Source organism: Streptomyces sp. NPDC002564 (assembly GCF_042889645.1).
In the GTDB taxonomy this organism is placed as follows: Bacteria; Actinomycetota; Actinomycetes; order Streptomycetales; family Streptomycetaceae; genus Streptomyces.
Genome location: NZ_JBIARE010000002.1, coordinates 56,259 through 168,383, shown reverse-complemented (window position 1 = coordinate 168,383; position 112,125 = coordinate 56,259). Strand labels below are relative to the sequence as shown.

General features: G+C 72.3%; 100 protein-coding genes and 4 pseudogenes (2 of these 104 running past the window's edge). 39 read left to right on the top strand and 65 right to left on the bottom strand.

Features of this window, described 5'->3' with window-relative positions; genetic code table 11:
- Positions 1-1,817: the 5' portion of a sensor histidine kinase gene (locus ACFYXE_RS07575; protein ID WP_389309976.1), read on the bottom strand. Its footprint begins 25 nt before the window's first position; only the first 1,817 of its 1,842 coding nucleotides appear in the window; it begins with the start codon at positions 1,815-1,817; its stop codon lies beyond the left edge, outside the window.
- Between the two features lie 441 nt (positions 1,818-2,258).
- On the opposite strand from ACFYXE_RS07575, the gene ACFYXE_RS07570 reads away from it, so the two are divergent.
- Entirely contained in the window at positions 2,259-2,777 is a 519-nt protein-coding gene (locus ACFYXE_RS07570; RefSeq protein WP_389309974.1) for a CGNR zinc finger domain-containing protein, read from the top strand.
- A 36-nt stretch (positions 2,778-2,813) separates the two neighbouring features.
- On the opposite strand, the gene ACFYXE_RS07565 is transcribed toward ACFYXE_RS07570, so the two are convergent.
- Positions 2,814-3,989 carry an MBL fold metallo-hydrolase gene (locus ACFYXE_RS07565; protein WP_389309971.1) on the bottom strand — a complete coding sequence of 392 codons (1,176 nt, stop codon included), beginning with the start codon at positions 3,987-3,989 and terminating at the stop codon, positions 2,814-2,816.
- A gap of 246 nt (positions 3,990-4,235) precedes the next feature.
- Positions 4,236-4,964 carry an SIMPL domain-containing protein gene (locus tag ACFYXE_RS07560; protein WP_389309968.1) on the bottom strand — a complete coding sequence of 243 codons (729 nt, stop codon included), beginning with the start codon at positions 4,962-4,964 and terminating at the stop codon, positions 4,236-4,238.
- Between the two features lie 395 nt (positions 4,965-5,359).
- Between ACFYXE_RS07560 and ACFYXE_RS07555 the strand changes: the two genes are divergently transcribed.
- Together ACFYXE_RS07555 and ACFYXE_RS07550 are read left to right on the top strand one after the other, a co-directional pair.
- Positions 5,360-7,258 carry a propionyl-CoA synthetase gene (locus ACFYXE_RS07555; RefSeq protein WP_389309965.1) on the top strand — a complete coding sequence of 633 codons (1,899 nt, stop codon included), beginning with the start codon at positions 5,360-5,362 and terminating at the stop codon, positions 7,256-7,258.
- Positions 7,259-7,349: 91 nt separating this feature from the next.
- A complete protein-coding gene (locus ACFYXE_RS07550; RefSeq protein WP_389309962.1) occupies positions 7,350-9,095 on the top strand; it encodes an ATP-binding cassette domain-containing protein in 1,746 nt (581 codons plus the stop codon).
- On the opposite strand, the gene ACFYXE_RS07545 is transcribed toward ACFYXE_RS07550, so the two are convergent.
- The 3 genes and pseudogenes from ACFYXE_RS07545 to ACFYXE_RS07535 all read right to left on the bottom strand — a co-directional run bounded on the left by ACFYXE_RS07545 (position 9,061) and on the right by ACFYXE_RS07535 (position 13,680).
- A complete protein-coding gene (locus tag ACFYXE_RS07545) occupies positions 9,061-10,482 on the bottom strand; it encodes an aminotransferase class V-fold PLP-dependent enzyme (RefSeq protein ID WP_389309959.1) in 1,422 nt (473 codons plus the stop codon). The two genes, ACFYXE_RS07550 and ACFYXE_RS07545, sit on opposite strands and share 35 nt — an antisense overlap.
- Before the next feature lie 237 nt (positions 10,483-10,719).
- Complete coding sequence (locus tag ACFYXE_RS07540; RefSeq protein WP_361169954.1) at positions 10,720-11,553, bottom strand: SGNH/GDSL hydrolase family protein; 834 nt, start codon at positions 11,551-11,553, stop codon at positions 10,720-10,722.
- A gap of 191 nt (positions 11,554-11,744) precedes the next feature.
- Positions 11,745-13,680: pseudogene (locus ACFYXE_RS07535) on the bottom strand (alpha-galactosidase).
- Between the two features lie 217 nt (positions 13,681-13,897).
- On the opposite strand from ACFYXE_RS07535, the gene ACFYXE_RS07530 reads away from it, so the two are divergent.
- Positions 13,898-14,692: an ArsR/SmtB family transcription factor gene (locus ACFYXE_RS07530; protein WP_389311367.1), complete on the top strand. Its 795-nt coding sequence runs from the start codon at positions 13,898-13,900 to the stop codon at positions 14,690-14,692.
- Between the two features lie 115 nt (positions 14,693-14,807).
- Positions 14,808-15,605 carry a tyrosine-protein phosphatase gene (locus ACFYXE_RS07525; protein WP_389309956.1) on the top strand — a complete coding sequence of 266 codons (798 nt, stop codon included), beginning with the start codon at positions 14,808-14,810 and terminating at the stop codon, positions 15,603-15,605.
- Between the two features lie 30 nt (positions 15,606-15,635).
- On the opposite strand, the gene ACFYXE_RS07520 is transcribed toward ACFYXE_RS07525, so the two are convergent.
- The 19 genes from ACFYXE_RS07520 to ACFYXE_RS07430 form a co-directional block, all read right to left on the bottom strand.
- Complete coding sequence (locus ACFYXE_RS07520; RefSeq protein WP_361169991.1) at positions 15,636-15,752, bottom strand: DUF6126 family protein; 117 nt, start codon at positions 15,750-15,752, stop codon at positions 15,636-15,638.
- Between the two features lie 59 nt (positions 15,753-15,811).
- Positions 15,812-16,456 carry a helix-turn-helix domain-containing protein gene (locus ACFYXE_RS07515; RefSeq protein WP_389309953.1) on the bottom strand — a complete coding sequence of 215 codons (645 nt, stop codon included), beginning with the start codon at positions 16,454-16,456 and terminating at the stop codon, positions 15,812-15,814.
- Between the two features lie 65 nt (positions 16,457-16,521).
- On the bottom strand, positions 16,522-17,979 hold the full coding sequence (locus ACFYXE_RS07510) for an aspartate aminotransferase family protein (RefSeq protein ID WP_389309950.1): 1,458 nt from the start codon (positions 17,977-17,979) through the stop codon (positions 16,522-16,524).
- Positions 17,976-19,889 (bottom strand): 1-deoxy-D-xylulose-5-phosphate synthase, encoded by a 1,914-nt coding sequence (dxs, locus tag ACFYXE_RS07505; RefSeq protein ID WP_389309947.1) that lies wholly within the window; start codon positions 19,887-19,889, stop codon positions 17,976-17,978. Before dxs ends, ACFYXE_RS07510 begins: the two co-directional genes overlap by 4 nt.
- Before the next feature lie 25 nt (positions 19,890-19,914).
- Positions 19,915-21,081 (bottom strand): flavodoxin-dependent (E)-4-hydroxy-3-methylbut-2-enyl-diphosphate synthase, encoded by a 1,167-nt coding sequence (ispG, locus tag ACFYXE_RS07500; protein ID WP_389309944.1) that lies wholly within the window; start codon positions 21,079-21,081, stop codon positions 19,915-19,917.
- Positions 21,082-21,085: 4 nt separating this feature from the next.
- A complete protein-coding gene (hpnH, locus tag ACFYXE_RS07495; protein WP_361169930.1) occupies positions 21,086-22,108 on the bottom strand; it encodes an adenosyl-hopene transferase HpnH in 1,023 nt (340 codons plus the stop codon).
- Positions 22,109-22,113: 5 nt separating this feature from the next.
- Positions 22,114-22,767 (bottom strand): 1-hydroxy-2-methyl-2-butenyl 4-diphosphate reductase, encoded by a 654-nt coding sequence (locus tag ACFYXE_RS07490; RefSeq protein ID WP_361169927.1) that lies wholly within the window; start codon positions 22,765-22,767, stop codon positions 22,114-22,116.
- Entirely contained in the window at positions 22,767-24,782 is a 2,016-nt protein-coding gene (gene shc / locus ACFYXE_RS07485) for a squalene--hopene cyclase (RefSeq protein ID WP_389309940.1), read from the bottom strand. Before shc ends, ACFYXE_RS07490 begins: the two co-directional genes overlap by 1 nt.
- Positions 24,783-24,916: 134 nt before the next feature.
- Positions 24,917-26,050 (bottom strand): polyprenyl synthetase family protein, encoded by a 1,134-nt coding sequence (locus ACFYXE_RS07480; RefSeq protein WP_389309937.1) that lies wholly within the window; start codon positions 26,048-26,050, stop codon positions 24,917-24,919.
- Entirely contained in the window at positions 26,047-27,456 is a 1,410-nt protein-coding gene (gene hpnE, locus ACFYXE_RS07475) for a hydroxysqualene dehydroxylase HpnE (protein WP_389311365.1), read from the bottom strand. The genes ACFYXE_RS07480 and hpnE overlap by 4 nt, the downstream gene beginning before the upstream one ends.
- 124 nt (positions 27,457-27,580) lie before the next feature.
- Entirely contained in the window at positions 27,581-28,531 is a 951-nt protein-coding gene (gene hpnD, locus ACFYXE_RS07470) for a presqualene diphosphate synthase HpnD (protein WP_361169918.1), read from the bottom strand.
- Positions 28,528-29,427, bottom strand: a complete 900-nt coding sequence (hpnC, locus tag ACFYXE_RS07465) for a squalene synthase HpnC (protein WP_389309933.1) — start codon at positions 29,425-29,427, stop codon at positions 28,528-28,530. The genes hpnD and hpnC overlap by 4 nt, the downstream gene beginning before the upstream one ends.
- 347 nt (positions 29,428-29,774) lie before the next feature.
- The gene (locus tag ACFYXE_RS07460) at positions 29,775-30,572 is read right to left on the bottom strand and encodes an ABC transporter ATP-binding protein (RefSeq protein ID WP_389309930.1); all 798 of its coding nucleotides are present in this window, start codon (positions 30,570-30,572) and stop codon (positions 29,775-29,777) included.
- On the bottom strand, positions 30,565-31,503 hold the full coding sequence (locus ACFYXE_RS07455) for an ABC transporter permease (RefSeq protein ID WP_389309928.1): 939 nt from the start codon (positions 31,501-31,503) through the stop codon (positions 30,565-30,567). The genes ACFYXE_RS07460 and ACFYXE_RS07455 overlap by 8 nt, the downstream gene beginning before the upstream one ends.
- A gap of 95 nt (positions 31,504-31,598) precedes the next feature.
- Positions 31,599-32,444, bottom strand: a complete 846-nt coding sequence (locus ACFYXE_RS07450) for a glycosyltransferase (protein ID WP_361169986.1) — start codon at positions 32,442-32,444, stop codon at positions 31,599-31,601.
- Between the two features lie 44 nt (positions 32,445-32,488).
- Positions 32,489-33,268: a CDP-alcohol phosphatidyltransferase family protein gene (locus ACFYXE_RS07445; protein WP_361169906.1), complete on the bottom strand. Its 780-nt coding sequence runs from the start codon at positions 33,266-33,268 to the stop codon at positions 32,489-32,491.
- Entirely contained in the window at positions 33,246-34,313 is a 1,068-nt protein-coding gene (locus ACFYXE_RS07440; protein WP_361169903.1) for an iron-containing alcohol dehydrogenase family protein, read from the bottom strand. Before ACFYXE_RS07440 ends, ACFYXE_RS07445 begins: the two co-directional genes overlap by 23 nt.
- Positions 34,301-35,053, bottom strand: a complete 753-nt coding sequence (locus ACFYXE_RS07435; RefSeq protein ID WP_361169900.1) for a phosphocholine cytidylyltransferase family protein — start codon at positions 35,051-35,053, stop codon at positions 34,301-34,303. Before ACFYXE_RS07435 ends, ACFYXE_RS07440 begins: the two co-directional genes overlap by 13 nt.
- The gene (locus ACFYXE_RS07430) at positions 35,050-36,861 is read right to left on the bottom strand and encodes a DUF5941 domain-containing protein (protein ID WP_389311362.1); all 1,812 of its coding nucleotides are present in this window, start codon (positions 36,859-36,861) and stop codon (positions 35,050-35,052) included. Before ACFYXE_RS07430 ends, ACFYXE_RS07435 begins: the two co-directional genes overlap by 4 nt.
- 288 nt (positions 36,862-37,149) lie before the next feature.
- Between ACFYXE_RS07430 and galE the strand changes: the two genes are divergently transcribed.
- The 3 genes from galE to idi all read left to right on the top strand — a co-directional run bounded on the left by galE (position 37,150) and on the right by idi (position 40,073).
- A complete protein-coding gene (galE, locus tag ACFYXE_RS07425) occupies positions 37,150-38,133 on the top strand; it encodes a UDP-glucose 4-epimerase GalE (RefSeq protein WP_389309923.1) in 984 nt (327 codons plus the stop codon).
- Positions 38,134-38,312: 179 nt separating this feature from the next.
- On the top strand, positions 38,313-39,251 hold the full coding sequence (locus ACFYXE_RS07420) for a cation diffusion facilitator family transporter (protein ID WP_389309920.1): 939 nt from the start codon (positions 38,313-38,315) through the stop codon (positions 39,249-39,251).
- Between the two features lie 228 nt (positions 39,252-39,479).
- Positions 39,480-40,073 (top strand): isopentenyl-diphosphate Delta-isomerase, encoded by a 594-nt coding sequence (gene idi / locus ACFYXE_RS07415; protein WP_389309917.1) that lies wholly within the window; start codon positions 39,480-39,482, stop codon positions 40,071-40,073.
- 15 nt (positions 40,074-40,088) lie between these two features.
- Here idi and ACFYXE_RS07410 read toward each other — a convergent pair whose 3' ends face one another.
- Together ACFYXE_RS07410 and ACFYXE_RS07405 are read right to left on the bottom strand one after the other, a co-directional pair.
- Positions 40,089-40,565, bottom strand: a complete 477-nt coding sequence (locus ACFYXE_RS07410) for an ATP-binding protein (RefSeq protein ID WP_361169980.1) — start codon at positions 40,563-40,565, stop codon at positions 40,089-40,091.
- 129 nt (positions 40,566-40,694) lie between these two features.
- Entirely contained in the window at positions 40,695-41,345 is a 651-nt protein-coding gene (locus tag ACFYXE_RS07405) for a DUF308 domain-containing protein (RefSeq protein WP_361169888.1), read from the bottom strand.
- Between the two features lie 112 nt (positions 41,346-41,457).
- Here ACFYXE_RS07405 and ACFYXE_RS07400 point away from each other — a divergent pair, with 112 nt between their 5' ends.
- Positions 41,458-42,210: an enoyl-CoA hydratase/isomerase family protein gene (locus ACFYXE_RS07400; RefSeq protein WP_389309913.1), complete on the top strand. Its 753-nt coding sequence runs from the start codon at positions 41,458-41,460 to the stop codon at positions 42,208-42,210.
- A 19-nt stretch (positions 42,211-42,229) separates the two neighbouring features.
- On the opposite strand, the gene ACFYXE_RS07395 is transcribed toward ACFYXE_RS07400, so the two are convergent.
- Together ACFYXE_RS07395 and ACFYXE_RS07390 are read right to left on the bottom strand one after the other, a co-directional pair.
- Complete coding sequence (locus tag ACFYXE_RS07395) at positions 42,230-42,862, bottom strand: DJ-1/PfpI family protein (protein WP_389309910.1); 633 nt, start codon at positions 42,860-42,862, stop codon at positions 42,230-42,232.
- 46 nt (positions 42,863-42,908) lie between these two features.
- Complete coding sequence (locus ACFYXE_RS07390) at positions 42,909-43,874, bottom strand: GlxA family transcriptional regulator (RefSeq protein WP_389309907.1); 966 nt, start codon at positions 43,872-43,874, stop codon at positions 42,909-42,911.
- 115 nt (positions 43,875-43,989) lie between these two features.
- On the opposite strand from ACFYXE_RS07390, the gene ACFYXE_RS07385 reads away from it, so the two are divergent.
- From ACFYXE_RS07385 to ACFYXE_RS07375, 3 genes and pseudogenes are all read left to right on the top strand, one after another.
- Entirely contained in the window at positions 43,990-44,880 is an 891-nt protein-coding gene (locus ACFYXE_RS07385) for a hypothetical protein (RefSeq protein ID WP_389309905.1), read from the top strand.
- A gap of 140 nt (positions 44,881-45,020) precedes the next feature.
- Positions 45,021-45,140 (top strand): annotated as a pseudogene (locus ACFYXE_RS07380) (LPFR motif small protein); the annotation flags it as partial.
- Between the two features lie 111 nt (positions 45,141-45,251).
- Complete coding sequence (locus ACFYXE_RS07375) at positions 45,252-47,729, top strand: Tex family protein (RefSeq protein WP_389309902.1); 2,478 nt, start codon at positions 45,252-45,254, stop codon at positions 47,727-47,729.
- A gap of 303 nt (positions 47,730-48,032) precedes the next feature.
- Here the strand turns inward: ACFYXE_RS07375 and ACFYXE_RS07370 are convergent, their stop codons facing one another.
- From ACFYXE_RS07370 to ACFYXE_RS07350, 5 genes are all read right to left on the bottom strand, one after another.
- Positions 48,033-49,676: an ABC-F family ATP-binding cassette domain-containing protein gene (locus ACFYXE_RS07370; protein ID WP_389309900.1), complete on the bottom strand. Its 1,644-nt coding sequence runs from the start codon at positions 49,674-49,676 to the stop codon at positions 48,033-48,035.
- A gap of 782 nt (positions 49,677-50,458) precedes the next feature.
- Entirely contained in the window at positions 50,459-51,490 is a 1,032-nt protein-coding gene (locus ACFYXE_RS07365; protein ID WP_389309898.1) for an oxidoreductase, read from the bottom strand.
- A gap of 238 nt (positions 51,491-51,728) precedes the next feature.
- Positions 51,729-53,363, bottom strand: a complete 1,635-nt coding sequence (locus ACFYXE_RS07360) for a BCCT family transporter (protein WP_389311359.1) — start codon at positions 53,361-53,363, stop codon at positions 51,729-51,731.
- Between the two features lie 182 nt (positions 53,364-53,545).
- Complete coding sequence (locus tag ACFYXE_RS07355; RefSeq protein WP_389309896.1) at positions 53,546-54,826, bottom strand: M14 family metallocarboxypeptidase; 1,281 nt, start codon at positions 54,824-54,826, stop codon at positions 53,546-53,548.
- A complete protein-coding gene (locus ACFYXE_RS07350) occupies positions 54,823-56,793 on the bottom strand; it encodes a Xaa-Pro dipeptidyl-peptidase (protein WP_389309894.1) in 1,971 nt (656 codons plus the stop codon). Before ACFYXE_RS07350 ends, ACFYXE_RS07355 begins: the two co-directional genes overlap by 4 nt.
- 202 nt (positions 56,794-56,995) lie before the next feature.
- Here ACFYXE_RS07350 and ACFYXE_RS07345 point away from each other — a divergent pair, with 202 nt between their 5' ends.
- The gene (locus ACFYXE_RS07345; protein ID WP_389309891.1) at positions 56,996-58,498 is read left to right on the top strand and encodes a M1 family metallopeptidase; all 1,503 of its coding nucleotides are present in this window, start codon (positions 56,996-56,998) and stop codon (positions 58,496-58,498) included.
- Positions 58,499-58,552: 54 nt separating this feature from the next.
- Here the strand turns inward: ACFYXE_RS07345 and ACFYXE_RS07340 are convergent, their stop codons facing one another.
- The gene (locus tag ACFYXE_RS07340; RefSeq protein ID WP_389309888.1) at positions 58,553-59,473 is read right to left on the bottom strand and encodes an oxygenase MpaB family protein; all 921 of its coding nucleotides are present in this window, start codon (positions 59,471-59,473) and stop codon (positions 58,553-58,555) included.
- Positions 59,474-59,649: 176 nt separating this feature from the next.
- On the opposite strand from ACFYXE_RS07340, the gene ACFYXE_RS07335 reads away from it, so the two are divergent.
- Positions 59,650-61,110 carry an aldehyde dehydrogenase family protein gene (locus tag ACFYXE_RS07335; protein ID WP_389309885.1) on the top strand — a complete coding sequence of 487 codons (1,461 nt, stop codon included), beginning with the start codon at positions 59,650-59,652 and terminating at the stop codon, positions 61,108-61,110.
- A gap of 182 nt (positions 61,111-61,292) precedes the next feature.
- Here ACFYXE_RS07335 and ACFYXE_RS07330 read toward each other — a convergent pair whose 3' ends face one another.
- The 4 genes from ACFYXE_RS07330 to ACFYXE_RS07315 form a co-directional block, all read right to left on the bottom strand.
- The gene (locus ACFYXE_RS07330) at positions 61,293-62,090 is read right to left on the bottom strand and encodes an alpha/beta fold hydrolase (RefSeq protein WP_389309882.1); all 798 of its coding nucleotides are present in this window, start codon (positions 62,088-62,090) and stop codon (positions 61,293-61,295) included.
- A gap of 121 nt (positions 62,091-62,211) precedes the next feature.
- Positions 62,212-62,850 (bottom strand): hypothetical protein, encoded by a 639-nt coding sequence (locus ACFYXE_RS07325; protein ID WP_389309879.1) that lies wholly within the window; start codon positions 62,848-62,850, stop codon positions 62,212-62,214.
- Positions 62,851-62,949: 99 nt separating this feature from the next.
- Entirely contained in the window at positions 62,950-64,428 is a 1,479-nt protein-coding gene (locus tag ACFYXE_RS07320; protein WP_361174470.1) for an amino acid permease, read from the bottom strand.
- 159 nt (positions 64,429-64,587) lie between these two features.
- Positions 64,588-66,393 carry an AMP-dependent synthetase/ligase gene (locus ACFYXE_RS07315; protein ID WP_389309875.1) on the bottom strand — a complete coding sequence of 602 codons (1,806 nt, stop codon included), beginning with the start codon at positions 66,391-66,393 and terminating at the stop codon, positions 64,588-64,590.
- 205 nt (positions 66,394-66,598) lie between these two features.
- On the opposite strand from ACFYXE_RS07315, the gene ACFYXE_RS07310 reads away from it, so the two are divergent.
- Entirely contained in the window at positions 66,599-67,333 is a 735-nt protein-coding gene (locus tag ACFYXE_RS07310; RefSeq protein ID WP_389309873.1) for a MerR family transcriptional regulator, read from the top strand.
- Between the two features lie 152 nt (positions 67,334-67,485).
- Here the strand turns inward: ACFYXE_RS07310 and ACFYXE_RS07305 are convergent, their stop codons facing one another.
- From ACFYXE_RS07305 to ACFYXE_RS07285, 5 genes are all read right to left on the bottom strand, one after another.
- On the bottom strand, positions 67,486-69,657 hold the full coding sequence (locus tag ACFYXE_RS07305; protein ID WP_389309870.1) for a 3-hydroxyacyl-CoA dehydrogenase NAD-binding domain-containing protein: 2,172 nt from the start codon (positions 69,655-69,657) through the stop codon (positions 67,486-67,488).
- Between the two features lie 176 nt (positions 69,658-69,833).
- Positions 69,834-71,048, bottom strand: coding sequence for an acetyl-CoA C-acetyltransferase (locus tag ACFYXE_RS07300; protein WP_361174459.1), 1,215 nt, complete (start codon positions 71,046-71,048; stop codon positions 69,834-69,836).
- 62 nt (positions 71,049-71,110) lie between these two features.
- Positions 71,111-72,253, bottom strand: a complete 1,143-nt coding sequence (locus tag ACFYXE_RS07295) for an acyl-CoA dehydrogenase family protein (RefSeq protein WP_361174456.1) — start codon at positions 72,251-72,253, stop codon at positions 71,111-71,113.
- A 25-nt stretch (positions 72,254-72,278) separates the two neighbouring features.
- On the bottom strand, positions 72,279-73,304 hold the full coding sequence (locus tag ACFYXE_RS07290; RefSeq protein ID WP_389309865.1) for an LLM class F420-dependent oxidoreductase: 1,026 nt from the start codon (positions 73,302-73,304) through the stop codon (positions 72,279-72,281).
- Positions 73,304-74,455 carry a CaiB/BaiF CoA transferase family protein gene (locus ACFYXE_RS07285; protein ID WP_389309863.1) on the bottom strand — a complete coding sequence of 384 codons (1,152 nt, stop codon included), beginning with the start codon at positions 74,453-74,455 and terminating at the stop codon, positions 73,304-73,306. Before ACFYXE_RS07285 ends, ACFYXE_RS07290 begins: the two co-directional genes overlap by 1 nt.
- A 185-nt stretch (positions 74,456-74,640) precedes the next feature.
- On the opposite strand from ACFYXE_RS07285, the gene ACFYXE_RS07280 reads away from it, so the two are divergent.
- On the top strand, positions 74,641-75,837 hold the full coding sequence (locus ACFYXE_RS07280) for a saccharopine dehydrogenase family protein (protein WP_389309860.1): 1,197 nt from the start codon (positions 74,641-74,643) through the stop codon (positions 75,835-75,837).
- Positions 75,838-75,925: 88 nt separating this feature from the next.
- Here ACFYXE_RS07280 and ACFYXE_RS07275 read toward each other — a convergent pair whose 3' ends face one another.
- A complete protein-coding gene (locus tag ACFYXE_RS07275) occupies positions 75,926-77,371 on the bottom strand; it encodes a glyceraldehyde-3-phosphate dehydrogenase (protein ID WP_361174445.1) in 1,446 nt (481 codons plus the stop codon).
- Between the two features lie 159 nt (positions 77,372-77,530).
- Positions 77,531-78,223: an endonuclease V gene (locus tag ACFYXE_RS07270; protein ID WP_389309857.1), complete on the bottom strand. Its 693-nt coding sequence runs from the start codon at positions 78,221-78,223 to the stop codon at positions 77,531-77,533.
- Positions 78,224-78,405: 182 nt separating this feature from the next.
- Here ACFYXE_RS07270 and ACFYXE_RS07265 point away from each other — a divergent pair, with 182 nt between their 5' ends.
- Positions 78,406-78,921 carry a hypothetical protein gene (locus ACFYXE_RS07265; protein ID WP_389309854.1) on the top strand — a complete coding sequence of 172 codons (516 nt, stop codon included), beginning with the start codon at positions 78,406-78,408 and terminating at the stop codon, positions 78,919-78,921.
- 97 nt (positions 78,922-79,018) lie between these two features.
- Complete coding sequence (locus ACFYXE_RS07260) at positions 79,019-80,458, top strand: flotillin family protein (protein WP_389309851.1); 1,440 nt, start codon at positions 79,019-79,021, stop codon at positions 80,456-80,458.
- A 15-nt stretch (positions 80,459-80,473) separates the two neighbouring features.
- On the opposite strand, the gene ACFYXE_RS07255 is transcribed toward ACFYXE_RS07260, so the two are convergent.
- The 6 genes from ACFYXE_RS07255 to ACFYXE_RS07230 form a co-directional block, all read right to left on the bottom strand.
- Complete coding sequence (locus ACFYXE_RS07255; protein ID WP_389309849.1) at positions 80,474-81,721, bottom strand: PP2C family protein-serine/threonine phosphatase; 1,248 nt, start codon at positions 81,719-81,721, stop codon at positions 80,474-80,476.
- The gene (locus ACFYXE_RS07250) at positions 81,718-82,722 is read right to left on the bottom strand and encodes a SpoIIE family protein phosphatase (protein WP_389309846.1); all 1,005 of its coding nucleotides are present in this window, start codon (positions 82,720-82,722) and stop codon (positions 81,718-81,720) included. The genes ACFYXE_RS07255 and ACFYXE_RS07250 overlap by 4 nt, the downstream gene beginning before the upstream one ends.
- Positions 82,719-83,216 (bottom strand): anti-sigma regulatory factor, encoded by a 498-nt coding sequence (locus tag ACFYXE_RS07245; RefSeq protein ID WP_389309843.1) that lies wholly within the window; start codon positions 83,214-83,216, stop codon positions 82,719-82,721. The genes ACFYXE_RS07250 and ACFYXE_RS07245 overlap by 4 nt, the downstream gene beginning before the upstream one ends.
- Complete coding sequence (locus ACFYXE_RS07240) at positions 83,200-83,607, bottom strand: STAS domain-containing protein (protein WP_389309841.1); 408 nt, start codon at positions 83,605-83,607, stop codon at positions 83,200-83,202. Before ACFYXE_RS07240 ends, ACFYXE_RS07245 begins: the two co-directional genes overlap by 17 nt.
- Positions 83,604-84,485, bottom strand: coding sequence for an STAS domain-containing protein (locus ACFYXE_RS07235; RefSeq protein WP_389309839.1), 882 nt, complete (start codon positions 84,483-84,485; stop codon positions 83,604-83,606). The genes ACFYXE_RS07240 and ACFYXE_RS07235 overlap by 4 nt, the downstream gene beginning before the upstream one ends.
- A 273-nt stretch (positions 84,486-84,758) precedes the next feature.
- The gene (locus ACFYXE_RS07230; RefSeq protein ID WP_389309836.1) at positions 84,759-85,259 is read right to left on the bottom strand and encodes a MarR family winged helix-turn-helix transcriptional regulator; all 501 of its coding nucleotides are present in this window, start codon (positions 85,257-85,259) and stop codon (positions 84,759-84,761) included.
- 109 nt (positions 85,260-85,368) lie between these two features.
- Here ACFYXE_RS07230 and ACFYXE_RS07225 point away from each other — a divergent pair, with 109 nt between their 5' ends.
- Positions 85,369-86,535: a PP2C family protein-serine/threonine phosphatase gene (locus ACFYXE_RS07225; RefSeq protein WP_389309833.1), complete on the top strand. Its 1,167-nt coding sequence runs from the start codon at positions 85,369-85,371 to the stop codon at positions 86,533-86,535.
- 30 nt (positions 86,536-86,565) lie between these two features.
- On the opposite strand, the gene ACFYXE_RS07220 is transcribed toward ACFYXE_RS07225, so the two are convergent.
- Positions 86,566-87,408: an RNA polymerase sigma factor SigF gene (locus ACFYXE_RS07220; RefSeq protein WP_389311357.1), complete on the bottom strand. Its 843-nt coding sequence runs from the start codon at positions 87,406-87,408 to the stop codon at positions 86,566-86,568.
- A gap of 298 nt (positions 87,409-87,706) precedes the next feature.
- Here ACFYXE_RS07220 and ACFYXE_RS07215 point away from each other — a divergent pair, with 298 nt between their 5' ends.
- The 8 genes and pseudogenes from ACFYXE_RS07215 to ACFYXE_RS07180 form a co-directional block, all read left to right on the top strand.
- A complete protein-coding gene (locus ACFYXE_RS07215; RefSeq protein WP_361174412.1) occupies positions 87,707-88,120 on the top strand; it encodes an ATP-binding protein in 414 nt (137 codons plus the stop codon).
- A 237-nt stretch (positions 88,121-88,357) separates the two neighbouring features.
- Positions 88,358-89,038: a hypothetical protein gene (locus ACFYXE_RS07210; RefSeq protein ID WP_389309830.1), complete on the top strand. Its 681-nt coding sequence runs from the start codon at positions 88,358-88,360 to the stop codon at positions 89,036-89,038.
- Between the two features lie 100 nt (positions 89,039-89,138).
- Positions 89,139-89,450 (top strand): hypothetical protein, encoded by a 312-nt coding sequence (locus ACFYXE_RS07205; protein WP_389309828.1) that lies wholly within the window; start codon positions 89,139-89,141, stop codon positions 89,448-89,450.
- Between the two features lie 68 nt (positions 89,451-89,518).
- Positions 89,519-89,713, top strand: a complete 195-nt coding sequence (locus ACFYXE_RS07200) for a hypothetical protein (RefSeq protein WP_389309825.1) — start codon at positions 89,519-89,521, stop codon at positions 89,711-89,713.
- Positions 89,714-89,812: 99 nt separating this feature from the next.
- The gene (locus ACFYXE_RS07195; protein WP_389309823.1) at positions 89,813-90,385 is read left to right on the top strand and encodes a GNAT family N-acetyltransferase; all 573 of its coding nucleotides are present in this window, start codon (positions 89,813-89,815) and stop codon (positions 90,383-90,385) included.
- A gap of 96 nt (positions 90,386-90,481) precedes the next feature.
- A complete protein-coding gene (locus ACFYXE_RS07190; protein WP_389309820.1) occupies positions 90,482-91,225 on the top strand; it encodes a DsbA family protein in 744 nt (247 codons plus the stop codon).
- Positions 91,226-91,283: 58 nt separating this feature from the next.
- Positions 91,284-91,418 carry a hypothetical protein gene (locus ACFYXE_RS07185; RefSeq protein WP_389309817.1) on the top strand — a complete coding sequence of 45 codons (135 nt, stop codon included), beginning with the start codon at positions 91,284-91,286 and terminating at the stop codon, positions 91,416-91,418.
- 486 nt (positions 91,419-91,904) lie between these two features.
- Positions 91,905-91,997, top strand: a pseudogene (locus ACFYXE_RS07180) (AAA family ATPase); the annotation flags it as partial.
- Between the two features lie 85 nt (positions 91,998-92,082).
- On the opposite strand, the gene ACFYXE_RS07175 reads toward ACFYXE_RS07180, so the two are convergent.
- From ACFYXE_RS07175 to ACFYXE_RS07165, 3 genes are read right to left on the bottom strand one after another with little or no spacing between them, the layout of a single operon-like run.
- A complete protein-coding gene (locus ACFYXE_RS07175; RefSeq protein ID WP_389309814.1) occupies positions 92,083-92,916 on the bottom strand; it encodes a MerR family transcriptional regulator in 834 nt (277 codons plus the stop codon).
- A 12-nt stretch (positions 92,917-92,928) separates the two neighbouring features.
- Entirely contained in the window at positions 92,929-93,723 is a 795-nt protein-coding gene (locus tag ACFYXE_RS07170; RefSeq protein ID WP_389309811.1) for an ABC transporter permease, read from the bottom strand.
- Positions 93,720-94,676 carry an ATP-binding cassette domain-containing protein gene (locus tag ACFYXE_RS07165; RefSeq protein ID WP_389309808.1) on the bottom strand — a complete coding sequence of 319 codons (957 nt, stop codon included), beginning with the start codon at positions 94,674-94,676 and terminating at the stop codon, positions 93,720-93,722. Before ACFYXE_RS07165 ends, ACFYXE_RS07170 begins: the two co-directional genes overlap by 4 nt.
- A 171-nt stretch (positions 94,677-94,847) precedes the next feature.
- Here ACFYXE_RS07165 and ACFYXE_RS07160 point away from each other — a divergent pair, with 171 nt between their 5' ends.
- From ACFYXE_RS07160 to ACFYXE_RS07150, 3 genes are all read left to right on the top strand, one after another.
- Positions 94,848-95,486 carry a TetR/AcrR family transcriptional regulator gene (locus ACFYXE_RS07160; protein WP_389309805.1) on the top strand — a complete coding sequence of 213 codons (639 nt, stop codon included), beginning with the start codon at positions 94,848-94,850 and terminating at the stop codon, positions 95,484-95,486.
- On the top strand, positions 95,483-95,929 hold the full coding sequence (locus ACFYXE_RS07155; RefSeq protein WP_389309802.1) for a Dabb family protein: 447 nt from the start codon (positions 95,483-95,485) through the stop codon (positions 95,927-95,929). Before ACFYXE_RS07160 ends, ACFYXE_RS07155 begins: the two co-directional genes overlap by 4 nt.
- Positions 95,930-96,582: 653 nt before the next feature.
- Positions 96,583-98,163: an MFS transporter gene (locus tag ACFYXE_RS07150; RefSeq protein ID WP_389309800.1), complete on the top strand. Its 1,581-nt coding sequence runs from the start codon at positions 96,583-96,585 to the stop codon at positions 98,161-98,163.
- Positions 98,164-98,380: 217 nt separating this feature from the next.
- Here ACFYXE_RS07150 and ACFYXE_RS07145 read toward each other — a convergent pair whose 3' ends face one another.
- Positions 98,381-98,647: a GlsB/YeaQ/YmgE family stress response membrane protein gene (locus ACFYXE_RS07145; RefSeq protein WP_361167069.1), complete on the bottom strand. Its 267-nt coding sequence runs from the start codon at positions 98,645-98,647 to the stop codon at positions 98,381-98,383.
- Positions 98,648-98,934: 287 nt separating this feature from the next.
- Between ACFYXE_RS07145 and ACFYXE_RS07140 the strand changes: the two genes are divergently transcribed.
- From ACFYXE_RS07140 to ACFYXE_RS07125, 4 genes are all read left to right on the top strand, one after another.
- Positions 98,935-99,327 (top strand): YciI family protein, encoded by a 393-nt coding sequence (locus tag ACFYXE_RS07140; RefSeq protein WP_361167066.1) that lies wholly within the window; start codon positions 98,935-98,937, stop codon positions 99,325-99,327.
- Positions 99,328-99,462: 135 nt separating this feature from the next.
- Positions 99,463-99,864 carry a hypothetical protein gene (locus ACFYXE_RS07135; RefSeq protein ID WP_389309796.1) on the top strand — a complete coding sequence of 134 codons (402 nt, stop codon included), beginning with the start codon at positions 99,463-99,465 and terminating at the stop codon, positions 99,862-99,864.
- Positions 99,865-100,235: 371 nt separating this feature from the next.
- Positions 100,236-100,811, top strand: coding sequence for an RNA polymerase sigma factor (locus ACFYXE_RS07130; protein ID WP_389309793.1), 576 nt, complete (start codon positions 100,236-100,238; stop codon positions 100,809-100,811).
- Entirely contained in the window at positions 100,808-101,800 is a 993-nt protein-coding gene (locus ACFYXE_RS07125) for a hypothetical protein (RefSeq protein ID WP_389311454.1), read from the top strand. Before ACFYXE_RS07130 ends, ACFYXE_RS07125 begins: the two co-directional genes overlap by 4 nt.
- Before the next feature lie 111 nt (positions 101,801-101,911).
- Here ACFYXE_RS07125 and ACFYXE_RS07120 read toward each other — a convergent pair.
- Positions 101,912-102,190 (bottom strand): annotated as a pseudogene (locus ACFYXE_RS07120) (SDR family oxidoreductase); the annotation flags it as partial.
- On the opposite strand from ACFYXE_RS07120, the gene ACFYXE_RS07115 reads away from it, so the two are divergent.
- The gene (locus ACFYXE_RS07115) at positions 102,183-102,680 is read left to right on the top strand and encodes a cupin domain-containing protein (RefSeq protein ID WP_389309791.1); all 498 of its coding nucleotides are present in this window, start codon (positions 102,183-102,185) and stop codon (positions 102,678-102,680) included. The pseudogene ACFYXE_RS07120 and the gene ACFYXE_RS07115 sit on opposite strands and share 8 nt — an antisense overlap.
- Before the next feature lie 39 nt (positions 102,681-102,719).
- Here ACFYXE_RS07115 and ACFYXE_RS07110 read toward each other — a convergent pair whose 3' ends face one another.
- Positions 102,720-103,823: a cation diffusion facilitator family transporter gene (locus tag ACFYXE_RS07110; protein ID WP_389309789.1), complete on the bottom strand. Its 1,104-nt coding sequence runs from the start codon at positions 103,821-103,823 to the stop codon at positions 102,720-102,722.
- A 156-nt stretch (positions 103,824-103,979) separates the two neighbouring features.
- Complete coding sequence (locus tag ACFYXE_RS07105) at positions 103,980-105,023, bottom strand: alpha/beta hydrolase family protein (RefSeq protein WP_389309787.1); 1,044 nt, start codon at positions 105,021-105,023, stop codon at positions 103,980-103,982.
- Between the two features lie 203 nt (positions 105,024-105,226).
- Between ACFYXE_RS07105 and ACFYXE_RS07100 the strand changes: the two genes are divergently transcribed.
- From ACFYXE_RS07100 to ACFYXE_RS07090, 3 genes are all read left to right on the top strand, one after another.
- Positions 105,227-105,871 (top strand): GNAT family N-acetyltransferase, encoded by a 645-nt coding sequence (locus ACFYXE_RS07100; protein WP_389309784.1) that lies wholly within the window; start codon positions 105,227-105,229, stop codon positions 105,869-105,871.
- A complete protein-coding gene (locus tag ACFYXE_RS07095; protein ID WP_389309781.1) occupies positions 105,868-106,728 on the top strand; it encodes a PaaX family transcriptional regulator C-terminal domain-containing protein in 861 nt (286 codons plus the stop codon). Before ACFYXE_RS07100 ends, ACFYXE_RS07095 begins: the two co-directional genes overlap by 4 nt.
- A 92-nt stretch (positions 106,729-106,820) precedes the next feature.
- Positions 106,821-107,918 (top strand): hypothetical protein, encoded by a 1,098-nt coding sequence (locus ACFYXE_RS07090; protein WP_389309778.1) that lies wholly within the window; start codon positions 106,821-106,823, stop codon positions 107,916-107,918.
- Between the two features lie 67 nt (positions 107,919-107,985).
- On the opposite strand, the gene ACFYXE_RS07085 is transcribed toward ACFYXE_RS07090, so the two are convergent.
- The 5 genes from ACFYXE_RS07085 to ACFYXE_RS07065 form a co-directional block, all read right to left on the bottom strand.
- Entirely contained in the window at positions 107,986-108,435 is a 450-nt protein-coding gene (locus ACFYXE_RS07085) for a spore-associated protein (RefSeq protein WP_389309775.1), read from the bottom strand.
- A 183-nt stretch (positions 108,436-108,618) separates the two neighbouring features.
- On the bottom strand, positions 108,619-109,197 hold the full coding sequence (locus tag ACFYXE_RS07080; RefSeq protein WP_389309772.1) for a DUF6245 family protein: 579 nt from the start codon (positions 109,195-109,197) through the stop codon (positions 108,619-108,621).
- 167 nt (positions 109,198-109,364) lie between these two features.
- On the bottom strand, positions 109,365-109,658 hold the full coding sequence (locus ACFYXE_RS07075) for a hypothetical protein (protein WP_361167042.1): 294 nt from the start codon (positions 109,656-109,658) through the stop codon (positions 109,365-109,367).
- Between the two features lie 244 nt (positions 109,659-109,902).
- Positions 109,903-110,697: a VOC family protein gene (locus ACFYXE_RS07070; RefSeq protein ID WP_389309770.1), complete on the bottom strand. Its 795-nt coding sequence runs from the start codon at positions 110,695-110,697 to the stop codon at positions 109,903-109,905.
- 167 nt (positions 110,698-110,864) lie between these two features.
- Complete coding sequence (locus ACFYXE_RS07065; RefSeq protein ID WP_389309767.1) at positions 110,865-111,617, bottom strand: haloacid dehalogenase type II; 753 nt, start codon at positions 111,615-111,617, stop codon at positions 110,865-110,867.
- A 225-nt stretch (positions 111,618-111,842) separates the two neighbouring features.
- On the opposite strand from ACFYXE_RS07065, the gene ACFYXE_RS07060 reads away from it, so the two are divergent.
- On the top strand, positions 111,843-112,125 hold the start of the coding sequence (locus ACFYXE_RS07060; protein WP_389309764.1) for a hypothetical protein. It continues 830 nt past the right edge of the window; 283 of the gene's 1,113 nt are visible here — the first part of the coding sequence; the start codon lies at positions 111,843-111,845; the stop codon falls past the right edge of the window.

The window sequence follows — 112,125 nt, the reverse complement described above, 5'->3', positions numbered from 1 at the left end:
AGGGGGGTACGGCTCTCGTGCTCCCGCGGGGCGGGGTCGCGCGCCTCCTGTGCCTGGGCGAGGCCGATGCCGCGCTGGAAGGCGGCCATCAGGCCCGGGTCGTGGCCGACGTGGTCGGTGTCGGGCCGCGGCGCCGGGGTGTCCCGCAGCTGGGGTGCGATGTGTTCCTGGGCGCGCCGCTTGGGCAGCCGGGGTCTGTCGACCCGGCCGCGCACGGCGCCGTTGCGGGGTGTCGGCGGTGCCGTGGCGTGCTCGGCGACGGCCCGCCGGTCCTCGGGCCGGACGCCCGGGGAGGCGTCGGCGGGGGTCGGCCGGTCCTGCCGTGCGCCGCGGACCGGCAGCGGGGCAGGTGGGCCGCCGGGCGCCGGGTGCGGCGGGTGCGGCGGGTGGGAGACGACGGACACCGGTTCCGGGGCGGGCGCCAGCCGGGTCTCCGGGGCAGGGGGCGGTGGCATCTGCTGGGGGGCGCTGGGCCAGGCGGGCGGGTCGTCGGGCAGGCTGCCGCCCGCGGAGCCCGCAGAGCCCGCGGAGCCGAGGGAGCCCACGGGTCCGGCGGCGCCCCGGGACGCGGCCTCGGCCGCCGGGCGGCGCCGGGTGACCGGCTCCGCCTGCTGCTCGGCGCCCAACAGCTCCTGCGGCAGGACGAGTACGGCCTGGACGCCGCCGTAGATGTTGGTCTGCAGCCGTACGGTGACGCCGTGCCTGCGGGCGAGCGCGGAGACCACGAAGAGTCCGATGCGGCCGTCCTGGAGCAGGCTTGCCACGTTGACCTGGTCGGGGTCGGTGAGCAGCTTGTTCATCTTGTTCTGCTCGGTGAGGGGCATGCCGAGGCCGCGGTCCTCGACCTCGATGGCGAGCCCGGCCGTCACGAGGTTGGCGCGCAGCAGGACCTGGGTGTGCGGGGCGGAGAACACCGTGGCGTTCTCGACGAGTTCGGCGAGCAGGTGGATGACGTCGGCGACGGCGTGCCCGCGCAGCGTGCCGTCGACGGGCGGCACCAGTTTGACCCGCGAGTACTGCTCGACCTCGGCGATGGCCGAGCGCACCACTTCGGTCATGGAGACGGGGTTGCTCCACTGGCGGCGCGAGACGGCGCCGCCGAGCACAGCGAGGTTCTCGGCGTGGCGGCGGATGCGGGTCGCGAGGTGGTCGACGTGGAAGAGGCCCTTGAGCAGTTCGGGGTCCTCGACCTCGTTCTCCAGCTCGTCGAGCAGGGTGATCTCGCGGTGGACGAGTGACTGCAGGCGCCGGGCGAGGTTGACGAAGACCTCGACCTTCTGTTCGCTGCCCGCGTGGCTGGAGAGCTGGGAGGCCTGGACGACGGCGCCGACGGCGGTGCCGTGGGCGCGGGACAGTTCGTCGGCGAGCTGGTCGAACTCGTCGCCGCCCGGCCGGGACCGGGCCGGTGCCGCCGGAGCCGTGGGCTGTTCGCCTCGGCGCAACTGCTCCACGACGTTGCGCAGGTCGGCCTGGCCGCGCGCGGCGGTGCGGCGCAGCGCGCCGACCCGGTCGCGCACGGACTTCGCGGCGCGCTCGGCGGCGATGGCGGCCGTCACGATCCCGGCGAGGCCGACGAGGGCGGCGGCGGTGAGGACGGCGAGCAGGACCGGCCCCGGGCGGGTGCCGGTCGAGCGCAGGGTGAACAGCACGGCGGCGCAGGCGCTGAGGCCCACGGCGACGGCGGGCAGCACCGCGATGCGCAGGAGCTGCGGTCGTATGTGCGTCTCGGGAAGGGCGGCGGTCCGGCTCCCGGTCCTGCCGTGCCGGCCGCCTTCACGGCGGTCTGCGCGGGCGGCCGGTGGGCGTAGGTGAGACATCTGCGTCCTCGGTACGTTGCGACGAGGGTCCGGTCGGCCCGACTCCCCTTTACGGCGTGGTTGCGGCATCGCCGTGCCGGCCGGCAGGTCGCGACGTCAGCCCTGCGTCGTGATCCCTGCGTCGCCCGACGGCCACACACGGTAGTCGGCAACGCATCACGTGCGGTGGGCAGTTGACAAAGTCAGCGGGGCAGCGTCCCGCTCTGGTATGACGCCTCGTACGGGGGTCCGATTCGCCTCGTACACAGGGACGATTCAGCTGTCGCGGGTGGCATGTCGGGGTCGCCCGAAGGGCGCCGGGGGCCGCCCGTGCCGGCTGGTAGAGGGGCCCGTAAGGCTCTGCGGAGAGCCTCGCGGGGTGCGTCGCGGGGTGCCTCGCGGAGCGTCTCGCGGACGGCCGGTGGCGGTGGGGCGGGTCCGCCGCCCTGCTGTAATGCCCCGATGCACCTCAACCCTTACGGCGAGGACGCCGTGAACCTGGCCGCCGATCTCGCCAACCGCCGCCCGGCCGACGCGGAGGAGCTCGCGGAGCGCTGCCGCGCCGCCGGCCTGACCCTGGAGCGCCCGGTCGCGGCGGGGGACCTGGCGCGCGCCCGGGAGGCGCTGGACGCCTGGGAGGCGGTCGTCGACGCCACGGCGGAACACGAGCGCGCCGAGCGGGTGAACGCCATGCTGGCCGGGGCCGCCGCCCACCCCCGGCTCACCGACCACACGGGCGGCGGCTGGCACCTGCACTACCGCGAGGCGCGGCAGCCGCTGGGCGCGCTGCTGTTCTCGCTGATCGCCGTCGGCACCGCGCTCCACCTGTCGGGCCGGGGCATGCACCGGCTGCGGCGCTGCGCGGTGACCGAGTGCGTCACGATCTTCGCGGACACCTCCCGCACCGGGCGCCGGCGCTACTGCACGCAGCGCTGCGCCAACCGCGACGCGGTCCGCAGACACCGCGCGCGGGCCGCTTGAAGCGGTTCGGCCGCCGGGAGACCCGCGCGGGCGGGGTCACGCGACCGGCGCCACCTCGGGCTCGCCGCTGTCCGCGACGGTCCGCTCCGGCCAGCCGCCGTCCGGCGGGACCGCGACGCCGCGCCACCACGGCGCGGCGGGCACGGACTCCGCGCCGGGCTCGAAGGGCTCGCCGGGGGTGGGCAGCGCGAGGGCGACGCCCGCGCGGCCGGCCGCGGCCATGGTGCCTTCACCCGGCTCGGACCAGGCGTGCGGCGCGAGGTTGAAGGTCCCCCAGTGGATCGGCAGCAGCACGCCGCCGGGCTGCCCGCCCTGCAGGTCGAGGTGTGCCCGCACACCCTCCTCGGGGGTCATATGGATATCGGGCCAGAAGTCCGAATAAGCACCGATCTGGATCATCGTCGCGTCGAACGGCCCGTGCTCGGCGCCGATCGTGCGGAAACCGGAGAAGTAGCCCGTATCACCGCTGTGGTAGACGCGGTGGTCGCCGCCCGCCACCACCCAGGACGCCCACAGCGTGTGCTGCTGGTTGCGCAGGCCGCGGCCGCAGAAGTGCCGGGCGGGCGTGGCCGTCAGGGTCAGGTCGCCGACCTTCGCCGACTCGTTCCAGTCCAGCTCGCGCAGGCGGCTCGCGGGCACGCCCCAGCGCTCCAGGTGGGCGCCGACGCCGAGCGGCACCGCGAAGACCGTGTCGGTGCCGGTGAGCGCCTTGATCGTGGGCAGGTCCAGGTGGTCGTAGTGGTCGTGCGAGATCACCACGACGTCGACCGGGCCCAGCGCCTCCAGGGGCACCGGCACCGGGTGCAGCCGCTTGGGTCCGGCGAAGGCGAACGGCGAGCACCGCTCACCCCACACCGGGTCGAAGAGCACCCGCCGCCCGCCGATCTCGACCAGCACGCTGGAGTGCCCCATCCAGGTGACCCGCAAGCCGCTGACCGGCGGCTTCGCCAGGTCGGCGAGGGTTGTGGCATGGACCGGGACCGTGCCCGCCGGGCCGCGGCGCACACGCTCCTCCTTGCGGAAGTAGATCTTGGCGAAGTCCAGGGACGAGCCGGTGGGCCGGGTCCTCGCCCCCACGGGGTTCTGGAACGACCCCTCCGCCACGGAGAAATTCGGCGACCTGCGGATCCGGGCCAGCCGGGCGCCTGCGGGATCCGCGCCGAAGGCGGCGGTGCGCAGCGAGCGGAGCCCGGGGATCAGGGACCGGGACACGGGACCTCCTGAGGGGGGTGGATAGGCCTCCCCATTATGTCCACCCGTTCCGGAGGAGTCCTCCGCAGGAGGCGGTGGCCCCCGCCACACCCACGCGCTCCCCCGCCCCGCCCCACCGTCTCCACGCACCGCACGCACCGCACATACCTCACGAGCACCACATATCCCGCGGGCCCGCCCTCCGGCACCACATATCCCGCGGACCCGCCCTCCGGCACCGCCTACCCCGCGGGCCCAGCCCTCCGGTCACTTCAGTTCGTACACCGCCGTCACCGACACCTCGTCCTGGATCCGCCCCGGCGCGACCGGCACGCTGTCCTTGGCGAACGCGCCCACCGGCATCTGCACCGGCCGCGCCCGCCCGCCGTCGCTCTCGTCCAGCCTGACCAGGCGGCCCAGCCGACGCCCGGTGAGCTTGGCGTACTGGGTGGCCTTGGCGCGGGCGTCCTTGAACGCGGCCGTACGCGCCTTGGCCCGCAGCGCCGAGGGGTCCTCGACGTCGAAGGCCACGGCCTGGATGCGCGCCGCGTCGCCCGCGGCATCCACCACGGCCTGGATCACGGCGCCCGTCCTGTCGATGTCGCGAATCGTGAGGGAGAAGGTCTGCGAGGCCCGGTGCCCGGTCACCTTTTCGCCGTCGTCGCCGTCGTCTTCGCCCTTGTCGCCGTCGTCCCCGTAGACGGGCGTCAACGCGAGGCTCTCCGTCCTGATGTCCCGCTCGGCGACGCCCGCCTTGCGCGCGGCGGCCAGTAGCGCCTTCGCCGCCGTGCCCTGCGCCGCCAGCGCCTGGTCCGCGGTCGGCCCGGTGACCTCGACGCCCGCGGTGAGGACCGCCATGTCGGGGGCGGCCGTGGCGCTGCCCGTGCCGGTCACGGTGACCGTCGTCGGCGCCTGGACCGCGGCGGTGACCGGGGGCGCGGCGGCGGGGGCGGCGACGGCGGACGCCGCGGGCAGGCCGAGGGCGGCGAGCGCCACGGCTAGGGCACTGACGGAACTTACGGAGCGTACAGAACATACGGAACGTACTGAGCGCATGCGGGGGTCCTTCCGGCTCTCCGCCCCCGGCGGGGCGGTTCTGCGTCCCTGGAGGGGGCGGCTCGGCGTCCCGGTCGGGACGGCTCGCCGTCATCCCAGCACCGCCGCGCCCGCCCGGACCCGCGCCACTCCCGGCCGGGCGCCCGGCCTCACCTCACCGGGCCAGTGCCGGATCCGGCCGCACTCCCCCGGTCCCGGCGCCCCGAATCCCTTTACGATGGCGGGCGTTCGGCCCACGCTGCCGTCCAGACCCGCTCAGCCACGGACACTTGGGCGCCCCACACGCCCCCGACCAGGACCGTGGCGCCCGCCGCACCGACGATCGGAGTGACCGGTTGCCCAGGCCGACGAGCTACGAGAGCGCCCACCGCGAGAGCCTGCGGGATCCCACGGCCTTCTGGGGCCGTGCCGCCGAGGCGATCGACTGGTACGTGCCGCCGCGCACCGTGCGGGACACCGACGCGCCGGCCGCGCCCCGCTGGTTCGCGGGCGGCGAGCTGAACACCTGCCACAACGCACTGGACCGGCACGTCCTGGCCGGGGACGGCGACCGTACGGCGCTCATCCACGACAGCCCCGTCACCGGCTCGGTCCGCAGGTACACCTACCGCGAACTGCTCGACGAGGTCGCCCGCACCGCCGGACTGCTGACCCAACTCGGCGTCGGCAAGGGCGACACCGTCGTGCTGTACCTGCCGATGGTCCCGGAGGCCGCCGTCGCGATGCTGGCGTGCGCCCGCATCGGCGCCGTGCACTCCGTGGTGTTCGGCGGATTCGCCGCGCCGGAGCTCGCGGCCCGCATCGACCACGCGCGCCCCAAGGTGGTGCTCTCCGCGTCCTGCGGCATCGAGGGCGACCGCGTCCTCGCGTACAAACCGCTCCTGGACGCCGCCCTCGACCGGTGCGCGCACCGCCCGGCCGCCTGCGTCATCCTCCAGCGCCCGCAGCAGGAGGCCGAGTTGACGCGGGGGCGCGACCTCGACTGGGCGGCCGCGCTGCGCGCCGCGCCCGCCGTGGACTGCGTGCCGGTGGCCGCCACCGACCCGCTCTACGTCCTGTACACCTCCGGCACCACGGGCGCCCCCAAGGGCGTGGTCCGCGACAACGGCGGCCATGCCGTGGCGCTGCGCTGGAGCATGGAGCACATCTACGACGCCCGGCCGGGCGAGGTGTTCTGGGCCGCGTCCGACGTGGGCTGGGTCGTCGGCCACTCCTACATCGTCTACGCCCCTCTGCTCGCCGGCTGCACCACGCTCCTGTACGAGGGCAAGCCGGTCGGCACGCCGGACGCCGGGGCGTTCTGGCGCGTCGTCGAACAGCACGGCGTGCACACGCTGTTCACGGCGCCGACGGCGATCCGGGCCATCAAGCGGGACGACCCGAAGGGCGAGCTCGTCGCCGGGCGCGACCTCTCCTCGCTGCGTGCGCTGTTCCTGGCGGGCGAGCGGCTGGACCCCGACACGTACCACTGGGCGGGCGAGCTCCTCGGCATCCCCGTCGTCGACCACTGGTGGCAGACCGAGACGGGCTGGCCGATCGTCGCCAACCCGCTCGGCATCGAGGCGCTGCCCGCGAAGCCCGGCTCGCCGGGCAAGCCGATGCCCGGCTGGGACCTGCGGGTGCTCGACGAGGCGGGGGAGCCGTGCCCGGCGGGCACCGACGGCACCCTGGCGCTGCGCCTGCCGCTCCCGCCGGGCAGTCTCACCACCCTCTACCGCGACGACGAGCGGTTCGCCGCCACCTACTTGAGCCGCTTCCCCGGCCACTATCTGACGGGGGACGGGGGCCATGTCGACGAGGACGGCCACGTCTTCGTCATGGGGCGGCTCGACGACGTCATCAACGTCGCGGGACACCGCCTGTCCACCGGCGCCATGGAGGAGGTCCTCGCCGACCATCCCGACGTGGCGGAGTGCGCGGTGGTCGGCATCGCGGACGAGCTCAAGGGTGAACTGCCGCTCGGACTGGTCGTGTTGCGCCAGGGGGTCGACCGTCCGGCGGGCGAGGTCGAGGCCGAGCTGCGCTCGCTGGTGCGCACCCGCATCGGCGCCGTCGCGACACCGCGCCGCGTGGTGACCGTGGCCCGCCTGCCGAAGACCCGCTCGGGCAAGATCCTGCGCGGCACGGTCCGGGCGATCGCCGACGGCCGCGCCCATGCGGTCCCCGCGACCATCGAGGATCCCGCGGTCCTCGCCGAGATCACCGCGTCGCTGCGCGATCTCCGGCCGCACTGACGGGCGGGGGCGGCGCGGGGCGTACGCGGCCCTGCGCCCGGGCAGGTCCAGGGAGCGGACGGCGGGCGGGCGGGCACGGAGGGGGCGGCGCATGGTGGGCACCGGGGAGCAGGCGGGGGTGGAGCTCTCGGCCCGTGGCATCGAACTCGTGCTGCCGGGCGGCGACGTGGCGCTGTCCGGGATCGACGTGCCGACGGCCGGGCCGGGGCGGCTGCTCGGCATCGCGGGCGGCAGCGGCGCGGGCAAGACCCTGCTGCTGGAGGTGCTGGCCGGGCTGCGGGCGCCCCGCAGGGGGCGGGTGTCGGTGCGGGCGGCGGCCGGTGGCGGCCCGCTGACACCGCGGTACGGGTTCGTGCCGCAGGACGACATCGTGCACCGGGCGCTGCCGCTGCGCACCGCCCTGGAGTACGCGGCCCGGCTGCGCGGCACCGATCCCGGCGATGTGCCGTACGTGCTGGACGAGTTGGGGCTCGCGGCGGTCGCCGGCCAGCCGGTACGCACGCTCAGCGGCGGCCAGCGCAAGCGGGCCAGTATCGCCATCGAGTTGCTCTCCCGGCCCCAGCTGCTGTTCCTCGACGAGCCCACGTCGGGGCTCGACCCGCTCGCCGGGGCACAGTTGACGCAGTATCTGAGGCGCCTCGCGGCCGGTGGCGTCACCGTCGTGCTCACCACGCACACGCCTGCCGATCTGCACCACTGCGACCAGGTGATGTTCGTCGCCCCCGACGGCCGCCCCGGGCCGTCGGGGGCACCCGCCGAGCTGCTCCGGCAGTCCCCCGACGGCACGTTCGAGGCGTTGTACTCACGGGAGGCGGCGCCGGGCGGCGGGCCGGAACGGAAAGAGGCGCCGCCGGAGGCGGCAGACCCGTCGCCGGAGGCGTCCGGGGCGCCGGCCCGCTTCGCGCCCGCCACCGGCCCCCTGCGCCAATGGGTCGTCCTGACCGGCCGCGACCTGCGGCTCCTGCGGCACGACCGGCTCACCGCCGCCATCACCGTCGGCTCCCCGCTGGTCATCATCGCGATGTTCGCGCTGCTGTTCCGCCCCGGCGTCTTCGATCCCGCCCACCCCTCGCCCGCCGCCTCCGCGATGGTGCTCTTCTGGATCGCGTTCGGCGCCTTCTTCTTCGGCCTCGCCTATGGACTTCCGCAGATCTGCGGCGAGTTGGCGGTGGTGCGCAGGGAACGCAGGACCGTGCTGCGCCTGGGCCCCTATCTGCTGGCCAAGCTCACCGTCCTCGGCCCCGTCCTGCTGCTGGCGGACGCGCTGCTCCTTTTGGTGCTGCGTGCCCTGGACCGGATGCCGGCCGCCGGACTCCCCGTGCACGCCTCGCTGTTCGCGACGACGGCACTCGCCTCGTTCGCGGCGCTCGCGCTCGGCCTGTGCTGCTCGGCGCTCGTCTCCGAACCCGGCCAGGCCGCCCTGGTGCTGCCGCTGCTCTGCTTCCCGCAGGTGCTCTTCTCGGGGGCGTTCGTGCCGGTCCCCGGCATGGCGGCGGGCGGGCGCTGGATCAGTGTGGCGATGACCAACCGCTGGGCGTTCGAGGCGCTCGGCTCCGGGGCCGACGTGGGGGCACTGTGGCGGGGCGGCGGCGCGGAGGGCCGGGCGCTGCTCGCTTCGTACGGGGACAGCTTCGGGCACCCGCCCTGGGTGGGGTGGGTGATCCTCGCCGGGTGCGCCGTCGCCCTGCTCGGCGCCGCGCGGCTGGTGCTCGGGCGGCGCTGCCCGGCCTCGGCGCACCGGCTCGGCGGTGCAGCGCCCGGTACGTCCGGCCCCGGTACGCCCGGCCCCGGCACATCGGACGTCAGCACGTCAGACGTGGCGCCAGGGCGCCCCTGACCGGCGTGCCGACGGCGAAGGTCGCATGCAGGAACGCCACGAACCGGTCGATGTCCGCGGCGACGTTCGCGATGCCGGGCGAGACCCGCACCGCACCGCCGGAGGGCAGCCCGAGCCGGGTGATGTACCCGTCGATGGTCTCGGCGCGCCACCTTCCGGTGCCGGTGCGGCGCAGCAGGCGCGGCGCGATCGCGAAGGCCTCCTCGCCCGCACCCGGGTTGCAGAAGCACCCCGTGCGGACCGAGATGCCCGCCGCCGCGCACTCGCGGGCCACGATCCGCTCGTCGACGACGCGCCCCCGGCCGTCCAGGACGTTCAGCGCGACGGTGCCGCCCCGGCCTTCGGTGCCGCGCGGGCCGTAGACGCGGACGAGCGGGCCGCCCGCCGGGTGCCGGAGGGCGGGCAGCGCCGCCAGGAGGCGGGCGGTGAGCCCGGCGACGTGACCGGCGACCGCGTCGGCGCCCACCCCGTCGTACCAGTCGAGTCCCGTGCCGATCTGGGGGACGGCGTGGAAGTCGGGGGTGCCGTCCTCGAAGGCCGCGGGCGGCTGCGCCATGCGGTGCCAGTGCGCCTGCGCGCTGACCACCTGGATGGTGCCGCCCGCGAACCAGGACCTGCGCAGCGCGGCGAGCGCGTCGCGCCGGGCGACCAGGCTGCCCACGCCGGACGGGTAGCCGAAGACCTTGTACCAGCTGGCGACCACGAAGTCGGCGGGCACCCGGCGCAGCGACAGGGGCGCGGTCGGCAGGTACGCGGCCGCGTCAAGAAGCGTGTGCCACCCGGCCGCGCGGGCCCGCGCCACCCACTCCAGGGGATGCCGTACGCCGGTGAAGTTGCTCTGCGCCGGATAGCAGAAGAGTCCGCGGCGCCGCCCGGCGAGCACCCTGCGCAGCGCCGGTTCGGAGAGCCGCAGTTCGTCCCCGGCGAACGGGACGAGGCCCACCGTCGCCCGCGCGGCCCGCGCGAACTCCCGTACGCCGTTGACGGAGTTGTGGTTGTCCTGGGTGAGCAGCAGCGCGCTCCGGCCGCGGCGGAACGGGTAGGCCTCCGCGACCAGCTTGACGGCCTGTGAGGCGTTCGCCGTGAACACCACCGTGTACTCGGCGGGATCGGCGTCCAGGAACCGCAGGACCCGCAGCCTGGCCGCCTCCACCAGGTCGGTCGAGGCGGCGGACGCGGGGCTCTCGGTGTGCGGATTGCCGAACACGGCGCCGCTCAGCCGCGCGGCCTGCGCCCGGGCGAGGCTGCGCGGCACGGGCGCGGTGCCCGTGTGGTCCAGATAGATCTGCCCGGTCTCGTCGAGGTACCCGAACTCCTCGGCCCGCAGCCGCGCGAAGGCCGCCGCGCGCGTGCCGTCGTCCCCCGCGTCCGTGCCGTTCTCCCCCATGCCACCCCCGTCCCGGCGGTCGGCCCCGTCGAACCCACGGATCCCGCCGGTCGTCCCCTCCGCACGGCGCGCCACGGAGCGAGCGCGCCTGTCCGCAGCGTCTGCCATCCGCGGACGGCTGTCCAGACCGCCCCGCACCGGGGGCCGGCCCGGCGCCCGCCCGGTCATGTGCGCCGGACACGGCGAAGGCGCCCCACCCGGGGGCGCCTTCGGAGTCGGCGGAGTCGTGGGCCCCGCTCAGGAGGCCGCCTCGATCTGCATCTTCAGGGCGTGCAGGTTGCGGAAGCCCTTCGCCTCCACGTGGTCCCCGGAGCTCTCGCCCCGGATGCGGCGGCCGATCCACGGCACCAGGTACTCGCGCGCCCAGTGGATGTCGTCGCGCCGCACCTCCAGCGTGCCGCGCGGCGGCATCGGGGGCCACGCCTGGTCGGGGTCCGCGGGCACGTCGAGCCCCAGGACCTGCCCGGCGCGCAGCGCCACGCGCGTGTGCCCCTCGGCGGAGAGGTGCAGCCGGTCGCCGTCCCAGGCGCGCCGGTCCTGGACCGTCTTGAGGGACCACAGGTCGAGCACCGGGCAGCCGTACCGGTCGGCGATGGCGCGCACGTGCATGTTGTACGTGGCGATCTTGCCGCGCAGGTGCTTGAGCACGGCCACGCCCCGGGTGTCGAAGCCGGTGGTCACCATGACCGTGCCGACCGCCGACGAGAGGTCGGCGACGGCCCGCTCGAAGCGCTCGGCGACCTCGTCGGGGTCGGTGCCGGGACGGATGATGTCGTTGCCCCCGGCGCAGAACGTCACCAGGTCGGGGGCCAGCTCCTTGGCGCGCGGCAGCTGGTACTCGACGATCTGGTCGAGGAGTTTGCCGCGGACGGCGAGGTTGGCGTACCGGAAGGTGTGTTCGGGCACCCGGTCGTCGAGCAGGACCGCGAGGCGGTCGGCCCAGCCGACGAAGGTGCCGTCGGGGCCCGGGTCGCCGACGCCCTCGGTGAAGCTGTCGCCGACCGCTGCATAGGAGTTGTAGACACTGCTGTGGATGGGGTGATGGATGAAGGATGTCGACTCTGCGCTCACGAAGTAATATCTTTCACCTCCCTAAGTGACCTACGCCACCGTAGGGAGGGGTTGACGGGGCGTGAGATAAGCCACCGGTCAAGATTCACCCAACTCGGAATAAGTGCACACCCCACCTTTCGCCGCGCGTGTCGCTGTCCGACCCCTTCCCGGACGCCTGACCTCCGCTTACTGTCCGGCAGCGCGTCCCGCTAGCGCCGCCACAGCCGGAACACCGCCGCGTCCCGCTCCCCCCGGAGCCCGGTCCGCAACCCCCGGTGCAGCAGCACCGCGCCCCGGTACACCTCCCCCGTGTCCGGACACAGGTAGACCGCCGCCGGATCGAGCCCGCGCAGCCGCACCGGCGCGGGGGTTCCGCCGGGCGCCCGCCGCGGCAGACAGGCCAGGACGACCGACGTGTCCCCGTACACGTACTGCACGGCGCTCGGCCCGCCGTCCGGCGGACGCAGCCGGTACAGGTCGCCGAACCGCACGAGCGGCCTGATCTCCTTGTGGAGCTCGATCCAGTCACGTGCCTCGGCCAGCTCGGGCCCGCTCCACCGGGCGAGGTCCCCGCCGATGCCGAGCGCGCCCGCCATGGCGCTCACGAACCGGAAGCGGAGCGGACCGGCCGGGCCGTCGGTGACCCAGCCGGTCAGCTCGTGCGCGGGGAGCAGCTGGCCGAGGGCGTGCCGGGCGGCGAGCTGGTCCGCGGGGTCGGCGCGGGCGCCGGTGTCCGGGCCGGACGCGAAGGTCACGGCGGGGTGCGCCGCGCGGAGCCGGTCGAGGAGATCCCGCACGGCGCTCTCGTGCGCCTGCCGCGGCCCGGGCGGGCGGGCGTCGGCGCGATCGGTCTCCCACCGCACGTGGTCGATCGGCGTGCGGGAGAGCAGCCCGCCCAGCTTGCGCCACAGATACACGCGGACGTCCTCCCGCGCGAGGTCGAGGGTGACATGGTCGGACAACTCCCCGCGCGCACCGCCTGGTTGGCGCCTCACCCAGTCCGGATGGGCCCGGCAGAGGTCGCTGTCGGCCCCGACCACCTCCGGTGCCACCCGCACCCCGAACCGCATGCCGAGCCCGTGCACCTCGTCGGCGAGCGGCCCGAGGCCGCCCGGGAAGCGGACCGGGTCCGGCGCCCACCGGCCGAGGACGGCCGGGTCCGCCGGCCTGCGGAGCGGCCCACTCGTCGCCGAGGACGAAGAGCTCCACACCGAGCTCCGCGGCCCGGCGGGCGAGGGCCCGCTGGCGCGGCTCGGAGACCTCGGCGGCACCCCACGAGTCGTAGAGTACCGGGCTCTGCGCCTCCGCCTCCCCGGTCCCGGACGCGCGTCGGCAGGCGTGCCAGGCCCGGCTCGTGCCACCGAATCCGCGGTCGCTCCACAGGCCCGCGAGGACGGGCGTGGGGACGGCCTGTCCGGGCCCGAGCAACCGCCGCCGCCCGTCGTCGCGTCCGTGACCCCCGGCGATCCGGACGGCACCGTCCGGCAGCCGGCGCACCGCGAAGCGCCACGCGCCGCCCTCGGCGAGGGCGAAGCTGTGGACCTCACCGCTCTCCTCCGTGGCGCCGCCCTCGTCCAGCGCGATCCAGGGCAGGGGGCGGTGCCCGTGCTGGTCGGCGATCATCTGCTCGCCGTACGGGAGGGCGGCGCGGGCCAGCCGCGCCTCGGCGGCCCGGCGGCCGTGCACCGCCGACAGATGCCGGTTCGCCCGCCCGGGCAGCGTCCAGGTCGCGGCGTCCTCGTCGTCGTACTCCAAATCCGGTGCGCCCTGGGGGCCTTGGTGCACCAGGACGGCCTGCCGTTCCACGACATCCCCGCGCGGACGGTAGCCGAGCGTGATCTGCGCGTGGTGCGCCGCGTCACGGAAGTGCAGCTGGAGCTCGGCCTCGCCGACCGCCGCGCCCTGGTAGCGCCACTCGACGGCACCGACCGCCTCGGGACCGCGCACGGCGCGGCAGGGCGGCGGGCCCTCCGCCGGGGTCCGCGGCGACCGCGGTTCGGCGGCCAGGGCCGCCGCGTCGGCGAGGGCGATCCGCGGCCCCCAGTGCAGGCACAGCAGGGCGTCGTGTCCGGTGACGTGCAGGACATAACTGCTCGTGGGGCCGGAGAGCAGCCACGTACGACCGTCGGCAGCGGTCTCGATCATCAGGGCACCCGCCCCTCCAGGGATTCCGCGGCGGCCCCCCAGGGATTCGACCAGGCACGCGCGCGCACTCCCCATGCTGGCAGCGGCTCGCGGCCCTCGGCACGCCCCTTCCCGGCCGTCCCGACCCCTACTTCCTCGCCTCCGATTGACATGCAGCCGGTTGGCTGCCCATGATGGAGATGCAGCCGAAAGGCTGCATTACTGGGGGTGACGCATGATGGATGCGGCGTTCAAGGCGCTGGCCGACCCGAGTCGGCGTCAGCTCCTGGACCGGCTCCGGGACCGCAACGGACAGACCCTGCGGGAGCTGTGCGCCGGGCTCGACATGGCCCGCCAGTCGGTGAGCAAGCACCTCGCCGTGCTGGAGGCCGCCGAGCTGGTGACCGCGGTGCGGCAGGGGCGGGAGAAGCTGCACTACCTCAACGCCGCTCCGATCAACGCCATCGCCGAGCGATGGATCAGCCGGTTCGACCGCGACCGGGTCACCGCCCTCGCGGACCTGAAGAGAGCATTGGAGCAACCCCCCATGGACAGCAGCACGTTCGTGTACACGACGTACATCCGCACCACCCCCGAGCGGCTCTGGCAGGCGCTCACCGACCCGGCCTTCACCGCGCGGTACTGGGGCGTGAGCTTCGGCACCGACTGGGCCCCGGGGTCCCCAATGACCTGGACCGAGACCGGGGCCACCACCGACGACCCCGAGCAGGTCGTCCTCGTCCACGAACCGCACCGCAGGCTCGCCTACACCTGGCACACCTTCAGCCCCCAGTGGGCCGCGGCGAACGGCATCGACGAGGAGCTGCGCGCCCGGCTCGCGGGCGAGCGCCGTTCGCAGGTCACCTTCGACCTGGAGCCGCACGGCGACCAGGTGAAACTGACCGTGACGCACGAGTTCGACGCGTCCGGCACCCTGAAGTCGATGTGCAGCCAGGGCTGGCCCGCCATCCTCTCCAGCCTCAAGACCCTCCTGGAGACCGGCGAGCCGCTCGCCGAGGCCCGCGAGAGCTGACCTCACCGGCCGCCGGAGCGGGTGTCACGAGGGGTGATTGCCCCAGGAACCCATGTCGTATCGTCGGATACGCACCCGCCCGGCGAGTCGCGCCGGCCGAGCCTGAGGAGAGCCCGTGACGCAGCAGGTCCCGTCGACAGAGCCCGAGCTGGCCGGAGTGCGCAACTTCCGTGACGTGGGCGGTCTGCCGACGGTGGACGGCCGCCGCGTCCGCCAGGGCCGCCTGTTCCGCAGCGGGCACCTGGCCCACGCCACGGCCGCCGACGCCGCCTTCCTCGGCTCGCTCGGCCTGCACACCGTCTTCGACTTCCGCAATGCGGCCGACCAGCGCCTGGAGGGCCCCGACGTCGCGCTGCCCGGCGTGCGGAACGTGAACCTGCCGCTGACCGACCCGGCCGACGGCGCCGAGTTCTGGACGATGGTGCGCGACGGCGACCTCGACCAGCTGCGCTCGATCCTCTCCGACGGCCGGGCCGCGGGCCGGATGGCGGGTGCCTACCGCGCGATCATCACGGAGCGCACCGCCGAGCACAGCACGGTGCTGCACGCGCTCGCCGAGGACAGCGTGCCCGCGCTGATGCACTGCGCCGCGGGCAAGGACCGCGCGGGTCTGTCCATAGCCGTCACGCTCCTGGCCGTGGGCGTGGAGCGGGACGCCATCGAGGCGGACTACCTGGAGTCGAACGCCACCCACCGCCGCTACAAGGTGCAGCGCGGCGACAACTCGGCGCACGCCATGTCGCCCGAGGTCATGGAGCTGCTCAACCCGCTCTTCGACGCCCGCGCCGAGTACCTCGCGGCGGCCTACGAGACCATCGAGGAGACCTGGGGCGACGTGGACACCTACCTCTCCGCGGGCCTCAAGCTGAGCCCCGAGACCCGCGAGCGGCTGCGCGAGCGCCTGCTCGACTGAGACGCCCGCAGCGGCCACCGCCCCGCCGGGCTACTGGTTCTTCGCGCCCAGCTCGAACAGCAGGTAGATGAAGGCCGCGAAGATGTGGCCCACCGCCACGTAGATGATCAGGCGGACCCACAGCGCCCGGGGGAACTTCTCCTCCATGCGCATCGCCTTGCGGGCGGGCTGCTCCGGCTGGGCGGGTCCCTGCGGGTCGGATTCCGTCATGTCGGGTCTCCCTGGGTGGGGCCGCCGAGGCACAGCGCGGTGGCGGGGCTCTGCAGCAACGTGTGGACGAAGAGGAGATCGGCGCCGCCGTGGTCGGCGGCGGCGATCCGGTGCGGGGTCAGCGAGTCGAAGTGCGCGCTGTCCCCGGGCGCGAGCGTGTGCACGGTGTCCCCGAGGTGCAGCCGCAGCCGCCCCTCCAGGACGTACAGCCATTCCTCACCGGGGTGGACGCGCACGATGTCGCCCTGCGCGCCGTGCGGCACGTGCACCCGCAGCGCCTGCATGGAACGGCTGCCCGCACCCGCCTGCCAGTAGGTCCAGCCCCCCGCCCGGGTCGCCTCCATGTCGGCGGCCCGCACGACCGCGTCCCGGTCGGCGACCGTCTCGCCGAGAAGCTCCGAGACCGTCGTACCGTAGACCCGTGCGAGCGCGAGCAGCATCGGCAGCGAAGGCTGCCGCTGCCCGGTCTCCAGGCGGGACAGATGGGCGGGCGAGAGCCCGGCGGTGCGGGCGGCGGCCTCCAGCGTCAAGGACGCGCGGCGGCGCAGTTCGCGCAGTTGCGGCGCCACGGCGGGCAGCGCGTCGGCCGCCTCGGGCGGCTCCGCTGGCGCCGGGGGCTGCACGGGCTCGGCAGGGCTCATACCCTGATTGAGCCAGAGCCTTGCCTCCCGGGCAACTTTCTTGCCCGAGAGGCAAAAGCGCTCCGTCAGCGGTGGGCGACCGCCTGTTTCACCAGCGTCCTGCCGAAGTCCCACATCAGCCCGCCGCCGCTGTGCGCGTCGTCCATCACGGCCGTGAAGGCCTCGACGAAGCGGTCCACCTCCCGCTCCCCCACGATCAGCGGCGGAATCAGCTTGATGACCTCCAGGTGGTCCCCGGAGACCTGGGTGAGGATGCGGTGTTTCTGCAGCAGCGGTACGACGACCATCTGCGCGAACAGCCCCTTGCGGGCCGCCTGCAGCATCGTCCAACGCCCGCGCAGCTTGAGCGACTTGGGCCTGCCGAACTCGATGCCGACCATCAGGCCGCGGCCGCGCACCTCGCTCAGCAGCTCGTAGCGGTCCACGAGCGCGGCGAGCCGCGTCCTGAGCAGGTCTCCCGTGACCCGGGCGTTCTCGACGACCTTCTCGTCCTCCATGACCGAAAGGACCGCGAGCCCGGCGGCCATGGCCTGCGCGTTCGAACCGAAGCTCGCCGAGTGCACGAGCACCCGGTCCATCGACGAATAGACCTTCTTGAAGATCCAGTCCTTCCCGAGGGTCGCGCCGACCGGCACATAGCCGCCCGAGAGCGCCTTGGCGACACACACCAGGTCGGGCTCGACGCCCTCCTCGTGCTGGTACGCGTAGAAGTCGCCGGTCCTGCCGAGGCCGGTCTGCACCTCGTCGGCGATCAGCAGCGCCTTGTGCCGGTGCAGCAGCTCCTGGGCCGCGCGCAGGTACCCGGGCGGTGTCTCGTGCACGCCCTTGCCCTGGATGGGCTCGACGATCAGCCCGGCCACGTCGCCCTTCGCCAGCTCCGCGCGCAGGGCGTCCAGATCGCCGAGCGGGACGGCGGTGTCGGGCAGCAGCGGCGCGAAGCCGTCCCGGAAGCCGTCCTCGCCGTTGACCGAGAGCGAGCCGGTGGTGAGCCCGTGGAAGGCGTGCGTGCAGTACAGCACCCTGGGCCTGCCGGTCGCGTACCGGGCGAACTTCAGCGCCGTCTCGACGGCCTCCGTGCCGCTGTTGCCGAAGAACACCCGGTCCAGGTGCGGGCTGTGCGCGAGCAGCCGCTCGGCGAGCAGCCCGGGCAGCGGCTGGCAGTCGAAGCGGGTGAGGTCGGCGAGCGAGGCGTCCAGGACGTCGTGCAGCGCCTTGCGGACGACCGGGTGGTGCCGGCCCAGGCCCATCACGCCGAAGCCCGCGAGCATGTCGAGGTAGTCGGCGCCGTCCGCGTCCCAGAAGTAGGCGCCCTCCGCCCGCTCGTAGACCTTGTCGAAGCCGATCGTGTGCAGCATGCGCGGCAGTTGGTGGTTGAGGTGCCGGGCGTGCAGCTCGTACCGCTCGGCGCCGCGCTCGGCGAGCAGTCTGCCGAGGTCGAACTCCTTGGCGCCGGGCGCCCCGGCTCCGGGCCCGGGGGTCCCGGGGGCGGAGCCGGGCGTACCGGCGGTGAACTCCTTGGTCATACGGTGTGCTCCTTGCCTGGACCCTGCTTCCCCGCGCCCTCCCCGGCCGCCAGCGCGGCGCCGATCCGTCCCGCGATCTCGACCGGCGTGAGCCCGAGATCCGCCAGCACCTCGCCCCGTTTGGCGTGCGCGAGGAACTGCTCGGGGATGCCGAAGCGCCGTACGGGCACGTCCACGTCGGCGTCGCCGAGCGCGAGCGCGACCGCCGCGCCGACCCCCGCCGCCCGGCTGTTGTCCTCGACGACCGCCACCAGGCGGTGCCGCGCGGCGAGGCCCGGCAGCTCCGGGTCGACCGGCTTGACCCAGCGCGGGTCGACGACCGTGCAGCGCAGGCCGCGCGCCCGCAGCAGCTCGGCGGCCTGCAGACAGACCGGCGCCATCACGCCGACCGCGACCAGCAGCACGTCCGGGTCGCCCGGCTCCCGGCACAGCACGTCCAGACCGCCGATGCGGTCCACCGCCGGGATCTCGGGACCCACCGACTCCTTGGGGAAGCGCACGAGGGTCGGCGCGTCGTCCACGGCGACCGCCTCGCGCAACTGCGCCCGCAACTGCTCGGCGTCGCGCGGCGCGGCGATCCTGAGCCCCGGCACGACCTGCAGCACCGACATGTCCCACATGCCGTTGTGCGAAGCGCCGTCCACGCCCGTGACCCCGGCCCGGTCGAGCACGAAGGTGACCCCGCACCGGTGCAGCGCCACATCCATCAGGAGCTGGTCGAAGGCGCGGTTGAGGAAGGTCGCGTAGACGGCGACGACGGGGTGCAGGCCGCCCGTCGCGAGCCCGGCGGCCGACACCGCCGCGTGCTGCTCGGCGATGCCGACGTCCCATACCCGGTCGGGGTAGGCCGCCGCGAACCCGGTGAGGCCGACCGGACCGAGCATGGCCGCGGTGATGGCGACCACGTCGTCGCGCTCGGCGCCGATGCGGACGATCTCGTCGCCGAACACCGACGTCCAGGACGGGCCGCCCGACGGTGCGAGCGGCTCGCAGGTGAGCGGGTCCATCACGCCCACGGTGTGGAAGCGGTCCGCCTCGTCGGCGAGCGCCGGTTCGTAGCCCCGGCCCTTCTCGGTCAGGCAGTGGACCAGGACCGGGCCGTGGAAACGTTTCGCACGGCGCAGCGCCGACTCGACGGCGCCGATGTCGTGCCCGTCGATCGGCCCGACGTACTTGAGCCCCAGGTCCTCGAACATGCCCTGCGGGGCGAAGGCGTCCTTGAAGCCCTTCTTCGCGCCGTGCAGCGACTCGTACAGCGGCCGGCCGACGACGGGAGTGCGCTGGAGTATGTCCTTCCCCCAGGCGAGGGCCCGCTCGTAGCCGTCCGTGGTGCGCAGCGTGGCGAGGTGGTTGGCCAGGCCGCCGATGGTCGGCGCGTACGAGCGTTCGTTGTCGTTGACGACGATGATCAGCGGCCGGTCCTTGGCCGCCGCGATGTTGTTGAGCGCCTCCCAGGCCATGCCCCCGGTCAGGGCGCCGTCCCCGATGACGGCGACGACGTGGCCCCGCTCGCCGAGCACCTGCCGGGCCTTGGCCAGGCCGTCGGCCCAGCCGAGCGCCGTGGAGGCGTGGCTGTTCTCGACGATGTCGTGCACGGACTCCTCGCGCGAGGGATAGCCCGAGAGCCCGCCCTTGCCGCGCAGCTTGGAGAAGTCCTGGCGGCCGGTGAGCAGCTTGTGCACGTAGCTCTGGTGGCCGGTGTCCCACACGAGCCGGTCGACCGGCGACTCGAAGACCCGGTGGAGGGCGATGGAGAGTTCCACCACCCCCAGATTGGGCCCGAGATGGCCGCCCGTCCTGGCGACCGCGTGCACCAGGAACTCCCGGATCTCCCCCGCCAGTTCGTCGAGCTCCGCCCCGGAAAGCCCCTTCAGGTCCCGTGGCCCCCGAATGGTGTCGAGAATGGTCATGCTCGGGCCCCCTCTCTGGTTGTCCTCAGCTCACGGTGACGTCGGGTACCCCTGACGGGATGCCGTCGTCCTCCATCTGCGCGGCGATCTTCATCGCCTCCTCGATGAGGGTCTCCACGATCCTCGACTCGGGGACGGTCTTGATGACCTCGCCCTTCACGAAGATCTGCCCCTTGCCGTTGCCGGAAGCGACGCCGAGGTCGGCCTCGCGGGCCTCGCCCGGGCCGTTCACGACGCAGCCCATGACGGCGACGCGGAGCGGGACCTCCATGCCGTCCAGACCGGCCGTCACCTCGTCGGCGAGCCGGTACACGTCGACCTGGGCGCGGCCGCAGGACGGGCAGGAGACGATCTCCAGGCGGCGCCGGCGCAGGTTCAGGGACTCCAGGATCTGGATGCCGACCTTGACCTCCTCGACCGGGGGCGCCGACAGCGAGACGCGGATCGTGTCGCCGATGCCCTCGGACAGCAGCGCGCCGAAGGCGACCGCCGACTTGACCGTGCCCTGGAAGGCCGGCCCTGCCTCGGTCACGCCGAGGTGCAGCGGATAGTCGCAGGCCGCGGCGAGCTGCCGGTACGCGTTGACCATGACCACCGGGTCGTTGTGCTTGACCGAGATCTTGATGTCGCGGAACCCGTGCTCCTCGAAGAGCGAGGCCTCCCACAGGGCGGACTCGACGAGGGCCTCCGGCGTGGCCTTGCCGTACTTGGCGAGCAGCCGCTTGTCGAGGGAGCCCGCGTTGACGCCGATCCGGATGGGCGTGCCCGCCTGCGCCGCCGCCCGCGCGATCTCGCGCACCTTGTCGTCGAACTGCTTGATGTTGCCCGGGTTCACCCGGACCGCGGCACAGCCCGCGTCGATCGCCGCGAACACGTACTTCGGCTGGAAGTGGATGTCGGCGATCACCGGGATCTGCGACTTGCGGGCGATCGTGGCCAGCGCGTCCGCGTCGTCCTGCGTGGGGCACGCCACCCGCACGATCTGACAGCCGGAGGCCGTCAGCTCCGCGATCTGCTGCAGCGTCGCCCCGATGTCGGACGTGCGCGTCGTCGTCATCGACTGCACCGAGACCGGCGCACCGCCCCCCACGGCCACCGGCCCGACCTCGATGCGCCGCGCGAGGCGGCGCTCGGCGATCGGCCGGACCGGCAGCTCCGGGAGGCCCAGGGAAACGGGCACTCCAGGGGTCATGACGTCACCCGCGGTTTCCGGAGACCGTCTCGCGGGCCGCGCGGATGGACTCCTTGAGGGAGCCCATGGTGGCGAGGACGGCGGTCGGCTCGTAGCCGCAGTGCGCCATGCAGTTGGCGCACCGCGGGTCCTTGCCGCGGCCGTACTTGCTCCAGTCGGTCTCCTCGATGAGCTCCCGGTACGTGGGGACGTAGCCGTCGCTCATCAGGTAGCAGGGGCGCTGCCAGCCGAAGAGCGAGTAGTTCGGGATCGCCCACGCCGTGCACGGGAAGTCCGCCTTGCCCTCCAGGAAGTCCAGGAAGAGCGGCGAGTGGTTGAGCCGCCAGCGCCGCCGGTTGCCGCCCGCGAAGGCCTTCTTGAAGAGCTCCCGGGTCTGCTCGACGCCGAGGAAGTGCTCCTGGTCGGGCGCCTTCTCGTAGGCGTAGGCGGGCGAGAGCATCATCTCGTCGACCTCGAGGTCGTCGTTGAGGAAATTGAGGACCTCGATGATGGTCTGCGGGGTGTCCGTGTTGAAGAAGGTCGAATTGGTGGTGACGCGGAAACCGCGCCGCTTGGCCTCCTTGATGGCCGCCACCGCCTCGTCGAACACCCCCTCCTTCGCGACGGACTCGTCGTGCCGCTCCCGCATGCCGTCGATGTGCACGGCGAAAGCGAAATACGGCGACGGCGTGAACTTCTCGATCTTCTTGCGCAACAGCATCGCGTTGGTGCACAGGAAGACATACTTCTTCTTGGCCACCAACTGGCGCACGATCTCATCGATCTGAGGGTGCATCAGGGGCTCTCCGCCCGCGATGGACACCATCGGCGCACCGGACTCGAGCACGGCGCCCACGGCCTGCGCCACCGGCATGCGCTGCTTGAGCACCCCGGCCGGGTGCTGGATCTTGCCGCATCCCTCGCACTTCAGGTTGCAGGCGAAGAGCGGCTCCAATTCGACGATCAGCGGAAACTTGTCCCGCTTGCGCAGCTTCTGTTCAAAGAGATACGTAGCGACCTTGATGGACTGGCGAAGCGGCATGGCCATCTGGCTCACCTCCGAGGGAGCAGCGAAGAACGGTGCCATTCAAAGAAAGCGGGGAGCACGGCACGAAGAACGCGGAAAGCTGATATTCCACCGCGCACCGTGCCGATGCGGACGAGTTCGTGCTGTGGGGCATCCACGACCACCCGGACGGCGGCAACGGGCCGCTGTCCGGCCCGCAGGGCGCTGTGCAGCGTCGCGGCGGACTCCATGTCCACGGCGATCGCGCCCGTGGCCAGGAGATCGCCGCGCTCGTGGCCGCGGACGACGTGGTCGGAGCCGGTGAGCGGTCCGGTGTGCACGGTGCGGCCGGGCACGGCCCGCACCAGCTCCTGGACCAGCAGCCCGGTTCCCGTACAGGTGGTGCTGCCGCGCGTGTCCCTGGTCTCCTCGGCGACGACCAGGTCGCCGGGGTGCATCCCGGGGGCGAGTCCGGCACAGAAGCCGGTGGCCAGGACGGCCGCGTCGCGCAGGGTTTCCTTTCCGAGCGCCCCGGTGACGGCGCGCTCGGCGTTCTTGGGGCCCATGCCGGTGCGCAGCACGGTCATGGCTCCGGGGGCACCGCTGCGGTCCCCGGTGCGCAGGGCGAGGTGCTCGATGCCGAGCGCGCAGGCGATCAGCAGCGGCGCGGGGCCCGGCCGCGGGGCCGGGGTCCGGTTCATCAGCTGCCCTTGCCCGGACGGTCGCCGGAGGCGCCCGCGAAGGGGTCGCCGTTGACGTACCGGCCGAGCGCGGTGAGCGGGAACACCTGCCGGTAGAGGTGGTAGTTGATGGAGAAGTCCCAGGGGAAGCCGGTGCCGGTGAAGTACGGCTCGTCCCAGGAGCCGTCCTCGGCCTGGGTCTCGGCGAGCCAGGTCACCGCCCGCTCCACGGACTTGGCCTCGGTCTCCCCGGCCGACAGCAGCGCGAGCAGCGCCCAGGCGGTCTGGGAGGCGGTCGACGTGCCGTGCCCGACCCAGCCGCGCTCGCGGTAGGAGCGCAGGTCCTCGCCCCAGCCGCCGTCCTCGTTCTGCACCGACTCCAGCCAGCTCACGGCGCGGCGGATCGCGGGGTGCGAGACGGGCAGTCCCGCGGTGACCAGCGCGGGCACCACCGAGCCCGTGCCGTAGATGTAGTTGACGCCCCAGCGGCCGAACCAGCCGCCCTCCGGCTCCTGTTCGGCGAGCAGCCACTCGATGCCGCGCCGGGTGCGCGGGTCGTGGGACCTGCCCTCGACCGCGAGCATCTCCACCACATGGCCGGTGACGTCGGCGGACGGCGGGTCGATGACCTCGCCGAAGTCGCAGAACGGCAGCCGGTTGGGGAAGGGGCTGGTGTTGTCGACGTCGAAGGCGCCCCAGGCGCCGTTCTTCGACTGCATGCCGAGGTTCCAGCGCACCCCGCGCTCGATGGCGTTCTCCAGGCGGGCCTTGTCCGGGTGCGCGACCCGGCGCAGCGCGAGCGCCACCTCGGCGGTGTCGTCGATGTCGGGGTAGTTGTCGTTGTGGAACTCGAACGCCCAGCCGCCCGGCACGAGTCCGGGTCTGCGCACCGACCAGTCCCCCGGCCGCACGATCTGCTCGCCGAGCATCCAGTCCGCCGCCTTCACCAACTGCGGGTGGTCCGCGGGCAGTCCGGCGTCGGCCAGCGCGATGGTCGCCAGGCAGGTGTCCCAGACGGGCGACTGGCAGGCCTCGATCATCCGCGCGCCGTCCGCGCGCCACACCGCGAACCGGTCGAGCGAGTCGAGCCCGGCCTTGAGGACGGGGTGGTCGAGGTCGTAGCCGAGCAGGTGCAGCGCGATGACGGAGTAGACGGCGGGCGGCTGGATCCCGCCCCAGCAGCCGTCGTTCTCCTGCCGCTCGATGATCCAGCGCGCCGCGGTGTTCATGGCGGCCTTGCGCAGCCGGCGCGGCGCGACCTTGTGATAGACGTGCAGCACCTTGTCCAGCCGCTGGAAGACCCCGTCCCAACTGGCCACCGGGGCAAGCGGTCTGGTCGGATTGGGGATCCGGGCGTCGGTGTGCAGCTCGTCCAGGGCGAAGGGCGCGGGGCGCACCGGCCGCTTCGCGGAGACCACGGTGAGCGGCACGATGGTCTGCCGCGCCCAGCAGCCGAAGTCGTAGATGTTGAGCGGGACCCACTTGGGGAAGTAGATGAGCTCCGGCGGGAGTTCGGGCAGGTCGTCCCACTTCCACCAGCCGAACAGGGCGAGCCAGATACGGGTGAAGACCCGGCTCGCGGCGATGCCGCCCTGCGCGCGGACCCAGGCGGACGCCCTCGCCATGTGCGGCGCGTCCGGCAGGTCCCCGGCCAGGCGCAGCGCGACGTACGCCTCGATGGTGGTGGAGAGCTCGCCGGGCCCGCCGAAGAAGGTGGCCCAGGTGCCGTCGTCGCGCTGCTCGCCGCGGATGAAGAGCGCGGCGGCCTGCGTGGTCCGCTCGTCCCTGATGCCGAGGAACTGCCGCAGGAGAAGGTCCTCGGCGTCCATGGTCACATTGGTCTCGAGGTCGCCCTTCCACCAGCCCTGGGCGTCCTGGCGGGCGAGCAGGAACTCCGTGGATCGTTGTATGGCGCGCGCGGCGGCGTCACGAACGCCCGGCGGCGCGGCGGTCGTGCGCGTGGTGTCGGTGGTCCGGCTGGCCGAGGCTGCGCGGGGCGTGGCCGCTCCGGTGCTTCCGTCGGTCGTCGCTGTCATGGCTTCCCCTTCGTGCAGTGCAGTGGCTACGTCTGCTGTGGGTCCGCCGTCGGCCGGTGCGGTGCGCCGGCCGGCGACTGCCTGGGAGTCCGGGGGTCAGCCCCCGGACGACCCGGATATCCGCGCGATAGTGATCATCTCTCCCGTACGACGACGAAGTCGGCGAGCGCGACGAGCTGCGCCCGGATCCTCTCCGGCATCCGCACGGAGTCCAGCGCCTCGATGGCGATGGCGTGCTGGCGCCGGGCCTCCTTGGCGGTCCACTCGCGGCCGCCCGCCTCCTCGATCAGGGCGGCGCGCATCGCGAACTCCTCCTCGGAGAAACTCTCGAAGTCGGTGCTCTTGGCGTCGGCGGTGAGCAGTTCGCCGAGGCGCTCGGACGCGGGGCCGCCCGCGGCGAGCGCGGCCACCACGGGCAGCGACTTCTTGCGCTGACGCAGATCGCTCCACGTCTGCTTTCCGGTGGCCTCCGGGTCGCCCCAGATGCCGAGCAGGTCGTCCACGGCCTGGAAGGCGAGGCCGAGGTGGTAGCCGTACTTCTCCAGCGTGTCGGCGGTGCGGTCGTCCGCGCCGCCGAGGACGGCGCCGATGGAGACCGCGCAGGCGAGCAGGGCGCCAGTCTTCTTGCCCTCCATCTCCAGGCACTCCTCGACGGTGACCCGGTCGCGGTGCTCGTAGCTGATGTCCTGCGCCTGGCCGTCGATCAGCGCGCGGGTGGCGGTGGTCAGGCGGCGGGTGGCGCGGCCCGCCTCGACGGTGCCGAGCTCCAGGAGGATCTCGTTGCCGAGGGCGAACAGGGCGTCGCCCACGAGGATGGCCTGCGCGGGACCGTGCACCTTCCACACCGTGTCGCGGTGGCGGCGCTGTTCGTCGCCGTCCATCAGGTCGTCGTGCAGCAGCGAGAAGTTGTGCACGAGCTCGACGGCGACGGCCCCGGGGACGCCGACCTCGGGCGGTGCGCCCGCGGCCTCGGCGGAGAGCAGGGCGAGGGCGGGCCGCACGGCCTTGCCGCCGTCCCCGTCGGAGGGGTTGCCCTCGGCGTCGATCCAGCCGAAGTGGTAGGCGGCGACGGTGTCCATGGGCGGTGCGAGGCGGTCCACCGCGGCCCGCAGCACCGGGGTGGCCAGGGTCCTTCCTTGTTCGAGCAGTGAGGTCACGTCCACCGTGTCGGCAGCCGTTTTCTCGGCCGAGGGCACAGTCGGCACAGTTTCTCCTCTTGTTCCGGTGCTGGTTCTCTGGGGACCTGACCCCAGGTGGTCGAGCTTCACGCCGCCGCCTCCTCGAACGCGAAGAGGTGATCACGGGGGCGGTCGAGGGTGGAGAGGGCGGCCCCGGCCGCGCTGATGCCGCTGCGCACGGCGCTCTCCATGGTCGCGGGCCAGCCGGTGGCGGTCCACGCGCCCGCGAGGTAGAGGCCGCGGGCCTTGGTGCGGGCGCCGGGGCGGAGCCTGCCGACGCCGGGGGTGGGTGCGAACGTCGCCGTGCGCTCGCGGGTGACGAAGAAGTCCCGTACCTCGGCGCCGCGTGCCGCGGGCAGCAGCCGCTCGAGCTCGGGCAGATAGCGCTCTCTCAGCGTGGCGACGGGCGCGTCGATCTCGTCCTGGGCGACCGACTGGGAGAGCGCGAGGTACTGCCCCTCGGTGAGCCCGGACGCCTCGGTCCGGTCGAAGACCCACTGGACGGGCGAGCCGAGGGCGGCGAAGAACGGCCGTTTCAGGACCTTGCGGTCGTAGACGACGTGGATGTTGAGGATCGGCGCGGTGTCGATGTCGAGCAGCAGGTCGGGCCGGTCGAGGGCGCCGTCGGGGAGCAGGCCGTGCGTCTCGTGCTGGGGCACGGCGAGGACGACGGTTTCGGCCTCGATGCTCTCGCCGGGAACGTCCACCCGCCACCTTCCGTTGTCCGTACGGGAGATGGAGGTGACTCGTGTCCTCAGTTCCGTACGGACTCCCGCGGCGTCGAGCGCCTTGCGGGCCAGCTTGTCGTGCAGATCACCGAGGGGCACCCGGGCCCAGCCGATGTCGGCGGCGCCCGGATCCGACAGCAGCCCGGTCTTGAACACCATCGCGGCGAGCGCCAGCGAGGCGTCACCCGCGACGGCGTTGAGCGTGGCCACGCCCACCAGGTCCCAGAGGGCCTCGATGGCGCGCGGCGACTGGCCGTGCCGGGCCAGCCAGCTGCCGAAGTCCTGGCCGTCGAGTGCGGGATCGGTCAGGTCGAGTCCCTTGAGGGCGAGCGCCGCGCGCCCCACCTTGGCGCGCTCGGCGACCGACAGATGCGGGTAGGTGGCCAGGCTCGCCGCCAGGTGCAGGGGCACGGGCAGCCCCGCGCGGCGCAGGCGGCCGAGGCGGTTGCGGTCGGCGTCCAGGACGGGCACGTCGAGACGTTCCTGCAGGGGCGCGAGGTGGGCGGCGTCCACGCGGTCGAGGAACCAGCGGTAGGCGGTGCAGCAGCGCAGGTAGACGTGCTGGCCGTTGTCGACGGTGAGCGGGCCGCGCTGGAAGGAGAAGGCGAGCCCGCCGAGCCGCGGTCGGCCTTCGAGCAGCGTGACGCGCAGCCCCGCGTCGGCGAGCGCGAGCGCCGCGGTGATACCGGCGAGGCCACCGCCGACCACCACGGCGGCCGCCCCTCCGGGACGGCCATCGGCATCCGCGATCAGCCCCCCGGGCTGCATGTCTTCGCTCTTCACGCACCCACCCCCTCGGCCGTTGCAGTCTGGGACGCGACCTTGGAGCGGAGGGTTGCCCGCCGCTTGGTGCCGGGCGCCCCACCCGCCCCACGACCGGTCCGCACGCGCATCACGCACGCCTCCTGACGGCCTGCCGTGACACGTTCCGCGCGTCGAGTCCGGACAGTCCGCGCACCGCGACGTACGCCTTCTCGCGGCCCGGCAGCGAGACGCGGCCGCGCAGCACCGCCTCGGGCTCGCGCTCGATGCGGTCGAGCAGGCGGCGGTAGATCCCGGCCATGGCCGCGACGCAGGCGCCGCTGCGCCGGTCCAGCAGGGGCAGCAGGCGGTAGCCCTCGGCGAACAGGGTCCGCGCGCGGCGCACCTCGAAGTGGACCAGTCCCGCGAAGTCGGACCCGGCGGGCGGCTCGGAGCCCGAGAATCCGGCGGAGCAGCCGAACTTGGCGAGGTCGTCGGCGGGCAGGTAGGTCCGCCCGTCCTGTGCGTCCTCGCGAACGTCCCGGAGAATGTTGGTCAGTTGGAGCGCGAGACCGAGCGTGTCGGCATACTCCGGCGCGCGCTCGGCGTTCAGCGCCCCCCGCTCGGTGCCGAACACGCCGAGCGAGAGCCGCCCGATGGCACCGGCCACGCAGCGGCAGTAGACCTTCAGGTCCTCCCACGTCTCGTACGTCTCACCGCGTACGTCCATGAGGACGCCGTCGATGAGCTCGTCGAGGCCGTCCATCGGGATGGGGAAGTGCGCGGCGGCGTGCGCGAGGGCGACGGCCACCGGGTCGGTGTCGTCCTCGGCGACCCGGCCCGCGCCGATCCGGGCGACCAGGGCCCGGGTCTCGTCGAGCCGCTCCTTCTTGACGTCCGGCGCGAGCGCGCCGTCGCCGATGTCGTCCACCCGCCGCGAGAGGGCGTAGAGGGCGGACATGGCCCGTCGCTTCGACGTCGGCAGCAGCCTGATGCCGTACGCGAAGTTGCGCGCCTGCTGTCCGGTGACGGCCTCGCAGTAGCTGTACGCGGCGAGCACCTGTGCGGACACGTGCGGCTCCGTCTCCACGGTCCGGCTCACCCCTCTCCTCGCAGAACTGCACCCGTCTCGCGCAGCAGGCGGGGCTTGGTGGGTCTGGGTGGCCCCGGCAGCACGTCGTACCCCGCGTCGACGATCGCCCGGACCGCCGCCCTCCCCCCTGCCACGAAGCCGGCCAGCAGCAGCTTCAGCCTGCCGTGGACGCTACCCACCAGGGGGGTGCCTTCATTCAGGAGGCCGCGGGTGCGTTCCGCTTCGAAGGCGACCAGGGCGCGCACCGAGGCGCCCGCGGTCGGCAGGGACAGGTCTGACTCACTCACGTGGAACCGCTTCATGTCCTCGACGGGCAGGTAGATGCGGCCGCGCCGCAGGTCTTCGGCGACGTCCTGGAGGTGCTCGACGATCTGCAGGCCGGTGCAGACCGCGTCCGAGCGCCGGATGCGCTCGGGGGTCTCCGTCCCGGTGATCGCGAGCACGAGACGTCCGATCGGGTTGGCGGAGAGCGCGCAGTACGCGACGAGGTCGTCGTAGGTCTCGTAGCGCGTGACGAGCTGGTCCTGGCGGTTGGCCTCGATCAGGGCCAGGAAGGGGTCGATGGTCAGGGTGCCCCGGTCGGCGGCCGGCCGCAGCGCCCGCACCAGCGGGTGGCCGGGTTCCGCGCCGGAGAAGAGGGCGCCGAGATCGGCCTCGACGGCGTCCAGGAGGGGCATCGGGTCATCCGTGGCGGCGTCGGGCAGGCCCAGGTGGCGGGCGTGGGCGGAGCCGGGGGGCAGGTCGCCGTCGCCGATGTCGTCGATGAGGCGCACGACGCCGTACACCGCCATCAGGTCGTCCCGCCAGGACCGGGGCAGGAAGAAGGGCGCCACGGGGAAGTTCTCGTCCGCGGCCTTGTCGAGGACGGCGGATGCATCGCGGAGCTGGAGATCATCCGTAGCCATTGCCGTCACATCTCCCGTTCTACACTGCCGACCCAATACATCCTATTTCGGACACGCCGCCCAGCAATCTCCGGGGCGGACCGTGCTCCGAGGCGGGGCGCCGCGCGATATCGCCCCACTTGCCGCGAATCAGCACCGGTACAGCTTACGTTGTACAACCCATCCCGCATCGTCGGGGTGTTCGGCGCATCACAACAACACACCGATTGGCGTCAATCTTCCCTGGGCGCCGGTGAGTTGAGGGACCCGTGGGGCCCTGGGGACACCCTTGCACGACAGTGCCCCGCCGGAAGGCTTCCGACGGGGCACTGCTGCCGGACGGGTGTACGTCCGGTGGCGCAAATGGGCTACTTGCCCGTGAACTTCTCGTACTCCTTGATGACCTCGTCCGTGGGGCCGTCCATGCGCAGCTCGCCGCGCTCCAGCCACAGCACACGGTCGCAGGTGTCGCGGATCGACTTGTTGTTGTGGCTGACCAGGAAGACCGTGCCGGCCGACTTGCGCAGCTCGCGGATGCGGGCCTCGGAGCGCTTCTGGAACTTGCGGTCGCCGGTGGCCAGGGCCTCGTCGATCATCAAAACGTCGTGGTCCTTGGCCGCCGCGATGGAAAAGCGCAGGCGGGCGGCCATGCCGGAGGAGTAGGTGCGCATCGGGAGGGTGATGAAGTCACCCTTCTCGTTGATCCCGGAGAAGTCGACGATCTCCTGGTAGCGCTCCTTGATCTGCTCGCGGGACATGCCCATGGCGAGTCCGCCCAGGATGACGTTCCGCTCACCGGTCAGGTCGTTCATCAGGGCCGCGTTCACGCCGAGCAGCGAGGGCTGGCCATCGGTGTAGACCTTGCCCTGCTCGGCGGGGAGCAGGCCGGCGATGGCGCGCAGCAGGGTGGACTTGCCGGAGCCGTTCGAGCCGATCAGGCCGATGGCCTCGCCGCGGTAGGCGGTGAAGCTGACCCCGCGCACCGCGTGCACCTTGCGCACGCCGCGCTCCTCGCCGCGCTTGAGGATGCGGCTCAGCGCGGAGGTGGCACTGCCCTTGCCCGTCTTCGCACCGTTGACGCGGTAGACGATGTGCAGCTCGTCGGCGATGACGGTGGGGATGTGCGACCGGGAAGGGGGGGTGTCGTTGATCTTGTCGTCAGCCACGGCCGTAGCGCTCCTCAGCCTTCCAGAAGTACACGAAGCCACCTGCGGCGACCAGCACGGCCCAGCCCGCGGCGACCGCCCAGACGTGCGGCGGCAGATTCTCGGAACCGTAGCCGTCGATCAGCGCGAAGCGCATCAGGTCCATGTAGATGGCCGCCGGGTTCCACTGCAGGATGTCGGCGATCCACTCCGACCTGTCCTTGAGCATCACCGGGATGGAGAACATGACGCCGGACGCGTACATCCAGGTCCGCATCACGAACGGCATCAGCTGCGCGAGGTCGGGCGTCTTGCTGCCCAGCCGCGCCATGATCATCGCGAGGCCCGTGTTGAACAGGAACTGCAGGAGGAGGACCGGGACGATCAGCAGCCACGACAGCGCGGGGTAGCTGCCGAACCCGATCATGATGATGAACAGCACGATCATCGAGAAGAGCAGCTGCTGGAGCTGCTGCAGCGAGAACGAGACCGGCAGCGAGGCGCGCGGGAAGTGCAGCGCGCGGACCAGGCCGAGGTTGCCCGCGATCGCCCGGACGCCCGCCATCACCGAGGACTGGGTGAAGGTGAACACGAAGACGCCCGTGACCAGGAACGGGACGTAGACCTCGCGGGGCATGCCCCGGTCGGCGCCCAGGATCAGGCCGAAGATGAGGAAGTAGACGAGCGCGTTGAGCAGCGGCGTCGCCACCTGCCACAGCTGGCCGAGCTTGGCCTGGCTGTACTGGGCGGTCAGCTTGGCCTGGGAGAAGGCGAGGATGAAGTGGCGCCGTCCCCAGAGCTGGCGGACGTACTCGAAAAGTCCGGGGCGGGCGCCGCTGACGGTCAGACCGTACTTGGCGGCGAGGTCGGCCCGGGAGAGCCCGTCATCGGGCGACGGGGTCGACAGGGATGCTGTCACGGCGACCCCGCCGTCATGCGTTGTCTCACTCACGAGTGGAAACTTTCGTCTTCAGATGCGCAGCCGGTCGGGCGTAGGCGTGGGCCAGGGACCGGGGTATGGCCCGAATGCTCTCAGACCCGAGCTTGTCAGATGACGGGAGGTCGGCCCAGTCGGGTCAGCCGCCACACCGTACGCCACTTCATGGGTGTGCGCGGCCCGCAGGGCGTGGTCCAGCCCTCCTTGAAACCGCCGAACCAGGCCTTCAGGGCCGGGCCCGAGGGGCGCCGGGCGAGGGTGAGGAGCATCCAGACGCCGAGGTAGACCGGGACCAGCGGCGCGGGGAGGTTGCGACGGGCCAGCCAGACGCGGTTGCGGGCCACCATGCGGTGGTAGACCGCGTGCCGCGAGGGGGCCGTCGTCGGGTGGAAGAGGACCATGTCGGAGCGGTAGTCGATCATCCAGCCCGCGTTCAGCGCGCGCCAGGCGAGGTCGGTCTCCTCGTGCGCGTAGAAGAACTCGCCGGGCAGACCGCCGACCTCGGCGAGGACCTTCGTGCGCACGGCGTTGGCGCCGCCGAGGAACGTCGTCACGCGCGAGGAGCGCATCGGGTCCGAGGCGCGCAGCCGCGGCACGTGCCGGCGCTGGGTCTCGCCCGTGTCCGGGTCCGCGATGCGGAAGCTGATGATGCCGAGCTCCGGGTCGGCGGCGAAGGCCTCGCGGCACAGCTGCGCCGTGTCCATCGTCGCGAGCAGGCCGTCGTCGTCGAGGAACAGCAGGATGTCCACGTCGGTGCCGCCGGGGCCGAAGGCCTCGATGCCGACGTTGCGGCCGCCGGGGATGCCGAGGTTCTCGGGCAGTTCCACGGTGCGGACGCCGTCGGGGACCTCGGGGACGGGGGCGCCGTTGCCGACCACGACCACCTCGACCGGGTCGCCGTCCTGCTTGGCGACCGAGTCGAGGAGGGCGCGCAGCTCCTGCGGCCGGTTGCCCATCGTGATGATGACGGCGCCGACCTTGGAATTCTGTGCCGCGGTGTTCACTTCAACCTGCTCGATACGAGGATGGACACGAGGTGGAGCAGGGTCTGCAGCAGCGCGATGCCCGCGAGCACGGCGACGCCCAGACGCGAGAAGAACAGATCGCCGCGGACCGAGTCGACGATCGCGAGCCCCAGGATCAGCAGGGACGCCTCGACGCCGAGGATCAGCCGGTGGAACTTGAGCGCGGCGGCGGCCTTGCGGGCCAGCGCCATGCCGGACGAGCGCGGCTCGGACGCCGCCTCCTTGACCGGCGGCTTGCCCGTCTGGTGGCGGGCGACGCCGACGAGGTCCGTCTCGGCCTTGATCAGGATCGCGCCGAGCGCGGCCAGGGTGCCCAGGAAGGCCCACAGCCAGTCGATGCGTCCCGAGCCCCACAGGTCGGCGGCGCGCAGGCCGAAGCCGACCAGGACGGCGGCGTCGCACAGGTAGGCGGCGACCCGGTCCAGGTAGACGCCCGCCATCGAGTACTGCTTCTTCCAGCGGGCGATCTCGCCGTCGACGCAGTCGAGCAGCAGGTAGAGCTGGACCGCGAGCACGCCGAGCACGGCGCCCGTGATCCCCGGCACCAGCAGGGCCGGGGCGGCGAGGGCGCCGGCGACGGTCATCACGTAGGTCAGCTGGTTGGGCGTGACCCTCGTGTTCACCAGGTGCCGGTCGATGCGCAGGGAGACCTCGCGCATGTAGAGCCGGCCGGCCCAGTGTTCGCCGCTGCGCCGGTCCTTCACCCCCGGGGGGTGAACGACCGGGCGGAGCTCAGCTACCGATGGTTTTTGCATAGTCGGCGTATGCGTCCCTGATCTGGTCGGTGGACAGGTCGAGGTGTTCGAGGATCGTGTAGCGGCCCGGGCGGGTCTGCGGAGCGAACTCCACGACCTGCACGAACTCCTCCACGGTGAAGCCGATCTCCTCCGGCAGCACCGGCAGGCCGTGGCGGCGCAGCACCTTGGCCATGAACGCCGACTCCTCGCGGGCACCGCGCAGGTGCATCGCGAAGGCGGCGCCGAGCCCGCACTGCTCGCCGTGGCTCGCGGCGCGCTTGGGGAAGAGGAGGTCGAAGGCGTGGTTGATCTCGTGGCAGGCGCCGGACGCCGGGCGGGAGTCGCCCGAGATCGACATCGCGATGCCGGTGAGGACCAGTCCCTCGGCCAGGACCTGGAGGAAGCCGTCGTCGCCGACGCCGCCGGGGTGGCGCAGCACGGCCTCGCCGGCCTGGCGGGCCATGGCGGCGGCGAGACCGTCGATGTCCTCGCCGCGCTCGCGGGCGGCGAGCTCCCAGTCCGCGATCGCGGAGATGTTGGACAGGGCGTCGCCGATGCCGGAGCGGACGAAGCGGACGGGCGCCTCACGGATCACGTCGAGGTCGATGACGACGGCGATCGGGTTCGGCACGCCGTACGAGCCGCGCCCCGCGTCGTTGTCGAGGGTGGCGACCGGCGAGCAGAGGCCGTCGTGCGACAGGTTCGTCGCGACGGCGACCAGCGGCAGGCCGACGCGCGCCGCGGCGAACTTGGCGCAGTCGATGATCTTGCCGCCGCCGAGGCCGACGATCGCGTCGTAGCGGCCCGACTTCCTGATGTCGTCGGCGAGCTTGATGGCGTCGTCGAGCGTGCCACCGCCCACCTCGAACCACTCGGCGCCGCCCAGCGAGGGCGCGAGCCGCTCACGGAGCACCGCGCCCGAGCCACCGCTGATGGCGATGGCCAGCTTGCCGGTCGACGAGCAGATCCGCTGGTCGGCGAGGACACCGGCCAGGTCGTCGAGCGCCCCCGGCCGGATGTCGACGACGACCGGCGAGGGGATGAGCCTCGTCAGTACTGGCACGCGATCTCCCGGCCCTTGGCGAGGTCGTCGTGGTTGTCGATCTCGACCCACTTGACGTCGCCGATCGGCGCCACGTCGATCTTGAAGCCGCGGTTGACGAGCTCCTGGTAGCCGTCCTCGTAGTAGAGGTCGGGGTCGCGCTCGAAGGTGGTCTTCAGCGCGTCGGCGAGCTCGTCGGCCGCCTCGCCCTCGATGAGGGTGACGCCGATGTACTCACCGGTGGCCGTGGCCGGGTCCATGAGCTTGGTGATCTTCTGGACGCCCTTGGCGGGGTCCACGATGACCTTCATCTCCTCGTCGGCGAGGTTCTTCACCGTGTCGAGGGCGAGGATGATCTTCTTGCCGTCGCCGCGGGCGGCGAGCAGCGTCTTCTCGACGGAGACCGGGTGCACGGTGTCGCCGTTGGCGAGGATCACCGAGTGCTTGATCGAGTCGCGGCCGCACCACAGGGAGTAGGCGTTGTTCCACTCCTCGGCCTTGTCGTTGTCGATCAGGGTCAGCTTGAGGTTGTACTTGGCCTCGAGCGCCGCCTTGCGCTCGTAGACCGCCTCCTTGCGGTACCCGACGATGATCGCGACCTCGGTCAGGCCGATCTCGGCGAAGTTGCCGAGGGTGAGGTCCAGGACGGTGAGGCTGTCCTCGTTGCCCTCCGGACCCACCGGCACCAGAGCCTTGGGCAGGGTGTCGGTGTAGGGGCGAAGACGCCGTCCGGCGCCGGCCGCCAGCACGAGGCCGATCATGCGGGTTCTCCTTCATCGTGTACGGCGGGTGCGCCATGCTTGCTGGCAACAACCCAGAAGCGGATGCTCTCGACGAGCACCACGAGTGCCACGGCCACGGCGAGTGCCGTGAGCGCGACGGTGAAATCTGCGGCGGGCAGCACGGTCGCGGCCAGCACGACCACGAGGGCCCTGCCTTCCTGGCCGCCGATCGCCCGCACCAGCCGGCGCGGGGGCGCGCCGGTGCCGCCCTTGATGCGGTACACCGTGTCGTAGTGATGGTAGGCGACCGCGGCCACGAGCCCGAAAGCCGCGGGCAGCGCTCCGTTCACATCGGCTTTGGCCGCCAGTACCAGGACCGTGCCGTATTCGGCGGCGCGGAAGAACGGCGGAACCAGCCAGTCCAGGGGGGCCTTGAGGGGCCGGGTCAGGGCCAGGCCCGACAGGGCGACGTAGAGGGCGGCGCCGACGAGCACGGCGGGGCTGCCGTAGGGGGCGGTCAGCGCGGTGGCGACGAGCACGGCGCCGCCGACGAAGGCGAGGACCGGGGCGGGCCGCAGCCAGGACCGGGGGCCCAGGGCCGTGAAGGCCGAGGCCGGCCAGCCGTTGTCGGCGAGGTCGCCGAGAGCGCGCGCGGCGCGGTCGGTGCGGGTCGCCTTGCGGGTCAGCGAGCGCAGGACGCGGCCCGCCGTGGTGTAGCAGGCGGCGAGCCCGCAGCCGACGAGCAGGACGACGAGGGTGATGCGCGGGGTGGTGACCGCGGTGAGCACGGCGATCATCGCCCAGCGCTCGCCGATCGGGAGCACGATCATCCGGCGCGCCCAGACCGTCCACCCGACGCTGTCGAGCTTGTCGGAAAGGGCCGCGGTGGGGCTGGTGTTGGCGGTCGCGGCCGTACTGTCGGAGTTCGCCTCGTTGAACGAGAAGTCGACGACGTGCCGGCAGGTCTGCAGGACCATCGCGCCGAGCGCGAGCGCCCAGACGTCGTCGCCGCCGCGGGCCGCGCCGAGCGCGAGGCCCGCGTAGTAGGCGTACTCCTTGGCCCGGTCGAACGTCGCGTCCAGCCAGGCGCCCAGCGTCGAGTACTGCAGGGAGTAGCGGGCGAGCTGCCCGTCGGTGCAGTCCAGGACGAAGGAGAGGAGCAGCAGCACGCCCGCGGCGACGAAGCCGCCGCGCGTCCCGGTCGCCGCGCAGCCCGCCGCGATCAGGGCGGTGAGCAGGGAGGCGGTGGTGACCTGGTTCGGGGTCAGGCCCCGGCGGGCGCACCAGCGGGCGATGTAGCGCGAGTACGGGGAGATGCAGTAGGTCGTGAAGAAGCCGTCGCGCGACTTGACCGCGGTGCGCAGCCGCACGGCCTCGTCGTCGACGGCGGCGACGGCCTGGCGGGCCTCGTTGCGGGTCTGCGGGTCGCTGGGCACCGTGGCGACGAGGGTGCCGAGGTCGGGGCGGTGCACGTCGGCGGCGCCGGACTCCATGGCCGCGGCGATGTCGTCGGGGAGCGCGTCGAGCGTCACCACCCGGCCCGTGGCACCCGCGGTCGCCCGCAGGGCGCGGGTGAGTTCCTGGCGGGCCTCCGGCTTGGCCGTGACGGCGCCGGGCACCGCGCAGGCGGCGAAGCGGGGGTCGGTGAGGCCGAGGCGCAGCGCGTGGACGTGTCCGACGAAGCGCGCGTCGACGAGCGCGACCCGCTGGTCGCCCGGCACCGCGGCGAGCAGCGCCTCGGCGTCCGCCGCGTCGGAGGCGACCCGCACATCGAAGCCCAGGGACCGCAGATCGCCTTCGAGCGGCGACCCGGGGACCGGCTGACCGGTGAGGATGGCGGTCGACAGACGAACTCACTCCTTGAGTACCGGCGCGGCTCGCGCCGGGCACATGCGTAAGGGGAGCGCCCCTGGCCTTGGCGGCCGGGCGGCACGTCGGCAGAGGCTATCGGATGTTGGGAAGCGGGCGTTCATCACCCGTTCACGCCCCGATAAGGGCGGCCTGCGAGGGCCTCGGCCTTCGCGATCATCATGGTGGATGGGGGGCCGCGCTCACAAACCGCGTCCGTGCGGCGCCCGGCTTGCCCGCATAGGGGCCACCTGTGCCCGCCGGGTGTTCGCTTAGGGTGGGCGCCCATGACATGGCTGATCACAGGCGGGGCTGGATACATCGGGGCACACGTGGCGCGGGTCATGGCCGGTGCCGGGGAGCAGGTCGTCGTCCTGGACGACGTCTCGTCGGGGGTGCCGCAGCGGCTGCCCGCGGACATGCCCCTCGTCAAGGGCTCCTCGCTGGACGGGGATCTGCTGCGCCGGGTGTTCGCCGAGCACGGGGTGACGGGTGTGGTGCATCTCGCGGCCCGCAAGCAGGTCGGGGAGTCGGTGGAGCAGCCGCTGCGCTACTACCGGGAGAACCTGGGCGGCCTGACGACGCTCCTGGAGGCGGTCGCCGAGGCGGGCATCGAGCGGTTCGTCTTCTCCTCGTCCGCGGCGGTGTACGGCAATCCGCCGGACGCGGAGCTGGTGGGCGAGGACACGCCGTGCGCGCCGGTCAGCCCGTACGGCGAGACGAAACTCGCCGGGGAGTGGCTGGTCAGGGCGGCCGGGCGGGCGCACGGCATCGCGACGGTCTGCCTGCGCTACTTCAACGTGGCGGGCGCCGCCTCGCCCGAGCTCGCGGACACCGGCGTCTTCAACGTGATCCCGATGGTCTTCGACCGGCTGCGGCGCGGCGAGGCACCGCGGATCTTCGGTGACACCCACCCGACCCCGGACGGCACCTGTGTCCGTGACTACGTGCACGTCTGCGACCTCGCCGAGGCCCACCTCGCGGCGGCCCGCCGGCTCACGGCGGGGGCCGAGGGCGACCTGACGGTGAACATCGGGCGGGGCCGCGGAGTTTCCGTACGCGAACTGATCACCGTCATCGGCGAGGTGAGCGGGGACACCCGTCCCGCGCTCGTCGGGCCGGCCCGTGCCGGTGACTCGCCGCGCGCCGTCGCGGACGCCCGGCTGGCGGCCGCGGAGCTGGGCTGGACGGCGCGGCTCGGGGTGCGCGAGATGGTCGAGTCGGCGTGGGCGGGATGGTGTCTGCACCACCCGGACGCACGCCGCGACTGATCGTCGCGGGGCGCTGACCTGCACCCCCTTCGCTTGTCGGCAACCGTTGCCATTTTCCCAGGTCAGCGCAGTGATAACGGTGTTCAGTACCGCGTTGCCAGATACCCCCCACCCGTAGTTCACTGTCGTCCGCGACCAGCACACGGCACGACCGATGACCGACGCGGGAGGGCGGCTCCATGGGGGCTGGGCACGATCACGGACACACGCACGGGGCACCGACGACGGGCACGGCGGCCCACGCCTACAAGGGCCGCCTCAAGGTGGCCCTGACGATCACGATCACGGTCATGCTGGCCCAGATCGTGGGCGGCGTCATGGCGGACTCGCTCGCGCTCGTCGCGGACGCGACGCACATGGCGACCGACGCCCTGGGCCTGGGCATGGCCCTGCTCGCGATCCACTTCGCGAACCGGCCGCCCACCGAGAACCGCACCTTCGGCTATGCCCGGGCGGAGATCCTCGCCGCGCTCGCGAACTGTCTGCTGCTGCTCGGCGTGGGCGGCTACGTGCTGTACGAGGCGATCGAGCGGTTCATCACACCCGCACAGACCGAGGGCGGCCTCGCCGTCTACTTCGGCGTCTTCGGCCTCGTCGCGAACATGATCTCGCTCTCGCTCCTGATGCGCGGCCAGCGGGACAGCCTGAACGTGCGCGGCGCCTTCCTGGAGGTCGTCGCGGACACCCTCGGCTCGGTCGCGGTCATCATCGCGGCCGTCGTGATCATGCTCACCGGCTGGCAGGCCGCCGACCCGATCGCCTCCCTCGTCATCGGCTTCATGATCGTCCCGCGGACGGTCAAGCTCCTCAAGGAGACCCTGAACGTGCTCCTGGAGTCGGCGCCCAAGGGAGTCGACATGGCGGAGGTGCGGGCGCACATCCTGGACCTGCCGGGCGTCGAGGAGGTCCACGACCTGCACGCCTGGACGATCACGTCGGGTCTGCCCGTGCTCTCCGCCCATGTGGTGGTGAGCTCCGGCACGCTCGACTCGATCGGCCACGAGAAGATGCTGCACGAACTGCAGGGCTGCCTGGGCGACCACTTCGACGTCGAGCACTGCACCTTCCAGCTGGAGCCGAGCGGGCACGCGGAGCACGAGGCGAAGCTCTGCCACTGAGGATCCGCGGCGGCCGGCCGCGGCGCCCGGCCGCCGGGTCCCTTTCGAGCCCCCTTACGGGAACGGAATCCGGCCAGGTTCCGACGTCGCCACCGGCGCCCCCGCGCGAGCCCGCGCCGCACGCCCCTTCGTGCCCCGACGGGGCGGGACATGCGGGCCCCGAGAGTGCCCGGGGCGTCCGGAACGTACGGCAGACTTGGGGGCCGAAGACCGAAGCGAAGGATGGGTATGCCGATCACACCTGCCACCGCGGCGAACAGCTCGTCGAACGGCACCGGAGAAGCGATCTTGCTCGAACTCGTCGACGAGGACGGCAGGACGATCGGCACGGCGGAGAAGCTCGCCGCCCATCAGGCGCCCGGGCAGCTGCACCGGGCGTTCTCCGTCTTCCTCTTCGACGAGCAGGGCCGGCTGCTGCTCCAGCAGCGCGCCCTCGGCAAGTACCACTCCCCCGGTGTCTGGTCGAACACCTGCTGCGGCCACCCCTACCCGGGCGAGGCCCCGTTCGCCGCGGCCGCCCGGCGCACCTTCGAGGAGCTCGGCGTCTCGCCGTCGCTGCTCGCCGAGGCGGGCACCGTGCGCTACAACCACCCGGACCCGGAGTCGGGCCTGGTGGAGCAGGAGTTCAACCACCTGTTCGTGGGGATGGTGCAGTCGCCGCTGCGGCCCGACCCCGAGGAGATCGGCGCGACGGCCTTCGTGACGGCCGCGGAGCTGGCCGAGCGGCACGAGAAGGACCCCTTCTCGGCGTGGTTCATGACCGTCCTCGACGCGGCTCGGCCGGCCGTCAGGGAGCTCACGGGCCCCTCCGCGGGCTGGTAGCCGCCCGCCGGGGCGTCAGTCTCCGTGCGGCTTCAGGGGCAGGGCCGCCCAGATGACCTTGCCCCCGCTCGCGGTGTGCTCGACGTCGCAGGCGCCGCCCGCCTCCTGGGTGATCTCACGGACCAGCAGGAGTCCCCTGCCGCCCGTCTGCCCGTGGTCCGCGACCAGGGCCGTCGGCCGGTAGGGGTGGTTGTCCTCGACGGACACCCGCACCCACTCCGCGCCGACCGCGACCTCCACCGCCAGCATCGGTGAGAGCAGGGCCGCGTGCCGCACCGCGTTGGTCACCAGCTCGGAGACGATGAGCAGCAGCCCCTGCACGAGGTCGTCCGACGCCGGTACGCCCTGCCGGGCCAGCAGGTCCCGCACCGCGTGCCGCGCCTGCGGCACGGAGGCGTCGACGGCGGGGGCGGTGAAGCGCCACACCCCCTCGTACGGCACGTTCCCGTCGCCGCCGGAGAGCGGGCCGGGCCCCCTCCCGCGGTTCTCCATCGTCCGGTCGCCGTCCTCGCGCTCGATTGTCGCCACACATCGAGTGTTGGGAACGCGCTGGTCCGTACCGCGCCACTGACCAGAAGTCAGCGACTATCGACGGGTTTTGACCGGCCTCGCATGACGTCGTCAGTCGTGCGACTGATCCTGCTCCCGTTGTTTTGGCTTCAAGCTTTCTTCAGGTTGTACGAGGCTGACGATGCGGCGCCCGCCGATGCCGGTGGCGATCAGGCCCAGGCCGTCGAAGAGCAGCGCCAGGGAGAAGAAGCAGCCGATGACGTACTGGCTGCTGCTGGGCCAGCCGGCCAGCACCAGGATGCCGATCAGCAGGCCGAACACGCCCTGCAGCAGCGTCAGGGCGAACTGCGGGCCGCGCACCACGAGGCTGCCGACCAGCCGGAAGACACCGCCCGTGAGGAAGAGCAGGGCGGCGAACATGGTCAGCGCCTCGGCCGCCACGTCGGGCCTGCGGATGATGACGACGCCCGCCGCGAGGTTCAGCGCGGCGACCACCACGCCCAGCCAGAAGAAGTTGGTGCCCCGCGACTGGACGGCGTGCAGCAGGCCCACGACACCGCCGACGAGCAACAGCCAGCCGAACAGGAGCATCGAGGTCAGGGTGGCGACACCGGTGTAGACGAGCCCGACGAGTCCGGCCGCCGCCAGGATCACCCCGAGCAGGGCGAGCCAGCCGAAGCTGCGGCTCAGCCGGGCACCCTGGGCTCCGGCGCCGCGGGGATCGGTGGGACTGGCGGTTGCGGCATCCTTGCGTCCGGCCATCAGCGTCTCCGTCTCGCTCGGCAGAGCCTTGTGCGCCCTACGGTCCCTTGTGCGCCTTTTGTTCCACCCCTTCTTGATCGTACGTTCGAGTAGGGCGGATAGCATCCGGCGCATGGAGCCCCAGCTGCGGCACACCGTCACGGACGGCGTCGCCACCGTCCTCATCGACCATCCCGCCAAGCGCAACGCCATGACGGCCGACATGTGGCGCCAGGTGCCGCCGCTGTGCGCGCTGCTCGCCGCCGACCCCGCCGTGCGCGCCGTCGTCCTCACCGGCGCGGGCGACACCTTCTGCGCGGGCGCCGACATCTCCTCGCTGCGCGGGTCGTCGGGCGCGGCGCAGGACCTCGCGGTACGCGCCGAGGAGGCGCTCGCCGCCTTCCCCAAGCCGACGCTCGCGGCGGTACGGGGCTACTGCGTGGGCGGCGGCGCCCAGCTGGCGGGGGCGTGCGACCTGCGGTTCGCGGACGAGGGCGCCTCCTTCGGGGTCACACCCGCCAAACTGGGCATCGTCTACCCGGCCTCGTCCACCCGGCGGCTGGTCTCCCTGGTGGGGCCGTCCACCGCCAAGTACCTGCTCTTCTCCGGCGAGTTGATCGACGCGGCACGGGCGCTGCGCACCGGCCTGGTCGACGAGGTGCTGCCCGCGGGCGACCTGGACAAGCGGGTCGCGGAGTTCACCCGGGTGCTCGCCGCCCGCTCCCAGCTGACCCAGGCGGCGGCCAAGGAGTTCGCCGACGGGCGCAGGGACCGGGACGCGTACTGGCCCGGCCAGGCCCGGGAGAGCAGCGACACCGCCGAGGGCGTCGCCGCCTTCCTGGAGCGCAGGCAGCCGCGGTTCACCTGGACCCCGTCGGCCGACTGACCGGGCCTGCGGCCCGCCGTCACTGCCCGAAGCGGCTCCGGTCGCGGAACATGGCGACGAGGTGCGCGGGCGCCTTCTCGGGGGAGCCCGCGTCGTAGGGCGGCATGGGGTCGTACTCGGTCAGGAGCTGGACGCTCTGCGCGTGCTCGTCGCCCGCGATCCGCCCCGCGAGGGCGAGGCCCATGTCGATGCCCGCGGAGACCCCGGCCCCGGTCACGTACTTGCCGTCGAAGACGACCCGCTCCCCCGTCGACCGCACGCCGAGCCGGTCCAGCTCGGCGAGGGCCAGCCAGTGCGAGGTGGCGCGGCGGCCCGTCAGGAGGCCCGCCGCGGCCAGCGCGAGGGAGCCGGTGCACACCGAGGTCGTCCAGGTGGTCGTGGCGTCGACCGCGCGGAGCCAGCCGAGCAGCGCCTCGTTCTCCATCTGGTCGCTCTGCCCGGGGCCGCCGGGCACCACCACGATGTCGGGGCTGCGCACCTCGTCGAAGGACCTGTCGGCGACGAGCGCGAGGCTGCCGTTGTCGTCGCGGACCGGTCCCACCTGCTCGGCCACGAAGACGGTCTCGGCGCCCGGCAGGCCGACGAGCGTCTGGTAGGGGCCGATGGCGTCCAGGACGGTGAAGCGCTCGTACAGGGCGATGGCGATCTGCATGGTGTCCCTATCGGTGGGAGGGGCGGTATTGGTGGGAGGGCGGGGGTTACTGGTGGGCCGGGCGGAAGCGGCGGCGGTACTCGGCGGGGGCCGTGCCCAGCGCCTTGACGAAGGCGCGTCGCATGGCCTCGGGCGTGCCGTAGCCGCAGGCGCGGGAGATCTCCTCGACCCCGTCGGAGGTGTCCTCCAGGAGCCGGCGGGCGTGTTCGACGCGGACGCGCTCGACGTACCTGCCCGGCGTCTGTCCGGTGTCCGCCTGGAAGGCACGGGCGAAGTGCCGGGGCGAGAGCCGGGCGCGGGCGGCGAGCGCGTCGACCGACAGGTCGTCGGCGGGGTGCTCGGTGATCCACTGCTGCACCTCGCGCAGCGGCTCGCGCCGCGCCGTCTGCGCGGCGAGCTGGACGCTGAACTGCGCCTGGTTGCCCGGACGGCGCAGGAACACCACGAGATGGCGGGCGACCGTGAGCGCCACCTCGCGGCCCAGGTCCTCCTCCACGAGCGCCAGCGCGAGATCGATGCCCGCGGTGACCCCGGCGGACGTGGCGACATGGCCGTCGCGCACGTAGATGGGGTCCGGGTCGACCTCGACGCCCGGGTGGTCCCTGGCCAGCCGCTCGCAGTACGCCCAGTGCGTCGTCACCCGGCGCCCCTCCAGCAGGCCCGCCTCGGCGAGGCGGATCGCGCCGGTGCAGACGGACACCAGGCGCTCGGCGCGCGGGCCGTGCTCGCGCAGCCAGGCGGTGAGCCCCGGGTCCCGGCCGCGGGTGCCGTGACCGCCCGGCACGAGCAGCGTGTGCGGGACGGGCGCGTCCGCCAGCGCCATGTCGGGGACCACGGTCAGCCCGCTGGACGTGCGGACCGGGCCGCCGCCCAGGGAGGCGGTGCGCACGAGGTAGCCCTCCTGGGGGTCGCCCAGGGTGAGGCCCGCTCCCGTGAACACCTCCACGGGACCCGTGACATCCAGGCTCTGCACGTCGTCGAAGAGGACGACCAGAACGGTTCGCTGCGCCATGTCCTCGATTCTTCGCCCGGCGGTGGATGTCCGCAATGACGAGGACCCCACCTTTCCTGCCATACCGGTGAACCACCCCACGACCTGCATACCGACCAGTAGGTAACGTGCAGCCATGACCTCTTCGACGACCTCCTCCCCGGCCGCCGCGCTCCAGCCGACAGCCGGGCGCCGCTGTCACACCGTGCTCAATTCGCTGCACTCGACGCACTACTTCTCCCCCGACACGGGACGCGAGCTCGGCGAGCTGGGGATCACCCACCGCAGCGCCGTCAACTTCGCCGTGCGCTCTGCGGCGTTCGGGCCCGTCGGCCCCGGTGTCGTGACCGCCGCCTTCTACAACTACGACCACGAGCTGGTCGCCGCGCACGTGCCGCGGATCTGGCGGACCGCCTCCCCCGAGGACGTACTCGCCGCGCGGCTGCGGGCCGTCGACACCACGCTGCGCCGGCTCCTCGGCGACGACCTCGTCGCCTCCCCGGAGATGGCCGAGGCCGCGGACCTCGCGCTGCGCGCCGCCGAGGCCTGCGACCGCTCGGCCCGCCCGCTCTACGCGGCCCACGCCGACCTGCCCGTGCCCGAGGCCCCGCACCTCGCCTACTGGCACGCGGCGACCCTGCTGCGCGAGCACCGGGGCGACGGGCACGTGACGGTCCTGCTCGGCGCCGGGCTCAGCGGCATCGAGGCGCTGGTGAGCCACACCGCGACCGGCAAGGGCATGACACCGAAGTGGATCTTCACCACCCGTGGCTGGAGCCAGGAGCAGTGGCGGGCCGCCGGGGACCGGCTGCGCTCCCGCGGACTGCTCGACGCGGAGAACGAGTTGACGGAGGACGGCGTGGCGCTGCGCCGGGACATCGAGGCGGAGACGGACCGGCTGGACCGCGCGCCGTACGAGCACCTGGGCGCGGCGGGCGTCGAACGGCTGACGGAGCTCGGCACGCTCTTCATCGGGACGGCGATGCAGGCGGGGGCGTTCCCCGCGGATCTGCTCGGCAAGCGCTGAGCGTCGGGCGCGTGGCCGGGAACGGTCGATCGGGCGGCGGTGCGCGGGCCGGGACGCATGGCTTTCGGGCAGCGAGGTACCCGGGTGCCGTCCGGCCCGCCGACTCCGGTGGCGTCGGCGGCACGAGAAGGGGAGTTCTCATGTTCCGAGCCATCGCCGACGTCCTGCGCCAGATAGCCGGCGCCATCGCCACCGTCGTCACCCTGCCGTTCCGGGCCGCGGCCCGGCTGTTCGGCGGAGCTTCCCGTTCCGGCAGGTCGGGCGGCCGGGGCGGCGGACGCGCCGGACGGTCCCGACGGGTCTGACCACCCGCTGTCGGCGTCACCTGCCACAATTGCCCGGCAACCTCAGCGAGAAGGCGGTACCGGAACGTGGCAGCTTTGAAGACGTCCACCCCAGCATCCATCGAAGGCAGGATCGCCGAGGAGCTCGGCGTGCGGGAGCGGCAGGTGAAGGCCGCCGTCGACCTGCTCGACGGCGGGTCCACGGTGCCCTTCATCGCGCGCTACCGCAAAGAAGCGACCGAGATGCTCGACGACGCGCAGCTGCGCACGCTCGAGGAGCGGCTGCGCTATCTGCGCGAGCTGGAGGACCGGCGTGCCGCGATCCTCGACTCGGTCCGTGAGCAGGGCAAGCTCACCGACGAGCTGGAGGCCCGGATCCGCGAGGCGGACACCAAGGCGCGGCTCGAGGACATCTACCTGCCCTTCAAGCCGAAGCGGCGCACGAAGGCGCAGATCGCCCGCGAGGCGGGGCTCGAGCCGCTGGCCGACGGGCTGCTGACCGACCCGACCGTCGAACCCCAGGCCGCGGCGGCCGCGTTCGTCGACGCCGACAAGGGCGTCGCGGACCCGCAGGCCGCCCTGGACGGCGCCCGGGCCATCCTCGCCGAGCGGTTCTCCGAGGACGCCGACCTCATCGGCGAGCTGCGCGAGCGGATGTGGGTACGCGGCCGCCTCGCCGCGAAGGTCCGGGACGGCAAGGAGGAGGCGGGCGCCAAGTTCGCCGACTACTTCGACTTCGCCGAGCCCTTCACCGAGCTGCCCTCGCACCGGATCCTCGCCATGCTGCGCGGCGAGAAGGAAGACGTCCTCGACCTCGTCCTGGAGCCCGAGGAGGCCACCGAGGGCCCGTCCTCGTACGAGGGCCTCGTCGCCCACCGCTTCGGCGTCGCCGACCGCGGCCGCGCGGCCGACAAGTGGCTGCAGGACACCGTGCGGTGGTCCTGGCGGACCCGGATCCTCGTGCACCTCGGGATCGACCTGCGCCTGCGCCTGCGCACGGCCGCCGAGGACGAGTCCGTGCGGGTCTTCGCGTCCAACCTGCGCGACCTGCTGCTCGCCGCGCCCGCGGGCACCCGCGCGACGCTGGGCCTCGACCCCGGGTTCCGTACGGGGGTGAAGGTCGCCGTCGTCGACGCCACCGGCAAGGTCGTCGCGACCGACACGATCCACCCGCACGTCCCGGCGAACAAGTGGGACCAGGCCCTCGCCACGCTCGCCGGTCTCGCCCAGGCCCACGCGGTCGACCTGATCGCCATCGGCAACGGCACGGCGTCCCGCGAGACCGACAAGCTCGCCGCCGAACTCATCACCAAGCACCCCGAGTTGAACCTCACCAAGGTGATGGTCTCCGAGGCGGGCGCCTCCGTGTACTCGGCGTCGGCCTTCGCCTCGCAGGAGCTCCCCGACCTGGACGTCTCCATCCGCGGCGCGGTCTCCATCGCGCGGCGGCTGCAGGACCCGCTGGCCGAGCTCGTGAAGATCGACCCGAAGTCGATCGGCGTCGGCCAGTACCAGCACGACCTGTCCGAGGTGAAGCTCTCCCGCTCGCTCGACGCGGTCGTCGAGGACTGTGTGAACGGCGTCGGCGTGGACGTGAACACCGCGTCCGCCCCGCTCCTCGCGCGCGTGTCCGGCATCGGCGCGGGCCTCGCGGAGAACATCGTGGCGCACCGCGACGCCAACGGCCCGTTCAAGAGCCGCAAGGGCCTCAAGGACGTGGCCAGGCTCGGCCCGAAGGCGTACGAGCAGTGCGCGGGCTTCCTGCGCATCCGCGGCGGCGACGACCCGCTGGACGCCTCCAGCGTCCACCCCGAGGCGTATCCCGTGGTGCGCAAGATGGTGAAGTCGGCGGGCGGGGAGGTCGCGTCGCTGATCGGCAACACGGCGACGCTGCGCTCGCTGAAGCCGGACGCGTTCGTGGACGACGTCTTCGGACTGCCCACGGTCACCGACATCCTCAGGGAGCTGGAGAAGCCCGGGCGCGACCCGCGCCCTGCCTTCAAGACGGCGACCTTCAAGGACGGCGTGGAGAAGATCTCCGACCTGGCGTCCGGGATGGTCCTGGAGGGCGTCGTCACAAACGTGGCCGCGTTCGGGGCGTTCGTGGACGTGGGCGTCCACCAGGACGGCCTGGTGCACGTGTCCGCCATGTCGAAGACCTTCGTCAAGGACCCGCGCGACGTCGTCAAGCCCGGTGACATCGTCAAGGTCAAGGTCATGGACGTCGACATCCCGCGCAAGCGGATCTCGCTGACGCTGCGTCTGGACGACGAGGCGGCGGCCCCCGGCGAGGACGGCGGCCAGCCCCGGCGCGGCGGACGCCCGCCGCAGCAGCGTCAGCAGCAAGGGCAACAGGGGCAGCAGGGGCGGAGTGGCGGGCAGGGCCAGGGTGGCGGCGGCCAGGGACAGCGGAGCGGGCAGGGCCAGCGGGGTGGCCAGGGGCAGCGGGGCGGGCAAGGTCAGCGCGGTGGGCAGCGTCCGCAGCGGCAGGGGCCGCCGCCGGCCAACGACGCGATGGCCGACGCGCTGCGGCGTGCGGGGCTCGTGGATCCCGGGCGGCGCTGAGTCGTGCGGGGCGCTCGGCGTGGGGTCTTCGACCTGGCGCCGAGCGTGGTCCGTCCGTGGGGGCGGGGGTGTTCCGTCCGTGGGGGCGGGTGGCGTTCCGTCCGTGGGGGCGGGTGGCGTTCCGTCCGTGGGAGTGGGGGCGTTCCGTCCTTGAGGGCGGATGGCGTTCCGCCCGTGGGGGCGGATGGCGTTCCGCCCGTGGGGGTGGGGGCGTTCCGTCCTTGAGGGCGGGGGGCGTTCCGCCCGTGGGGGCGGATCGCGTTCCGTCCGCGGCGGCGTTCCGCCCGTGAGGGTGGGGTGCGGTCAGAGTGGGAGTTCTGCCACCTTGCCCTCCGCGACCTCCAGGCGGCGCGTCACCCGGACCGCGTCGAGCATCCTGCGGTCGTGAGTGACCAGCAGCAGCGTCCCCTCGTAGGCCTCCAAGGCCTCCTCCAACTGCTCGATCGCGGGCAGGTCGAGGTGGTTCGTCGGCTCGTCGAGCACGAGGAGGTTGACGCCGCGCCCCTGCAGCAGCGCGAGGCCCGCGCGGGTCCGCTCACCCGGCGAGAGCGTGGCCGCCGAGCGCAGCACATGGTCCGCCTTCAGGCCGAACTTGGCCAGCAGCGTGCGGACTTCGGCGGGCTCCGTGTCGGGGACGGCCGCGCAGAACGCGTCGAGCAGCGACTCCTCGCCGTGGAACAGCGCGCGGGCCTGGTCGACCTCGCCGACCAGGACACCCGAGCCCAGGGCCGCGTGGCCCGCGTCCAGCGGGGCGCGCTCCAGAAGGGCCGCCAGCAGCGTCGACTTGCCCGCGCCGTTCGCGCCCGTGATGGCCACGCGGTCCGCCCAGTCGATCTGCAGCGTGACGGGGCCCAGCGTGAACGCCTCGCGGTGCACCTCGGCCTCCCGCAGGCTCGCCACGACCGATCCGGAGCGCGGGGCCGAGGCGATCTCCATGCGGAGCTCCCACTCCTTGCGGGGCTCCTCGACGACGTCGAGGCGCTCGATCATCCGCTGCGTCTGGCGCGCCTTGGCCGCCTGCTTCTCGCTGGCCTCGCTGCGGAACTTCCGGCCCAGCTTGTCGTTGTCGCCCGCCTTGCGGCGGGCGTTCTTGACGCCCTTGTCCATCCAGGAGCGCTGCATCTGGGCGCGGCCCTGCAGCGCGGCCTTCTTGTCCGCGTACTCGTCGTACTCGTCGCGGGCGTGCCGCCGGGCCGTCTCGCGCTCCTCCAGATAGGCGTCGTAGCCGCCGCCGTAGAGGTTGATCTGCTGCTGGGCCAGGTCGAGTTCGAGGACCTTGGTGACGGTGCGGGTGAGGAACTCGCGGTCGTGGCTGACCACGACGGTGCCAGCGCGCAGGCCCCGTACGAAGCTCTCCAGGCGTTCCAGGCCCGCCAGGTCGAGGTCGTTGGTCGGCTCGTCCAGGAGGAAGACGTCGTAGCGGGAGAGCAGGAGGGAGGCGAGGCCCGCGCGGGCCGCCTGGCCGCCCGACAGCGAGGTCATCGGCTGGTCCAGGCTCACGGCGAGGCCGAGGGAGTCGGCGGTCTCCTCGGCGCGGTCGTCCAGGTCGGCGCCGCCGAGGGCGAGCCAGCGCTCCAGGCTGGTGGCGTACGCGTCGTCGGCGCCCGGGGCGCCGTCCACGAGGGCCTGGGTGGCTTCGTCCATGACGCGCTGGGCCTCGGTCACGCCGGTGCGGCCGGACAGGAAGGCGCGGATGGTCTCGCCGGGGCGGCGGTCCGGCTCCTGGGGGAGGTGCCCGACGGACGCGCCGGGGGGTGAGAGCCTCAGCTCTCCCCCTTCGGGGGCGTCCACTCCGGCGAGCAGGCGCAACAGGGTGGACTTGCCCGCTCCGTTGGCTCCGACCAGGCCGATGACGTCGCCGGGGGCGACGACCAGGTCAAGGCCGGAGAAGAGGGTGCGGTCGCCGTGGCCGGCGGCGAGGTCTTTGGCGACGAGGGTTGCGGTCATCAAGGGGTGATTGTACGGGCGGGGGCGCCTTGGGCGGGGTTCGCCTTCTCTTCGGTGGGTGGGGCGGGGCCGCGGGGGTATGTACGTACTCGCTATCCCTGCGCCCCGCTGCACGAACAAAGACGCCATTGTTTCCTCGGTGCTCCGTGCGCACATACCCCCACGTCCCCTCGCGTCTCGCGTGCGGGTGCGGCCCGGTGGGGGGCCGGTCCACAAATCCCCTCGTCCTGAGGGGTAAGGGAATTCCCCCACCCACCCGCCCCCTCCCGGCACCGGGGCAGGACTCACCCGCCCCCACTCCCAGCACACCCCCGCCCCCGCCGCACGACATAGGCCAGCCCCGCCCACCCGTACTTCTCACCGCACGACACAGGCCAGCCCCACCCACCCGTACAGTGCAGGCCACGCCCGCTCCCCCCCCCCTGCTCCCACCGCACGACGCAGACCACCCCACGCCCACCCCTGCTCCCGCCGCACGACACAAGCCACCCCCGCCCACCGCAAACTCCCACCGCACAGCGCGGGCCCCCGCCCACTCCCACTTGCGCCGGACAGCCCCGCCCACTCTCGCCCCCACCACACGGTGCCGGTCAGCCCCACCCACCGACTCCCGCCACACGGCGCAGGCCACCCCCACCCCCGTCGGACGGCGTGGGCCAGACCGTTCGCACCTGCTCCCGCCGGGCGTTGCGGGGTAAACGGGTGGGTGGGTGGGAAAGGTCCGCCGCGGAGCGGCGGGGGTGTTGGGGGTGCAGGGGAAGTCCCGGGCGGTCGGGGATACGTCAGTGGGGTAGGCGGGTCGTCAGGACGTTCGTGGACGTTCGGGCCACCACGTAGGCCTCGCCCTTCGTCGTCTTCGGCGGCAGGGGGACCACGTGGTCGCCGGGGGCAAGGACCTCGTCGAGGAGCTCCGTCGTGCGGGTTCGGGAGAGGCGGTCCAGGCGGTACGTGGTCAGCCGGACCCGGCACGTGGAGGTGACGGAGACCTCCGCCGCGCGGGGCCCCGCCGCGAGCCGGACGAGCCGGCGCTGTTCCCGGGGGCTGCGGTCCAGCGCGTACTCGATCTGGGCGACCAGGAGCGGGATGATCGGCGCGAGGCCGTCGACGTAGGCGACCTCGACCCCGGCGAGGTCGAAGGCGGTGCGTACGGACTGCCGGGTCGCGTCGGGGACCGCGCGGCCGAAGGCGACCGCCCTGTAGGTGCGGAGTTCGTCGGCGGGGACCCCCGCCGCGTCCGCCGCGATCTCCGCGCCGACACCGATCGTCCGCAGCGCCGCCGCGAGCTTCGCGAGGAGCGCCACCCGCGCCCCGATCAGCAGCACCCGGCGCCGCGCCTGCGGCTCGTCCGCGGCGAGCAACTGGTCGAGCGCCGCCCGGTATTCGGTACCGCGGAAACGGAACGGCCCTATGCCGTGGTAGCCGTTGAGGGAGAGGTCGGCGGGTTCGGCCGTCTGCCAGGCGAAGTCGCGCCAGACGAAGTCGTCGCTGCCGTCGGCGCTCTTCTCGATCACCGCCGTGACCGCGCCGCACTCCAGGCCCTCGCACTCGGGGCACCCGTATATGACGTACCGCCCGTCGCCCAGCGGCGCCCGCGCCTCCAGGAGCAGTCGGCGGACATGCGCGGTGAAGATCGCCGGCGGGATGTCGGCGGCCAGCGGCGACACCGCGTCGAGGTCGGCGAGCTGGAACAGCAGGGGGCGCCCATTCACGATGAAGTCGACGAAATCACGGTGCACTTGGTAGTCACCGTTGGCGAGAACTCCACCGGCGCGCATGGCCGGTGCCAGACCGAAGGTCGCGTACTCGGCAGACATGCTTGGAGTATCCCCACCCGTGGGGTGATGTGAGCACGGCGTCGCGCATCTCGGGACGGGGGATGCTGGTGTGATCGAGGTGGGCGCGGGGGCGCCGCTCCCACCACGGACGACGTGCCGGCGGGCCCGGTCGGCGGCGTACGCGTGGTCGAGGGCGTACGCGTGGGGACGCGGCTGGACGGACGCGCGCAGGAGGCGGCGCCCCGGTGGGGGCGCCGCCTCCTGAAGGGTGGGTCGGTCAGCGGCTCCCGGCCGCGGTGCTGCCCGACTCCTGGCCGTCGCCGTTGTCGTCCTGGGCGGGGCCGATCCGGAGCTCGAACTCGCCGTCGTACTGCTCGTGGCCCGCGATCACGGCCTTCTCGACGGCCTCCGTGCCGTGCTCACCGCGCACGATCAGCGGGTCGTGGCGCAGGTCGCGCATCAGGGACACGCACATGCCGATCATCACGAGGGTGAACGGCGCCGCCACCAGGATCGTGAGGTTGCGCAGGCCGGTCAGCGCGTCGTCCGAGCCGTCGCCGATGAGCAGCATGATCGCGCCGACGGCGCCGGTCACGATGCCCCAGAAGATCACGACGAACCGGCCGGGTTCGAGGGCGCCCTTCTGGGAGAGCGTGCCCATCACGATGGACGCCGCGTCGGCGCCCGAGACGAAGAAGATGCCGACGAGGATCATCACGAGCAGGCTGGTGACGGTCGCGATCGGGTACTCGTGCAGCAGGCCGAACAGCTGGGCCTCCTGCGTCGTCTCGCCCTTGAGCCCGCCGCGCTCGGCGACGGTCATGGCGCTGCCGCCGAACACCGCGAACCAGATGAGGCTGACGGTGCTGGGCACCAGGATGACGCCGCCGACGAACTGACGGATCGTACGGCCGCGGCTGATGCGCGCGATGAACATGCCGACGAAGGGCGTCCAGGAGATCCACCAGGCCCAGTAGAAGACCGTCCAGCCGCTCAGCCAGTCCGCGACGCCCTTGCCGCTGGACGCCTCGGTGCGGCCGATCAGCTGGGGAAGGTCGTCGAGGTAGGCGCCGAGGGACGTCGGCAGCATGTCGAGGATGATGACCGTGGGGCCCGCGATGAAGACGAACACCACGAGGATCGCGGCGAGCACCATGTTGATGTTCGACAGCCACTGCACGCCCTTCTCCACACCGGAGACGGCCGATGCCACGAAGGCGAGGGTGAGCACCGCGATGATCACGACGAGCAGGCCGGTGCTCGCCTCGTCCATCCAGTCGAGCACCTCGATGCCGCTGCCGATCTGCAGGGCGCCGAGGCCCAGGGACGCGGCCGAGCCGAAGAGGGTGGCGAAGATGGCCAGGATGTCGATGACCCGGCCCCACGCCCCGCGGGCGTGCTTCGTGCCGATGAGCGGCTCGAAGACGGCGCTGATGGTCTGCCGGCGGTTGCGCCGGAAGGTGCTGTACGCGATGGCGAGGCCCACGACCGCGTAGATCGCCCAGGGGTGCAGCGTCCAGTGGAAGAGGGTGGTGGCCATCGCGGTCTCCATGCCCGCGGCGGCGTCGGCCGGGTCGGTGCCCGGCGGCGGCGAGGTGAAGTGGGCCAGGGGCTCGCTCACGCCGTAGAACATCAGGCCGATGCCCATGCCCGCGCTGAACATCATGGCGACCCAGGAGACGGTCCGGAACTCCGGTTCCTCGCCCTCCTTGCCGAGGGTGATCTTCCCGTACCGGCTGACGGCCAGCCAGAGCGCGAAGACGACGAAGCCCGTCGCGGTCAGCATGAAGAACCAACCGCCGTTGTGCATCAGACCGTTGAGCATGTCCGTGGAGACATCCTGCAGCGAGTCCGTCGCCACCGCGCCCCACACCACGAACGCGAGGGTGAACAGGGCGGTGACGCCGAACACCACCCGGTCCGTCTGGGGGGACCGGTCGCCGTGGGCGGGCGCCGCGGCCTCCCCTGGCGCCCCTCCCCCGTCGTCCGCTTTCTGAGGTTCCTGCGTCACAGGTGACACCTTTCAAGGAGTCGGATACGTCGAGACTTTGTTCTCCGTTACCCCCTACCACATGTGACGCACATCTCACCTGCTCAACAGGTCATGTCGGGCCGACCTGTGACCATGTGATACGGCGCCCGCTCGTCGAGGAGCAGCGGCACCAGGGCCCGGGCGGACTGCCGCAGCGGGACGTAGGCGCCGGACTTCCGGTGCTTCACGGCGACGCCGTGCAGGGCCAGTTCGTCCTTGATGTCGCGGTACTGGGCGGCGTCGAGACGGTAGCCGCAGGGCGGGTCCTGGATGATCTCGGACGGTTCGGCGCGGTCGTTGTCGGCGCCGCCGACGTAGACCGGGCCGCGGTCGCGGTAGCCCTTCGCGCGGGACGCGTCGGTGGCGGCCTCCAGGCGGCCGCGGTGTTCGTCGGTGAACGCGGCGAGCCCGCCGAGCGCGGAGCGCTGGGAGGCCACGCGGCGCCGGTTGTTCAGCGCCTCGTCCTTCTTCTCCGCGTCGGTGAGCGGGTCGACGCGGCTCTCGATGAGCAGGCCGGCGGCGTGCTTGAGGCCGGACATGTTGCGCAGGATGCGTTCCTGGCCGTCCCCCGCGGTCTGCTTGACGGGGTCGCCGGTGACCGGGTCGGTCCAGATGCCGTAGGTGCCCGTGGTGTACCCGTCACGCCCGGCGGCCGGGCGCACGTACGCCTTCGACAGGGTCTCCGCCTCGTCGTGCACGGCCCGGTCGGTGTTCAGGTTGCGCGGCCAGAGGTCGAACAGGTCCTTGTCGTAGTACTTGGGGGTGGCGCCGTACTCGTGCAGGTCGTAGATGACGTCGGGCTCGCGGTCGCGGATGACGGCGGCCATGGCGCGGGCCTCCGCGGTCTGCAGGGCGAGGTGGTCGCGGTTGATGTCGACGCCGTCGGAGTTGCCGCGGGTGTCGGCCGCGCGGCCGTCCGGGTTGGCGGTGGGCACGACCAGGAGGGTGGTGCGGCTCAGGAAGCGCCGGGTCTGCTTGTCCTTCGCGTACGCCAGGTCGCGGATCGTGGACAGACAGGCCTCGCGGCCCGACGGTTCGTCCCCGTGCTGGCTGCAGATCAGCAACACGGTGTTCTCGGCGCGCCGTTCGCCGATGCGGACGAGCTGGACCGGCCGGTCCTTCTTCGTGGTGCCGATGCGGGTCACCGAGACGCGGTCGGTGGCCCGGTCCACGGCGGCCAGCAGCTCCTGTTCCTCGGGCTGGCTGGTCCAGCGCGCGCCGTCGCTCTCCTCGAATCCGGTACGCGGCGGCTTCGGCGTCGCCTGCGCGGGCGCCGTCACGAGGGGTGCGGCGAGGGCCGCGGTGGCGCAGGCGAGCGCCAGGGTGCGGATGCGGGGTGTCATGAAGTGCTGCCTCCGGGGACGGGGTTGAGCGGACGCGGCGGGGCCACGCCGTCGAGACGGGACGGGCGCGGGGTGACGGACGGGCCGGTGGTGAACGCGTCGGCGCCGCCGACCAGCGGCAGCTTGGCCGAGGTGCGGGCCAGGTCGAGGGCCAGGGTCGGGGTGTCGGCGGGCGGTTCGATGAGGTTCCGGTCGGTGCCCGCGATGATCAGGGCGAGCCGGTGGCCCTTGGGCACGACGTGGTCGCTCGCGGCGAGCCGGAGCGTGATGGTGTGCGCCTTGCCCGGGGTGAGCGGGCGGCCGTGTCCGGGGTCGGCCCAGGTGCCGAGGTCGGCCCAGCCGCGGCTGAAGACGGTGTAGTCGACGGCGGCGGTCCTGGCCCGCGTCTCCTTGAAGCAGGAGCTGTCCCCCGTGGTGCTCGCGCCCCAGCAGGTGCGCTCGGGCAGCGTGGTGATGCCCTCGCCCGCGGCCGCGTAGTCGCGGATGGTGTCGGGGCCGAGGTCGACGAGGACCGCGGACAGGTGCGCGGTGCGGGTCGTCGGGGTCGCGGTGACGGTCACCGTGGAGGAGCCGGAGAGCCGCAGGTCGCGGGTGAGCGGCGCGGTGCTGAAGCCGGCCTTGCCGGGAGTCGACGTGTCGACCTGGGCGGCCCAGTCCGTCTCGCTCAGGCGCCGGTCGTCGGTGAAGGTCTCGGTGCCCTTGCCGCGGCGCGGGCCGAGGACGCCGACGCCGGGCGCGGTGCCCTTGGCCGGGTGGAGCCGGACGGTGCCGGTGCCGCGCGGCGGCCAGACCCGGTCGGTGGTCCAGCGGTCGGGGGCGCGCTCGATGTCGGCCATCGGCTCGCGGTCGATGCCGTTGTCGTAGCCGAGGAGTTCGTGGTCGAACCAGCGGTGCAGGGTGCGCACCCAGTCGGCGCGGCGCAGGTCGAAGGGGTCGACGTGGCCCGCCTGGCTGAGCCAGAGCTTGCGCGCGACGCCGTGTTCGGCGAGGGCGTCCCACCACTGGCCGAAGTGCTTGGTGCGGACGTTGAGGTCCTGCATGCCGTGGACGGCGAAGACGCTGGCGCGCACCTTGCCGGCGTCCGGCACGTGGTCGCGCTCGCTCCACAGGCGGGTCCAGTCGCCGGAGCGGGGCGCCCCGTCGACCAGGCGCTGGTGCACGGCGCCGCAGCGGGCGCGGGCCTCGGGGCTCTGGACGGCGTCCGCCAGTCCGTCGGGGCCGCTGCCGAAGAGCGGGGCGCCCTGGGCGAAGTAGTAGTCGTACCAGGAGGAGATGGCGCCGATGGGCACGATCGTCTTCAGGCCCTTGACGCCGGTGGCGGCCACGCCGTTGGCGACGGTGCCGTCGTAGCTCTTGCCGATCATCCCGGTGGCGCCGTTGGTCCAGGTGGCCGTGGCGCGCTGGGTGCCGGTGCGGCTGGTGTAGCCGCGGCCGCGGCCGTTCAGCCAGTCGACGACGGCCTCGGCGGACCGGACGTCGGAGCGGCCGCCGACGTCGACGCAGCCGTCGGAGCGGTTGGTGCCCGCGAGGTCGACCGCGACGTAGCCGTAGCCGCGCGGGACGAAGTAGTTGTCGTAGTAGAGCGGGAACCGCACCGGGTTCCCGTCGGCGTCGTACGTCTTCTTCTGGCTCTCGTTGCCGCGCCCGCAGCAGGAGTAGTACGGGCTGGCGTCCATGATCACGGGTATCCGGCGGCCCGTGCGGTCGAGTTCGCGGGGGCGGACGATGTCGACGGCGACGCGGTCGGTCCTGCCGTCCGCGTCGCCGTCGAGCCGGGTGTCGACCCAGACGGACTCGCGTATCGCGTCGTCGTAGGAGTAGACGGGCGTGCTTTCGCGCGGGGGGCGCGGGGCCTGGCCGGCCCCCTGTGCCGCGCCCGGCGACATGAGGGTGGCGAGGAGGGCGGCGAGGGCCGCCGTCAGGAGTGTCCTCCACAGGAGGCGGGCGCGTCGCGCACGTATCGGCATGGCGCGGAAGGTACACCGGTGAACTCCCGCGCGACAGAGGGCCGCACGCGGCGCGGACAGGTGCGTGGGACATCAAGGCACATGTCGGCCGAATGGCGATCGTGTGACGTCCGGGGCCATGGACATGACGTGCGCGGGCGAGGCTGAATAGGCTCGTCGATCACGACGAACAGTTGTTGTGCCCCTACGACTTGGAGCTCTTGTGCACCGCAGACTCATCGCCCCGGGCGCGCTCGCTGCCTCTCTGCTGCTGGCGATCCCGGCATCGGCCGCGGACTTCACGCCCGGGGCCCCGGGCATCGGCGACCCCTACTACCCGGCGAGCGGCAACGGCGGATACGACGTCTCGCACTACGACCTGCGGCTGAAGTACCAGCCCGCGACGGACCTGCTGGAGGGTACGGCGACGCTGAACGCCAGGACCACCCAGGATCTCTCGCGCTTCAACCTCGACTTCGGTCTCACCGTGTCCGAGGTGCGGGTCAACGGCAAGAAGGCGAAGTTCGCGAGGACCGGCGACCAGGAGCTGGAGATCACGCCGTCGGCGGGGCTGCCCAAGGGCACCCCGGTCACGGTGGTCGTGCGCTACGCGGGCAAGCCGTCCGAGCTGAAGATCAACGGCTACACGGCCTGGCACCGGACGCCCGACGGCGGCGTGGCGGCCCAGGAGCCGGAGGCCGCCGTGTGGTGGTTCCCGTCCAACGACCACCCGCTGGACAAGGCCACGTACGACGTCTCGGTCTCGGTGCCGGACGGCACCCAGGCGATCTCCAACGGCGTGCTGCAGTCGCAGAGTTCGAAGCTGGGCTGGACCCGCTACAACTGGCGGTCGAACAAGCCGCAGGCCAGCTACCTCGCCACGCTCGCGGTCGGCAAGTTCGACATCACGACGGACAAGACCGAGAGCGGCCTGCCCGTCCTCAACGCCTACAGCAAGGACCTGGGCGACAACGCGGGCGCCGCGCGCGCCAGCATCGAGCGGACCACCGAGGTCACCGAGTGGCTGGAGACGGTCTTCGGGAAGTACCCGTTCAACGCGCTCGGCGGATACGTGCCGAACGTGAAGAGCAGCTACGCCCTGGAGACCCAGACGCGGCCCTTCTACAGCCCGGCCGCCTTCGCGGGCGGCTCCAACGCCTCGATCGTCGTCCATGAGATCGCCCACCAGTGGTACGGCGACAGCGTCTCCGTGGACGGCTGGAAGGACATCTGGATCAACGAGGGCTTCGCCCGCTACAGCCAGTGGCTGTGGTCGGAGAAGGAGGGCGAGGGCACGGCGCAGGAGCTCGCGGACTACGTGTACGCGCAGCGCCCCGCGGACGACCCGTTCTGGAAGGTGAAGCCGGGCGACCCGGGCCCGGACAACCAGTTCCACGGCGCGGTCTACGACCGGGGCGCGCTCGCCCTGCAGGCGCTGCGCAACGAGATCGGCGACGACGCGTTCTTCGCGATCCTCAAGGGCTGGCCGAAGAAGCACGCGTACGGCAACGCCAAGGTCGGCGACTTCGTGAAGTACGCCGAGAAGGTCTCGGGCAAGCCGCTGGCCGAGCTGTTCGACACCTGGCTCTACCAGCCGTCGCGCCCGGAGGCCCCGGCCGTCCGCGCCGCGGGCATCGCCCGGTCGGCGACCGCGCCCGCCAAGCCGAAGTCGTGGAAGCAGATCGCCGCGACGAACGGCGTGCACGGGCACGGGAACGGGCACTGACCTGACCTGACCTGACCTGACGCACGAACACCGCACGCCGCCGCGCCGCCGGGCTCACCGTCCGGCGGCGCGGTGGCGCGCGCGGGCCCTGCGGGCCTGCGGCAGATAGCGCAGCCGCTCCGGCAGAAGCGGCACCACCGTGCGCACCACCCGGCCGAAGCGGCGCAGCCGGCGCTCCTGGGCGGCCGTCCAGGGCAGGCCGATCGCCTCACGGGCGTCCGGGGGCATCAGCCCGATCGTGACGAAGCGGCGGAAGCGGGCCAGCGGGGGCAGCAGCAGCGGCCACAGGAGGCGGAGCACCGCGCGCAGCGGCCACGGCCCCCGGTCCGGCGGCGGGACGGACAGGTCGACGCCGGTCAGCTCGGCGGCGACGGCCGTGCACTCGATCTCCTCGGCGAGCGCCTTGCGGTAGAAGGGCCAGAACTCCTCGACGGTCTGCGGCATGTCCCGGTCGTGGATCCCGAGGATCCGGCCGACCTGGAGCCACTCCGCGTACAGCTGCCGTTCCTGTGCCCGGGTGAAGGGGCGGCCCAGATAGCGCTGCGCGTGCCGGTAGACCGGGAAGCCGGTGGCGTGGACCCAGGCGTAGTGGGCGGGTGTCAGCGCGTGGTAGCGGCGGCCGTGCGCGTCCGTGCCCCGGATGGTGCGGTGCAGCGCGCGCAGCCTGCGGCCCTCCGCGGCGGCCTCCTGCCCGCCGTACACCCACAGCAGGACCGACCGCACCGAGCGCTCGCCGCGCCCCCACGGGTCGGTGCGGAACACCGAGTGGTCGTCCACCCCGGCGCCGACGGCCGGGCGGGCGACCTGCAGGGCGAGGGCGGGCGGCAGCATGAGGACCATGCGGATGTCGCCCGCGATGCTCCAGAGAATGCCGCCGGGCGGGGGCGGGACGGGGTCGGCCCGCCCGTCCCGGTGCTCGCGGTCGTCCCGGCCGTCGCGGTCGTCGCGGTCGTCGCGGTCGTCGGCAGGGATCATGCGACGTGCTCCTCGAACGTGCCCGGTTTGTACGCGTTCCAGTATGCGACCGCCCCGGCCCGCCCCGGCCGCGGGGGTTCCGGTCGCGGCCCGTCGGGTACAGGCTGCTGGGCGCACGGCCGCCCGGTGCCCCGGCGCGGCCACGGCCCGACGAACTATCCCTGGAGCGCTGATTGATGGCCACATTCTCGGTACGTTCTCCCGCCACCGGAGACGTCATCGGCGAGCACCCGGTGGACGGCCCCGACGAGGTGACGGCGGCGGTCGCGGAAGCGCGCCGCGCGGCGGCCGGGTGGGCGGAGCTGGGCTGGGCGGGCCGCCGGGCGCGGCTGCTCGACTGGAAGCGGTCGCTGGCCCGGCGCATGGACGAGGTCGCCGACGCCGTCGTCGCCGAGACCGGCAAGCCGGTGCACGACGCGCGCGCCGAGGTGCTGCTCACGCTGGTGCACCTGGACTGGGCGGCCCGCAACGCGCGGCGCGTGCTGCGGGTGCGCCGGGTGTCCTCCGGGCTGCTCTCGTCCCACCAGAGCGCTCTGCTCGGCTACCGCCCGCTGGGTGTCGTCGGGGTCATCGGCCCGTGGAACTACCCGGTCTTCACCCCCATGGGCTCGATCGGTTACGCGCTCGCCGCCGGGAACGCCGTCGTCTTCAAGCCGTCCGAGCTGACCGCGGGGACCGGCGCGCTGCTCGCGTCGACCTTCGACGAGGCCGTGCCGGACTGCGCGGGGCTGCTGCGGACGGTCACCGGGCCGGGCTCGACGGGGGAGGCGCTCGCCGGGTCGGGTGTGGACAAGGTCGCCTTCACCGGGTCGCCGGGGACGGCGCGGAAGGTGGCCGAGGTCTGCGCCCGGTCCCTGACGCCGCTGCTCGCCGAGTGCGGCGGCAAGGACGCGGTGCTGGTGGGCGAGGACGCCGACCTCGACGAGGCGGCCGAGGCGATCGCGTGGGGCGCGATGGCGAACGCGGGGCAGACCTGCGCGGGCGTGGAGCGGGTGTACGCGGTGGCGTCGGTGCACGAGCGGCTGTGCGAGCTGATCGCCGCCAGGGCGGAATCGCTGGCCGCGGGGCAGGACTACGGGCCGATGACGCTGCCGACCCAGCTGGGCGTCGTGGAGCGGCACATGAAGGAGGCGCTGTCGGCGGGCGCGCGGACGGTGGCGGGCGGGCCCGAGGCGGTCGCCGCGCCGTTCGTGGAACCGGTGGTGCTGGTGGACGTCCCGGAGGACTCGCCCGCGATGACGGAGGAGACCTTCGGCCCGGTCGTCGTGGTCAACCGGGTGCGGGACCTGGACGAGGCGGTGGAGCGGGCCAACGCCGGCGCGTACGCGCTGGGCGCGAGCGTCTTCACCGGCTCGCGTGCCGCCGGACGCGCGGTGGCGCAGCGCCTCGACGCGGGGGCGGTGGCCGTCGGGTCGGTGCTGGGCTTCGCCGCCGTGCCCGCGCTGCCGTTCGGCGGCACGGGTGAGTCGGGGTACGGGCGGGTGCACGGCGCGGAGGGGCTGCGGGCGTTCGCGGTGGCCCGTTCGGTGACGGTCAAACGGTTCGCGCCGTACGCGGATCTGACGTCGTTCGCGACCGCGCCCGACAAGGCGGCGCGGGCGGTGGAGCTGGGACGCAGGCTGCACGCGCGGTTCTGAGACGCGGGGGCCGGGGACGACCGGGCCAGGCACGACCGGGCCAGCGACGATCGGGCCAGGCACGATCGGGCCAGGCACGATCGGGCCAGGGGCGATCAGAGGGTGTCGGAGGGGGCGGGTCCGTCGGCGTGGACCCGCCTCCTCCCCTACCGCCGGACCCGCTCGGGCGGGGCGGCGGTCGATCAGCTGGCCTCGGCGTACGCGTCCAGGATGGCGTCCACGACCGCGTCCGGTTCGCGCACGGTCGGGAAGTGGTCGCTGCGGGCGAGGCGCACGAGGCGGCAGCCGGGGATGCGCCGCGCCATCGTCTCGTTCACGCGGACCACCTCGGGCTGGTCGTGCTCCGCGAGGACGAGGACGCACGGCACGTCGAGCTCGCCGAGGCGGTCGTAGGCGGGCGGGTCGGGCACGTTGTGGCGGTAGGCGGCGAACCACGCGGGGATCACCGCCCGCAGGAGCGTCTCGACCTCCGGGTCCTGCCCAGTGCCGACCGCGCCGGAGGTCCGCTTGAGCAGGGCCACGATGCCGTCCACGTCGCCCGCCCCGGCGAGCCGGCCGACCTCGGCGGTGAACGCGGCCGGGACCAGGTCGTCGGCGCCGGTGACGCCCGGCACCACCAGGGCGAGGCTCGCCACCCGTGCGGGGTCGCGCAGCGCGAGGCTGATGGCGGTCGCGCCGCCCATGCTCGATCCGACGAGGACCGCGCGGGCCACGCCGAAGTGGTCGAGCACCGCGATCAGGTCTTCGACCAGGGAGTACGCGGCGGTCGGGGCCGGGGACCTGCCGTATCCGCGCGCGTCGTAGCGGATCACCCGGTGCCGCTCCGTGAGGCGCGGCAGGACGCGGTCCCAGACGCGGGAGTCGCCGACCCCGGGGTGCAGCAGGACGAGGGGGAGGCCCGCGCCGCGTGTGCCGCCCCGGGGGTCACCCGAGTCGTGCGCCCACAGTTCGCCGTCCTTGACCGAGACCGTGACGTCCATGCCTCGCAGTCTCCGCGCGCCGGGTCCGGGCCGCCAGGGGCGGCGGCCGCGAGGGCGTGAATGCGTGGGCAGGGCGACCGGAACCCGTCGGATCCGTACGGGTGCCCCGGGGGGGGTGGCGTCAGGGGCGCCGGGGATTCTGATCAGCTTCGGGACCAGGGTCGGGAGCGACACCCGATGCCGTGTCACGGGTGGGACCGCCGGGGCCCGGGGTGACCGGCGGTCCGATGAGCGGCGGCCCGGTGACGGGTGGTCCGGTGACGGGTGGTCCGGTGAGCGGCGGCGGCCCAGTGACGGGCGGCCCGGTGAGCGGCTCGGCCGCGATGCGGCTCGCCAGTTCGGACGCCCACTCGGAGACCTGTCCGCGCAGCTCGGCCTCCGCCGCGGCGCGTTCCGCCTCGCCGCGGGCCTGCTCGGTGGCCGGGCCCCCGGTGTCGCGCGGGGCGTCGGCAGGTGCCGCCACGACCAGGGCGGCCCCGTCCTCGGCGGCGCGGCGCCCGGCACGCCCGGTCCCGCGGCGGGACTCGGAGAGCAGCTTCCCCTCCCCCGGCACCCGCACCGCGCGTCGACGGCCGGGAAGCGCCCCGGCCGGGGCGCCCGGGGCCCCCGCGAGGAGCGTCGGCCGCCCCGCGAGGACCCGGCCGGCCCGGGTCACGAGACGTCCGACCAGGAGGCACAGGGCGCCGATGAGGACGGCGGCGACGGCGACTTCCTCGACCTTCGGGTCGACCGGCCCGAGGTCCGTGGGGATGAGGTGCATGTACCGAGCTCTACCCGCTCATCCGTGCACAACAACGCACACCTGCACGGCAGTTGAACGGCCCCATTCAGCCGTCGGACCCGCCGCCGGGCCCGGCCGTCACTGCTCCTGCTTGTCCCGCGGCTCCGTGAGGCCCTGGGCCTCGCGTTCCACCCGGCGCCGGACGCCGAACCAGCCGACGACCAGGGCAGCGCCCACGATCGGGATGAGGAACAGCGTCTTGCGGCCGACCTCGGCGTCCTTCCACATCAGGCAGAGGACGGCGAGCAGGAACGCGATCGTCACGTACTCGGTGACGCCGCTGCCGGGCAGCCGGAACTTCGGGCGGGTGATCACGCCCTCCTTGGCCCGGCGCACGAAGGCCAGGTGGCAGACCATGATCGTGATCCAGGTCCCGATGATGCCGAGCGAGGCGACGTTCAGGACGATCTCGAAGGCCTGGTCCGGGACGACGCGGTTCAGGCCGACCCCGACCACGCCGAGGGAGGCGGTGAGCAGGATGCCGCCGTAGGGCACCTGGTTCCGGTTCATCTTGGCGGTGAACCGGGGGGCGGAGCCCGCCATGGCCATGGAGCGCAGGATGCGGCCGGTGGAGTACAGGCCGGAGTTCAGCGAGGACATGGCCGCGGTGAGGACCACGAAGTTCATGACGTCACCGGCGGCCGGGACACCGATCTTGGAGAGCACCGTCACGAAGGGGCTCTGGTCGGCCGAGTACAGCGTGCCGGGCAGCAGCAGCGCGAGCAGCACGACCGAGCCGACGTAGAAGATACCGACGCGCCACATGATCGAGTTCACCGCGCGCGGGACGATCTTGTGCGGGTCCTTGGTCTCGCCCGCGGCGACACCGACCAGCTCCAGGGACGCGTAGGCGAAGACGACGCCCTGCATCACGATCACGACCGGCATCATGCCGTTCGGCAGGAAGCCGCCGTGGTCGGTGATCATGTTCAGGCCGGGCGTCTCGCCGCCGACCTTGTGCTGGCTGGCCAGCAGGAAGATACCGATGATCATGAACGTCGACAGTGCGGCGACCTTGATGATCGAGAACCAGAACTCCATCTCGCCGAAGTACTTCACCGAGACGAGGTTCACCGCGAGCACCACCGCGAGGGCGATGAGGGCGAGCACCCACTGGGGTATGTCGGTGAAGAAGCTCCAGTAGTGCGTGTAGAGCGCGATCGCCGTGATGTCGGCGATGCAGGTGGTCGACCAGTTGAGGAAGTACATCCAACCGGCGAAGAACGCGCCCTTCTCGCCGAGGAACTCACGCGCGTAGCTGACGAACGAACCCGACGACGGCCGGTAGAGGACCATCTCGCCGAGCGCCCTGACGACGAAGAACGCGAAGATGCCGCACACGAGGTACGCGACGGCGAGCGCGGGGCCCGCCGAGTTGAGGCGCCCGCCCGCCCCGAGGAAGAGGCCGGTTCCGATCGCGCCACCGATCGCGATCATGTTGACGTGGCGGGCCTTGAGGTCCTTGCTGTAACCGGCGTCGCCGGCGTCCGCGGGGGCCTGGGAGGCGTCGTTGCGGGACGCCTCCGCGGCGGCCGTGTCTACGGCTTCCTTGCTCACGTGGTCGATCTACTCTCTGGTGCCCGGAAGAGCTCCGGGGTCCGGATGTGCTTCGGCCCGCGACGCCCCTGGCGCGTGCGGACCGACGGGACACCTTCCCCCAGAGATCGCCGTGCACGCGGTGGCGCACGTCACATAGCGGGACTTCTCACATGGTGGTCAGGGGGTGTACAGACCCGCGATGACCTGCTCGTACTTGGCGCGGATCACCCGGCGGCGGAGCTTCAGCGACGGGGTCAGCTCGCCGGTCTCCGGACCCCACTCCCCGGCCAGCAGGCGGTAGCGCTTGATCTGTTCGGTGCGGTTCAGGCGCGCGTTGGCGGCCTCGACGGCACGCTCCACTTCCGCCCGTACGGCCGGGTCGGCGACGAGATCGCCCTCGATCCCGCGCGCGGCGGCCCAGGCCGGCGCCAGCTCCGCGTCCAGCACGAGCAGCGCCACCAGATACGAGCGGCCGTCGCCGTGCACGAGGGCCTGGCCGATCAGCGGGTGCTCCTTGAGCGCGTTCTCGACGAGGGCGGGCGAGACGTTCTTGCCGGTCGAGGTGACGATCATTTCCTTCTTGCGGTCGGTGAGCCAGAGGTAGCCGTCCTCGTCGAGGCGCCCGATGTCGCCGGTGGCGAACCAACCGTCTCCGTCGCAGGCGCTGTCGACGCCCCCGTCCGGCCGCAGATAGCCGTCGAAGACCGTCGCGCCGCGCACCAGGATCTCCCCGTCGTCGGCGATGCGGACCTCCAGGCCCTCGATGGGGCGGCCCACCGAGCCGAGCCGGAACCCGTCGGGGCCGTTCGTCGTGACCACGCCGGAGGTCTCCGTCAGCCCCCACGCGTCCATGACCACCAGTCCGAAGCCGGCCCAGAACCGGGACACCTCCGGCGGCATCGGCGCGGAGGCGCTCGCGGTCCACACCAGCCGGTCGAACCCGGCGAGCGCGAGCAGCGGGTCGAGCACCTTCTCCCTGGCCTCCTGGTACGCCGCCGCGAGCGCGGCGGGCGCCTCCTCGCCCCGCTCCCGGCAGGCGACGTGCGCGCGGGCCGTGTCGTTCGCCGCCTCGACGGCGCGGCGCCGCTCCTCGGGCAGCCCCGCGAGGGCCGCCTGTACGGAGGCGGCGAGCTTCTCCCACACGCGCGGGACGCCGAAGAACTGGAAGGGGTGCAGCTCCCGTGCGGTGGCGGCGACCTGGGCCGGGTCCGCGCACAGATAGACGTGGGCGGCGCGCAGGACCGGCAGGTAGAGGCCGAGCAGGCGCTCCGCGATGTGTGCGAAGGGCAGGTAGCAGATGTGCCCGACGTGTTCGGGGAAGTCGACGACGCCGTCCAGGGCGATGCCGTTCAGCAGGACGTTGCGGTGGGTGAGGCGCACGCCCTTGGGGTCGCCCGTGGTGCCCGAGGTGTAGACGACGGTGAGCGCGTCGGTCGGGCGGCTCTCGCGCCAGGACTTCTCGAAGCCGTCGGGGTGGAAGAGGCGGCCGCCCGTGGCGTGCAGCGAGCCGTAGGTGCGGTGCTCGCCGGCCTCGGCCGCCTCCACGACGACGAGGCGCTCCAGCGGCGCCGTGTCGTCGGCGAGCAGCGGCTCCCAGCGGGGCAGTTCGCGGGCGCCCTCGACGATCGCGAAACGGGCCCGGCTGTGCCGGACGATGTGCGCGACCTGTTCGGGGGCGGCGGTGCCGTAGACCGTGACGGGGACGGCGCCGATGTGCACCAGGGCGAGGTCGCTCAGCCAGTGCTCGGGGCGGTTGCCCATCATCATCAGGACGTGCTCGCCGCGCCGCACGCCGAGCGCGCTGTAGCCCGCGGCGAGGACGGCGACCTTGCGCCGGGCCTCGCGCCAGGTGAGCGTCGACCATCCCTCGCCCTGCCGCCAGGACAGCGCGGGAAGATCTCCGTGGTCCTCGGCATTGCGGAGCAGCAGGGCGGGGAGCGTGATGTCGGCGGGGTCCCCGGGGAGTCGCAGGATCGTGGTCATGACCGCCTCCTGGCGCCATCGGCTGTGCGTGTGCGGACGCGTGCGGACGAGCGAGCGGACGAGCAGGTGACTGGCCCGGAGGCTTTCACAACACTGGTGTGCCAGCAATACTGTTGCACCGGATTGATGCACGCCCGGGCAGGCACCGGACCACTGCACCGACGGGAGATGTCCGGAGAGCCGACCGGGGAGGGAGAGCGCCGTCATGACGACGGGCACCACAGACACCACGGAGCCGACGCTCACGGTCGACGAACTGGCCGCGCGCGCGGGCGTCACGGTCCGTACGATCCGCTTCTACAGCACCAAGGGCCTGCTGCCGCCGGTGATCGGCCCGCGCCGCGTCGGCCACTACGGGCAGGAGCACCTGTCCCGGCTCGCGCTCATCGAGGAACTGCAGCACCAGGGCATGACGCTGGCCGCGATCGAGCGGTACCTGGAGCAGTTGCCGGCCGACCTGAGCGCGCACGACCTGGCCATCCACCGCGCGCTGGTGGCCTCGTGGGCACCGGACGCGGCGGAGGACACGCCGCTCGCGGAGCTGGAGCGCCGGGCGGGCCGGCCGCTGGGCGAGGAGGAGCTGGACCGGCTCGCGGCGATGGGCGTGCTGGCCAGGACCGAGGAGCCGGGGACGTACCGGGTGGACCTGGGGCTGCTGCGGCTCGGCGTGCAGCTGTTGGACGTACCGATCGCGCACGAGACGATCCTGGCGGCGCGCACGGTCCTGATGGAGCACACCCGCTCGGCGGCGCACGAGCTGTCCCGGCTCTTTCGCGACGAGGTCTGGGGGCCCTACCGCGACCGGGAGTCGGACCCCGAACACGTCGCGGCGATGCGGTCGTTGTCGGCGCACATGCAGCCGATGGTGGTGCAGGCGCTGGTGACCGCGTTCCAGCGCTCCCTCAAGGAGGAGCTGCGGGCCTGGCTCAAGGAGAGCTGAACCGCTCCCCCGACGCCGGGCTCCGCACGGACGGCCCGCACTCGCACCCGTACCCGCGCCGGTGGCCCCGCCCGACGAAGGGCGGGGCCACCGGTGCTCGGCGCGTCGGGCGGGCCCGGGGCGCTCACGCGTCAGGCGTCATGCGTCATGCGTCAGGCGTCGCTGAACCTCTCGCCCTTCTCCGCCTTGTCGACGAGCAGGGCGGGCGGCGCGAAGCGGTCCCCGTAGCGCTCGGCGAGCTCCTGCGCGCGTGCCACGAAGCCGGGCAGGCCGCCCTCGTAACCGTTGATGTACTGCAGTACGCCGCCCGTCCAGCCCGGGAAGCCGATGCCGAAGATGGAGCCGATGTTGGCGTCGGCGACCGACGTCAGGACGCCCTCCTCGATCAGGCGCACGGTGTCCAGCGCCTCGGAGAAGAGCATCCGCTCCTGCATGTCCCGGAAGGGGATCTCGTGCCCGGGCTTGGTGAAGTGCTCGCGCAGGCCCGGCCAGAGCTTGCCGCGCTTGCCGTCGGTGTAGTCGTAGAAGCCCGCTCCCCCGCTCCTGCCGGGGCGCTCGAACTCGTCGACCATGCGGTCGATGACGACGTCCGAGGGGTGGCCCGCCCAGGTGCCGCCCGCCTCCTCGACGGCGCGCTTGGTCTCGTTGCGGATCTTGCGGGGCAGCGTGAGGGTCAGCTCGTCCATGAGCGAGAGGACCTTGGCGGGGTAGCCCGCCTGGGCCGCCGCCTGCTCGACGGAGGCGGGCTCGATGCCCTCGCCGACCATCGCGACGCCCTCGTTGATGAAGTGCCCGATGACGCGCGAGGTGAAGAAGCCGCGCGAGTCGTTGACCACGATCGGCGTCTTGTTGATCTGCCGCACGAGGTCGAAGGCGCGCGCCAGCGCCTCGTCGCCGGTCCGCCCGCCCTTGATGATCTCGACGAGCGGCATCTTGTCGACGGGCGAGAAGAAGTGCAGGCCGATGAAGTCGACGGGCCGCGAGACGCCCTCGGCGAGCGTGGTGATGGGCAGCGTGGAGGTGTTGGAGCAGAGCAGCGCGTCGGGCTCGACGACGTCCTGGATCTCCTGGAACACCTTGTGCTTGAGCGAGGTGTCCTCGAAGACGGCCTCGATCACGGCGTCGCAGCCCGCCAGGGCCTGCGGGTCCGCGGTCGGCGTGATGCGGGCGAGCAGCGCGTCCGCCTTCTCCTGGGTCGTACGACCCCGCTGGACCGCCTTCGCGCAGAGCTTCTCGGAGTAGCCCTTGCCCTTCTGGGCGGCCTCGGCGGAGACGTCCTTGAGGACGACCTCGATGCCCGCGCGGGCGCACGAGTAGGCGATGCCCGCGCCCATCATGCCGGCGCCGAGCACGGCGACCTTGCGGACGGTCCTCGGCTCGACATCCTTGGGACGGTTGGCGCCGGAGTTGACGGCCTGGAGGTCGAAGAAGAACGCCTGGATCATGTTCTTGGCGACCTGGCCGGTCACCAGCTCGGTGAAGTACCGGGCCTCGATGGTCAGCGCGGTCTCGAAGTCGACCTGGGAGCCCTCGACGGCCGCGGCGAGGATGTTGCGCGGCGCCGGGTAGTCGGCGCCGGCCGTCTGCTTCTTGAGGTTGGCGGGGAAGGCGGGCAGGTTCGCCGCGAACTTCGGGTGTGCGGGGGTGCCGCCGGGGATGCGGTAGCCGGGCTCGTCCCAGGGCTGCCGCGACTCGGGGTGGGCGTCGACGAAGGCGCGGGCCTTCTCGATCATCTCCTCGGGGGTGGCGGCCAGTTCGTGCACGAGCCCGTCCTCCAGGGCGCGCTTCGGGTTGTACTGGGTGCCCTGCAGGAGCACCTTCAGGAGGGCGTCGGTGATGCCCATGAGGCGTACCGTGCGGGTCACGCCGCCGCCCGCGGGGAGCAGGCCGAGGGTGACCTCGGGCAGGCCGATCTTGGAGCCCGGCGCGTCCAGGGCCACGCGGTGGTGGGAGGCCAGGGCGATCTCGTAACCGCCGCCGAGGGCCGCGCCGTTGATGGCGGCGACGACGGGCTTGCCGAGGGTCTCGATGCGGCGCAGCGAGTTCTTGATGGCGTTGCCGGTCTCGAACGCCTGCTGCGCGTTCTCCGGGCCGACCTTGATCATGTCCTTGAGGTCGCCGCCCGCGAAGAAGGTCTTCTTGGCGGAGGTGTAGATGATGCCGCGGATGGAGTCCTTCTCGGCCTCCGCGCGGTCGGCGATCGCCGCGATGGAGTCCTTGAACGCCTGGTTCATGGTGTTCGCGGACTGGTCGGGGTCGTCGAGAACGAGGGTGACGACGCCGGTCTCGTCCTGTTCCCAGCGGATGGTGGTGCTTTCGGTCATGGCGGTGTCTCCGTGAAGTCTGATGGCTGGCGGGAGGGCGGATTCCGGTGAGGGCGGCCGGGTGGTCGCCGAGGCGCGGCGGCAGCGGCGCGGGCCTCGGACGACGGGGAACCGCGCGAGCGACCGCGGCACGCCCGCGGTCGGCGACGCACCCCGAGCCCCGGCGGTGAGGGGCCCTACAGCCGCTCGACGATCGTGGCGATGCCCATGCCTCCGCCCACGCACAGCGTCGCGAGCCCGTACCGGAGGTCCCTGCGCTCCAGCTCGTCCACGAGCGTCCCCAGGATCATCGCGCCGGTGGCGCCCAAGGGGTGGCCCAACGCGATCGCGCCGCCGTTCACGTTGACCTTGTCCAGGGACAGGCCCATGTCCTTGACGAAGCGCAGCACGACCGCGGCGAACGCCTCGTTGATCTCGACGAGGTCGATGTCGTCGATGGTGAGGCCGGCCTTGGCGAGCGCCTTGCGGGTCGCGGGCGCGGGCCCGGTCAGCATGATCAGCGGCTCGGAGCCGGAGACGGCCGCGGAGACGATGCGTGCGCGCGGGGTGAGCCCGTGCCGCTCGCCGACCTCCTTGGTGCCGATGGCGACCAGCGAGGCGCCGTCGACGATGCCGGAGGAGTTGCCCGCGTGGTGGACGTGGTCGATCTCCTCGATCCAGTGGTACTTCTGCAGCGCGACGGCGTCGAAGCCGCCCAGGTCGCCGATGTCCTTGAAGGACGGCTTGAGCCCGGCGAGGGAGTCGGCGGTGGTGCCGGGGCGCAGGTGCTCGTCGTGGTCGAGGACGACGAGGCCGCTGCGGTCCTTGACCGGCACGACGGACCGGGCGAAGCGGCCGTCCTTCCAGGCCGCGGCGGCGCGCTCCTGGGAGAGGGCGGCGTACTCGTCGACGTCGCGCCGCGAGAAGCCCTCGACGGTGGCGATCAGGTCGGCGCCGATGCCCTGCGGCGCGAAGCCGGTCTCGAAGTTCGTCATCGGGTCGTTGAACCACGCGCCGCCGTCGGAGGCCATCGGCACCCGCGACATCGACTCGACGCCGCCCGCGAGGACGAGGTCCTCCCAGCCCGAGCGGACCTTCATGGCGGCGAGGTTGACCGCCTCCAGACCCGAGGCGCAGAAGCGGTTCTCCTGGACGCCCGCGACCGTGTCGGGCAGACCCGCGGCGATGGCGGCGATCCGCGCGATGTCGGAGCCCTGGTCGCCGACGGGGCCCACCACGCCGAGGACGATGTCGTCGATGGCGGCCGGGTCCAGGTTCGGGAAGCGGGCCTGGATCTCGTGGATCAGGCCCACGACCAGGTCGATCGGCTTGGTGCCGTGCAGGGCGCCGTTGGCCTTGCCGCGTCCGCGCGGGGTGCGGATCGCGTCGTATACGTACGCTTCGGTGGTCACGCGTGAGCCTTTCGGGGGTGTGCGGGAGGGTGAGGGTCGGCGGGGGTGCGGGAGGGTGCGGGTCAGCCGAGGAGGGAGCGGCCGATGATCTCCTTCATGATCTCGGTCGTGCCGCCGTAGATGGTCTGGATGCGTCCGTCGGTGAAGGCCTTGGCGACGCGGTACTCCGTCATGTAGCCGTAGCCGCCGTGCAGTTGCAGACAGCGGTCGGCGACGCGCTTCTGCAGCTCGGTGGCCCACCACTTCGCCATCGACGCGTGCACCGCGTCGAGTTCCCCGTTCGCGTGGTCCACGATGCACCGGTCCAGGAACGTGCGGGTGACGGCGCACTCGGTGGCCATCTCGGCGATCTCGAAGCGGATGTGCTGCAGCTTGGCCAGCGGCCTGCCGAACGCCTCGCGCTCCTTGACGTACGTCGTGGTGATGTCCAGGAGGTGCTCGGCGGCGGCGATCCCGGCGACGGCGATGCCCATGCGCTCCTGCGCGAGGTTCGTCATCAGGTGGATGAAGGCGCCGTTCAGCTCGCCGAGCAGGTTCTCCTTGGGCACGCGGACGTCGTGGAAGAACAGCTCGGCGGTGTCCTGGGACTTCTGGCCGATCTTGTCGAGGTTCCGGCCGCGCTCGAAGCCGGCCATCCCCCGCTCCACCACCAGCAGGGACAGGCCGTGCGCGCCGCCCTCGGGCGAGGTCTTGGCGACGACGACCACCAGGTCGGCGAGGATGCCGTTGGAGATGAACGTCTTGGAGCCGTTGAGCACCCAGTGGTCGCCGTGGTCCTCGGCGCTGGTGCGGACGCCCTGGAGGTCGGAGCCCGCGCCGGGCTCGGTCATCGCGATGGCGGTGATGAGCTCGCCGGAGCAGAAGCCGGGCAGCCAGCGCCGCTTCTGCTCGTCGGTGGCGAGCGAGGTCAGGTAGGGGCCGATGATGTCGTTGTGCAGGCCGAGCGCGAGCCCGGCGGCGCCCGCGCGGGTGAACTCCTCGGCGAGGACCGCGGAGTAGCGGAAGTCGGCGTTCCCGCCGCCGCCGTACTCCTCGGGGACGGCGAGGCCGAGCAGCCCCTGGCGGCCGGCCGCGAGCCAGGCCTCGCGGGAGACGATGCCGTCCTTCTCCCACTGCTCGTAGTGCGGGAGCACCTCCTTGGCGAGGAAGGTGCGCACGGTCTCGCGGAACGCGTCGTGCTCGGCGGAGAAGATCTGCCGCTTCATCAGTACGTGGCCTCCTGCGGCCCGGTCAGAGCCAGCCCTTGACGGTTTCGATCAGCGTGGCCGGCTCGGGGCCGACGGGAATGACGTTCAGCATGGTGACGCCGGCGGCCCGGAAGGCCTCGACGCGCTCGCGCACGTACCCCTCGGGTCCGCACAGCGACATGAGCTCGCAGAACTCGTCCGGGACGGCGGCCTCGGCCTCCTTCTTCCGGCCGGACAGGTAGAGCTCCTGGATGCGCGCGGCCTCCTTCCCGTAGCCGTACGCGACCGCGACGTCGTTGTAGAAGTTCTTCCCCTTGGCGCCCATGCCGCCCACGTAGAGGGCGATCTGGGGGCGGGCGAGGTCGCGCACGGCCGCCGCGTCGTCGCCGATGGCGAGCAGTCCCCCGGCGACGGTCTCCAGCGGCGCGAGCGCCGGGTCGCGCTGCGCCCCGCCCTCGGCCAGCGCGGCGCCCCACACCTCCTGCGCCTTCTCCGGGATGAAGAGGGTGGGCAGCCAGCCGTCGGCGATCTCGGCGGTCATCCGGACGTTGGCGGGGCCCAGGGAGGCGACGTACAGCGGGACTTCGGGGCGCACCGGCCGGTTGAGGATCTTCAGGGGCTTGCCGAGCCTGCCGCCCTTCTCCGGGGGCAGCGGCATGTCCGTGATGCCGTAGTGCTCGATGACCTCGCGGCGCAGGATGCGCCGGGTCAGCTCGATGGTCTCCCGGGTGCGGCCGAGCGGCTTGTCGTACGCCTTGCCGTGCCAGCCCTCGACGACCTGCGGCCCGGAGGCGCCGAGGCCGATGATCGCGCGTCCCCCCGAGATCGCGTCGAGACCGGCGGCGGTCTGGGCGATCAGGGCGGGGGTGCGGGAGTAGACGTTGAGGATGGCGGCGCCGATCTTCATGCGCTCGGTGCGGGCGGCCAGGTAGCCCATGACCGTGGGCGAGTCGAAGCCGTAGGCCTCCGCGACCCACACGGCGTCCAGGCCGGCCGCCTCCAGGGCCGCCACGCCGTCGGCCGCCTCGCGCGGGTCGGCCGCGTAGGCGAGCGGTGACGAGATCTGCATCAGTGGTCCTCCTCTTCCTCGAGGGGCGGCGCGAGGGCCGGTACGTCCCAGTCGCGGGCCACCTCCGCGGTGTCGGCGCCGGGCTGCGCGGGCCCGGAGGCGATCCGCGTGGGGGTCGCGGAGAAGCGGGGGGCGGGGGCCGGCTGGGTGATGCCGCCGTGCTCGACGAAGGTGCCGCGGGCGGCGAGGTGCGGGTGGCCGGGCGCCTCGCGCAGGGACAGCACGGGTGCCACGCACGCGTCGGAGTCCTCGAAGACGGCCGTCCACTCCTCGCGCGTCCGCTCCTTGAAGCGGGCGGCGACGGCCGCGCGCAGCTCGCCCCAGCGGGCCAGGTCCTTGCGGGCGGGGGCGACGTCGGCGAGGCCGAGCAGCGCGATGAACTCGTCGTAGAACTGCTGCTCCAGGGAGCCGACGGCCATGTGGCCGCCGTCGGCGGTCTCGTAGGTGCCGTAGAAGGGACAGCCGCCGTCCAGGAGGTTGGCGCCGCGCCGGTCCTGCCAGCCGCCGGCCGCCAGCATGCCGTGGATCATCGTGGAGAGGTGCGCCGCACCGTCGACGATCGCGGCGTCCACGACCTGTCCGGCACCGTGCACGCGCGCGTGGTGCAGCGCGGCGAGGATGCCGACGACGAGGTAGAGCGAGCCGCCCGCGTAGTCGCCCACGAGGTTCGCGGGGATCGCGGGCGGTTCGTCGGGGTTGCCGATCATGCCGAGCGTGCCGGTGACGGCGATGTACGCGATGTCGTGCCCGGCGCGCGGGGCGAGCGGTCCCTCCTGGCCCCAGCCGGTCATCCGGCCGTAGACGAGCCCGGGGTTGCGCGCGTGGCAGGCGTCGGGGCCGACACCGAGGCGTTCGGCCACGCCGGGCCGGTAGCCCTCGATGAGGACGTCGGCGCGCTCGACGAGGTCGAGGACGCGGGCCGGGCCCTCGTCGGACTTGAGGTCGACGACGACGGAGCGCTTGTTGCGGTTGGTCACGTCGTACTCGGGATTGATCGCGAGGCCGCTGCCGCCGGGGCGGTCGACGCGTACGACGTCGGCCCCGAGATCGGCCAGCAGCATGGCGGCGAACGGGCCGGGCCCGATGCCCGCCAGCTCCACCACGCGCACTCCGGCGAGTGGCCCTTGAACGCCCTTGCCCGGCACTGCCATTGAGCCCCCAGCACTATGACACAACTGATGTAACACCAGTGATGCTAAGAACGTGTTCCACTGGGCACAAGCCCTGGAGAGCAAGCGCTTAGACAATTCTGCGGGGACCACCCGACCGCGGCCGGCCGTCCCCGCGCTAGCCTCGGCCACCGACAACTGCGCGGGGCGAACGGCGGAGAGGTGCCATGACCGGTCCCAACACCAGGAACAGTGATCGCCCGTACGACATCGTGCTCTTCGGGGCGACGGGCTTCGTGGGAGTGCTCACCGCGGAGCATCTGGCCGCCCACGCCCCCGCGGGGGTGCGCTGGGCCCTCGCGGGGCGCGACACGACGAAGCTGGCGGCGCTGCGGGAACGGCTCGCCGCCGTCAACCCGGCGTGCGCCGAACTCCCGCTGGTCCGGGCCGACGTGTCCGACACCGCGTCGCTGCGGGACATGGCCGCCCACGCGCGCGTGGTCGCCTCCACGGTGGGCCCCTACCTGACGTACGGACAGGAGCTCGTCGCGGCCTGCGCCGAGGCGGGCACGGACTACGTGGACCTGACCGGGGAGCCGGAGTTCGTCGACCTCATGTACGTGCGGCACGACGCACGCGCGCGGGAGACCGGCGCCCGGCTCGTGCACTCCTGCGGCTTCGACTCCGTCCCGCACGACCTGGGCGCGTACTTCACCGTGCGGCAACTGCCCGAAGGGGTGCCGCTGCGCGTGGACGGGTTCGTCCGGGTCGGCGCGCGGTTCTCCGGCGGCACCTTCGCCTCGGCGCTCAACCAGTTCGCCCGGGGCCCGCAGATGCTGGCCGCCGCGAAGGACCGGCGGCACCACGAGCCGCGCCTGGTGGACCGCAAGGCGTACGCACCGCCGGGCGCGCCGCGGTACGCGGGCGAGGTCGGCGCGTGGGCCCTGCCGCTGCCGACGATCGACCCGCAGGTGGTGCAGCGCTCGGCGCGCGCCCTGGAGCGGTACGGTCCCGACTTCCGCTACCGGCACTACGCGGCCGTCAAGCGGCTGCCCGTGGTGCTCGGCGGCACGCTGGCGGTCGGCGGTCTGGCGGCCGTCGCCCAGCTCCCGCCCGCGCGGCGCTGGCTGTCCGACCGGCTCAAGCCCGGCGACGGGCCGAGCGAGGCCCGCCGGGCCGCGTCGTGGTTCTCGGTGCGGTTCGTCGGCGAGGGCGGCGGCAAGCGGGTGTTCACCGAGGTGTCGGGCGGCGATCCCGGGTATGACGAGACGGCACGGATGCTCGGCGAGTCGGCGCTGTGCCTGGCCCTCGACGACCTGCCGCCGACGGCCGGGCAGGTCACCACGGCCACGGCGATGGGCGACGCGCTGACCGAGCGGCTGCGCGCCACCGGCATCTCGTTCCGCGTGGCCGCGGTGCGCTAGGCGCCCCGGCGCGCAGGCCGCCGGGACGGCGAAGTGCCCCGCACACAGCGTGCGGGGCACTTCGCCGACAACATCCGGAAGCGGAGCCTCAAGCCACCGGCACCGGGTAGGTCGGGTACTCCACGCCGGAGACGTACTGGACGACCCGGATGACCTGGCACGAGTAGCCGAACTCGTTGTCGTACCAGAGGTAGAGGATGGCGTTGTCGCCGTCGACCTTGGTGGCGCCGGCGTCGACGATCGAGGCGTGCCGCGAGCCGATGAAGTCGTTCGAGACCGCGTCGGGGGCGCTGGTGAAGTCGATCTGGCGCTTGAGCGGCGAGGTCAGCGACACGTTGCGGAGGTAGTCGAGGACTTCCTCGCGGTCGGTCTCGCGGCCGAGCCGCAGGCTGAGGATCGCGATCGAGACGTCCGGCACCGGCACCCGGATCGAGCTGCCGGTGATGGGCGCCTTGAGGTCGGGCAGCGCCTTGGCGACGGCGGAGGCCGCGCCGGTCTCGGTGATGACCATGTTGAGCGGCGCGGAGCGGCCGCGGCGGTCGGCCTTGTGGTAGTTGTCCAGGAGGTTCTGGTCGTTGGTGAACGAGTGGACCGTCTCCACGTGGCCGCGCACGACGCCGTACTCGTCGGCCATCGCCTTGAGCGGCGGCACGATGGCGTTGGTGGTGCAGGAGGCGCAGGACAGGATCTGCTCGTCCGGCTTGATCGTGTCGTGGTTGACGCCGTGCACGATGTTCGGGACGTCGCCCTTGCCCGGGGCGGTCAGGACGACCTTGTCGACACCGGGGCGCAGGTGCTGGGAGAGCCCCTCGCGGTCGCGCCACTTGCCGGTGTTGTCGATGAGGATGGCGTCCTTGATGCCGTACGCCGTGTAGTCGACCTCCGAGGGGTCGTTGGCGTAGATCACCTTGATCTCGTTGCCGTTGGCGATGATCGTGCTGTTCGCCTCGTCGACGGTGATCGTGCCCTGGAACTGGCCGTGGATCGAGTCGCGGCGCAGCAGGGAAGCGCGCTTGACGATGTCCTGCTCGCCGCCCCGGCGGACGACGACGGCACGCAGCCGCAGTCCGTTGCCGGAGCCCGCCTTCTCGATGAGCAGGCGGGCGACGAGGCGGCCGATGCGGCCGAAGCCGTAGAGGACGACGTCGCGCCCCTCGCGGCTCTCGATCTTGTTCTCGCCGGTGGCGCCGGCGACGGCCTCCGCGGTGAACTCCTCGACCGTCAGACCGCGGTCGTCGTTCTTGTACGTCGCGGCGAGCATGCCGAGGTCGATCTGCGACGGCCCGAGGTCGAGCGTGGTGAGGGCCTGCAGGAACGGCAGCGTGTCGGTGACCGAGAGCTCCGCGCCGGCGATCTGCCGGGCGAACCGGTGCGTCTTGAGGATGCTGACCACCGACTTGTTCACCAAGGAGCGGCTGTGCAGCAGGACCGTGACGTCCCGCTCGCGGTGCAGCTTCCCGATGACGGGGATCATCGACTCCGCGATCTCCTCGCGGTTCTTCCAGTTGGTGAACGAGTCGTCATTGACAGTCACAGGAGTATCTTTCGAGCTAGGCGGCGCTCATATGCTAACCCGCCCCTCATTTGATCTTTCAACCCGGTGCCGTACGCCCCGCTGACCATGGAACCGCAGGCCCTGTGGCGGGCCGGGCGCGCGGCGGGGAACCCCCGCGGACACCCGGTCCGACGGCGGTCAGCTCCCGGTGGCCGTCCGCAGCGCCGAGCGGCAGAGCGCGTCCGCGCGGCGCGTGGACTCCGGCTGGCGGTAGCGCGGCGTCAGCCGCAGCACGTGCGCGCAGGCGTTGGCCAGGCTCACCCGGTGGCCCGCGGAGACGAAGACCGGCTTCACCCCCGCGCGGGTGCGCAGCGCGCGGCCGACCTCCTCCGCGCCGTCCAGCAGCGGTGCGGCACTCCCCCGCACGTCGTCGGGGTCCTCGTACGTGAAGGTGAAGGGGTTCTTGGCGACGCCCGCCGTCGCGAGCCCCGTCAGGACGCCGAGGTGGCTCGCGAGGCCGAAGCGGCGCGGGTGGGCGATGCCGTAGCCGTCGCAGACGACCAGGCCGGGGTCGGCCCGCAGTCCGGCGAGCGCGGCGAGGACGGTCGGGATCTCCCGGAACGCCAGCAGGCCCGGTACGTAGGGAAAGGTCACCGTGCCGACCGCCGTCGACTCCTCGACCACGTCGAGCGTGGCCGCGTCCAGGACCACGACGGCCGCGGCGACGACGTCCCGCTCGTCGTCGTAGGCCACGTCCACCCCGGTCACGTGTCCGGTGCCGGGCGGCGGGCCCGGCTCGTCGAGCACGACGCGGGTGCGCAGAGCGTCCTGGACGGCGCGTGCCGTTTGCTCGTCGGTGGGCCAGTCGGCGGGCATCGCGTAACGGGTCATCGTGCGCGGCAGCCTAGTCGGCATTCCTCGGCCCGGGACGTCCGGTCCCCGGTCCGCCGTCAAGGACGACCGGCATCAAAGACGCGTAAAGATTGCCGGAATCCGGCAATGACCGGCTCCGCACGCCCGTGCCACCATCGCCCCGTACCGGGGTGGGCGGCAGGAACGGGGGAAGTGGTCCGATGACGATCTTTCTGGGTCTCGGCATCGCGGGCATCGTCCTGCTGGCCCTCTCGCTGCTCCTCGACGGGGTCCTGGAAGGGCTCTTCGGCGGAGCGGGCGCGCTGGACGGCCTCTTCGACGGGCTCCTCTCGCTGCCGGTCGTCGCCGGGTTCGTGTCCATGCTCGGCTTCGGCGGCGCGCTCGTGCTCGGCACGACCGGGCTCGGCGCGGGCGCCGCCACCGCCGCGGGGGCCTGCGCGGGCACCGCGGCGGGGTGGGCCACCTGGAAGCTGACCCGCGCCCTGATGCGCGACCAGACGGCCCGCACACCGCGCGGCGACGACCTGGTGGGCACCGCGGGCTCCGTGGTCACCGCGATCCCGGCGGACGGCTACGGCGAGGTGCTGCTGCGCCTCGCGGGCCAGCCCGTGAAGTACGCGGCCCGCAGCACCACCGCCGTGGCGCGGGGCACCGAGATCTGGGTCGACGCGGCCCTGTCGCCGACCTCGGTGGCGGTGCGGCCCGTGGAGCGCTGACCGCGCCCCGGCCCGCCGTCCGCACGTCGACCGCACGTCGACCGCCACACGTCATGTCACCGATCTGCCGTCCCCGGGTGGCAGGGGGGAACGCACCATGAGTCCAGTCCTGACCGCCGTCGTCGGAGTCGTCGTACTCCTCGTCCTGTTGGCGCTCGTCGTCATCACCCGTTACAAGGTCGCGGGGCCCAGCGAGGCCTTCATCGTCACCGGGCGCCGCGGCAAGACGTCCACCGACCCGGACACCGGCCGGGTCATGACCGACAACAGCGGCCAGAAGGTCGTGGTCGGCGGCGGCGTCTTCGTCGTCCCGTTCGTCCAGCAGAAGTTCACCCTCGACCTGTCCTCGCGGCACATCCCGATCGCGGTGCGCGGCGCGGTCACCCTGCGCGGCGTGAAGGCGAACCTGGAGGGCGTCGCCATCGTGAAGGTGGGCGGCACCGAGGACTCGATACGGGCCGCGGCCCAGCGGTTCCTCGTCCAGCAGGACGGGATCGTCGGCTTCACCCAGGAGGTCCTGTCCGGCGCGCTGCGCTCCATCGTGGGCCGCATGTCGGTCGAGGACATCATCCGGGATCGTGCCGCGTTCGCCGGTCAGGTCGCCGAGGAGGCCGAGGCGAGCCTGTCCGGGCAGGGCCTCGTCCTCGACGCCTTCCAGATCCAGGACATCACCACCGAGGGCTCCTACCTGGAGGACCTGGGCCGCCCCGAGGCCGCCCGTGCCCGGCAGGAGGCGGACATCGCCGAGGCGGTGGCGCGCCGGGCCGCCGAGCAGGCGCGGCTGAAGGCCGAGGAGGAGATCGCGATCGCCCAGCGGACCTTCTACCTCAAGCAGGCCGAGATCAAGGCCGAGACGGACGAGGCCGCGGCGCGCGCGAGCGCGGCGGGCCCGCTCGCCGAGGCGGCGCGCCAGCAGGACGTGCTCACCGAGCAGGAGAAGGTCGCCAAGCGCCAGGCGGCGCTCACCGACAGCGAGTTGGACACCCAGGTCCGCAAGCCGGCCGACGCCGCCCGCTACCAGGCCGAGCAGGAGGCGGAGGCCCGCAGGATCGCCCTGGTCAAGCAGGCCGAGGCGGACGCGGAGCGGTCGCGCCTGACCGGTGAGGGCGAGAAGGCGCACCGCGCGGCGCTCGCCGACGCCGTCCGCCTGGAGGGCGAGGCGGAGGCCGCCTCGATCGGCGCGAAGGGCGCCGCGCAGGCCGAGGCGATGCGCAAGAAGGCCGACGCGTTCGCGCAGTACGGGGACGCGGCCGTCCTGCAGATGCTCGTCGAGGTGCTGCCGAGCGTGGTCGCCAAGGCGTCGGAGCCGCTCAGCGCGGTGGACAAGATGACGGTGATCTCGACGGACGGCGCGAGTCAGCTGTCGCGCGCGGTGGCCGACAACGTCGCGCAGGGCGTCGAACTCCTCAACTCCACCACGGGAGTCGACCTCGCCGAGCTCCTCAAGGGCATCACCGGCGGCAGGACGGTGGCCCCGGCCCCCGAGGCGGCCGCGGCGCCGGCCGCCGTCAACGGCCGCATCGACGTCACGGACTAGGACCGCCGCGGCGGCCTAGCCGCGTCGCCGCACCGCGATCGCCAGCGTGTCGTCCTGGTGCAGCACCTCACTGAGCAGGTCCTCGGCCACCCGGCCGGGGATCTGCTCGGTCGTGCGTGCCCGGTGGCGGCAGAGGGCCTCCTTGAGCCGGACCTCGCCCTCGCAGGGGTCGCGGCGGCTCTCGGTCAGGCCGTCGGTGTACAGGAGCAGGACGTCGTCGACGCCGAGGTGCGTGGTCAGGACGCGCTCGCTGCCGGGCAGCGGGAAGCCGATGCCGCGCCCGCGCACCTCCAGGTAGTCGGCGCCGCCGTCCGCCCGGGCGACCAAGGCGGGCGGGTGGCTGCCGTTGGCCAGGGTGAGCGTGCCGTCGGCGGGGTCGAGCCTGGCCAGCAGGAGCGTCGCCATCACGCTCTGGTCGAAGGGCGCCAGGATGCCGTCGGTGCGCTCGACGATGCTCTCCAGCGGATGCCCTTCGAGGGCGAGGGTCCGCACGGCGTGCGTGACGGTCAGCGCGGTGCGCGTGCTCGTTATCCCGTGCCCGAGCGCGTCGACGACCGTGATGTGCACGGTGCCGTCCGGCAGGGTGAACCAGTCGTACAGGTCGCCGCCGGTGGGCGCGTCGTCGCTGGCGGGCGCGTAGTGCACGGCCAGTTCGAGACCGTCCACGTGCAGCGGCCTGGGCCGCAGCGCGTCCTCCAGGGCGCGCAGCGTACGGCCGTGCGCGGTGCGCAGCTGCTCGTCGCGCTCCTCCAGCTGTACGTAGAGCGCGAGGACCCCGCTGTTGGTCTCGGCCAGTTCGTGCTTGAGCCGTCGGTGGTCGTCGGCCAGGGCGTCGGCGCGGGCGAGGGCCGCGCGCAGCTCCTCCTCCAGGAGGGCGATGTCGGCCTCGCCGCCGTGGGCGGCCGCGGCGGGGGTGGCCGCGGGGCGGCCCTGCGCTCCGGCGGGCGGCAGCGGGAGGTCCCACACGAACGTGCCGTCCGGCTGGGCCTGCGCGCGCAGCGGCAGGCTGTCGGTGGCCACCCCGGGTCCCGGGTTCTGGCGCGGCAGACGCAGCGCGAGGGTGAGCCGGTGGGCGCCGTCCGCGTCCGTCTCGCGCCGGCTGAGCAGCGTGACGGGACGGCCGCCGCCGAGGGCCCCCGCGGCCACCTCGCTCAGCGAGAGCACGAGCCGGGCCCGGTCGTCGGCGGGCAGCCGGTGCCCCAGGGCGATGCTTCGTACGGTGTGCCGCAGGGCCGTGAGCGTACGGAAGGTTTCGCGGGTCATCTCATTCCCAGGTGGGGGCCGAGGGCCAGGACGGTGGCGTCGTCGCGCACGCGGCGGTGGCTGTGGGCCAGGGAGGCCGCGAGCAGCACCGGGGGCAGCGTGAGACGCGCGGTGGTGGGGGCGTGCGTCCACCGGTGGTCGATGCCGTCGGTGTACAGGACCAGGGTGGTGTGCTCGGACAGCTCCACGAACCGGCTGCGGGGCGCGGGCAGGGTGTAGCCGACGATGCCGGCCTGGCCGGTGAACTGGTGCTGGATGCCCTCGGGCGTGAGGGCGGCGCCGCGGACGTTGCCGATGCCGCAGAACTCGGCCCGCCCCGCGGTGACGCGCAGCACGGCCACGGCGGCGCCGCGGGTGTGGCGCAGCGCCTTGTGCAGGGCGGTGAGGACGTCGGCGAGCGGGGCCGCGGGGTGGGCGAGGAAGGTGCGTTCGGCGCGCTGGGCGGCCTCGGCGGCCTCGGGTCCGTGGCCGAGCCCGTCGATGACGAGGACGGTCCGGGCCCCGCCGTGCTCGGCGACGGCGTATCCGTCGCCGCTGGCGGTCTCGCCGAAGGCGGGCAGGCACAGCGCGCCGGGCGCGGCGGCGGTGCGCGGCGCGTCCGGTCCCGCGAGGCGGGCGTGCGCGAGGGTGCCGAGCCCGGCCTCGGAGCGGATGGCGAACTCGGTGGCGATCCGGCGGGCCGCGCCCAGGCCCGCGCCCATGGTCCGGGTGGTGCTGTACCCGTCCGTGAGGCTGAGGGCGACGTCGGGCATGCCGGGGCCGCTGTCGACCGCGATGACGTCCAGGCCCTCGCCGAGCGGCGAGTGCTGGACGAACAGCGCGCCGTTGCGGGCGTGCTTGACGATGTTGCTGGCCAGCTCGCTGGCGAGCACGGCCGCCTGGTCGGGCAGGGCGCCGGGCATCCCGGCGGCGAGCGCCCGGGCGTGGTCGGCCGCGCTCTGCACGGCGCTGGGGTGGTCGATGGCGATGTGCAGAGTGCGGGCCGCCGTGGCGGTGTTCACCGTGGTCCGATCCAGCGCAGCACGGTGACGGTGGTGCCCCGGCCCGGGGTGGACCGCACCTGGAACTCGTCCATGAGGCGGCGTGCGCCGCCCAGGCCGTGCCCCAGTCCGGCGCCGGTGGTGTAGCCGTCGGTGAGGGCCTGGTCGAGGTCGGCGATGCCCGGTCCCTGGTCGCTCACCGAGAGCCGCAGCCCGCGACGGCCGCCCTGCCGCACCACTTCGAGGGCGAGGGTGCCCCCGCCGCCGTGCACGTAGGCGTTGCGGGCGAGTTCGCTGGCGGCCGTGACGATGCGTGTCTGGTCCACGAGTCCGAAGCCGACACGGACGGTCGCTTCCCGGACCGCGTGCCGCACGGCGAGCAGGTCCTCCTCCGCGCGGATGGCGTGCTCGGCGCGCTGGGCGCCGCTCTCCGTGACGCTCTCGCCGGGGGCGGGGGACGCGGGGCCGGGGAGGGGACGGGTGGACGTCTTCTGGAGATCACCGTAGAGGGACAACGGGTCCCCCCTTTGGGGGTCGGGGGGCGGGCTGCCAGCCCAGGGCGATCATGCCCTGCTCCGCGTTGAGCGTGGTCTCCACGCCGGAGAGCTGAAGCCCCAGTTCCACCAGGGTGATCGCGACCGCGGGGCGCATGCCGGCCACTATGACCCGCGCTCCGAGCAGCCGTGCCGTGGTCGTGAGCTCCATCAGCGTGCGGGCCACGAACGAGTCGATGATCTCGAGCCGGGAGATGTCGATGAGGATCGCGCGCGCCCGGTCGGCGATGATGCGCTCGGTCAGCTCCTCGGTGAAGGCGATGGCCGCTTTGTCGTCGAGCTCGTTGAGCAGCCCGGTGACGAGGACGTCGCCGAGGCGCAGGATCGGAACGCCGCTCAAGGGGGCGGTCACCGTGTCTCCGTGAGCGAGGCCCGGTGCACCGTCTGGTCGGTGAGCAGCGGGATGGCCGCGGCGAGGGCGTCGGCGAGCGTCGCGCGGGTCAGGATCGCCGACAGGTCGATGCCGAGCTGCGCGATGATCTGGGCGATCGGCGGCCGGATGCCGCTGATCACGCAGTCGGCGCCCATCAGGCGTACCGCGTTGACCGTCTGCATCAGGTGGTGGGCGACGGCGGTGTCCACCGTGGGCACACCGGTGATGTCGATGATGGCGACCTGCGCCTCGTCGCGCTCGATGGCCTGCAGCAGGTTCTCCATGACGACCTGCGTACGGGTGGTGTCCAGCGTGCCGATCAGCGGCACGGCGAGCACGCGGTCCCACAGGCGCACCACCGGGGTGGACACCTCGAGGAGCTGGCGGCTCTGGCGCCGGATGATCTCCTCGCGGCCCTCGACGTAGATCTCGAAGGACATGGCGCCCGCGGTGTCGAGCAGCCGGTTGATGAACAGCGCGGCCTCGTAGAGGGCGGTGACGTCCCGCGTCTCGTGCTGGACCGCCTCCAGGAGGGCTTCCTTCAGCGCGAGGACGGCGAGGGAGGTCGCCGTGGGGGTCGCGCCGCCTCTGGCGCGGCGCAGCGACAGGTCCGTCACGGCCTGCCGCAGCCCGGGGTGCGAGGCCACGACGTCCTGTACGGGGTAATCGGTTTCGAGACCGGCGAGGAGCGCCTCGACCAAGGAGTCGGCTTCCTCGTTCAGCTCCGCCTCGGTGATGCCGGTCTCCAGGACCGCGCGCTCCGCCTGGAGCTTCACCCACCGGTCGGCCACCTTCTCCCCCTGCTCGCGCAGGGCGGCGCTGACGCGCAACCGGGCCTCGGACTCACTGGTGTTCATTCCATCCACCTTAGCAATTGTTGTCGCACGGCAAATGTTATCCGAGGTGCACGATCTTCCACAGCCGGTGTCACGTAGCGTCAATCACGCCGCTCACCAGCATCGTTGCATCCTCCACTCGACCGTTTCACCGGCCCTGCCCCGCAGTTCGCCCGCAGCGGAGCACGGCCGGATCTTCACGACCGTCTGCATGTACCTGGATGGGCCGGAAGTAAACCCGCGCGTCCGAAGGTCCACCGGCGCACCTCTGGTGCGGCCGGGTCGCGCCGTGTCTCAGGCCGATTCCACCGCTCGGCCGCTCGCGGGCCGCGGGCGGGGCGCGACGCCCTCCACCGCCCGGTGGAAACCGCTCAGCCCGGTCACCAGGGCCGCGCGCTCGGCGGGCCGCATCGCGGAGATGGCGTCGAGCAGCGCCCTTTCCCGGCGGGCCCGCAGTTCGTTGAGGTAATTTTCTCCCCGGCTCGACAAGCGCAGTTCGAGCTCGCGGCGACTGGCTGAACTGAGGGACCGCTCGATGAAGCCCAGGGCATGAAGGCGGTCACACATACGACTCACCGATGACGGCGCCGAGCCCAGGTACTCCCCGAGCGTGCGCAGATTGATCCCCTGGGCGCCGTCCAGCGCGAACAGCACGCGCAGCTGCGACGACGACACCGGCGCCGTCGACGCGAGGTCCCTGCCTCTGCCCCACAGCACTTCGAGGAGTTCGATGACTTCTCGCGCAGAGTGCGCGGCCGCATCCCGGTCGCCCCCGCCGGATGCTTCGTAATCCATGCCCTCAACTGTGACACTTCGCAATGGCCCTGTCAGTCGCTGAGGCATGGCAGGCCGACGGCTCCTTCTCGCACTGGCGTCCCGAACAGGAACAGGTGGTACTCGACAGGTGGACAGATTCACGGCTGTGGAGCGTGCCCTGCGCGGCTCCGCACCGCACGCTCTTCTCGAAGCAGTACGGGACGCACTCGCCGTCCACTACACAGCCCGCTCCGTCGACCTGCTGATGGCCGATTACGCGACGACCATACTCCAACCGATCAGCACACTCCCGCACACCGGTTCCCCCGTGCCGGTGCACAGCGGCGCGCCGGGACGCGCCTTCGCGAGCCAGGAGCCGTTCGCCGAGGACATCGACGACGAGAGGTGCGTCACCCTGCACCTCCCGGTCAGCGTGCGCGGCAACCGCCTCGGCATCCTGACGGTGCGCCTGCCCGCCGACGCGGCCCACCGGAGCACCGTCCGTGAACTCGCCGAGGTCGCCGAGGTGCTCGGGCACGAGATCGTCGTGGCCGAGCGGGACACCGATCTCTACCTCCAGGCCCGGCGGGCCGACCGCCTCACGCTCGCCGCCGAGATGCAGTGGCAACTGCTGCCCGGGCGGTCCTGCTCCCGCCCCGAGTACGACATCGGCGCGCAGCTCGAACCGGCGTACGCCATCTACGGCGACAACTTCGACTGGTCCACGTCCGCGGACCGGCTGACCCTCACCGTGACCAACGGCATGGGCGAGGGCATCGAGGCCTCCCTGCTCACCAACCTCGCCGTCAACGCGCTGCGCAACGCCCGCCGCGCGGGCCTCTCCCTGGCGGACCAGGCCTACCTGGCCGACCAGGCCGTCTACGGACACCACCAGGGCGCCCTGTACCTCTCGACGCTGCTGCTGGACTTCGACCTCGACACCGGGGCGGTGGAGGTCATCGACGCGGGCTCGCCGCGGGTGTGGCGGCTGCGCGAGGGCAGGATCGAGCAGCTGGAGCTGGACGCGCAGCTCCCGCTGGGCATGGGCGAGGACACGCTCTACCGCTCCGAGCACTTCCGGGTGCTGCCCGGCGACCGGCTCCTGTTCGCGAGCGACGGCGTCTACGACGCGGCCTCGCCGACGGGCGAGCGGTACATCGAGCACGCCTTCGCGCGCGCGATGAACAGCACCCGCCTGGTGCCGCCGTCTCAGGTGCCGGGCGCGGTGCTGCAGGAGCTGGCCGGCTACCGCGGGCCCGCAGGCCCCGACGACGACGCCATGATCGTGTGCCTGGACTGGCGGGGGCGCGGCTGAGCGCCGGGGCCCGGCGGCCCGGGCCGCGGGTCAGCCCGCGGGGGTGAGCATGCCCGCGCGCAGGCGTTCCAGCGTGCGGGCCAGCAGGCGCGAGACGTGCATCTGGGAGACGCCGAGGCGCTCGCCGATCTGCGCCTGGGTCAGCTCGTCGACGAACCGCAGGTGGAGGATCCGCCGGTCGCGCTCGGAGAGCTCGGCGATCAGGGGGGCCAGGGCGTGGAAGTCCTCCACGAGCTCCAGCGCCGGGTCCTCCTCCCCGATGAAGTCCACCAGCGGCGACTCGCTCTCGTCGGGGTCGCCGTGCACGGCGGCGTCCAGGGAGGTGGAGCTGTAGCCGTTGGAGGCGACCTGGGCCTCGATGACCTCGTCCTCGGAGAGGTCCATCAGGGCGGCCAGCTCCGCGACCCGCGGGGCGCGGCCGAGCCGGGTGCTGAGCTCCTCCTTGGCCTTGGCGAGCTCCACCCGCGCCTCCTGCAGCCGGCGCGGGACATGGACGGCCCAGGAGGTGTCGCGGAAGAAGCGCTTGATCTCCCCGACGATGTAGGGCACGGCGAAGGTGGCGAACTGCGTGTCGCGGGACAGCTCGAAGCGGTCGATCGCCTTGATCAGGCCGATCATGCCGACCTGGACGATGTCCTCCATCTCGTCCGACCGGTGCCGGAAGCGCCCGGCCGCGTAGCGGACCAGGGACATGTTCATCTCGATCAGGGTGTTGCGCGCGTACTGGTGCTCGGCCGTGCCCTCCTCCAGCGCGGCGAGCCGGGCGAAGAACACCTTCGACACGTCCCGGGCGTCCTGCGGAGCCATGTCCTCCGGCGCCGTGATCTCCGGCAGCCGCACGCTCCCGGTCCTGGTCCGCGTGCCCTTCACCATCGCCATGTTGCCCTCCTGGTCGGCCGTCTCCGCGCGTCCGCCGCCGCCCCTTCCCGGGCGCCGGTGCAAGCGCGGGTACCCGCAAGTGATCACTTCATGTCCGCGGATCGCACAACTCCCCTCAGCCACGGCCGTGTTACCGGTGAGTCGGCACATCAGCCCCGCCAGGAGGCGTTGAACCCGGCATTTTCGGGCAGGAGATCTCCTCGTACGGCCATCACCCGGCACGGCCACCACCCGACACGGCCACCACCCGGTACGGCCATCCCGAGGAAGCTCCCGATGAAGGAGGAGGCTGATGCGGACACAGCACATACCGTTCGAGACCGCTCGGCCGGAGACGGCCACCTTCGACAAGCGGCCCGAATCGGTCACCGAGGCGCGGGACGTCACCCGCGCCTACCTCGCCGGACTCACCCCGGCGGTCGACGATCAGGTCGCCGCGACCATCGAACTCGTCGTCTCCGAGCTCATCACCAACGTGGTGCGCCACGCGCGCGGAGCCCTGTGCTCCCTCCGGCTGGAGGCCTGGACCGACGGCATCGCGGTCGCCGTCCGCGACGCGGACCCACGCCCGCCCCAGGAGCGGGCCCCCGACCTGGTGGGCGGCACGGGCGGCTTCGGCTGGCCCATGGTCCAGAACCTGTCCCGGACCGTGAGCGTCACCTTCGGCGCGTCCACGAAGACGATCCGCGCCGAGCTCGCGCGCTAGGCCGCGGGGCGGGGCGCCCGCGGAACGTGCCGGTCGAGTGGCCACGGGTGCGGTGGACCTCCCGGCGGCCGCGGGAGCGTCGTCGCCGGCCACGACGCCGACGGCACGGATGACGCCGACGACGCCGACGACGCCGATACAGAACGCGGACATTCTGAAGATCACTCCAAGACCGGGTCAGCCCTAGTGTCGTCGGTGCCGCAAGACACACCGCCACCGACATCCCTGGAGATCCTCATGCGTCCGCGTCGTGCCGTCCGGTCCGCCCGCCTCGTCCTTGCCGCGGTGGCCGTATCGGCCCTCGCCGCCACCGCCACGGCGTGCGGCCCCGACGACACGTCGAGCGCGGACACGTCCACGAGCCCAACCGCGAGCAGCGGCAAGGGTGGTGGCTCCGCCAAGGACGGCTCTTCCGACGGCTCCGGCTCCGGCTCCGGCTCCGGTGACTCCACGGGCAAGGCGGGCACCGGGGCCGGCGAGGACAAGAACGCCGGCAAGAAGGACGGCTACGGACAGGCCTGCGGTACCAACGACCTGACCTTCACCCTCACCGAGGAGTCCCAGGCGGGCGGCTACTACCTCGTCGCCGCCAAGGCCAAGTCCGGCGTCAGCTGCTCCCTCGACGTCAACACGCCCAGCGTGTCCTTCGGCTCCGGCGCGGCCGGTGTCGCCTCTCCCGTCGGGCAGGGCGGGGAAGACCCCATCAAGCTCAGCGGATCCGCCGTCGCCTACACCGGTATCAGCCCCAAGAGCACCAACACGGACGGCGGCGTCCAGTTCGAGAGCGTCATCGTGAGCGTCACCAATGACGATCCCAACCCGGCCGAGCTCAAGCTCCCCTCGCCCGCCGACGTCGACAAGCCGATCGTCACCAACTGGTCGACCGACCGCGCCGAGACCGTCCCCGTCATCGCCTGACCCACCACACCGTCCTGCCGTCTCCGCGGGGCCTGCGACGCCCGGCTTGGTAGTGTTCCCCGCTTTACGGCAGACCGCGACTGATCATCAGGGAGAGCACGTGGCGAAGAAGGACGACTCCACGGACGCGGCGCGGGCGAAGGACCGCGAGAAGTGGATGGCGCGTTTTCAGGTACGGCTGGCCATGCAGCCGGGCGTGGACCGGGCGGTGGTGCTCCGGGCGGTCGGGGAGGTCACCACGCACTGCGAGGAGTCCGGAACGGACCCCCGGACCGCCTTCGGCGACCCCGACGTCCATGCCGCGCAGGCCGCGGAACGCCTGGTGCCCGCGGACCGGGCGGCACACGCGAAGCGGCGCAACGCGGTAGTGGACACGCTGAGCTCCTTCTTCAAGAAGACGGGCGGCCCCTGAGTTCTGTCCCGGATAGAGCTCAGACGAAGCGATATCGGCCATCCATCGGCACACGAGTTGAGGACTCCATGACCAAGCAGACCCTTCTCCGCCCTGTCTTCGGACTGATGGCGCTGTGCAGCATCGCGACCGTACTCGTCCTGGGGCCGTCCGCCACCGCGCATGCCGACGACATCGGACTGAAGTGCCCCGGCGGGTGCGCGCAAAGGACGCCCGTCGTCACGGACACCACCGGAACCCTGCCGTCGGGCAACCGGGCATGACGAGGGTGAAACTCGTACGGACCCCGTAGCACCATCCGAGGATCCGGGGCCTCCTGCGGCACCGGCAGGGGCACCTCCGCACGTGGATACGCTCCTCACATGCGTGATCAGGACCTGGTGGGTGGACGGATACAGACCGAGCGTCTCTCACTGCAGCGTCCGGTCGAGGCCGACATCGGCGCGATCCTCTCGATCCACCGTGACCCGGAAACCTGTCGGCACAACCCCTCCGATGCCCTCACCCGGCTTGAAGAGGCCGCAGCGCTCTATCGGCGATGGGACGCACAGTGGCAGCGTCACGGATTCGGGTACTGGGTCGTCCGCCGACGTGATTCTCCCCGTCACATAGGATTCTGCCGAATCAAGCCGACGGAGCTGCACGGTACGGAAACCCTCAATCTCTTCTACCGCTTCACCCCTGCCGTCTGGGGCCACGGCTTCGCCGCCGAGGCGGCGACGGCAGTGGTTGGCTGGGTCTCCCGGAACGCTCCCCACCTACCGCTGATCGCCCGCATCCGACCGGCCAACATCGCCTCCCAGCGCGTGGCCATCAGTGCCGGCCTGAGCCGCATGCCCCTTCTCGACACCACGGGACATGACGGCCTCGACTGGATCTACGCGGCGACTTCGCACCTCACCGAACCTCACCCTCCATTTCGCGTTGACGGTTGAGTCGTCGGCGGAGCAGGTGGCCGGAAGTCGATATGGGCGTGCGATCCGTGCCCGAGATCGCTTAGTGTGCGCGCTCCAAGGGGAGGGGATCGTCAGATGGGGACGGCAGGAGGACGGGTCGCCGTAGCGGCCGCGTGCTCGGTGCTCATGGTCGCGGGGTGCGCGACGAAGGCGGAGCACACAGAAGGCGAGGCGGCTGCCAGCAGCGCGTCTTCGCCACGGCAGCACGCGTACGCGGACGTCGATGATCTGCCGGAGAAGCTGGCCGCCGACGGCACGACGGTCATGGTGGGAGACCCCGGTGCGGCGACAGCTGTCCAGGTGTACTCGGACCCGCGCTGCCCAGTGGTCGAGGAATTCGAGTCGACCGGCGCTCGGGCGCTGCGCGAGATGACGCTGCGCCACAAGATCAGGACCGAATACACCCTTGCCTCCTTCAGGGACGACCGCGTGGGCGGCGATGGCTCGAAGCGGGCCGTCAACGCGCTGCGCGCCGCGCTGGAGCGGGGAAAGTTCGCCGCGTACTACGACGTGCTCTTCGAGAACATGATCGAGAACGAAATGGCGGGCGGATACACCACGGCCTCCCTCCTGGAGCTCGCCGACCAGATTCCGGGGCTCCGGAACAAGACCTTCGACGCCGCCGTGCGGACGATGAAGTACGAACGGTTCGTGGCCGCCTCGCAGACCGCTTATGAGAAGGCCGGGGGCGACAAGGAGCCGCGGGGTCCTGGGACCCCCACGGTCGCCGTCAACGATGCCCGACTCAGGGGGACGCTGCGCGGGTTGCTCTTCGATCAGGAGCTGTTCCACCAGTACCTGGCCGCGGCTCCCAGCTAGGCAGCGTGACAAGTCACCGGGGCCGTGCCGTCGGCGCTGGCGTGCATGAGTGACCGACGTGATCGTTCTTCATGGAGCCTGGCACCGGCCCGCTCACTACGCCGAACTCGCCGCCCTGCTGCGCGCCCGGGACCTGTCCGTGGAGGTTCCCGACCTCTACGACCCTTCCCTCGCCCAAATGCTCTGTCGGTGAGTCACGATGTCGCTTGTCGTTGAGCGCGGATGGCACCGTCGTGTCGGCGAAGACGATGTCGTCGAGATTTAATGGCAGTTGGGGCTGTGTTGCGGTGGGACGATGTCTGTGCTGCTCCCGCTGGGGGCACCGATGCGCCCCTCGAAATCCAAGGCCGACTTGTACGCGGCGATCCCCCGCCGGGACCACCGCGCCGGCATGTTGATGCGCGCTCTGCAGCGCAAGTACGGCGTGACCTGGCAGACGGTCCGTAAAGCAGTGGTTCTGGTCTGGCCCGAGCCCCGCAAGAACCTGGCCCACGCCTGACCAGACTGGATCCCTACGAGCCGCTGATCGACGAGATGCTCCGCAGAGATCCGGATGCACCGCCGAAGCAGCGGCACACCGCCAAGCGGGTCCTCGACCGGCTGCTGGACGAGTATGCCGCGACGGAGATCTCGTACCAGATGGTCCGCGGCTACACCGCCACGCGTCGTGGAGAGCTCCGAGAGGCTGCTGACCAAGACGATCGCCCGCTACGGACGCGTCGATCTCCTCTGTATTGACGAATCAGAGTATAGGGAACTTGATCGCAGGGGTGACCTTGCCATCGGCCACCACCGGACGACCGCTCTGACAGACCGGCCGTCGCCGGCGCCCCTGCCCAGCAGTACCCCGCCCGCGGTCACAACTCGCCCTGGAAACGCCGCACCGCAGCGTCTGCCTTCCGCGTTCCGGCCGTATCCCGTGCTGAGTTCACGCGCTCAAGCTTGGTCCAGCCGGTCCAGCCTCGGTTCTTCAGCAGCTCGATCAGCCGGCGGGCCGGCGGCAGAGTGTCGAACACATGTGTATCCAGCAACTCGGCGAACGGTGGCTCGATGCCGGTGTCGTCGATGTAGAACTCGCCCTGCTCGTCGGCCATCCGCGTGATGTAGGCAGCCAGCTCGTCGGCCAGTTCGACCAGCCGCAGGTCGTCGTCCGTGCGGTCGAGAGCTCTGCTCAAGGTGAGGTAGAAGTCGATGATCTGCGGGTCGGCGATCTGCTCCCGCTTGCGTGCCATCCACTCCGGAACTCGCTCGGGTGAACGCGCGGCCAGCGGGATCCAGCCGTCGCGCTCGACCTGGACAATCCGTTCGTCGACCCCGAGCTCCCGCAGCCGGTCGAGGTATTCGACCACCTCCTGGGGCAGTGCCAGGCTGTCCCCGGCGGCGAGGCGGGCGATCCGCTCGCGGTGCCGCTGCCGCTCCCGGATCTCCGCCCGCAGCCGCTTGTCGATATCTGCGACCGCCGCGGCGAACTCCTCCTCGTCGGCCTGCAGCAACTCCCGCACGCGCGCCAGCGGTACCCCGGCCCCGGCAAGGGTCCGGATCTTGACCAACTCGACCACGGCGTCGGCGCCATACCTCCGATAGCCGGAGTGGTCCCGCTCCGGCTCCGGCAGCAGCCCCTTGGCGTGATAGTGCCGCACCGCGCGCACCGTCACTCCGGCACACGACGCCAGCTCGCCGATAGTCAGCATCGGAGCAGTCTCCTAGTTCGCAGCCCGGGTCCGGTAGAGACGCCGCGACCAGAGGTAGCCGACCAGCCCGATCCCCACACACCAGCCGATGGCCCGGAGCACGTCCGAACCATCGGGCGATCCGGCCAGCAGACCGCGGAAAGCGTTCATGATCGGCGTGAACGGCTGGTACGCGGCGAACCACCGCAGCCCGGTCGGCATCGACTCGACCGGCACGAACCCACTGCCCACGAACGTCAGCAGTATGAAGATCATCGGCCAGTTGCTCGCGGCCTCCGGGTTCGGGCTGGCCAGCCCCAGCGCCACGGCGAACCAGGTCATCGCGAACGACAGCAGCGCGAACAGACCGATCAGGCCCGACCACTGCATCGCCGAGGCGGCGGTCTCCAGACCGAGCAGGAACGCCACGCCGAAGACCGTTGCGAGTGCCAGCGCAGTCTGGATCATCGCGCCCAGCACGTGGCCGGTGAGCACCGAGACCTTGGCGATGGCCATGGTGCGGAACCGGTCGATGATCCCGCCTGTCATATCGGTGGCGACCGAGACCGCGGTGCTGATGGACACGCTGGCCACCGCCATCACCAAGATCCCGGGAGTGATGAACGTCAGGTAGCCGCCGCGGTCCCCCGCCGGGGCTCCGGGCAGACCGGCGCCCATGGTGGAGCCGAAGACGTAGACGAACAGCAGCAGGAACAGCAGCGGCAGGCCGATCAGCATCAGCGTCTGCGACGGGTACCGGGCCATGTGCTTCAGGTTGCGGCGCAGCATGGTCGCCGAATCGCGGACGGCATACGTCGCGCTGTTCATGCCGGCACCTCCTCGGGTGACTCACCGGCGGTGGAGTGGTCGGTGAGAGCCAGGAACACGTCATCCAGGTCCGCGGTATGCACGGCGAGCCCGGTGACCGCGTCGTCGTCGATCCCGGCCAACAGCCGTCGCAGCGTGGCGAGGCTGCCGTCGTGCGGCAGGGTCAGGGTGAGCGCCGCGGCGTTCGGGTTCGCCTCGGGGAACTGGCGCGCCAACTCGGCCAGCCGTTCACTGTCGGCGGCCTGAAGCTCGACATGACCGCCGGGGACCAGCCGCTTCAGCTCGGCCGCGGTGCCCTCGGCGACCAGTCGGCCCCCGTCGAGCACACCGATCCGGTCGGCGAGGTGGTCGGCCTCCTCCAGGTACTGGGTGGTGAGGAAGACGGTGACCCCGTCGGCCACCAGCTCGCCCACGATGCCCCACAGGTCACGGCGGCTGCGCGGGTCGAGGCCGGTGGTCGGCTCGTCGAGGAAGATCAGCCGCGGCCCGGCCACCAGGGTCATCGCCAAGTCCAGCCGCCGCTTCATACCGCCGGAGTACGTCACCGCGCGCCGGTCGGCGGCATCAGTCAGGTGGAACCGCTGCAACAGGTGCTCCACCACGCTCTCCGCCTGGCGCCGGCCGAGGTGACCGAGGTCGGCCATCAGCCGCAGATTTTCCCGCCCGGTCAATAGCGCGTCCACGGCGGAGAATTGCCCGGTCACCCCGATCGACGCACGCACCTGGTCTGCCTCACGGCGTATGTCGTACCCGGCGACCCGAGCCTCACCGGCGTCCGCGGGCAACAACGTGGACAGGATCCGGACCGTGGTGGTCTTGCCGGCCCCGTTGGGTCCGAGCAGGGCGTAGACGGTGCCTGCGGGGACGGTCAGGCCGACTCCGGCGACCACCTCGTGGTCGCCGTACGACTTGCGCAGCCCGGCGACCTCGATCGCATTGGTTCTCGTCGTCATGCCAACCATGCTGAGAGGTTGCCCCTGCGTCAGGGTCAACTGGTGCGCCGTTGATCTGCTCGGGCGGCGGCCCACCGACGCGCTGACGCCTCTGGCCGTACCCCTTGACAGGTCGCGGCGCACGCAAAATACTAACGCCGTTAGATTTTCTAACCGCGTTAGGGGTTTGTGGTGGGGAAGCGGGAAGAGGTACGTCGGCGGACGTTCGCCGAGATCCTGGAGACGGCGGGCCGGATGGCCGAGACCGAGGGCTGGCGGGCGGTGACCATCCGGCGGATCGCCACCGAGATCGGCTACAGCGCGCCGGTGATCTACCAGCACTTCCCGAGCAAAGAAGCCCTGCTGCACACGCTGCTGGAGCGGGTCAACGCGGAGCTCGCCGAGCGACTGCGGGCGGCGGTGGACGGCCAACCGGCCGCGCGGGGACCGCACTTGGCGGCCGTCGCCTACCTGGAATTCGCCCGGACGCGCCCCGTCCTCTACCAACTCATGTCGGGCGCACCCGGCACGGACGTCGACGCCGCCACCCGCCGCGCCGCCGCCGGCGACGTGATCGCCTTCACCAGGCGACTCATCGGCGCGTGGGCGGCCGAGACCGCAGCCGATCTTCCCGGTCCCGGCGTCGAGGACGCCAGCGACCTGCTGTGGGGCACGCTGCACGGCCTCGCGGGCATCGGGGCGATCGAGGACGTCGGCTTCGACCGGGCCCTGCGCCTGGCCGACCAGGCGGTGACCGCGCTGCTCGGCTACTGGTCAGGGCCGCCCACGAACCCCGAACACCGTCCCCGGACCGTCAAGGGAGAGAAATGATCTACCACCACAATCGCTTCACCTTCAAGGCGACGGCCACCCCCCGACAGCGCGAGGAAGCCCTCGCCAGCCTGCGCAACCAGGGCGAGTCGATCGACGCCGTCGCACGGTACGTCGTCGGCAGGGACATCGGCGGCGAGTTCGAGTACGGCGCCGTCTTCCTCCTCGAGGACCTCGACGGGTACTGGGAGTACCTGATGGCGCCCTCACACGCCCACACCGACCGGATCGGCCTGCCGCTGCTGGAGTCCTTCGTCTCCTACGACACCACCGACAGCGACGACCCCCACATCGCCCAGAAGATCGCCGACCTGCACGCGCGGCGCTACGCGGGTGACCCGGCCCTCACCAAGCTGGTGGCCGACCTCCCCTCGTACACCGGAAGCAGCGCGCCGACCCCCACCGTCCCCGACGACGCGCACCAGCCCGCCCGACGGGCCTAGCTCCCCGCCGCGACGCACGCGCCGCACGGTGCGCCAGAGGTCTACGTCACGTGGTGAGGGGGTACCCGGGGGAAGCACAACAGTCGCTCCTCCCCCACCCGCAGGGAGGGGCGGCCTTGAACGCCCTGGTGCCGCGCCGACGGCGCCGGGGCGCGGACGGTCGCAGGCAGGTGCCACGGGCGTGGGCGGGGAACGGTCCGTATGCGCCGACGCCTGCGACCGTCCCGCACATCGCGCCCCACGCCGCCTGCGGCCGTCCCGCACACCGCGCCCACTCCGCGTGCGTACCGTCCGCATGCCGTCCGTACACCGCGGCTCGTCCACCGCCCGCTGCGGAGCCGACCGACGGTGCCGTACCGTGGACGTGGTGCCGCGCCGAGGACATCGGCGTCGGCGCCGAGCTTCCTGTTCCTTCTGTGGCGATCTTCGAGGTGTTTTTATCCCCCAGGCCCGGTAGCGGTCCGCAGTTCCCCGGCGTGTCGAGTGTTCGCACGTGTCCGGGGGCGGATTCGCGTTGGCCTGAGTTGTTCGCCCACCGCCGTACGGCACTTCCCGGGTGCAGCTCTGCCGTCTGCCCCGGGCTTGATGTGTGTCGACTCCTGCGCGGCTGAGGGCAGGGCTCCCCCGATCTCTTCGGATCAGGAGTCCCACCAGTGACCTCCCCCGCGCTCGACGACGAGCCGCAGCCCACCGCCGCACCCACCGAACGCACCGCACCCACCGAACCCGGCGCATCGACCGAACCCACGGAACCCACCGAGACCCCGGCTGACTCCCCGTCGGGTCGACCGCCGAAGTCCGCCCTCGCCGCCCGGATCGCCCTCGTGGTCCTCCTGGTCGCCGAGCTCATGGACATCCTCGACCAGTCGGTCGTCCTCACCGCCCTGCCCGCGATCCAGTCCTCGACCGGGGCCGGACCCGCGGCGGTGCAGTGGCTGAGCGCCGGATACTCGCTGATGGTCGCCGTCGGGCTGATCACCGGCGGACGTCTCGGCGACCTCCACGGCCGACGCAAGGTCCTCCTGACCGGCACCGTCGTGTTCACCGCGGCCTCGCTGGTCTGCGGCCTCGCGACCGGCCCCGGCATGCTGATCGCCGCGCGCGTGCTCCAGGGCGCCGGAGTGGCCCTGATGATCCCGCAGGTCCTGGCCACCCTGCACGTCACCTTCGAGGGCGAGAACCGCAGCCGGGCCTTCGGGCTCTACGGAGCGGTCCTCTCGCTCGCCAACGTCCTGGGACCGGTCCTGGGAGGCCTGCTCACCGAGGCCGACCTGTTCGGGCTGTCCTGGCGGCCGATCTTCCTGATCAACGTGCCCGTCGGCCTCGCCGTGCTCGTGCTGGGGCGCAGGTTCGTCCCCGAGTCGACCGTGCGGAAGGCCGACCGGCTCGACCCGGCCGGCATGGTGCTGTCCGCACTGGCCATCGTGCTGATCCTCTTCCCGCTCACCGAGGGCCACACCCACCACTGGCCGCTGTGGTGCTTCGTCATGCTCACCGCGGGTCTCCTCGTGCTCGGCGTCTTCCTGCGCCACCAGCAGCGCAGGCAGGGCGACGCACCGCTCGTGGCGCTGTCCCTCTTCCGGGGCCGGGCGTTCTCCGGCGGGCTGTCCGCGCAACTGCTGCTGGGCGTGCTGTGCGGGCTGTTCTTCATGACCTGGACGCTGTATCTGCAGCGCGGCCTGGGGATGAGCCCGTTCCACGCGGCCGTGGCCTTCGTGCTGCTCGCTCTCGGCGAGCTGGCCGGTGCGACGACCGTGGCGAGGAGCGCCGGGCGCTTCGGCCGGCGGATGCCGCAGGCCGGAGCCCTCATCGCGCTCGCCTCGATGGCCGCGTACGGTCTGCAGGTCGGCGGCCGACAGGCCGACCTGACCCTGTCGGCGATGACCGTGCCGGTGGTGCTGATCGGCTTCGGCCTCGGCATGGTCGGCGGCCCGCTCGCCGACATGGCGCTGGCCCGCGTCCCGCACGAGAACGCCGGTTCCGCCTCGGGTCTGTTCAATACCGCCATGCATCTGGGCATCGCTCTCGGCACCGCGCTGACCGCCCTCATGTTCTTCACCGTGACCGACGGCTCGGCCGACGGCGCCGTCAACCGTGACGCGTTCACCGGCGTGCTGTGGGCGGTCTGCGGCCTCCTCGCCGCGATGTGGGCCCTGATGTTCTGCCTGCTCGGGCGCGCGGACGGCAGGGACGGGCGACGGCACGGCCGGGACGAGCAACAGTCCCGGGGCTGAGTACCGCCGGTAGACGCAGTGAAGGCCACCTGAGAGCCAGGAGGGGGGAGTCCTGGGGGGTTCTCTCAGGTGGCCGAGCCTGCGCGGGACGCCGGCGCGCTTGCGCCACTCCCGCATCCGCCGGGTTCCCCTGTCACGCGCTGTTACGCACGTCTCGGGCATCCCGGCGCCTCGGGCATCCCGCCTCTTGGCGCCTTCCGTCCGGCGCCCGAGTCGGTCAGCGTGACCGCTGGCCGGTCACCAGGCGGTAGATCACGAGCACGATCACCGAGCCGACGATCGCGGCGATCCACGTGGACAGGTGGAAGAACCCGTTGATGGAATGGACCCCGAAGATCACCTTGCCGAGCCAGCCGCCGAGCAGGCCGCCGACGATGCCGAGGAGCATCGTGACGAGGCAGCCGCCCGGGTCCTTGCCCGGCATGAGCGCCTTGGCGATTGCGCCCGCGATGAGGCCGATAAGAATCCAGGCGATGATGCCCACGGTAGGTCCTTTGCTGTCGAAGTCCGGCGGTCCTCCCGCCGGGGGTACGCACCGGTCACTCCTCATCGGCGACCGGCTAATTCCAGCTATCCGCTGATAAAAGCTATACACAGGACCAAAGTCCTGTTTACTCCGGCTGGTCCACCTGGCGGTTGAGCAGGGCTTACACGCCCGCGCCCGCCTCCGCGCAATGCGGCGCCGGAACGCCGATGACTTCCGCGGCGTGCGGCCGTCTATCCCAGTGCAAGCCCGAGACGTCCATCAGCCGCCCCGAAAGGGTGAGGGAAATGAAGTACATGATCCAGATGAACGTGCCGGCCGATCAGTGGGACGCCGTCATGTCGGGGTATTCCGAGAAAGACATGGAAGCCATGTTCGCCCACATGAACGCGCTCAACGAGGACCTCGCCGCTGCCGGGGAGTGGGTGGAGGGACAAGGCCTCGGTGGTCCCTCCCTGGTCAAGACGGTGCGGGCGGGGGACGACGGACGGCACCAGGTGACCGACGGGCCGGCCTACGCGGGCTCCGTCCTGGCCGGGTACTGGGTGGTCGACGTCAAGAGCGAGGACCGCGCCCTGGAGATCGCGGCGCGGGCGTCGGCCTGCCCCGGCGCCGGCGGCAAGCCCAGCAACGACCCCGTCGAAGTGCACCCGATCCCCGAGCACCCGACCCAGCCCTGAACCGGCCGGGCCCGGGCGGCAGCGTTCCCGGCCACCGGATCGCGCCGCCTCCCCCACGGCCTGTCCGCCGCGGCCGCCGTCTGCGACGCTGGTGACCGGGTTCGATCAGGGGGGCAGAGGATGTTTGCGGAACCAATGGCGCGAGCCGTCGTGGAACCGGCGGTACGCGAGCTGCTGCGGCAGTACCCCCGTGGCCGGCCCTTCGCCACGACGGTCACGTTCGGCGGCGACGACTTCAGCATGTGTGCCCACGTACGGGCGCAGTGGGCGGCCCCCGGGCAGGCGCAGATCGCCCTGGCATGTTGGGTGGTCAACAAGGACACCGCGCGCTATCTCGGGGACAACCCGCCTGCCGAGGAGGAGATGCGCCTGCCCCCGGAAGGCACGGCGCAATGGGACGAGGAACTGACCGGCCGGGTGATCGGCCACCTCGCCCGTCGCCTGAACGCCGTTGCGACTGCCCTGCCGACCCCGGACGAACACCTCACCATCGCCGTACCCCTCGGCCCGCTTCTTCTGCAGGATCACGGGGACTGACCTCAGGGGCGTGCGGTGAGCCGGCCGCACACCGCACCGGCCTCTCGGGCCCGAGTTTCCGGAAGAGTTCACGGAACAGAGGCTTCCGCCCTCTCAGTCCATACCGGGCCCCTTCACGGCGGGCCAGGGAAGACCGGCGGAGAAGGGGAAGCGATGGATGTTCCTACGGCTGTGGTGACCGCGGTGTGGCTCGTGTGCGGCAAGGCCTGTGCCGTGCTCGCACTGTGGCTGCGCTGGCGTGCACGGCGGATGCGGTACCTCACCGGTGTGGTGGGCGCGGTGCACCGCGCGGGAAGGGTCGAAGTCGACGACCGACGAGGGCGGTTACGCATCACACTGGTCGGCGCGCCGCCCGAACCCGGCAGGCCGGCATGAGCGATCACCACGCGGGCGACGGCAGCGAACGTCCCACGACCGTCCCGGCCAGTGACAGCCCTTCGCTTCGGCGCCGCCGTCTGCAGGCCACGGTCGACGAGGAGTTCGCCGCCTTCTACCGGGCGACCATCCACCGGCTGACCGGCTTCTTGATGCACCACGGCGCCGCGCTTCCCCTCGCCGCGGACATCGCGCAGGACACCATGATCAAGGCCTACCGGCGCTGGGGGCAGATTCAGCAACCGAAGGCGTGGGTCCACACCGTGGCGTCACGCGCTCTGGTGCGGGCGGCTGCCGAGGTGCGCGAGGAACCACGTGAACAACCTGAGCCCAGCTCGCTGCTCCCGGCACCGGACGCCTTCGCGCAATGGGAATTGCGCCACGACACCGTGCAGTTGCTGAAGACCCTGCCGTATCGCCAGCGCCAGATCATGGCCTGGACCCTCAGCGACTACTCCCCTTCGGAGATCGCGGTCCAGCTGCGGCTGACGCCCGAAGCCGTTCGGGCAAGCCTGAAAAAGGCACGTCGCGCGCTCGCACACCATGCTCCGGACGAGGGAGGGAGCACATGAGGGACAAGCACCGGAACCCGGAGGACGGGGCAGTCCCGCCTCGTTGGCAGATACTCGGGGTGCGGGAACTCCACCGCCACCTGCTGGGCACCCTGGACGTCGAGGCCGGTCTGCGCGAAGTTCTCCTGCCCTCCCGGTACGAGGATTTCGTGGACGGCGTCGCCCACGTCCTGGACATCGACGCGGGACTGCGTGAAGTCCTGGCTCCGGGCCCGCTTCCCCCCGACGTGCCGGCGGACCGGATCTCCCACGTGAACCACCCCGAGGCGATCGTGGAACTGCTCGGTTCCGTCGACCCGCGCCTCCGCATGCGGGTGCGCACCGATCCCGATGTGCGGCCGCGCCACCGGGTCCACTCCCACCTCCGGGCGCTCCGCGATGCCCTGGATCGTGCCGACGTACTCATGGCCGAGGACGACGAGGTCACCCACGAAGCGGCTCGCCCCGCACCCTCCCTGGACGGGCTGCTGACCAAGGCCCGCGCCGGCGCCCTGGCTGTCGTCAGCGGCATCAACCGTGTCCGGGACCGAGAACACGCCCTACGCCGAGAGGACGACGCCGTCCTCATCCGGGCCGGAGCGCGGGCGCAGGACATCGCTCGGCGTCTCACGCAGCTCGACGGCGCGGGCCCGCCGGAACCGGGCCGTCGTCTCGGCGACATCGGTCGGGACGCCGTTGCGCTCGAACTGATCTGGTCGGACGTGCTGCGCCAGTCTCTGGCGCTGGTGGCGGAACAGCCTCTGCCCCTCATGACGCCCGTCATGCTGGAGGCCTTCATGAACGACTTCACCCTGTGTGATCTGCGGGGCGCACACCTCGACCACCGTGCGCTGACGGGTGTGCTGTGGTCCGACCGAGGCACGACGTGGCCGGCCGGTATCGACGCCGACGCGCTGAAAGCAATGTCCGTCGAGAAGCCGGCCGGCAGCGGCATCTACCGCGTCCGCTTCAACCCGCCCACCCTTCTCGGCCTGAGCGAGCCGGCCTGAGGAGGCCCGGACCGGCCGGGCCCGGGTGGACGCGGCCCGGGACTGTCCCTCAGGCAACCGGGCGGATCCGAGCGGCAGATCCGGTAGGCGTACTGCCGCCATCCGCTCCGGCGTCAGGCCCTGGTGCTCGCCGATGGGCGTGTCGATGGCGCCGGGGGCGACCGCCGCCACCCGGATCCCGCGAGGCGCCAGTTCGACGGCCCAATTGCGGGTCAGCAGCTCCAGCGCGGCCTTACGGGCCCGGCGGCGTCCGCGTACGGAAATTGACCCACCTTTTGGGCCGCACAATGCACCTCCCGACAGGTCTATCGGCTTCCTAAAGTTGTGTTCACAAGGCGCCGGGAGAGCCCGGAACCGCAGCTCACAGGCAGGAACAACCGTGATGAACACGCAGAGCGCACCCAAGGCCGTCCTCACCCGCGCCGCCACCGCCGAGACCACCGCGGACCCCAGCAGCGTGATGACCCTGCTCGCGGACCACGGCACGGCGGGCAGCGACCTGACCAGCTACCGGTCCACGTTCGCCCAGGGTGCGGTCGGTGCTCCGGCGCACTTTCACACCAAGGCCTCCGAGCTGTTCTTCGTCGTGGACGGTGCCCTGCGGGTCCTGATCGACGACGAGGTGAAGGTCCTGGAGAAGGGGGACTTCCTGCTGGTGCCGCCGCACACCCCGCACGCCTTCGCCGCGGCCCCCGGCCGGGAGGCGGATGTGCTGTTCGTCTTCGGCCCGGGCATGCCGCGCTTCGACTACCTGCGCCTGCTGGGGCGCGTGATGCGCGGCGAGGCAGGCTTCGAGGAGATCAAGAACTCCTCGGAGCTGTACGACAACCACTACGTCGACAGCCCCGTGTGGCAGGCCGCACTGCGCAACGCCCAGTGAGTCGGCCCCGTCGGGCCTCTGCATCCGCGCACCCCGCACTCAGCCCGTGAGGTCCGGGTCCACCTCGGCGCCCGGCAGGGGCGGCGCCTCGGTGATGTCGAGGAACACCTGGTCGGCCTCCGGCCAGCGCTCGGCCACACCGGACTTGATGCGCTCCATGACGAGTTCCACGACCTCGCTGTCCTGGCCGGGCGCGAGGTCGATGCGCGCGGCGACGAGCGTCGAGTCCATGCCGAGCCGCATCGTGAGCAGGGTCGCGACGCGGTCGATCTCGGGCTGCTCGGCGAGGAACTCTCCGATTTCCCGGCGCAGTTCGGGGTCGACGGACTCGCCGATGAGCTGGGCCCTTGCCTCGGCACCCAGGCGGTAGGCCACCGCGATGAGCAGCAGGCCGATCGCCACGGAGGCGGCAGCCTCGTAGACGATCTCGCCGGTTGCCATGTGCAGCCCCATGCCGATCATGGCGAGGGTCACGCCGAGCACGGCGGTGCCGTCCTCGGCGATCACGGTGCGCAGGGCCGGGTCGGAGCCGATGCCGCCCTCCTGGTGCCGCACCTGCCACAGGGCTCGGACCAGGGAACCGCCTTCGGCGAGGAAGGCGACCCCGAGCACGACGAGGCCGATGATGTAGCCGGTCGTCGTCTCCGAGCTCTCGGAGCGGAGTGCCTCGACGCCCTGGAAGATGGAGAAGCAGCCGCCGGTGACGAAGATGCCGACCGCGGCGAGCAGCGACCAGAAGAAGCGCTCCTTGCCGTAGCCGAAGGGGTGCTGGGGGTCGGCCGGTTTGCGGCTGCGGCGCAGGGCGGCCAGCAGGAAGACCTCGTTCATGCTGTCGGCGATCGAGTGGGCGGCCTCGGAGAGGAGTGCGGGTGAGCCCGCGAACAGTCCGCCCGCCATTTTCGCCAGGGCGATGACCAGGTTGGCGGCGAGCGCCACCCAGACGGTGGTCTTCGTCTCCTGATCCTTCGACTGTCCCTTCGCCTGGCCCTTCGCCTGGCCCTTCGGCTGCCCCGGCGAATGGTCCTTCGACTGACCGTCCGGCTCGTCCTTCGACGACGTGTCCCTGGCGGTCCGTCCGCCTGGCGCTCGCTCGGCCGATGCCGGGGTGCTCGACAGGTGCTCGGTCGGCGGCTTGGCGGTCATCTGGCCTCGCAGTTCTGGGGAGGGGATCAACGGTGCTTGCAGAGGGCCAGCACGCCGTCCGGGTACCCCGCAGGTGGGACTCCAGACGAGGAGAATCCTCGTGGCGGGCGCGAGCCGGTCACACGATCGTCTGGGGGCCCGGAGAGCAGGACGTCCTCAGCCGAGTTCCTGGAGGAAGTGCCGTTGGGCGTCCAGGAATCCTGCCGCGAAGAGCGAACGGGGCGCGAAGAGCGCGGTGAGCGTGGTCTTCAGCTCCGACTGCTCGACGGACCGCTTGAGCAGGGAATGCGTGGCGTCCGGGTAGCGCGCGACCGTCAACGCGCCGCCCGCGTCAAGGACCTTGCGGTAGACGCGCTCGGTGTCGGCGGTGTCCACGTTGAGGTCATGGCCCGCGAGGGTCAGCAGGACCGGTACGCCGCGCAAAGCGCGGAGGTCCCGCGTGGCGTCCGCGGTGTAGTTCCTGGAGATGAAGCCCCAGCGGTCGGCGGTCATGCCGTCGGCGTCGCCGCCCATCGCCCCGACGTACTCCTCGAAGGTCGCGTGGCGTTCCAGCAGGCGGCGGGTGGTGTCGCTGTCGGCGGTCTCGGCCTTGACGCGGGCCGCCGAAGCACCGTCGGCCCGCAGCTCGGCGAGGAGGTTGTACCGGCCCTGCCGGAGCCAGTTGACAGCGGGCGAGACGGCGACGACGAAGCTCACGGACGTCTTGGCGGCGATCTTCGGCAGCACCCAGCCCGCCTGGCTGGCGCCCCAGAGGCCGATCCGGTCGCCGTCGACGTCCGGGCGGGCGCGCGCCCAGGCGATGGCGGCGGCCGCTTCCTCCGCCCGGTCGTCCATGGACTGACCGAGCCAGTCGCCGGGGGCGCCCGCGACGCCGGGCTTGTTCCAGGACAGGGAGGCGTACCCGGCCTTGGCGTTGGCCTCCCACAGCGGTCGATAGCCGTCGTCGTGGGTCGCGTCGACCGGACCGTCGCCGTGGACGTACACGACCAGGCCGTGCTGCTTGCGGCCGTCCCTGGGGAGGGTCAGGACCCCTTCGAGGGTGTGGCCGCCGTGGCGGATCGAGACCCGCCGCTCGTCCATGTCGTAGGAGTTCTGCCACAGCACCACACCGACGAGGCCGGCGGCCAGGACCAGGGCGGAGACGAGTGACCAGACAGCGATGCGGATCCCGCGCCGTCGGGGCGGGGCCTTCGGGCACATGGTGCGATCCCTTCGGTCGGGCGCGGTCGATGCGGTCGGGTGCGGTCGATGCGGTCGGTCGGTGAGCTCGGTCGGCTCTCTCGGCTCGATGGGCTCGGTCGGCTTCGGATGCATGAATCTATCAGTTCCTCAACGATCGTTTTGGATCTGATAGTTTTGAGGGGTGATTTCAGGGCGGATGCCAGGGTGAAGGGGAGCGCGGCATGGAGCGGGACGTGACACAGCGCGGAGGCGGACCGGTGACCGTGCGGCGGGGGATTCCGGCCGGCGCCGAGCGGCGGGCGGCCGAGCTGTACTGGGACGCCTTCGGCCGCAAACTCGGTCCCGCCCTGGACCCACCGGACAAGGCGGTGCCCTTCATCGCCGCGCATCTGAACGCCGACCGCGCGGTCTGCGCACTCCTCGACGGACGGCTCGTCGGCCTCGCCGGCCACCAGTACGGCGGGCGGTCCCTGACCGGAGGGTCGGCCCGCGCCGTGCTGCGCGCGTACGGACACTTGGGAGGACTGCGCCGCGTCCTGCTCCTCGCCCTGTTCCACCGCCGCCCGGCCCCCGGGCAGCTCGTCATGGACGGCATCGCCGTGGACCGGGACCTGCGCGGCCGGGGCGTGGGGAGCCTGCTCATCGAGGAGACAGCCGCGGTCGCCGCGGACCTGGGCTGCCGGCAGATCAGACTGGACGTGATCGACACCAACCCGCGCGCCCGCACCCTGTACGAACGGCGCGGCTTCACGGCCGTACGGACCCAGCACACGCCCTGCCTGCGCGGACTGCTGGGATTCGGCGCAGTGACCACCATGCACCGCTCCGTCGCGGAGAAGGCACCGGAAGGGCTGTCCACACCATGACCGACCACGTCGAGATCCCCACCCGCATGCTCGTCCACGCACTGATCCGCGAGGACGGCACGGTCGGCGCGGACGAGCTGTACACCGTCGCCGGCACCCTGGGCATGAGCGACCAGCAGGTACGGCTGTGCATCAAACGCCTGGTGGCCGAGGGCCGCTTCACGCACGAGGGCCGCGGCCGCAAGGCACGGCTGTACGCGACCGCGGACACCACGCGCGGCCTCGCCCCCAACGCGGACTTCCTGCGGCACGCGTTCCGGCAGGACGCCGGGCTCGCACCCTGGGACGGCGTCTGGCACCTGGCCGCCTTCGCGGTACCCGAATCGGCGCGCACGGCGCGCGACACCCTGCGCGAGACGCTCGTCCACCTCGGCGGCGCCCCGCTCCAGGGCGGGTTGTACGTGTGCGCCAACCCCTGGGAGCCGTACGTCGAGGAAGCGGCCCACCGGCTGGGCACCCTCGACGCCCTCACCCTGCTCACCACGGAGGACCTGCGCAGCGGCGGCATCGACGAGCCCGCCGAACTCGCCCGGCGCCTCTGGCCGTTGCGGGAGATCGCCGACCGCTACCACCGCCTCGGCCGGATCGCCCGGCCCCGCCTGGCCCGGCTCACCGGCCCCGACACGCTCCCCCCGGCCGCGCTTCTCACCATCGCCGTCGAGCTGGCCGCCGAACTCGGCCGCGCCATGGAGCCCGACCCGCTCCTGCCTCCCGAGCTCCTCCCCCGGCCCTGGCCCGGCACGCAGGCCCGGGAGATCGTCGCCCGGTGCTGGGCGGCCCTGCGCGAACTCGACCGGGAGGACGCCCACCCGGTCCTCTTCCGCCGCTACGCCGACATCGCGCGCGAGACGGCGTGACACGGCCGGGAAATGGCTTGCCGAGGGCTGCCGTCGGCCGTGGCCAGATCCCAGGATGGGGGTCCAGAACATTCGGGGGAACGGGGGTTTCCATGGAGGCAGCAGAGCTTGCGGCCGTGGCGGTGGGCCTGGTGGCCGCGACCGTCACGGGGGCGGCGACGGGCGCGGGGGAGAGCGTGGGTGCCGCGGTGACCGAGGCGGTCCGGGCCCGGCTCGGGGCCTCGGAGCGGGGGCGCGCGGCCCTCGACCGGCTCGACGCCGACCCGGCCGCGCCGGCGGCCCGGGAGGAGGCCCAGGGAGTCCTGGCCGAGGAGATCGAGGCGGATCCGGAGTGGCGGCGCCGGCTCGTCGTCCAGGTGTCGGCGCCCTCGTCGCGGACGTCCGACAGCATCGTGATCACGGGCAGCCGGGTGTCGCGCAGCCACATCGCACTCGGTCCCCTGACCATCAACAACACTCCGGGTACCCGGGTCTTTCTCGCCGCGGCGCTGGTGCTGGTCCTCGCGCTGGTCTCGCTCGGCACGTACGGCGCCGTGCAGGTCTTCACGTCCGACGACTCCCCCGGCACCGCCTCGCCCCGGGCGTCCCGCAGCACCGGCACCTCGGGGTCGGCGAACGACCGGGCCGCACCCCAGGACGTGACCTCGGCCGAGCCGAGCACGGGGGCGGAGGACGACGGCGGCGGCTCCCCGGAGGTGGACAGCGGGGCGTGGATCGCCGCGCAGCGGGAGGCCACGGAGGTGCTTCCCACCGAGGACGAGATGCCGCGACGGCTGGCCGTGCGGCTGTCCCCGAAACTGACGGCGTCCGCGGAAGGCTGTGACTTCGGCGTGGTGACGTACACCTATGACGACACGTACGAAGATGTGGCGAGTTTCCTGGCGGCACCGTGCGTGACCCAGGAAGGCGCCGAGGACGAGTACGACGAGCGGGTCAGCAAGCTGGAGCTCAACAGCAGGACGGCACTCAAGAAAGCGACCATGCCGGCGCTCGGTGACGAGCGCGCCGGCTACGTGAGCGGGGTGCCGGGGGCCGGCACGCAGTCCTCCCACATGATCGTCCGCACGGGGAGGTTCGTTCTCACCTTCACGTACGGACCGGTCCCCCTCAAGTCCGCGTTCCCCCGTGACCTCGAGACGATGATGCGCACGTTCGTGAAGAAGGCGCAGGAGAGGCCGGCGACCCTCTGATCCGGCCGCTCGAGAACGGGCTCGTCGTTGCGTGCAACGACGAGCCCGTTCCTGTCTGCTCGGATCCTCAGCGGATGGAGGTGACCCGCTTCTCCTTCAGCGCGGCGCAGTTGGAGCCGTAGACCGAGACGTAGACGTTCTTGATGCTGCCGCCCCAGTCCACGCAGTGACCCTTGCCGTAGACGGTGGCCGGGCCCGCGTAGGACGTGTAGTTGCCGTAGTCGGAAGCGCCCTGGTCCGTGTCGTTGACGTAGATCCACGTCGACGTTTCCACGGCCCGTCCGGGGCTGCTGCGGATGGTGGCCACACAGTTGCGGCCGTTGGAGGCGTTGTACGTCAGGTAGATGGTGCCCAGCGAGCCCACCGGAGCGGAGTTGACGGTCTTGTAGCTGCTGCCGCAGACCTTCTGCGGGGTGGTGTTCGGCGCCGCGGATGCCGGCGACGTCAGGACCACCGTGGAGCCGGCCGCCAGGGCGGTCACCGCGGCCACGGACAGCGTTGCACGCGTAAGTCTCATTTCTCCCCCTTGCGTGACTTCAAGCGTTTCTTCCTGCTAGGTGTGACACGCCCGATGGAGGAACGGTTGTCCTGTGTTCTGCGGTGTGGCCGAGAGTCGACGCAATGTCTGAAAACCGCCCCTCGGAGTGCGCTCGGTGGCGTGCCGAGCGCATCCGGACGGCGCCGATCGCGGCGGCCGTTCTCACGGGGCCGGTGTGCCGCCCGGGGACGCCGGGGTGGTGGCCGCCGCGAGCGCGTCCAGGGCCTCCACCGCTGCGACGAGGTCCGCGCGCACGCTCCGCAGCTCGGCCGGGACGTCTGCCGCACGCGGGTCGTCGGGGCCGGTCACCGACATGCAGGACAGCAGGTGCAGCAGGGCGTTGGAGGCGTGGGCCCCCGCTGTGCCGAGCGGGCTGGGCTCCTCCTCGCCCGTGTTCTTGAGGAAGTTCCAGACGTGACCGGTCTGCCAGTGCAGCAGGCCCATCGCACCGGTCCAGTCGGCTCCCGACGCCTTGAACACCTGCTCGCGGGCCAGCGCCATCTCCTCGGGGCCCGCGCCCGCCTCGAGCATGTTCCCCTCGGTCACCATCCCGGTGCCGATCGAGGCGCCGTACAGGGCGTTGGCGAGGACGGCGGCGAGGACGTGCTCACCGCCGACGGCGTGGGCCTGCTGCGCCAACTCCTCGGGGGCCGGTGGTTGGGCGTAGATGCCGAGGGCGGTCATGGCGGCGGCTATCTCGGCCGGGCCGGGCGCGGGACGGGACTGCTTCTGGGCTGGCATGACCAGGACCGTACCGGGTGACCCGGCCCACGGGGCCCGGGGGGAGCCGCAGGCCCCGGGAGGGGGAGCTGCGGGCCGGGATGCCACCGCACCGGGCCGCGTTCGGCGACGCTCGGTTCCTCCGCGTGTGAACGGGCGGCGGCGAAGGCGGACCTGCCCGTGCCGCGTCATTCCATGTGGTCCACACGCTGCAGCCCGACGGTCAAGTGGTCGAGCACGGCCTCGGGGTTCAGGTCGTAGGCCTTGGCCGCCACGCCCACGCTCAGTTCCGCCGTGTGCGTCATCGCCCACAGCAACGCGCCGCGGGCCCTTCCGTCATCGCCGAGCTGCCTCCTCAAACGGTGGACGGCCTGCGCGAGTTGGGCCTCCGAGGCAGGAACGTAGCCGTCCTGCAGAGCGCCGCGCAGCAGCGTCATGGCTTCCAGCGCGGCCGACGGTCGGTACTGACTCTCCAGAGGCATGCGCGTTCCTTCCTGCACCAGCGGACTGTCCGGGGGCACCGCCCAGAAGCTGCGGCGACTGCTGTGCCCCTGCTGTTCTGCTCCGCTGCCCTCGTCCCTCGCGTACACGCGTGGTGCCACCCGTGCGGTGGATGCCGAGCGGGGCCGATACGAACGCGGGTGCGGCATTCGTTCACGGGCCGGGGCGGGCGCGCAGCATCCGCCCCGGCGCACGGCGACCACCGCCCGCGGGCGGCCCGGCCCGCTACATCCGGGGGTCCGGCTTGAGCAGTGCGAAGACCGCACCGGCCGGGTCGGAGACCCAGGCGATACGCCCGACGGCAGGCACGTCCGAGGCCGGCATCGTCACCGCGCCGCCGCTGCCCTCGACCACCGCGACGGTGGCGTCCACGTCCGGCACATGGAAGTACGGCACCCAGTGCGGCCCCGTCGACGACCCCCCGCCCGTGCTCCCGCCCTGCGCCGCCGCCCCGCCGAAGGTGCCCTCCTCCTGGTCGCCCTCGCCGACGCTCAGCACCCGGTAGCTCATCCCCGGCACCTGCATCTCGGCGTACCGCCAGCCGAACACCCCGGCGTAGAAGCCGATCGCGGCGACCGGATCGGGTACGTGGAGTTCCACCCACACCAGGGAGTTGTCCTCGGAGGCCACTTCCAGGCCCCCGGTCCTGCCGGGCTGCCAGGAGGCGAACTGCGCGCCCTGCGGGTCGGTGAACTGGGCGAGCCGGCCCTCGCCCATGACGTCCATCGGCTCCATCCGCACGGTCCCGCCCCCGGCCCGCACCGCGTCGGCGGTGGCCTGCATGTCGGGGCTCTGGAAGTGCACCATCCACGCGGAGCGCGCGCCCTCCTCGGTGAGCGGGCCGAGCGCGGCGACCGTCCTGCCGCCGAGCCGGAAGAAGCCGTACCCGCCGGCCTCGGCTCCGGCGGACACGAACTCCCAGCCGAAGACGCTCTCGTAGAAGGCGGCGGCCACGGCGGTGTCCGGGCTGCCGAGGTCGAGCCAGTTGGGTGATCCGGTGCGGAAGTCGGTGCCGAGCATGCGGTCCTCCGGTGGTACGGCGGCAGGGTTCGCGACCACCCTGCCCGCCGCCCCCGCGCACGGCGACGCACGGCCGCCCGGGCTCCGGCGGATTCATCCGTTCGGTGCCGCAATGGCCGCAGTGCCAGCCCTGGGGGGCCTCTGCTCTCCGTCCGGGAGCGCCGGTCTCACCTGTTGGGTGCGGCCTCAGGGGGTGCCGCTGCGGCAGTCGTCGGCAGGGTGTCCAAGGCGTGCACGTGGTCGAGTTGGTCGGCCAGGTCTGCCAGGTCGTCGGCGTACAGGTCGAACCGGTCCGATGGGGCGGGCGGGCCGCCGACGGGACGGGCCACGTACGCGGTGCGCAGGCCGAGGCGCTGTGCCGCGCGCAGGTCCCAGGCGTGGGCGGCCACCATGAGGAGCCTCTCCGGCGGGCTTCCGGAGACCGTGACGGCCAGCTGGTAGACCGCCGGGTCCGGCTTGTAGGTCCGGGCGTCCTCGGCGGACAGGGCCTGGTGCCAGCGCAGTCCGGCGTGGGCGTTGAGGCCCAGCAGCGCTGTCCGGCTCGCGTTCGAGAGTCCGATGAGCGGGAACCGTTCGGCGAGACGGGCGAGCCCGGCCACGGTGTCGGGCCACGGCGGGAGCCTCCGGCCCGCCAGGGCCAGCGCCGTCACGGAGGCGGGGTCGTCGGCTCCGGCGGCCCGGGCGACGAGCCGGGCGGCTTCCAGGGCGAGGGCGTCACCGCCGACGTAGGGCCGGGCGCCGTCGACGATGCGGCGTTGCTCGCGCTCGATGTGCCGCTGCCACAGGGACAGCAGCCTCTCGATCCGGGCAGGGTCGAGCGAGGCGTCGAGTTCAAGGATGCCGGCGCGGATACCGGCGGGTTCGTCGACGAGCGTGCCGAGCACGTCGAACACGACGGCGTCGATCTCTGCTTCCGGCATGAAGGAGCTCTCCTGGACGAAGCGGGGCGCGCGGGGCGTGGCTGTTGTCCGAACGCGACGGGGAGCGGCCGGATTCCCGAACTGTGCGGCCGGAGCGGCGCGAACGGCCTGTGCAGCCTGTGTGTGGGGACCGCGCGGGTCGGCCGTATAGCGGCCGATCCCGGCTGCGCACGCCCCTGTGAGAGGAGCGGCCGGTTGTCAGTGCCTCTTCCTATGCTGACCCCCATGAAGATCACCACGGGGATACTCGCCGAGGCTTGGCGGCGGACGGCTGCCGAGCACGCCTTGTTGGACGGGGTCCGGCTGCCACCGGTGGCGTTCTCGCAGGACGGGCTGGAGGACTGCGCCGAGGAGGCGGAGGACGACGACCTGTGCCTGCTGCTGGACGAGGACGGCACCGTACGCGGCCACCACGGTCCCTACCGGGAGGTCTTCGCCACCCGCGACCTCGACCAAGTGCTGTACCTGATCGCCGAGTCCGCGGTGTGCCGGGGCTGCGGCGGCGTAC

Bases quoted from the DNA above. Each gene is read 5' to 3' on its own strand.
- ACFYXE_RS07080 (WP_389309772.1), bottom strand. From the start codon at position 109,197: ATGCCAGCCCAGAAGCAGTCCCGTCCCGCGCCCGGCCCGGCCGAGATA.
- ACFYXE_RS07330 (WP_389309882.1), bottom strand. From the start codon at position 62,090: ATGGACGTCACGGTCTCGGTCAAGGACGGCGAACTGTGGGCGCACGAC.
- ACFYXE_RS07140 (WP_361167066.1), top strand. From the start codon at position 98,935: ATGAAGTACATGATCCAGATGAACGTGCCGGCCGATCAGTGGGACGCC.
- ACFYXE_RS07265 (WP_389309854.1), top strand. From the start codon at position 78,406: ATGACGATCTTTCTGGGTCTCGGCATCGCGGGCATCGTCCTGCTGGCC.
- ACFYXE_RS07370 (WP_389309900.1), bottom strand. From the start codon at position 49,676: ATGACCGCAACCCTCGTCGCCAAAGACCTCGCCGCCGGCCACGGCGAC.
- ACFYXE_RS07085 (WP_389309775.1), bottom strand. From the start codon at position 108,435: ATGAGACTTACGCGTGCAACGCTGTCCGTGGCCGCGGTGACCGCCCTG.
- ACFYXE_RS07365 (WP_389309898.1), bottom strand. From the start codon at position 51,490: ATGTCTGCCGAGTACGCGACCTTCGGTCTGGCACCGGCCATGCGCGCC.
- ACFYXE_RS07155 (WP_389309802.1), top strand. From the start codon at position 95,483: ATGATCTACCACCACAATCGCTTCACCTTCAAGGCGACGGCCACCCCC.
- ACFYXE_RS07410 (WP_361169980.1), bottom strand. From the start codon at position 40,565: ATGGAGAACCGCGGGAGGGGGCCCGGCCCGCTCTCCGGCGGCGACGGG.
- ACFYXE_RS07510 (WP_389309950.1), bottom strand. From the start codon at position 17,979: ATGACCAAGGAGTTCACCGCCGGTACGCCCGGCTCCGCCCCCGGGACC.
- ACFYXE_RS07235 (WP_389309839.1), bottom strand. From the start codon at position 84,485: ATGAACACCAGTGAGTCCGAGGCCCGGTTGCGCGTCAGCGCCGCCCTG.
- ACFYXE_RS07515 (WP_389309953.1), bottom strand. From the start codon at position 16,456: ATGAGCCCTGCCGAGCCCGTGCAGCCCCCGGCGCCAGCGGAGCCGCCC.
- ACFYXE_RS07190 (WP_389309820.1), top strand. From the start codon at position 90,482: ATGGGGACGGCAGGAGGACGGGTCGCCGTAGCGGCCGCGTGCTCGGTG.
- ACFYXE_RS07105 (WP_389309787.1), bottom strand. From the start codon at position 105,023: ATGTGCCCGAAGGCCCCGCCCCGACGGCGCGGGATCCGCATCGCTGTC.
- ACFYXE_RS07340 (WP_389309888.1), bottom strand. From the start codon at position 59,473: ATGATCCCTGCCGACGACCGCGACGACCGCGACGACCGCGACGGCCGG.
- ACFYXE_RS07390 (WP_389309907.1), bottom strand. From the start codon at position 43,874: ATGGCGCAGCGAACCGTTCTGGTCGTCCTCTTCGACGACGTGCAGAGC.
- shc (WP_389309940.1), bottom strand. From the start codon at position 24,782: ATGACAGCGACGACCGACGGAAGCACCGGAGCGGCCACGCCCCGCGCA.
- ACFYXE_RS07280 (WP_389309860.1), top strand. From the start codon at position 74,641: ATGACCGGTCCCAACACCAGGAACAGTGATCGCCCGTACGACATCGTG.
- ACFYXE_RS07135 (WP_389309796.1), top strand. From the start codon at position 99,463: ATGGCGCGAGCCGTCGTGGAACCGGCGGTACGCGAGCTGCTGCGGCAG.
- ACFYXE_RS07450 (WP_361169986.1), bottom strand. From the start codon at position 32,444: ATGGGCAACCGGCCGCAGGAGCTGCGCGCCCTCCTCGACTCGGTCGCC.
- ACFYXE_RS07570 (WP_389309974.1), top strand. From the start codon at position 2,259: ATGCACCTCAACCCTTACGGCGAGGACGCCGTGAACCTGGCCGCCGAT.
- ACFYXE_RS07490 (WP_361169927.1), bottom strand. From the start codon at position 22,767: ATGAACCGGACCCCGGCCCCGCGGCCGGGCCCCGCGCCGCTGCTGATC.
- ACFYXE_RS07175 (WP_389309814.1), bottom strand. From the start codon at position 92,916: ATGCTGACTATCGGCGAGCTGGCGTCGTGTGCCGGAGTGACGGTGCGC.
- ACFYXE_RS07070 (WP_389309770.1), bottom strand. From the start codon at position 110,697: ATGCTCGGCACCGACTTCCGCACCGGATCACCCAACTGGCTCGACCTC.
- ACFYXE_RS07305 (WP_389309870.1), bottom strand. From the start codon at position 69,657: ATGACCGAAAGCACCACCATCCGCTGGGAACAGGACGAGACCGGCGTC.
- ACFYXE_RS07125 (WP_389311454.1), top strand. From the start codon at position 100,808: ATGAGGGACAAGCACCGGAACCCGGAGGACGGGGCAGTCCCGCCTCGT.
- ACFYXE_RS07195 (WP_389309823.1), top strand. From the start codon at position 89,813: ATGCGTGATCAGGACCTGGTGGGTGGACGGATACAGACCGAGCGTCTC.
- ACFYXE_RS07090 (WP_389309778.1), top strand. From the start codon at position 106,821: ATGGAGGCAGCAGAGCTTGCGGCCGTGGCGGTGGGCCTGGTGGCCGCG.
- ACFYXE_RS07100 (WP_389309784.1), top strand. From the start codon at position 105,227: ATGGAGCGGGACGTGACACAGCGCGGAGGCGGACCGGTGACCGTGCGG.
- galE (WP_389309923.1), top strand. From the start codon at position 37,150: ATGACATGGCTGATCACAGGCGGGGCTGGATACATCGGGGCACACGTG.
- ACFYXE_RS07075 (WP_361167042.1), bottom strand. From the start codon at position 109,658: ATGCCTCTGGAGAGTCAGTACCGACCGTCGGCCGCGCTGGAAGCCATG.
- ACFYXE_RS07165 (WP_389309808.1), bottom strand. From the start codon at position 94,676: ATGACGACGAGAACCAATGCGATCGAGGTCGCCGGGCTGCGCAAGTCG.
- ACFYXE_RS07520 (WP_361169991.1), bottom strand. From the start codon at position 15,752: ATGGAGGAGAAGTTCCCCCGGGCGCTGTGGGTCCGCCTGATCATCTAC.
- ACFYXE_RS07200 (WP_389309825.1), top strand. From the start codon at position 89,519: ATGACCAAGCAGACCCTTCTCCGCCCTGTCTTCGGACTGATGGCGCTG.
- ACFYXE_RS07325 (WP_389309879.1), bottom strand. From the start codon at position 62,850: ATGCACCTCATCCCCACGGACCTCGGGCCGGTCGACCCGAAGGTCGAG.
- ACFYXE_RS07230 (WP_389309836.1), bottom strand. From the start codon at position 85,259: ATGGATTACGAAGCATCCGGCGGGGGCGACCGGGATGCGGCCGCGCAC.
- hpnH (WP_361169930.1), bottom strand. From the start codon at position 22,108: ATGGCCATGCCGCTTCGCCAGTCCATCAAGGTCGCTACGTATCTCTTT.
- ACFYXE_RS07270 (WP_389309857.1), bottom strand. From the start codon at position 78,223: ATGACCCGTTACGCGATGCCCGCCGACTGGCCCACCGACGAGCAAACG.
- ACFYXE_RS07220 (WP_389311357.1), bottom strand. From the start codon at position 87,408: ATGGTGAAGGGCACGCGGACCAGGACCGGGAGCGTGCGGCTGCCGGAG.
- ACFYXE_RS07110 (WP_389309789.1), bottom strand. From the start codon at position 103,823: ATGACCGCCAAGCCGCCGACCGAGCACCTGTCGAGCACCCCGGCATCG.
- idi (WP_389309917.1), top strand. From the start codon at position 39,480: ATGCCGATCACACCTGCCACCGCGGCGAACAGCTCGTCGAACGGCACC.
- ACFYXE_RS07395 (WP_389309910.1), bottom strand. From the start codon at position 42,862: ATGCAGATCGCCATCGCCCTGTACGAGCGCTTCACCGTCCTGGACGCC.
- ACFYXE_RS07400 (WP_389309913.1), top strand. From the start codon at position 41,458: ATGGAGCCCCAGCTGCGGCACACCGTCACGGACGGCGTCGCCACCGTC.
- ACFYXE_RS07215 (WP_361174412.1), top strand. From the start codon at position 87,707: ATGCGGACACAGCACATACCGTTCGAGACCGCTCGGCCGGAGACGGCC.
- ACFYXE_RS07095 (WP_389309781.1), top strand. From the start codon at position 105,868: ATGACCGACCACGTCGAGATCCCCACCCGCATGCTCGTCCACGCACTG.
- dxs (WP_389309947.1), bottom strand. From the start codon at position 19,889: ATGACCATTCTCGACACCATTCGGGGGCCACGGGACCTGAAGGGGCTT.
- ACFYXE_RS07435 (WP_361169900.1), bottom strand. From the start codon at position 35,053: ATGATCGGCCTCGTGCTGGCGGCCGGCGCCGGACGGCGTCTTCGCCCC.
- ACFYXE_RS07130 (WP_389309793.1), top strand. From the start codon at position 100,236: ATGAGCGATCACCACGCGGGCGACGGCAGCGAACGTCCCACGACCGTC.
- ACFYXE_RS07295 (WP_361174456.1), bottom strand. From the start codon at position 72,253: ATGAAGCGGCAGATCTTCTCCGCCGAGCACGACGCGTTCCGCGAGACC.
- ispG (WP_389309944.1), bottom strand. From the start codon at position 21,081: ATGACCCCTGGAGTGCCCGTTTCCCTGGGCCTCCCGGAGCTGCCGGTC.
- ACFYXE_RS07445 (WP_361169906.1), bottom strand. From the start codon at position 33,268: ATGCAAAAACCATCGGTAGCTGAGCTCCGCCCGGTCGTTCACCCCCCG.
- ACFYXE_RS07255 (WP_389309849.1), bottom strand. From the start codon at position 81,721: ATGACCCGCGAAACCTTCCGTACGCTCACGGCCCTGCGGCACACCGTA.
- ACFYXE_RS07420 (WP_389309920.1), top strand. From the start codon at position 38,313: ATGGGGGCTGGGCACGATCACGGACACACGCACGGGGCACCGACGACG.
- ACFYXE_RS07335 (WP_389309885.1), top strand. From the start codon at position 59,650: ATGGCCACATTCTCGGTACGTTCTCCCGCCACCGGAGACGTCATCGGC.
- ACFYXE_RS07310 (WP_389309873.1), top strand. From the start codon at position 66,599: ATGACGACGGGCACCACAGACACCACGGAGCCGACGCTCACGGTCGAC.
- ACFYXE_RS07550 (WP_389309962.1), top strand. From the start codon at position 7,350: ATGGTGGGCACCGGGGAGCAGGCGGGGGTGGAGCTCTCGGCCCGTGGC.
- ACFYXE_RS07350 (WP_389309894.1), bottom strand. From the start codon at position 56,793: ATGCCGATACGTGCGCGACGCGCCCGCCTCCTGTGGAGGACACTCCTG.
- ACFYXE_RS07355 (WP_389309896.1), bottom strand. From the start codon at position 54,826: ATGACACCCCGCATCCGCACCCTGGCGCTCGCCTGCGCCACCGCGGCC.
- hpnE (WP_389311365.1), bottom strand. From the start codon at position 27,456: ATGCAGCCCGGGGGGCTGATCGCGGATGCCGATGGCCGTCCCGGAGGG.
- ACFYXE_RS07385 (WP_389309905.1), top strand. From the start codon at position 43,990: ATGACCTCTTCGACGACCTCCTCCCCGGCCGCCGCGCTCCAGCCGACA.
- ACFYXE_RS07170 (WP_389309811.1), bottom strand. From the start codon at position 93,723: ATGAACAGCGCGACGTATGCCGTCCGCGATTCGGCGACCATGCTGCGC.
- ACFYXE_RS07065 (WP_389309767.1), bottom strand. From the start codon at position 111,617: ATGCCGGAAGCAGAGATCGACGCCGTCGTGTTCGACGTGCTCGGCACG.
- ACFYXE_RS07260 (WP_389309851.1), top strand. From the start codon at position 79,019: ATGAGTCCAGTCCTGACCGCCGTCGTCGGAGTCGTCGTACTCCTCGTC.
- ACFYXE_RS07210 (WP_389309830.1), top strand. From the start codon at position 88,358: ATGCGTCCGCGTCGTGCCGTCCGGTCCGCCCGCCTCGTCCTTGCCGCG.
- ACFYXE_RS07530 (WP_389311367.1), top strand. From the start codon at position 13,898: ATGGATGCGGCGTTCAAGGCGCTGGCCGACCCGAGTCGGCGTCAGCTC.
- ACFYXE_RS07545 (WP_389309959.1), bottom strand. From the start codon at position 10,482: ATGGGGGAGAACGGCACGGACGCGGGGGACGACGGCACGCGCGCGGCG.
- ACFYXE_RS07405 (WP_361169888.1), bottom strand. From the start codon at position 41,345: ATGGCCGGACGCAAGGATGCCGCAACCGCCAGTCCCACCGATCCCCGC.
- ACFYXE_RS07115 (WP_389309791.1), top strand. From the start codon at position 102,183: ATGAACACGCAGAGCGCACCCAAGGCCGTCCTCACCCGCGCCGCCACC.
- ACFYXE_RS07315 (WP_389309875.1), bottom strand. From the start codon at position 66,393: ATGACCACGATCCTGCGACTCCCCGGGGACCCCGCCGACATCACGCTC.
- ACFYXE_RS07285 (WP_389309863.1), bottom strand. From the start codon at position 74,455: ATGGCAGTGCCGGGCAAGGGCGTTCAAGGGCCACTCGCCGGAGTGCGC.
- hpnC (WP_389309933.1), bottom strand. From the start codon at position 29,427: ATGGCTACGGATGATCTCCAGCTCCGCGATGCATCCGCCGTCCTCGAC.
- ACFYXE_RS07290 (WP_389309865.1), bottom strand. From the start codon at position 73,304: ATGCAGATCTCGTCACCGCTCGCCTACGCGGCCGACCCGCGCGAGGCG.